The sequence below is a fragment of the Methylobacterium isbiliense genome (assembly GCF_022179325.1).
GTDB classification, from domain to species: domain Bacteria; phylum Pseudomonadota; class Alphaproteobacteria; order Rhizobiales; family Beijerinckiaceae; genus Methylobacterium; species Methylobacterium isbiliense.
This window is the reverse complement of record NZ_BPQQ01000031.1, coordinates 279,256-370,219: the sequence shown is the minus strand read 5'-3', so window position 1 is coordinate 370,219 and position 90,964 is coordinate 279,256. Positions and strand designations below refer to the sequence as shown.

General features: G+C 72.6%; 87 protein-coding genes. 33 read left to right on the top strand and 54 right to left on the bottom strand.

All coding sequences use genetic code 11. The features are described from left to right. Positions 1 to 173: 173 nt before the first annotated feature. The 4 genes from MFF61_RS14705 to egtB are packed head-to-tail and all read right to left on the bottom strand — an operon-like array spanning position 174 to position 3,905. Complete coding sequence (locus MFF61_RS14705; protein ID WP_238235802.1) at positions 174 to 896, bottom strand: DnaJ domain-containing protein; 723 nt, start codon at positions 894 to 896, stop codon at positions 174 to 176. Between the two features lie 13 nt (positions 897 to 909). Then, positions 910 to 1,608: a vWA domain-containing protein gene (locus MFF61_RS14700; RefSeq protein WP_238235801.1), complete on the bottom strand. Its 699-nt coding sequence runs from the start codon at positions 1,606 to 1,608 to the stop codon at positions 910 to 912. A 12-nt stretch (positions 1,609 to 1,620) separates the two neighbouring features. After that, positions 1,621 to 2,610 (bottom strand): L-histidine N(alpha)-methyltransferase, encoded by a 990-nt coding sequence (gene egtD, locus MFF61_RS14695; protein WP_238235800.1) that lies wholly within the window; start codon positions 2,608 to 2,610, stop codon positions 1,621 to 1,623. 41 nt (positions 2,611 to 2,651) lie between these two features. Further along, entirely contained in the window at positions 2,652 to 3,905 is a 1,254-nt protein-coding gene (gene egtB / locus MFF61_RS14690) for an ergothioneine biosynthesis protein EgtB (protein WP_238235799.1), read from the bottom strand. A 282-nt stretch (positions 3,906 to 4,187) separates the two neighbouring features. On the opposite strand from egtB, the gene murI reads away from it, so the two are divergent. Both murI and MFF61_RS14680 read left to right on the top strand, forming a co-directional pair. Then, on the top strand, positions 4,188 to 5,054 hold the full coding sequence (gene murI, locus MFF61_RS14685) for a glutamate racemase (RefSeq protein WP_238235798.1): 867 nt from the start codon (positions 4,188 to 4,190) through the stop codon (positions 5,052 to 5,054). Between the two features lie 5 nt (positions 5,055 to 5,059). Beyond that, positions 5,060 to 5,884 (top strand): alpha/beta hydrolase, encoded by an 825-nt coding sequence (locus MFF61_RS14680; protein WP_238235797.1) that lies wholly within the window; start codon positions 5,060 to 5,062, stop codon positions 5,882 to 5,884. An 8-nt stretch (positions 5,885 to 5,892) separates the two neighbouring features. Here MFF61_RS14680 and MFF61_RS14675 read toward each other — a convergent pair whose 3' ends face one another. The 3 genes from MFF61_RS14675 to MFF61_RS14665 form a co-directional block, all read right to left on the bottom strand. Further along, positions 5,893 to 7,374 (bottom strand): AMP nucleosidase, encoded by a 1,482-nt coding sequence (locus MFF61_RS14675; RefSeq protein WP_373324695.1) that lies wholly within the window; start codon positions 7,372 to 7,374, stop codon positions 5,893 to 5,895. A gap of 151 nt (positions 7,375 to 7,525) precedes the next feature. After that, the gene (infC, locus tag MFF61_RS14670) at positions 7,526 to 8,047 is read right to left on the bottom strand and encodes a translation initiation factor IF-3 (RefSeq protein WP_238235796.1); all 522 of its coding nucleotides are present in this window, start codon (positions 8,045 to 8,047) and stop codon (positions 7,526 to 7,528) included. Between the two features lie 230 nt (positions 8,048 to 8,277). Further along, on the bottom strand, positions 8,278 to 9,501 hold the full coding sequence (locus tag MFF61_RS14665) for a glycosyltransferase family 4 protein (protein ID WP_238235795.1): 1,224 nt from the start codon (positions 9,499 to 9,501) through the stop codon (positions 8,278 to 8,280). Positions 9,502 to 9,700: 199 nt separating this feature from the next. On the opposite strand from MFF61_RS14665, the gene MFF61_RS14660 reads away from it, so the two are divergent. Then, positions 9,701 to 10,459, top strand: a complete 759-nt coding sequence (locus tag MFF61_RS14660; protein ID WP_373324702.1) for an alpha/beta hydrolase — start codon at positions 9,701 to 9,703, stop codon at positions 10,457 to 10,459. Positions 10,460 to 10,498: 39 nt separating this feature from the next. Here MFF61_RS14660 and MFF61_RS14655 read toward each other — a convergent pair whose 3' ends face one another. From MFF61_RS14655 to rplU, 18 genes are all read right to left on the bottom strand, one after another. Continuing rightward, positions 10,499 to 10,750, bottom strand: coding sequence for a BQ00720 family protein (locus MFF61_RS14655; protein WP_238235793.1), 252 nt, complete (start codon positions 10,748 to 10,750; stop codon positions 10,499 to 10,501). Between the two features lie 94 nt (positions 10,751 to 10,844). Continuing rightward, entirely contained in the window at positions 10,845 to 11,279 is a 435-nt protein-coding gene (locus MFF61_RS14650; protein WP_238235792.1) for an Hsp20 family protein, read from the bottom strand. Between the two features lie 170 nt (positions 11,280 to 11,449). Continuing rightward, on the bottom strand, positions 11,450 to 12,082 hold the full coding sequence (locus tag MFF61_RS14645; RefSeq protein WP_238235819.1) for a DUF2939 domain-containing protein: 633 nt from the start codon (positions 12,080 to 12,082) through the stop codon (positions 11,450 to 11,452). Positions 12,083 to 12,125: 43 nt separating this feature from the next. Next, a complete protein-coding gene (locus MFF61_RS14640) occupies positions 12,126 to 12,677 on the bottom strand; it encodes an RNA pyrophosphohydrolase (RefSeq protein ID WP_373324694.1) in 552 nt (183 codons plus the stop codon). Positions 12,678 to 12,793: 116 nt separating this feature from the next. After that, positions 12,794 to 13,978, bottom strand: coding sequence for a divergent polysaccharide deacetylase family protein (locus tag MFF61_RS14635; RefSeq protein WP_238235790.1), 1,185 nt, complete (start codon positions 13,976 to 13,978; stop codon positions 12,794 to 12,796). A 232-nt stretch (positions 13,979 to 14,210) separates the two neighbouring features. Next, complete coding sequence (locus tag MFF61_RS14630) at positions 14,211 to 15,533, bottom strand: S41 family peptidase (protein ID WP_238235789.1); 1,323 nt, start codon at positions 15,531 to 15,533, stop codon at positions 14,211 to 14,213. Then, complete coding sequence (locus tag MFF61_RS14625; RefSeq protein WP_373324701.1) at positions 15,533 to 16,813, bottom strand: murein hydrolase activator EnvC family protein; 1,281 nt, start codon at positions 16,811 to 16,813, stop codon at positions 15,533 to 15,535. Before MFF61_RS14625 ends, MFF61_RS14630 begins: the two co-directional genes overlap by 1 nt. A 23-nt stretch (positions 16,814 to 16,836) precedes the next feature. Beyond that, on the bottom strand, positions 16,837 to 17,325 hold the full coding sequence (gene rlmH / locus MFF61_RS14620) for a 23S rRNA (pseudouridine(1915)-N(3))-methyltransferase RlmH (protein WP_238235787.1): 489 nt from the start codon (positions 17,323 to 17,325) through the stop codon (positions 16,837 to 16,839). Positions 17,326 to 17,358: 33 nt separating this feature from the next. Beyond that, entirely contained in the window at positions 17,359 to 17,808 is a 450-nt protein-coding gene (rsfS, locus tag MFF61_RS14615) for a ribosome silencing factor (protein ID WP_238235786.1), read from the bottom strand. 4 nt (positions 17,809 to 17,812) lie between these two features. Further along, complete coding sequence (locus MFF61_RS14610; RefSeq protein ID WP_238235785.1) at positions 17,813 to 18,478, bottom strand: nicotinate-nucleotide adenylyltransferase; 666 nt, start codon at positions 18,476 to 18,478, stop codon at positions 17,813 to 17,815. 12 nt (positions 18,479 to 18,490) lie between these two features. Beyond that, positions 18,491 to 19,786, bottom strand: a complete 1,296-nt coding sequence (locus tag MFF61_RS14605; RefSeq protein ID WP_238235784.1) for a glutamate-5-semialdehyde dehydrogenase — start codon at positions 19,784 to 19,786, stop codon at positions 18,491 to 18,493. A gap of 94 nt (positions 19,787 to 19,880) precedes the next feature. Then, a complete protein-coding gene (gene proB, locus MFF61_RS14600; RefSeq protein WP_238235783.1) occupies positions 19,881 to 21,014 on the bottom strand; it encodes a glutamate 5-kinase in 1,134 nt (377 codons plus the stop codon). Further along, complete coding sequence (locus tag MFF61_RS14595; RefSeq protein WP_238235782.1) at positions 21,011 to 21,409, bottom strand: type II toxin-antitoxin system VapC family toxin; 399 nt, start codon at positions 21,407 to 21,409, stop codon at positions 21,011 to 21,013. Before MFF61_RS14595 ends, proB begins: the two co-directional genes overlap by 4 nt. Next, entirely contained in the window at positions 21,406 to 21,675 is a 270-nt protein-coding gene (locus tag MFF61_RS14590; RefSeq protein WP_238235781.1) for a type II toxin-antitoxin system VapB family antitoxin, read from the bottom strand. The genes MFF61_RS14595 and MFF61_RS14590 overlap by 4 nt, the downstream gene beginning before the upstream one ends. Positions 21,676 to 21,726: 51 nt before the next feature. After that, positions 21,727 to 22,755, bottom strand: a complete 1,029-nt coding sequence (gene obgE, locus MFF61_RS14585) for a GTPase ObgE (protein ID WP_238235780.1) — start codon at positions 22,753 to 22,755, stop codon at positions 21,727 to 21,729. Between the two features lie 112 nt (positions 22,756 to 22,867). Then, positions 22,868 to 23,506: a GNAT family N-acetyltransferase gene (locus tag MFF61_RS14580; protein ID WP_238235779.1), complete on the bottom strand. Its 639-nt coding sequence runs from the start codon at positions 23,504 to 23,506 to the stop codon at positions 22,868 to 22,870. A gap of 195 nt (positions 23,507 to 23,701) precedes the next feature. Continuing rightward, positions 23,702 to 23,968, bottom strand: a complete 267-nt coding sequence (gene rpmA, locus MFF61_RS14575) for a 50S ribosomal protein L27 (protein ID WP_238235778.1) — start codon at positions 23,966 to 23,968, stop codon at positions 23,702 to 23,704. A gap of 52 nt (positions 23,969 to 24,020) precedes the next feature. Further along, positions 24,021 to 24,338, bottom strand: a complete 318-nt coding sequence (rplU, locus tag MFF61_RS14570) for a 50S ribosomal protein L21 (protein ID WP_238235818.1) — start codon at positions 24,336 to 24,338, stop codon at positions 24,021 to 24,023. Between the two features lie 231 nt (positions 24,339 to 24,569). Here rplU and MFF61_RS14565 point away from each other — a divergent pair, with 231 nt between their 5' ends. Both MFF61_RS14565 and olsB read left to right on the top strand, forming a co-directional pair. Further along, complete coding sequence (locus MFF61_RS14565) at positions 24,570 to 24,965, top strand: DUF2267 domain-containing protein (RefSeq protein ID WP_238235777.1); 396 nt, start codon at positions 24,570 to 24,572, stop codon at positions 24,963 to 24,965. Positions 24,966 to 25,169: 204 nt separating this feature from the next. Next, on the top strand, positions 25,170 to 26,180 hold the full coding sequence (gene olsB / locus MFF61_RS14560; protein ID WP_238235776.1) for a l-ornithine N(alpha)-acyltransferase: 1,011 nt from the start codon (positions 25,170 to 25,172) through the stop codon (positions 26,178 to 26,180). A 99-nt stretch (positions 26,181 to 26,279) separates the two neighbouring features. On the opposite strand, the gene MFF61_RS14555 is transcribed toward olsB, so the two are convergent. Further along, positions 26,280 to 28,700 (bottom strand): putative bifunctional diguanylate cyclase/phosphodiesterase, encoded by a 2,421-nt coding sequence (locus MFF61_RS14555; RefSeq protein WP_238235775.1) that lies wholly within the window; start codon positions 28,698 to 28,700, stop codon positions 26,280 to 26,282. A 564-nt stretch (positions 28,701 to 29,264) separates the two neighbouring features. After that, positions 29,265 to 29,675 carry a phospholipase A2 family protein gene (locus MFF61_RS14550; RefSeq protein ID WP_238235774.1) on the bottom strand — a complete coding sequence of 137 codons (411 nt, stop codon included), beginning with the start codon at positions 29,673 to 29,675 and terminating at the stop codon, positions 29,265 to 29,267. Between the two features lie 191 nt (positions 29,676 to 29,866). Here MFF61_RS14550 and MFF61_RS14545 point away from each other — a divergent pair, with 191 nt between their 5' ends. Continuing rightward, complete coding sequence (locus MFF61_RS14545) at positions 29,867 to 32,242, top strand: DNA topoisomerase (protein ID WP_238235773.1); 2,376 nt, start codon at positions 29,867 to 29,869, stop codon at positions 32,240 to 32,242. 51 nt (positions 32,243 to 32,293) lie between these two features. On the opposite strand, the gene MFF61_RS14540 is transcribed toward MFF61_RS14545, so the two are convergent. From MFF61_RS14540 to groES, 3 genes are all read right to left on the bottom strand, one after another. Beyond that, a complete protein-coding gene (locus MFF61_RS14540) occupies positions 32,294 to 33,424 on the bottom strand; it encodes an aminotransferase class V-fold PLP-dependent enzyme (RefSeq protein WP_238235772.1) in 1,131 nt (376 codons plus the stop codon). Between the two features lie 85 nt (positions 33,425 to 33,509). Next, positions 33,510 to 35,147, bottom strand: coding sequence for a chaperonin GroEL (gene groL / locus MFF61_RS14535; protein WP_238235771.1), 1,638 nt, complete (start codon positions 35,145 to 35,147; stop codon positions 33,510 to 33,512). A gap of 94 nt (positions 35,148 to 35,241) precedes the next feature. Continuing rightward, positions 35,242 to 35,529 carry a co-chaperone GroES gene (gene groES / locus MFF61_RS14530; protein ID WP_238235770.1) on the bottom strand — a complete coding sequence of 96 codons (288 nt, stop codon included), beginning with the start codon at positions 35,527 to 35,529 and terminating at the stop codon, positions 35,242 to 35,244. A 184-nt stretch (positions 35,530 to 35,713) separates the two neighbouring features. Here groES and MFF61_RS14525 point away from each other — a divergent pair, with 184 nt between their 5' ends. The 10 genes from MFF61_RS14525 (at position 35,714) to MFF61_RS14480 (ending at position 46,283) form a co-directional block, all read left to right on the top strand. Further along, positions 35,714 to 36,658, top strand: coding sequence for a CorA family divalent cation transporter (locus tag MFF61_RS14525; protein WP_238235769.1), 945 nt, complete (start codon positions 35,714 to 35,716; stop codon positions 36,656 to 36,658). Between the two features lie 119 nt (positions 36,659 to 36,777). Then, a complete protein-coding gene (locus MFF61_RS14520) occupies positions 36,778 to 37,578 on the top strand; it encodes a class I SAM-dependent methyltransferase (RefSeq protein ID WP_238235768.1) in 801 nt (266 codons plus the stop codon). 7 nt (positions 37,579 to 37,585) lie between these two features. Continuing rightward, complete coding sequence (locus tag MFF61_RS14515; RefSeq protein ID WP_238235767.1) at positions 37,586 to 38,875, top strand: glycosyltransferase family 4 protein; 1,290 nt, start codon at positions 37,586 to 37,588, stop codon at positions 38,873 to 38,875. A 138-nt stretch (positions 38,876 to 39,013) separates the two neighbouring features. Next, entirely contained in the window at positions 39,014 to 40,615 is a 1,602-nt protein-coding gene (locus MFF61_RS14510; RefSeq protein ID WP_238235766.1) for an ABC transporter substrate-binding protein, read from the top strand. 19 nt (positions 40,616 to 40,634) lie between these two features. Continuing rightward, positions 40,635 to 41,588: an ABC transporter permease gene (locus MFF61_RS14505; RefSeq protein WP_238235765.1), complete on the top strand. Its 954-nt coding sequence runs from the start codon at positions 40,635 to 40,637 to the stop codon at positions 41,586 to 41,588. Between the two features lie 4 nt (positions 41,589 to 41,592). Continuing rightward, positions 41,593 to 42,519, top strand: coding sequence for an ABC transporter permease (locus MFF61_RS14500; RefSeq protein WP_238235764.1), 927 nt, complete (start codon positions 41,593 to 41,595; stop codon positions 42,517 to 42,519). Beyond that, positions 42,516 to 43,559, top strand: coding sequence for an ABC transporter ATP-binding protein (locus MFF61_RS14495; RefSeq protein ID WP_238235763.1), 1,044 nt, complete (start codon positions 42,516 to 42,518; stop codon positions 43,557 to 43,559). Before MFF61_RS14500 ends, MFF61_RS14495 begins: the two co-directional genes overlap by 4 nt. A 2-nt stretch (positions 43,560 to 43,561) precedes the next feature. Beyond that, positions 43,562 to 44,593 carry an ABC transporter ATP-binding protein gene (locus MFF61_RS14490; RefSeq protein ID WP_238235762.1) on the top strand — a complete coding sequence of 344 codons (1,032 nt, stop codon included), beginning with the start codon at positions 43,562 to 43,564 and terminating at the stop codon, positions 44,591 to 44,593. A gap of 302 nt (positions 44,594 to 44,895) precedes the next feature. Then, the gene (locus MFF61_RS14485; protein ID WP_306423396.1) at positions 44,896 to 45,231 is read left to right on the top strand and encodes a (2Fe-2S) ferredoxin domain-containing protein; all 336 of its coding nucleotides are present in this window, start codon (positions 44,896 to 44,898) and stop codon (positions 45,229 to 45,231) included. Further along, positions 45,228 to 46,283, top strand: coding sequence for a flippase-like domain-containing protein (locus MFF61_RS14480; protein WP_238235760.1), 1,056 nt, complete (start codon positions 45,228 to 45,230; stop codon positions 46,281 to 46,283). Before MFF61_RS14485 ends, MFF61_RS14480 begins: the two co-directional genes overlap by 4 nt. A gap of 34 nt (positions 46,284 to 46,317) precedes the next feature. Here the strand turns inward: MFF61_RS14480 and MFF61_RS14475 are convergent, their stop codons facing one another. The 15 genes from MFF61_RS14475 to MFF61_RS14405 all read right to left on the bottom strand — a co-directional run bounded on the left by MFF61_RS14475 (position 46,318) and on the right by MFF61_RS14405 (position 65,266). Next, on the bottom strand, positions 46,318 to 48,906 hold the full coding sequence (locus tag MFF61_RS14475; RefSeq protein ID WP_238235817.1) for a histidine kinase dimerization/phosphoacceptor domain -containing protein: 2,589 nt from the start codon (positions 48,904 to 48,906) through the stop codon (positions 46,318 to 46,320). Between the two features lie 18 nt (positions 48,907 to 48,924). Further along, positions 48,925 to 50,361, bottom strand: coding sequence for a dihydrolipoyl dehydrogenase (locus MFF61_RS14470; protein ID WP_238235759.1), 1,437 nt, complete (start codon positions 50,359 to 50,361; stop codon positions 48,925 to 48,927). A 141-nt stretch (positions 50,362 to 50,502) separates the two neighbouring features. After that, on the bottom strand, positions 50,503 to 51,165 hold the full coding sequence (gene gmk, locus MFF61_RS14465) for a guanylate kinase (protein ID WP_238235758.1): 663 nt from the start codon (positions 51,163 to 51,165) through the stop codon (positions 50,503 to 50,505). A gap of 113 nt (positions 51,166 to 51,278) precedes the next feature. After that, positions 51,279 to 52,154 (bottom strand): YicC/YloC family endoribonuclease, encoded by an 876-nt coding sequence (locus MFF61_RS14460; protein ID WP_238235757.1) that lies wholly within the window; start codon positions 52,152 to 52,154, stop codon positions 51,279 to 51,281. A 13-nt stretch (positions 52,155 to 52,167) separates the two neighbouring features. Further along, a complete protein-coding gene (mltG, locus tag MFF61_RS14455) occupies positions 52,168 to 53,529 on the bottom strand; it encodes an endolytic transglycosylase MltG (protein WP_238235756.1) in 1,362 nt (453 codons plus the stop codon). Between the two features lie 375 nt (positions 53,530 to 53,904). Beyond that, complete coding sequence (gene fabF / locus MFF61_RS14450; RefSeq protein WP_238235755.1) at positions 53,905 to 55,164, bottom strand: beta-ketoacyl-ACP synthase II; 1,260 nt, start codon at positions 55,162 to 55,164, stop codon at positions 53,905 to 53,907. 67 nt (positions 55,165 to 55,231) lie between these two features. Continuing rightward, positions 55,232 to 55,468, bottom strand: coding sequence for an acyl carrier protein (locus tag MFF61_RS14445; protein ID WP_238235754.1), 237 nt, complete (start codon positions 55,466 to 55,468; stop codon positions 55,232 to 55,234). Positions 55,469 to 55,702: 234 nt separating this feature from the next. Next, positions 55,703 to 56,443: a 3-oxoacyl-[acyl-carrier-protein] reductase gene (gene fabG, locus MFF61_RS14440; RefSeq protein WP_238235753.1), complete on the bottom strand. Its 741-nt coding sequence runs from the start codon at positions 56,441 to 56,443 to the stop codon at positions 55,703 to 55,705. 16 nt (positions 56,444 to 56,459) lie between these two features. Beyond that, positions 56,460 to 57,395: an ACP S-malonyltransferase gene (gene fabD, locus MFF61_RS14435; RefSeq protein WP_238235752.1), complete on the bottom strand. Its 936-nt coding sequence runs from the start codon at positions 57,393 to 57,395 to the stop codon at positions 56,460 to 56,462. Positions 57,396 to 57,478: 83 nt separating this feature from the next. After that, positions 57,479 to 58,762 (bottom strand): ArgE/DapE family deacylase, encoded by a 1,284-nt coding sequence (locus MFF61_RS14430; RefSeq protein ID WP_238235751.1) that lies wholly within the window; start codon positions 58,760 to 58,762, stop codon positions 57,479 to 57,481. 66 nt (positions 58,763 to 58,828) lie between these two features. After that, positions 58,829 to 60,373 carry an exopolyphosphatase gene (gene ppx / locus MFF61_RS14425; RefSeq protein WP_238235750.1) on the bottom strand — a complete coding sequence of 515 codons (1,545 nt, stop codon included), beginning with the start codon at positions 60,371 to 60,373 and terminating at the stop codon, positions 58,829 to 58,831. 94 nt (positions 60,374 to 60,467) lie between these two features. Then, positions 60,468 to 62,729, bottom strand: a complete 2,262-nt coding sequence (locus MFF61_RS14420) for an RNA degradosome polyphosphate kinase (RefSeq protein ID WP_238235749.1) — start codon at positions 62,727 to 62,729, stop codon at positions 60,468 to 60,470. A gap of 96 nt (positions 62,730 to 62,825) precedes the next feature. Then, entirely contained in the window at positions 62,826 to 63,530 is a 705-nt protein-coding gene (locus tag MFF61_RS14415; protein ID WP_238235748.1) for a P-loop NTPase family protein, read from the bottom strand. A 2-nt stretch (positions 63,531 to 63,532) separates the two neighbouring features. Then, entirely contained in the window at positions 63,533 to 64,645 is a 1,113-nt protein-coding gene (locus tag MFF61_RS14410) for an AI-2E family transporter (RefSeq protein ID WP_373324692.1), read from the bottom strand. A gap of 90 nt (positions 64,646 to 64,735) precedes the next feature. Further along, entirely contained in the window at positions 64,736 to 65,266 is a 531-nt protein-coding gene (locus MFF61_RS14405) for a CDP-alcohol phosphatidyltransferase family protein (RefSeq protein WP_238235747.1), read from the bottom strand. A 177-nt stretch (positions 65,267 to 65,443) separates the two neighbouring features. Here MFF61_RS14405 and purM point away from each other — a divergent pair, with 177 nt between their 5' ends. From purM to MFF61_RS14390, 3 genes are all read left to right on the top strand, one after another. Then, the gene (purM, locus tag MFF61_RS14400) at positions 65,444 to 66,511 is read left to right on the top strand and encodes a phosphoribosylformylglycinamidine cyclo-ligase (RefSeq protein WP_238235746.1); all 1,068 of its coding nucleotides are present in this window, start codon (positions 65,444 to 65,446) and stop codon (positions 66,509 to 66,511) included. Continuing rightward, the gene (purN, locus tag MFF61_RS14395; protein ID WP_283206001.1) at positions 66,508 to 67,191 is read left to right on the top strand and encodes a phosphoribosylglycinamide formyltransferase; all 684 of its coding nucleotides are present in this window, start codon (positions 66,508 to 66,510) and stop codon (positions 67,189 to 67,191) included. The genes purM and purN overlap by 4 nt, the downstream gene beginning before the upstream one ends. Positions 67,192 to 67,398: 207 nt before the next feature. Continuing rightward, positions 67,399 to 67,806, top strand: a complete 408-nt coding sequence (locus MFF61_RS14390) for a hypothetical protein (RefSeq protein WP_238235745.1) — start codon at positions 67,399 to 67,401, stop codon at positions 67,804 to 67,806. 26 nt (positions 67,807 to 67,832) lie between these two features. Here the strand turns inward: MFF61_RS14390 and MFF61_RS14385 are convergent, their stop codons facing one another. From MFF61_RS14385 to MFF61_RS14375, 3 genes are all read right to left on the bottom strand, one after another. Continuing rightward, positions 67,833 to 68,717: an HpcH/HpaI aldolase/citrate lyase family protein gene (locus MFF61_RS14385; RefSeq protein WP_238235744.1), complete on the bottom strand. Its 885-nt coding sequence runs from the start codon at positions 68,715 to 68,717 to the stop codon at positions 67,833 to 67,835. 135 nt (positions 68,718 to 68,852) lie between these two features. Then, positions 68,853 to 69,746 carry an N-formylglutamate amidohydrolase gene (locus MFF61_RS14380; protein WP_238235743.1) on the bottom strand — a complete coding sequence of 298 codons (894 nt, stop codon included), beginning with the start codon at positions 69,744 to 69,746 and terminating at the stop codon, positions 68,853 to 68,855. A gap of 114 nt (positions 69,747 to 69,860) precedes the next feature. Next, a complete protein-coding gene (locus MFF61_RS14375) occupies positions 69,861 to 70,790 on the bottom strand; it encodes a glycosyltransferase (RefSeq protein WP_238235742.1) in 930 nt (309 codons plus the stop codon). 140 nt (positions 70,791 to 70,930) lie between these two features. On the opposite strand from MFF61_RS14375, the gene cpdR reads away from it, so the two are divergent. The 7 genes from cpdR (at position 70,931) to MFF61_RS14340 (ending at position 75,758) form a co-directional block, all read left to right on the top strand. Next, positions 70,931 to 71,287: a cell cycle two-component system response regulator CpdR gene (gene cpdR, locus MFF61_RS14370; RefSeq protein ID WP_012334928.1), complete on the top strand. Its 357-nt coding sequence runs from the start codon at positions 70,931 to 70,933 to the stop codon at positions 71,285 to 71,287. A gap of 72 nt (positions 71,288 to 71,359) precedes the next feature. After that, positions 71,360 to 71,617, top strand: coding sequence for a glutaredoxin 3 (grxC, locus tag MFF61_RS14365; RefSeq protein ID WP_238235741.1), 258 nt, complete (start codon positions 71,360 to 71,362; stop codon positions 71,615 to 71,617). A gap of 54 nt (positions 71,618 to 71,671) precedes the next feature. Beyond that, entirely contained in the window at positions 71,672 to 72,511 is an 840-nt protein-coding gene (locus MFF61_RS14360) for a carbon-nitrogen hydrolase family protein (RefSeq protein WP_238235740.1), read from the top strand. A gap of 92 nt (positions 72,512 to 72,603) precedes the next feature. Beyond that, entirely contained in the window at positions 72,604 to 73,062 is a 459-nt protein-coding gene (locus MFF61_RS14355; RefSeq protein WP_238235739.1) for a DUF1178 family protein, read from the top strand. A gap of 88 nt (positions 73,063 to 73,150) precedes the next feature. Continuing rightward, positions 73,151 to 74,050 (top strand): NAD(P)/FAD-dependent oxidoreductase, encoded by a 900-nt coding sequence (locus MFF61_RS14350; protein WP_238235738.1) that lies wholly within the window; start codon positions 73,151 to 73,153, stop codon positions 74,048 to 74,050. A gap of 417 nt (positions 74,051 to 74,467) precedes the next feature. Then, positions 74,468 to 75,343, top strand: a complete 876-nt coding sequence (locus tag MFF61_RS14345; RefSeq protein WP_238235737.1) for an SMP-30/gluconolactonase/LRE family protein — start codon at positions 74,468 to 74,470, stop codon at positions 75,341 to 75,343. 241 nt (positions 75,344 to 75,584) lie between these two features. After that, entirely contained in the window at positions 75,585 to 75,758 is a 174-nt protein-coding gene (locus MFF61_RS14340; protein ID WP_238235736.1) for a hypothetical protein, read from the top strand. 19 nt (positions 75,759 to 75,777) lie between these two features. On the opposite strand, the gene MFF61_RS14335 is transcribed toward MFF61_RS14340, so the two are convergent. Together MFF61_RS14335 and MFF61_RS14330 are read right to left on the bottom strand one after the other, a co-directional pair. After that, positions 75,778 to 76,614 (bottom strand): hypothetical protein, encoded by an 837-nt coding sequence (locus MFF61_RS14335; RefSeq protein WP_238235735.1) that lies wholly within the window; start codon positions 76,612 to 76,614, stop codon positions 75,778 to 75,780. 66 nt (positions 76,615 to 76,680) lie between these two features. Then, a complete protein-coding gene (locus MFF61_RS14330; protein ID WP_238235734.1) occupies positions 76,681 to 78,756 on the bottom strand; it encodes a M3 family metallopeptidase in 2,076 nt (691 codons plus the stop codon). A 488-nt stretch (positions 78,757 to 79,244) separates the two neighbouring features. Here MFF61_RS14330 and MFF61_RS14325 point away from each other — a divergent pair, with 488 nt between their 5' ends. After that, entirely contained in the window at positions 79,245 to 79,814 is a 570-nt protein-coding gene (locus tag MFF61_RS14325; protein WP_373324691.1) for an extensin-like domain-containing protein, read from the top strand. Positions 79,815 to 79,875: 61 nt separating this feature from the next. After that, positions 79,876 to 80,904 carry a L,D-transpeptidase family protein gene (locus MFF61_RS14320; protein ID WP_373324700.1) on the top strand — a complete coding sequence of 343 codons (1,029 nt, stop codon included), beginning with the start codon at positions 79,876 to 79,878 and terminating at the stop codon, positions 80,902 to 80,904. 11 nt (positions 80,905 to 80,915) lie between these two features. Here the strand turns inward: MFF61_RS14320 and MFF61_RS14315 are convergent, their stop codons facing one another. Next, positions 80,916 to 81,632, bottom strand: a complete 717-nt coding sequence (locus MFF61_RS14315; RefSeq protein ID WP_238235733.1) for an ABC transporter permease — start codon at positions 81,630 to 81,632, stop codon at positions 80,916 to 80,918. Further along, on the bottom strand, positions 81,629 to 82,777 hold the full coding sequence (locus MFF61_RS14310; protein WP_238235732.1) for an ABC transporter permease subunit: 1,149 nt from the start codon (positions 82,775 to 82,777) through the stop codon (positions 81,629 to 81,631). The genes MFF61_RS14315 and MFF61_RS14310 overlap by 4 nt, the downstream gene beginning before the upstream one ends. Positions 82,778 to 83,011: 234 nt before the next feature. On the opposite strand from MFF61_RS14310, the gene MFF61_RS14305 reads away from it, so the two are divergent. The 5 genes from MFF61_RS14305 to MFF61_RS14285 all read left to right on the top strand — a co-directional run bounded on the left by MFF61_RS14305 (position 83,012) and on the right by MFF61_RS14285 (position 88,391). Continuing rightward, entirely contained in the window at positions 83,012 to 83,611 is a 600-nt protein-coding gene (locus tag MFF61_RS14305) for a translation initiation factor IF-2 (protein ID WP_238235731.1), read from the top strand. Positions 83,612 to 84,091: 480 nt separating this feature from the next. Then, positions 84,092 to 85,000 carry a LysR family transcriptional regulator gene (locus MFF61_RS14300; RefSeq protein ID WP_238235730.1) on the top strand — a complete coding sequence of 303 codons (909 nt, stop codon included), beginning with the start codon at positions 84,092 to 84,094 and terminating at the stop codon, positions 84,998 to 85,000. Between the two features lie 3 nt (positions 85,001 to 85,003). Continuing rightward, entirely contained in the window at positions 85,004 to 85,987 is a 984-nt protein-coding gene (locus MFF61_RS14295) for an NAD(P)-dependent oxidoreductase (RefSeq protein WP_238235729.1), read from the top strand. After that, positions 85,987 to 87,330: an aldehyde dehydrogenase family protein gene (locus tag MFF61_RS14290; RefSeq protein WP_238235728.1), complete on the top strand. Its 1,344-nt coding sequence runs from the start codon at positions 85,987 to 85,989 to the stop codon at positions 87,328 to 87,330. The genes MFF61_RS14295 and MFF61_RS14290 overlap by 1 nt, the downstream gene beginning before the upstream one ends. Then, positions 87,312 to 88,391 (top strand): DUF3100 domain-containing protein, encoded by a 1,080-nt coding sequence (locus MFF61_RS14285; RefSeq protein WP_238235812.1) that lies wholly within the window; start codon positions 87,312 to 87,314, stop codon positions 88,389 to 88,391. Before MFF61_RS14290 ends, MFF61_RS14285 begins: the two co-directional genes overlap by 19 nt. Before the next feature lie 73 nt (positions 88,392 to 88,464). On the opposite strand, the gene MFF61_RS14280 is transcribed toward MFF61_RS14285, so the two are convergent. Both MFF61_RS14280 and MFF61_RS14275 read right to left on the bottom strand, forming a co-directional pair. Further along, positions 88,465 to 90,087, bottom strand: a complete 1,623-nt coding sequence (locus MFF61_RS14280; RefSeq protein WP_238235727.1) for a peptide chain release factor 3 — start codon at positions 90,085 to 90,087, stop codon at positions 88,465 to 88,467. A 113-nt stretch (positions 90,088 to 90,200) separates the two neighbouring features. After that, complete coding sequence (locus tag MFF61_RS14275) at positions 90,201 to 90,962, bottom strand: SDR family oxidoreductase (protein ID WP_238235726.1); 762 nt, start codon at positions 90,960 to 90,962, stop codon at positions 90,201 to 90,203. Between the last annotated feature and the right edge of the window lie 2 nt (positions 90,963 to 90,964).

Genomic DNA, 90,964 nt, shown 5'->3' with positions numbered 1-90,964 from the left:
TGGCATCGACACGTCGAGATGGGTCAGCGGCCCCGTCGATTCCGGGCTTGCCCGGGATCGACATCGATGCGTCAGCATCCTGGGCCGATGGTAAAAGATGAACCCGGCGGACGCCCGTCCGCCTCCCCCCGCGGCGCGTCTCGCCGCGGCCCCGTCGACACGCGCGTGGAGTATCAGCGATGTCGGTTGAGAAGCCGGTCCTTGGCCGCGTTGACGCGCGCCGCGAGGTAGTCCGACCCCCCCTGGTCCGGGTGCAGCCGTTTCATGAGGGTTCGGTGCGCGCGTCGCACGTCCTCCACGGCCGCCCCGCGCTCAAGCCCCAGGATCTGATAGGCCTCCTCCTCCGTCATCGCCCCTGGCTGAAGCGGACCGCCCGGCCGCGGGTCGGCATCGCGCTCAGCGTGTACACGCCAGCCGGCAAACCGGCGGTCCAGATACGCCTCTAGGAGCTGCGCGCCCTCCGGGTCGCCGCCGCGGCAGGCCCGCAGCAGCGCGGTGAGGGCATCGAGCGACAGGGCGTCGAGGGGCTGGCCCGCCCGCGCGCCCGCCAGCACCGTGCCGCGCATCGCGCCGGTGTCGTGGTCGAGTTCCATTTCGATCGTCGCCGAGCGCACCCGCGAGACACCGCCGGGCGAGCGCGCAGCGCCCGGCCCGCCGAGCCCGAACGGCAGCGGCGGCATCTGGCGCCAGCCGAGCAGCCACGCCCCGACGAGGCCGAGCGCCGTCGCCATGTCGAAGCGCCCGCGCAGGAACAGCACCGCGGCCACCGCGAGGGCGGCCCCGCCGCCGATCCGGCGCAGGGTCTTGGCGAGAAAGGCTGGGCTGGCCGAGGCGGCATTGCGCCCGAGCCACCACAGCCCGAGGAGGCACAGCACGCCGAGGCCGAGAGCAATCATGGGAAGGGTGTCGTTACCGGCCTGAGGTCAGGGCGCCGAGGAGCCGGCGCGCCTCCCCGTCTTCTCGCGCGGCGAGGCGCAGGCCGTCGAGTCCCCGCGACGCATAGACCGCGGCGGCCCGCAGCAGCCCGGCGAGCGTCCCGGGCGCGCCCGCATCGAAGCGCGCGTAGGCGCCGCCCGACAGCCGGGCGATCTCGGCAAAGCCCGTACCGGCCTGCGCGTCGGGCCCCTCATGGAAGCAGAAGGCCGGCAGGCCGAGGAGGCCGAGTTCTCCCGCCACCGCGCAGAGGCCGTCGAGATCCTCCTCGATGGCGTCGCCGACGAGGATCAGCGCCTTCACCGGCCCCTTGCCGGCCTCGTTGCGGGCATGGCGCAGCACCCGGCCGATCTGGGTCTGTCCGCCCCGGCAGGTGATGCCCGCCATCAGGCCAGTGAGCGCCCGCGGGTCGCCGACGAAGCGCGAGGCGCGGCACTCGCCGAAGCCGCGGAAATAGACGAGCTGCACCGCGAGGCCGCCGAGCCGGGCGGTCGCCTCGAACATGCCGGCCTGGACCGTGCAGGCGAGGTCCCAGGTCGGCTGCCGGCTCATCGTCGCGTCGAGGGCGAAGATGAGCCGCGGCGCCGCGCCGGCCGCCGGGGCGACACGGCGCGCCTCGTCGAGGAAGGCCGCGACCGCGTTCGGCGAGGAGGGAGGGCCGGCGCGGTCGCTCATCGCCCGTCCCCGTCAGTGCCGCCGGATGCTGGTGAGACCGAGGGCGTGCACGGAGAAGAACCGGTCCGGATCGGTCCAGACCGCCCGGCCCTCCCAGCCGGCCGAGCGGGCCAGCGCCCGGAAGCTCTCGACCGTGTACTTGTAGCTGTTCTCGGTGTGGATCGTCTCCCCCGACGCGAAGGCGATGGGGATGCCCGCCACCGTGACGGTCTGCGCCCGGCGGCTCACGAGATGCATCTCGATCCGCGAGTGGTCGGGATCGAAGAAGGCTTGGTGCGCGAAGGCGTCGAGGTCGAAATCGGCGCCGATCTCGCGGTTGATGCGCGTGAGCAGGTTGAGGTTGAAGGCCGCCGTCACGCCGGCCGCATCGTCGTAGGCGGCGTCGAGCACCGCCTTGTCCTTGACGAGATCGACCCCGACGATCAGCCGCGCGCCGGCCCCGAAGGTCGCCGCGACATGGCGCAGCAGCGCCGCCGCCGCCTGCGGCTCGAAGTTGCCGATGGTCGAGCCCGGGAAGAACCCGGCCCGCGGCAGGCCCGCCAGATCCTCCGGCAGCGCGAAGGGCTGCGTGAAGTCGGCGGCCACCGGCTCGACGCGCAGGTGCGGGAAATCGGCCCGCAGATCCTCCGCCTCGCTGCGCAGGAATTCCTCCGACACGTCCACCGGCACGTAGGCCGCCAGATCGCGCAGGTGCGGCAGCAGGCGCCGCACCTTCTGGGTGGAGCCGCTGCCCAACTCGACGAGGGCGGAGCCGGGCGCCACCTCGGCGGCGATCGCAGGCCCATCGCGCTCGAGGATGCCGAACTCCGTGCGGGTCGGGTAGTATTCCGGCAGCCGGGTGATGGCCTCGAACAGGGCCGAGCCCTGCCGGTCGTAGAAGTACTTCGCGGCGAGGTGCTTGCGCGGGGCGCGCAGGCCCGCGAGGACGTCCTCGGCGAAGACGCGGCTATGCGGATCGGCGAGCGGCGTTGCCGGCGACAGGTGGGGAAGCGGTGCGGTCACGAGGCACTCCGGGATCGGCGCGGGGCGGGCGAACCTCCGCCTCAGGCCCGGCCTTGAGATAGTCTGAGGCCGGTGAACTGCCAGCGCTGATGCGGGTAGAAGAAGTTGCGGTAGGTCGCCCGGCTGTGTCCCCGCGGCGTCGCCACCGAGGCGCCGCGCAGCACGAACTGGCTGACCATGAACTTGCCGTTGTACTCGCCCAGCGCCCCCGCCACCGGCCGATAGCCCGGATAGGCGCTGTAGGCGCTCCGGGTCCATTGCCAGAGATGGCCGTAGGCGCCGTCGAGGCCGCTCTGCGCGGCGATCTCCCATTCGGCCTCCGTGGGCAGGTCGCGCCCGGCCCAGCGCGCGAAGGCATCGGCCTCGTAGTAGCTCACATGCGTGACCGGCAGCGCCGGATCGACGGTCCTGAGTCCGGCGAGCGTCATGCTCGACCAGACGCCCTCCTCCGTCCGGCGCCAGTAGCCCGGCGCCTCCCAGCCCTCGCTCTGCGCCGCGACGAACCCGTCCGAGAGCCACAGCTCCGGCCGCGCGTAGCCCCCGTCCTGCATGAAGTCGAGCCACTCGCCGTTGGTGACGAGGGCGCGGTCGACGGCGACCGGCCGCAGCAGCACCGCGTGACGGGGCGACTCGTTGTCGAAGCTGAAGCCCGCACCCGCATGCCCGATCTCGGCGATGCCGCCGTCGAGGGCCAGCGCGCCCTTGGCCGGGGCCGGGGCCGGGAAGTGCCAGGCCGGATCGTAGGCCGGCGCCAGCGGGTTCTGCGCGAAGGCGTGCAGGATGTCGGTCAGGAGCAGTTCCTGGTGCTGCTGCTCGTGGTGGAGGCCGATCTCCACGGTGCCGATCACCTCGGCGAGCGCCGGCTCCGGTGCGTCCTCCAGCAGCGCGACCACGGCCCGGTCGACATGGGCGCGATACGCCTGGACCTCCGCGCAGGTCGGCCGCGTGACAAGGCCGCGGCTGATGCGCGGCGCCCGCGGCCCCGCCGCCACGTAGTAGGAATTGAACAGATAGAAGAAGCGCTCGTCGAAGATCCGGTAGCCGGGCACGTGGGGGCGTAGCAGGAACTGCTCGAAGAACCACGTCGTGTGCGCCCGGTGCCACTTGGTGGGGCTCGCATCGGGCATCGACTGGATCTGCTGGTCCTCCGGCGAGAGCGGTGCGGCCCGGCGCTCGGTCTCGTCGCGGACCTCCCGGAAGGCGGCGATCCAGGCGGCCCGGTCGATCGGCCGGGCGGTGACGTCCGGCGGCGGAAAGGCCGGGCGTGCCTCGCCGGCCTGCGCGGTCGCTGCCATGTCGAGTGTCCCTTGCGCATAGGTTATTGGCGCTGCAACAACGCCGCGCTGGGGGATTCGTTTCTCCCCTGCGGCCAAGCTGCGCAGTCCGTCGTCTCCGCGGTGGCCGGAACGATGCGGAACGCCGGACCGGCCACGCTCGTTACGGTGACGCTCCGAGGCCCGCGAGGGTTGCGGGGATGGGCGGCCTTTTTCCCGCCCCAGTGACCAAGCCTTAAGGATCGCACCGGAGAGTCCGGCCCAGGTCCCTCCAGACGCGCTCCGTTCCGACGGGTTCCACGCATGCGGTTCGATCTCCTGGCCGGCACCGGCTCGCGTCCCCTGGCGTCGGTGCCGCACGCCCCGGTCGTGCTGGTGTTCGATTCGGGCCTCGGCGGTCTGACCGTGCTGGCGGAGGTGCGGCGGGCCCGGCCGGAGGCGCGGGTGGTCTACGCGGCCGACGACGCCGCCTTTCCGTACGGCGACCTGACGGAGACGGCCCTGGTGGAGCGGGTGCTCGCCGTCATGGACCGGCTCATCGCGCGCCACGCCCCCGACCTCGTGGTGATCGCCTGCAACACCGCCTCGACGCTGGTGCTGCCCGCCCTGCGCCGCCGCTTCGCGATCCCCTTCGTCGGCACGGTGCCGCCGATCAAGCCGGCGGCGGCGGCGACGCGCTCGGGCCTCGTCAGCGTGCTCGCGACGCCCGGCACGGTGCGGCGCGACTACACGCGCGACCTGATCGAGACCTATGCGGGAAATTGCACGGTGACCCTGGTCGGCGCCACGCGGCTCGCGGGCTTCGCCGAGGCGGAACTCGCCGGCGCCCCGGTGCCCGATGCCGACCTCGCCGCGGAGATCGCCCCCTGCTTCGTGCGCGAGGGCGAGGCCCGCACCGACGTGGTGGTGCTCGCCTGCACGCATTACCCCCTGCTGCTGCGGCGCTTCGAGCGCCTCGCCCCCTGGCCCGTCACCTGGATCGACCCCGCCCTCGCCATCGCGCGGCGGATGGCGCAGCTGCTCGGACCGGCCGTCCGCGAGGAGGACGGGGTGCCGGCCGTCGCCGCCTTCACGGGCGGGGACCGGATCACCCCGGCGCTCCGGGGCGCGCTCGCCGCCCGCGGGCTCCACGCCGTGACGATCGAGTCCATGCCGCTGCGCCGCCAGTGAGCGGGATGCGGCGTCCGCTCGTGCTCGCGCTGCTTCTCGTCCCGCTCGCCGTCTACGCCGTGGTGGTCGGGGCGTTCTGGGTGTTCCAGCGCGACCTGCTCTATCCGGGCGCCACGGCCGCGCGGGCCGCACTGCGCTTCGCGCCGCTGGCCGGCACCGAGCCGATCCGCATCCGCACCGCGGACGGCGAGACCCTGCACGCCCTGTGGCGCGCCCCCGCGCCCGGCTGCGGCCTCGTGGTGACGTTCCATGGCAACGGATCGGTGCCGGAGAGCCACGCGGCGCGCTTCGTCCGCGCGCCCTGGCGGGACTGGGGCGTGCTGGCCGTGGCCTATCGCGGCTATGCGGGCTCGACGGGTCGGCCGAGCGAGGCGGGCCTGCTCGCGGATGGGCGCGCGACGCTGGCGGAGGCGCGGGCGCGCGCACCCGGGGCGCCGCTCCTGCTGCACGGTCACTCGCTCGGAGCGGCCGTGGCGGTGGCGATGGCGGCCGAGCATCCGCATCTCGGCCTCTACCTCGAAGCGCCCTTCGACTCGATGACCGCGATGGCGCGGCTGCACTTCCCCTATTTGCCGGCCGCGCTGCTGCGCGATACCTACCGCTCGGACCGGCTGATCGGTGCCGTCACCGGGCCGATCCTGATCGTGCACGGGGATGCCGACCCGGTGATCCCGGCGAAGTACGGCCGGCGGCTCGCCGACGCCGCGCCGGAGGGCACGCGCTTCGCGGTGGTCCCGGGCGACCACATCTCGCTGCTTGGCACGCGCGACGCCGAGGCGGAGGCACTGTTTCGCGCCCGCATCCCGGCGCCGGGCTGCGTCGCCGGCTGAACCGGAATCTACCGGAAGGGCGGCTCGTCGAAGCTGCGCAGCTTGCGGGAATGGAGCTGGCCGCGGTCGCGGCGCAGGGCGTCGAGGGTGGCGAGCCCGATCAGAAGGTGCTCGCCCACCGCCCGCTCGTAGAAGGCGTTGGCGGCGCCCGGGAGCTTGATCTCGCCGTGGAGCGGCTTGTCGGAGATGCAGAGCAGCGTGCCATAGGGCACCCGCAGGCGGTAGCCCTGCGCCGCAATGGTGCCGCTCTCCATGTCGACGCCGATCGCCCGCGACAGGTTGATCCGCCGCCGCTCCTGCGACCAGCGCAGCTCCCAGTTCCGGTCGTCGTAGGTGACGACCGTGCCGGTGCGCAGGCGGCGCTTGAGCGCCTCGGCGCGCTCGCCCGTGACGGCGGCGGCGGCCTCCTGCAGGGCGACCTGCACCTCGGCGAGCGCCGGGATCGGCACGTCTGGCGGCACGAGTTCGTCGAGGATGCGGTCGCGGCGCAGATACGCATGCGCGAGCACGTAATCGCCGATGGTCTGCGACTGGCGCAGCCCCCCGCAATGCCCGACCATCAGCCAGCAATGCGGGCGCATCACCGCGAGGTGGTCGGTGATGGTCTTGGCGTTGGAGGGGCCGACGCCGATGTTGACGAGACTCGTGCCCTGCCCGTCCCGGGCCACGAGGTGGTAGGCGGGCATCTGGAAGCGGTGCCAGGGCGAGGCCGCGATGACCGCATCCGCGTCCGCCTCCGCGGCCTCACCCGCCGCGACCGCGAGGCCGCCGGGCAGGACAAGCCGGTCGTAGCGCTCGGGCGCCTCCGCCAGGGTGCGCAGGCCCACCCGCACGAACTGGTCGACGTAGCGGTGATAGTTGGTGAGCAGGATCCAGGGCTGGAGGTGGCGCCAGTCCGAGCCGGTGTAGTGCACGAGGCGGCGCAGCGAGTAGTCGACCCGCGGCCCGTCGAACAGCGAGAGCGGCCGGGGCTCGTCGCCCTGGTCGAGCCAGAGCCCGTCCGCCACCTCGTCGCCGACGCTGGAGAGCATCGGCGTGGGGAAGAAGCGGGCGAGGTCGCTGGAGGTCTGGCCGCCGCGCGCGAGTTCGGCCCCCGGCTCGACGACGTACGGGTACGGGATCTCCTGCGCGCTCAGGCCGACCTCGATGGTGCAGCCGTAATCGGCCACCAGCGGGCGGAGCTGTTCGAGCAGGTAGGCGCGGAAATGCGCGGGCTGCGTCACCGTGGTGGCGTAGAGGCCCGGCCCCTGGAACTTGGCTGTGGCGCGCTTGATGCGCGGCATCGGTCCGGTGGGCCGGTAGGTGAGGCGCAACTCCGGGTAGCGGAAGCTCAGGCGCTCCGCGTGATCCGGCGGCACGCCGTCCGACAGGAAGCGGGCGAGCGCCGCCTTGAGGGAGTCGGTGGCCGCGGCATGCAGTGCCGCGAGACGGTCGACGGCCGTCTCCGGATCCGCCACCGTCTCCATCGGTCTCAGTTCGTCGGCGATCACGATCGAGGGCTCCTCGAGAAGGCCCCTCACCCGTGCCGCGCGGCGGCCCCCAAGGCAAGCCCGGAGGGCGCGTCGGCGCGCGGCCAGCACGAAAGCCCCGGCGAGGCGAGCCTCCCGGGAGCCGGTCGTCCGATCGGAACCGTCGGTGTCGTCAGCGCGGCGCCAGGATCATGATCATCTGGCGGCCTTCGAGCTGCGGCTCGCTCTCGACCTTGGCGACCTCCTGGGTCTCGGCCTTGACGCGTTCGAGCAGGCGAAGTCCGAGATCCTGGTGCGCCATCTCGCGGCCGCGGAACCGCAGCGTCACCTTGACCTTGTCGCCTTCCTCGAAGAACCGTTGCACGGCCTTCATCTTCACGTCGTAGTCGTGCTTGTCGATGCCGGGCCGGAGCTTGATCTCCTTGACCTCGACCGTCTTCTGGCGCTTGCGCGCCTCGGCCTGCTTCTTCTGCTCGTTGAAGCGGTAGCGGCCGTAGTCGAGGAGCTTGCACACCGGCGGCGAGGAATTCGGCGCGATCTCGACGAGATCGAGGCCGACCTCTTCGGCGAGCTGCAGCGCCTCGAAGAAGCCCATCACGCCGCGGTTCTGCCCGGCGTCGTCGATGAGCTGCACTTCGCGAACGCCGCGAATGTCCCGGTTGGCGCGCGGCCCGTCCTTCTGCGGGGCCGGCATGGCTCTCATGGGTCTGCGAATGGCTCTGTTCTCCTCAATGGGTGTCGCCCGGTTGCCGGCCACGAACCCCTTGACCTCGAGAGAGGTCCGGGCCGCCGCGCGGTCAAACTGGGTTGGACTGCGACACCTTGGCTAAACCGCACGCGATGTCAACTCGCCGATGCGGAACTTGGTTGCGCCAGGGTGAGTGGCACACGAGGTCTTGTCCCGGTCACGCCCGGCCGGCCGGTTCAGGAGGCCGGGCCGGCGAGCAACGCGGCATAGACTTCGAGCGTGTCGGCGGTCATGCGTTCGAGTGAGAAATTCCGCTCGACGTGCTGGCGTGCCCGCCGGGCCAGGCCATCGCGGGCGCTCGCGCCGAGCTGGAGCGCCTCGGCGATCGCCTCGGCCAGCGGCACCGCCTCGCCGGCCGGAACGCGCCAGCCCGTGCGCTCGGTGCGGGCCACCTCGGGCGGGGCCAGCACGGTCTCGCGCACGGCGCCGAGATCCGAGACGACGACCGGGGTGCCGATGGCCTGGGCCTCCACGGCGGAGCGGCCGAAGGCCTCCGGCTCGGTCGAGGGCACGGCCACCACCGAGGCCGCCCGGAAGGCGGCCGGCATGTCGGTGCAATGTCCCACCCGGCGCACGATGCCCGAGAGGTTGTGCGCGGCCACGAGCGCATCGAGTTCGCGGACATAGGCGGTGCGTCCCTGCGCGTCGCCCGCCAGCACCACCGCGAAGTCGCGCAGGCCCTGGGCGCGCAGGGCGGCCGCCGCCTCGATCAGCACGCGCTGGCCCTTCCAGCCGGTGAGCCGGGCGGCGAGCAGCACCACGCGCTCGTGCGGCGCCACGCCCCAGGCGCGCCGCAGGGCCTCGACCCGCCCCGGCTCCACCTGCGCGGCCGAGAAGGCCGCGAGGTCGGTGCCGCGGTAGATCACCCGCATCCGCGCCTCGGTGGCCTGCGGGTGCTCGGCGCGGATCAACTCCGCCGTGTAGTGCGAGTTGGCGATGACGGCGTCGCCCCGCGCCATCACCGAGTTGTAGAGCTGCTTGACCGGCGTGCGGGACGAGTAGCTGCCGTGGTAGGTGGTGACGAAGGGCAGGCCCAGCCGCCGGCACGCCCCGAGCGCCACCCAGGCGGGCGCCCGCGACCGGGCATGCACGAGGGTCACGCCCTCGGCCCGGCAGATCCGGGCGAGGCGCCCGACATTGAGCGCCATCGCCACGGGGTTCTTGGTGCGGGCCGGGAACGGCACCCAGATGCCGCCCTTGGCCTGCAATTCGCCCACCAGCCGCCCGCCCTCCGTCGCCACCAGGGCACGGGCGCCCACCGCCGCCAGCGCCGCCGCCACGTCGACGGTGGTGCGCTCCGCCCCGCCGGCATCCAGTTCGGGGATGACCTGCAGGATCGTTGTCCCCGCCAGGGGATGGCCGGGAGAGACCGGGAAGGAAGAGGCCTGGCTCGACGGCATGGGGCTCCGGGGTCTCGGGCGGACGATGGCCTCGGGATCCGGACTGCGCCGGGCGGATGGGGTCCCGAACTGCAATCCTTGGTTTAGACGATCGCTGAGGTCGAGCATTGCGAGACATTCGCCCGATCGCATTTCCGGTGTGTAAACGATGGGTGCCCCCATCCGGAGACGCCGCAGCCCGATGACCGCTATGCCCGATATGCCCGCTATGCAGTCCCCCGCCACCCTGATGCCGGTCGGCCCCGGCCCTGATGCCCGCCGCGTCGCGACCCTGGTGCGGCCCGGCGAGGGTCCCCCCGTTGTCTGGCTCGGAGGGTTCCGCTCCGACATGCGCGCCACCAAAGCCGAGGCGCTCGATGCCTGGGCGGCGGCGCGGGGCCGCGCCTTCGTGCGCCTCGATTACGGCGGCCACGGTGAATCGGACGGGGACTTCGCCGCCTTCACGATCTCCGACTGGCTCGCGGATGCGCAGGCGGTGATCGCCCGCCACGCGCCGCAGCGCCCGATCCTGGTCGGCTCCTCGATGGGCGGCTGGATCGCGCTCCTGGCGGCGCGGCAGGTCCGCCCGGCCGGCCTCGTGCTGATCGCCCCGGCCACCGACTTCACCGAGGCCCTGATGTGGGAGCGCTTCCCGGAGGAGATCCGCCGGCAGGTGATGGAGGCCGGCGTCTGGCACCGGGACTCCCCCTATTCCCCCGAGCCGACCCCGGTGACCCGGGCGCTGATCGAGGACGGGCGGCGCCACCTCCTGCTCGGCGGGCCGATCGATCCGGGCTGCCCGGTGCACATCCTGCAGGGCATGGCCGATCCGGACGTGCCCTGGTCTCACGCCATGAGGCTGGTGGAGCGGCTGCCGGCGCGCGACGTGGTCGTCACCCTGATCAAGGATGGCGATCACCGTCTGTCGGACCCGGCGAGCCTCGCGCGGCTGATCGCGGCGGTGGAGGGGATCGCCTGAGGCCTCTCCCCGTCTCCGCGCGCGGGGCCGCGACCGGACTCAGTGCAGGCTCAGCGCCTGGAGATCGTGCGCCCAGGCGTTGGCGATGGCCGCGTCCATGCTGTCGGTGAGCAGGATCGGCGCGCCGCTCGCCGAGAGGAGCGCGAACAGGTTGAGGCCGGGGCTGAGGTCGGGCGCCTGCGGGAAGAGGCGCTTCACGTCCTCCGAGCGCATCGGCTTGACGTAGGCGACGTGGCCCTCGCCGAGGGCCGCGAGCGCAGTGGGGTCGAGCTGGAACGTGGTGTCGGTCATCGGTTCGCCCTCCTTCACGAGGCGGCAGAGCGGTCGATCGCGTGGCGCCCCGTGGCGGCGCCGGACGATCGGGGTGAGGATGATATGGGGAGCCTCAATCGGCGTCGCGCGTCGCGATGTCGATCCGTCGCACGATGCGCTCGGGCTCCGGCCGGGCGAGGTCGATCGAGAGCAGCCCGTTCGACAGGTCGGCGCCCAGCACCTCCATGCCGTCCGCGAGCAGGAAGGCGCGCTGGAACTGCCGCGCGGCGATGCCGCGATGCAGGTAGGTGCGGCTCTTGTCGTCGGTCTGGCGGCCGCGGACGATGAGCTGGCTCTCCTCCAGTGTCACATCGAGCTGGTCGCGGGTGAAGCCCGCCACCGCCAGCGTGATGCGCAGGCGCTCCGGATCCCGCTCGGTGCGGGCGAGGCGCTCGATGTTGTAGGGCGGATAGCCGTCGTTCGCCGCCTTGGCGACGCGGTCGAGCGCCTGCTCGATCTCGTCGAAGCCCAGGAGGAATGGATGCCCGAAGGGCGAGGGACGCGACATGGGACGAACGAAGCCCTTCTGCGACGAGGCACTTCGGAGAACGGGCCCGCCAGGGCAGCGCCCGATGCGCCGACGTGATCCGCCGGCAAACGAGGATATGGTCGTGCCTGCGCGGGCCATCAAGGGGTGCCGCGCCAGGGCCCCGCGCCCTTGCACGGGGCGCCGCGCCCTCAGCGCACCCGTCTCGTCTCGGTGCGCCGCTGGGCGCGCAGGAGCTGACGGCTGATCCGCTCGCGCAGCTCCGCGGGCAGTTCGAGTTCGGTCACCCGCCAGGTCCAGCCGCGCAGGCGTAGGCGCAGGCGGAAGCGGTTCTCCTCCGGGGCGTCCGGCGGATAGCCGAAGATCACGGTGCGGAAACCGCGCATCTCGGCCGTGCCCGCGAGCTTCAGGAGCTGGGGCAGCGTGCGGCCGGACAGGCCGCCCGTCCGGACCGGGTCGGCGGCCTCGCCCTCGGGCTGCTCGCCGTCGAGCTGCCGCGGCCAGCTGCCGCGCAGCAGCGCGACCAGGGTCTCGGGCATCAGCAGCGCCGTCACCACGGGTTCGGTCAGCCCCGTCACCGCGTCGGTGAGCATCTGGCGCTCGCGGGGCGAGAGGTCCCGGCGCGCCGCCACGGCATCGAGCCCCGCCGCGACGGCCTGCCGGGAGATCGACAGGCGCAAGGTGCGGAAGTTCACCCGGTCGGCGACCGCCCGTGCATCGCCCGTCCGCACCGCCTCGCTCAGGCGATAGAGCGCCACGTAGGGCGAGAGCGCGTAGCCGATCCACACCAGCACGAGCGCGAAGAGGCCGCACCACCACCGCATGGTCAGCAACAGGTCCCGGGACGCCGCCCCGCGCCGGACCCCATCAGGCCGGCCTGGCGAATGGCGAGAAGGCGGCGATCACCTGCTCGTAGACCGGGCGCTTGAACGGGATGATGAGGTCGGCGAGGTCCGGCAGCGGCGCCCAGCGCCAAGCGTCGAATTCCGGCTTATGGGCCCCTCCCGCCGGCCGGTGGATGTCGATCTCGGCCTCGTCGCCCTCGAACGCGAAGGCGAACCACTTCTGGGTCTGACCGCGGTAGCGGCCCTTCCAGAGTTGGCCGGCGGCGAAGGTCGGCAGGTCGTAGCTGTACCAGCCGGGGGCTTCTGCCAGCAGGCGCACGGAGCCGGCCGCGACATTGGTCTCCTCGTACAATTCGCGCAGGGCCGCCGCGCGCGGCGTCTCGCCGGCGTCGATCCCGCCCTGCGGCATCTGCCACGCGTGGCCGCCCTCCCCGCCTTCGATCGGGCCGTCCAGCCGGCGGCGCCCGGCGAAGACGAGGCCGTCGCGGTTGAACAGCGCGATTCCCACGCAGGGACGGTAGGGCAGATCGGCCAGGGCGGATCCGCCGGTGGCTCGGGTCACGGGAGGCGTCATGCTGCGGGTCGGCCGGATTCGTCGTGGGGCTGACCGTGGTTGTGCGAGAGAAGTCGCGGCACGGCAAGGCGCAAGCCGGACACCCGGTGCCACTCGGGCAATGCCGGCGCGGCCCCTCACCGGGCCGCCCGGAGCGTGCGGCTCGCCGGGACGAGCAGGATGCCGCGGGCTTCGAGATCGCGCGACCAGCGGGCGAGGCGGTCGATGGTCAGCGGCAGCGCCGCGGCCGAGCCGAGGGCGAAGCCCTTGCGGCGGGCGGTCTCCTCCAGCCGGGCGAGTTCGCGGTCGATGGCGTCCGGTCGCGGGATCGCGTCGATCGCCTCGGCGCGGGCGACCGGCGCCTTGGCGCGGCGGCCGACCTCCAGGCTGAGCGAGCGCGGGGAGGCCCCGTCGTCGAGGAAGCCGAGGCCGCGGGCGCCGATCTCGCGCAGCACCGGCTCCAGGGCGGCCGGCTCCGCGGTGAGGCGCGCCCCCATGTAGTTCACGGCGCCGACCGCACCGGGAATGCGCGAGAGCACGAAGGCGAGCCGGTCGGCATTCTCGGAGGGCTTGGCGCCCGCGAGCAGGGTCTGGGGACCGGGATCGTTGTCGGGATAGTCGAACGGCTCCATCGGCACCTGCACCATCACCTCGTGGCCGGCCTCGCGGGCGCGGGCGGCGCTCCGGGCGACATCCGGCCCGTAGGGCGCGAAGGCCAGGGTGATGGCGGGGGGCAGCCGCGCGATGGCGTCCTGGGTCGCGGCCTGCCCGATCCCTAAGCCGGTGAGCACGAGGGCGATGCGGCCGGCGGGCGCCGACCCGCTGCCGAGCGCCGTCGCTTCCGGCCTTGCATAGACGTCGAGGGCGCGCAGGCCGCCGGGCCCGAGCTTCGGCAGGCTGCCGTAGCGGCTGCGCTCGACGAGCCGCGGGTCGGGCGCGGGCGCGAGCGCGATCTCGGCCGGGCCGGGAACCCGGATCACCACGGAATCCGGCGCCGTCCCGCCGTCGAGCCGGGTCACGGTAACGCCCGAGGCGCGCTCGACCTCGCCGGCCGTCCTGGCGGGGCCCTCGGCGGCGGGCGTCGGGGCCGGTGCGGGCGGGCTAAGCGGGGCGCGGCGCTCGATCGCCACCAGGGCGTGCGGCTCGCCCCCGAGTGGATCCTCGGTCAGCGCGACGACGGCGGCGAGCGCGACGGCCGTGACGCTCAGGGCCGCGGCCAGGATCGGGCCGGCCGGTACCCGCGCCCGCCAGCGGGCCACGCGGGAAGGCGTCTCGTCCGCGAGACCGAGGGGACGGGTGAGCACGTCATCGGCGAGGGTCACGGCGTCGGTCCCGGCAAGGCATCCTCGGCCGCCAGGGTCACCGGTTGGGCGGCGAAGGGAATGCGGAAACAGGAACCCGGGCGGCCTCGCTCGGAGCGGTGCCGTCCAGGCCGAGCGCACCGGACACGAAGAGGCCCGCAGCGCCGGTCGCTCGACCGTCATTGCGGGCCTTCATGGTTAACGTCGTGCTAACGGCGGCGCGGCCGCCGCTGCTTCGGCCGGGGAGAGCCGATCAGTTGGGCACGTTGGACTTGGCCGTGTTGGCCGCGCCCTTGAACACGCCGTGCAGGAAGTCGACGGCGGCGGTGAGCTGCTTGTCCTTGGCCGGGTCCGGCGGAACGTAGGCCGAGGACCCGCCGCGCTCCTCCTGATCCTTCTGCTTCAGGTGCCCCTTGAGGCCGGCCTCGCCCTTGGTCTCGTCCTTGCCCTTCAGCTCGTCCGGGATCTCCTGGAGGATCTCCTGATCCGGCTCGATGCCCTTGGCCTGGATCGAGCGGCCGGACGGGGTGTAGTAGCGCGCCGTGGTGAGGCGCAGCGCGCCGTTGCCGCCGAGCGGGATGATGGACTGGACCGAGCCCTTGCCGAAGGAGCGCGTGCCCATAACGTTGGCGCGCTTGTGGTCCTGGAGCGCGCCCGCGACGATCTCGGAGGCCGAGGCCGAGCCGCCGTTGACCAGCACCACCACGGGCTTGCCCTTGGTCAGGTCGCCGGACTTGGCGGAGAACCGCTGCGTCTCGTCGGGGTTGCGCCCGCGGGTCGAGACAATCTCGCCGCGGTCGAGGAACGCGTCCGAGACCATCACGGCCTGGTCGAGCAGGCCGCCGGGGTTGTTGCGCAGGTCGATGACGTAGCCCTTGAGCTTGTCGCCCGGCAGGTCGGTGGAGAGCTTCTCGATCGCCGCCTTGAGGCCGTCGAAGGTCTGCTCGTTGAACTGGGTCAGGCGGATGTAGCCGACGTCGCCGCCCTCGATCCGCGAGCGCACCGGCTTGATGCGGATCAGGTCGCGGTTGAGGGTGACCTCGATCGGCTCCTTGGCCTCCTTGCGGGTGATCTTGAGCTTCACCGGCGAGTTGACCGGGCCGCGCATCTTGTCAACGGCTTGGTTCAGGGTCAGGCCCTGGACCTGCTCGTTGTCGATCTGCGTGATGATGTCGTTGGCGAGCAGGCCGGCGCGGGCGGCCGGCGTGTCGTCGATCGGGGTGACGACCTTGATCAGGCCGTCCTCCATCGTCACCTCGATGCCGAGGCCGCCGAACTCGCCGCGCGTCTGCACCTGCATGTCGCGGAAGCTCTTGGAATCCATGTAGCTCGAATGCGGATCGAGCGAGGTCAGCATGCCGTTGACCGCGGCCTCGATCAGCTTGGCCTCTTCGGGCTTCTCGACGTAATCCGTGCGGATCTTCTCGAAGACGTCGCCGAACAGGCTGAGCTGACGGTAGGTCTCGGCCGAGGCCGCCACGGCGCTGCTGCCGGACAGCAGCTGCGTCTGGGTCGCTACCGTGGCCGTCCCGGCCCCGAGCATCGCTCCGAACAGGACGAGGGAAACTTTGCGCATTATCCGCGAACCTTCTCGCTTGACCCTCTGGCCCACCACGGCTCCGGGTCGATGGAGCCACCGTCTTTCCTGAACTCGACGTAGAGGACGGGATCGTTCCGCCCGCCGGCTCCGGCGGAAGGCGCGGAACCGGTCTCTCCCATGGCGGCGACCGGCTCCCCGGCAAGCACGAACTGACCGACCTCCACGTTGATCTGTTCCATGCCCGCCAGGAGCAGATAGTAGCCGTCGCCCGCGTTGATGATCAAGAGTCGTCCATAGGAGCGGAACGACCCCGCATAGGCCACCCAGCCGTCCGCCGGTGAGGCGACGACCGCCCGCGGGCGCACCGCGAGCGAAATGCCGCGGGTCGTGCCGCCGCTGCCGTCGGGTGCCCCGAACGCCTTCACCATCTCGCCGCTCGCTGGCCGGGGCACCGCGCCCCGCACCTGGGCGAAAGGCACCTTCGGTGCCAGACGGGCCGGATCGCGCAGCGCAGCGGCGGCGAAGCGCTCGCGGGTCTCGTTGCGCTCGGCCTCCGCGGCGCGGCGCGCCCCGGAGATCGTGTCTTCCAGCCGCTCGACGAGGTCGCGCACCGAGCGGGCCTGACCGGCCAGCGCCGCGGCGCGCTCGCGCTCGCCCGCAAGGCCGCTCTCGGCCTCGCCGAGGCGGGACTGGCGGGCGGCGATCAGGGCGGTGAGCCGCTGCTGCTCGCCGGCCCAGGCCTTCAGCCCCTGGGCGAGACTCTCCTTGTCGGTGCCGATCAGGCCGCGCAGGCGCACGAGTTCCGTCAGGTCGCCCGCCAGGGTCTCGGCCTCGCCCTGCAGTTCCGGCACCACCGCGCCGAGCAGCATCGAGGTGCGGATCGCCGCGAGCACGTCCTCGGGCTGCACCAGCACGGCCGGGGGCGGGCGGCGTCCCATGCGCTGGAGCGCCGCCAGCACCTCCGCGATGACGCCCCGGCGGGCCTGGAGGGAGCGGCGAATCGCGACCTCGCTCGCCGTGAGGGTCTGCAGGCGGGTCTCCAGGGCGGCGATGCGCTCCTCCGCCTCCTGCGCGCGCTTGGTGCCGTCGAGCAGCGCCTGGTTGAGCTTGGCGCGGTCGCCCCTGAGCTCCGCCACCTCCTTCTCCAGGCGCTCGCGCGCCTGCGAGCTCGCGGCGAGCGCGGCCTCCAGCGCCTTCAGACTCTCGGCGCGCTGGGCCTTCTCGGCCTCGGCCTGCTCGACCGCATCGGGCTTGGCGGGCGCACGCTCCTGGCCGCTGGCCGCCACGGCCAGCAAGTGCGGTCCGGCCAGGATCATGAGGGCGACGGAGAGACGTCGGGTCACGGGGCGCCGCGGTGATAGGGATGGCCGGCGAGAATCGTCATCGCCCGATAGACCTGCTCCAGGGCGAGGACCCGCACAAGGCCGTGCGGCAGGGTTGCGGCGCCGAACGCGAACAGCAGGTCGGCGCGTTGCCGGACCGCCTCGCTCAGGCCGTCCGCTCCGCCGATCACGATCGCGAGACCGGGCCGCCCGCCGTCGCGCCACGCGCCGAGCCGCTCGGCGAAGCCGGTGCTGGTGACCGGGCGCCCGCCCTCGTCCATGACCATCAGGACGCTGCCCGGCACCACCGCGCCGAGAATGAGCGAGCCCTCCTCGTCGCAGCGGTCGGGCGCCCGGCGCGCCCGGCTCTCGGGAAGCTCGGTGACCTGAACGGGCGCGAAGCCGAGGCTGCGGGCCAGCGCATCCGCGCGGGCGCGGTAGGTCTCGGCGAGTTCGCGCTCCGGTCCGCGCTTGAGCCGGCCCACGGCCACGAGTGCGAGGCGCACCGGCGGCCCCTTCCCTTCCGCGGAACGATGCGCTCAGCCGGCGAGGCGATCGCCCGGCCGGTCCGCGCCCCACATCTTCTCGAGATTGTAGAAGTGGCGCACCTCGGGACGGAAGATGTGGACCAGGAGGTCCCCGGCGTCGATCAGCACCCAGTCGCAGGCCGGCAGCCCCTCCACCCGGGCATTGCCGAAGCCCTTGGCCTTCAGCTCCTGCAGCAGCTTGTCGGCGATGGAGCCGACGTGCCGCTGCGAGCGGCCCGAGGTGATGATCATCGCGTCGGCGATCGAGGTCTTGCCGACGAGGTCGATCTCGACCGTGTCCTCGGCCTTCATGTCCGCGAGGCAGCCGAGAGCGACCGACCGGAGATCCTCGGCCGCGGGCGCATCCGCCTCGGGCCGAGCGGGAAGCTCGTGGACGAGAGCTTCGCGAGAGGAGAGTTGGTTCAGTGCCGACCCCTGTTGATCGGCGCCGAGCGGCGCCATGCCATCAAGATAAGGGCGCAGGGGCCTCGCTTTCAATACGGTCCGAGGCGGCATCCTCACCTTGCCGTTGCATCGGTGCCCGGGCGTTGCGCAGGGCCGTGGAGGAGAGGTCGGAGCGCGGGCCGTGCAGGAAGACCCAGGCGGGCGGCTCGGCATCGGCCAGGAGCGCGGCGTCGCTCTCGTCGAGGCGGTAACGGCCCAGCGCCTGCGCGGCGCGGCCGGCCACTCCCGTGAGGGTGAAGCCCGGCCGGTCGATCACCGCGATCGGCATCGTGCGGGCGATGGTGCGCCAGCCCTGCCAGCGGTGGAAGCCCGCGAGGCTGTCGGCGCCCATGATCCAGACGAAGCGGATTCCAGGCCGGTGGCGCACGAGCCAGTGCAGCGAGTCCCGGGTGTAGCGCGCTCCGATCCGGCTCTCGAAATCCGTGACGCTGACGCGCGGGTCGCGGGCGATGGCCGCCGCCCCCGCCATGCGCTCGGGCAGCGGGGCCAGGATCGTGCGGTCCTTGAGCGGATTGCCGGGGCTCACCAGCCACCAGACCCGGTCGAGGGCGAGGCGGCGCAGCGCCAGCCGGCTCACGTGCAGGTGGCCGGCATGGGCGGGGTTGAACGAGCCGCCGTAGAGGCCGACGCGCAGCCCCGGCGCGCTCGGCGGCAGGCGGACGATCACGGGCGTCGAGGATCAGGGCCGGGTCTGGCCCGACCCGTGCACCCGGTACTTGAAGGTGGTGAGCTGCTCGACGCCCACCGGGCCGCGGGCGTGCATCCGGCCCGTCGCGATCCCGATCTCGGCACCGAAGCCGAACTCGCCGCCGTCGGCGAACTGGGTCGACGCGTTGTGGACCACGATGGCGGAATCGACCTCGGCGAGGAAGCGGTCGGCTACGGCCTCGTCCTCGGTGATGATGGATTCGGTGTGGTGCGAGCCGTAGGTCTCGATGTGGTCGATGGCGGCCTCAAGGCCGTCCACCACGCGCACCGCAATGATCGCGTCGAGGTACTCCGTCCGCCAGTCCGTCTCGCTCGCGGGCGTGACCCGGGGGTCGACGGCCTGCGTCGCCGCATCGCCGCGCACCGCGCAGCCCGCATCGAGCAGATCGACCACCAGGGGGCGCAGATGCGTGTCCGCGCAGGCCCTGTCGACCAGCAGGGTCTCGGCGGCGCCGCAGATGCCGGTGCGCCGCAGCTTGCTGTTGCGCACCAGCGCGAGCGCCATGCCGAGATCGGCGTCCGCGTGCACATAGACGTGGCAGATGCCTTCGAGATGCGCGAAGACCGGCACGCGCGCCTCGGTCTGCACCCGGGCGACGAGGCTCTTGCCGCCGCGCGGCACGATCACGTCGATGCAGCCGTCGAGTCCGGTGAGCATGGCGCCGACCGCGGCCCGGTCGCGCACCGGCACGAGCTGGATCGCGTCCTGCGGCAGGCCCTGCCCGACCAGCCCCTCGGTCATGGCGGTCGCGATGGCACCCGCGCTGCGCAGGCTCTCGGAGCCGGCGCGCAGCACTGCGGCGTTGCCGGCCTTGAGGCAGAGGGCGCCCGCATCGGCCGTGACGTTGGGCCGGCTCTCGAAGATGACGCCGACGACGCCGAGCGGCGTCGAGATGCGCTCGATGGCCAGCCCGTTGGGGCGCTCGAAGGCGGCGAGCTGGCGCCCGACCGGATCGGGCAGGCCGGCGATGCTCTCGACGGCGGCGGCGATGCCCGCGATGCGATCAGGGTTCAGCTCCAGGCGGTCGATGGTGGCGGCGGGCAGGCCCTTGGCGCGGGCCTCCGCCACGTCGGCGCGGTTCGCCTCCAGGATCGCCGGTGCGGCGGCGCGGATCGCGTCCGCGGCCGCCCGCAGGGCCATGTCCTTCTGCTGCGCCGGCACGCGGGCCATCTGCCGCGCGGCCGCGCGGGCGCGGGCTCCGATCTCCCGCATGAGCGCATCGACGTCGTCGCTCCCGGCGCGGGGCTTCAGGGTGAGCACTGACACGGCCGTCATCCTGGCAAAGGCGCTCCGGCACGGGAGCATCCGCCCTCCATGCCACCGGGGATTCCCGCCGACAAGCGAGGCGCGCGCGCGGAAGCTATTCGCCGATGAGGGCCATGTCGTCCCGGTGGACCATCTCGGCCCGGCCGGGGTAGCCCAGCACCCCCTCGATCTCCCGGCTGGACCGGCCGGCGATCCGCGCCGCGTCGTCGCTGTCGTAGGCGACGAGGCCGCGTCCGAGGATGTGCCCGCCCGCGGAGCGGATGATCACCGCGTCGCCGCGCGCGAAGGCCCCGTCGATGCGCGCGACGCCGACCGGCAGCAGGCTGGCGCCGCCGGCCAGCGCCCGCTCGGCGCCCGCGTCGACGGTGAGCACGCCGCGCGGCTCCAGCGAGCCGGCGATCCAGGTCTTGCGCGCCGCGGTGGGGGTCGAGCCCGACAGGAACCACGAGGCCCGCGCGCCCGCCGCCACGGCCCGCAGCGGGTTCTTGGCCCGTCCGTCCGCGATCAGCATGTGGGTGCCGCCGCCGGTGGCGATCTTGCCCGCCTCGATCTTGGTGCGCATGCCGCCGCGCGACAGTTCCGAGGCCGGCCCGCCCGCCATCGCCTCGATCTCCGGAGTGATGCGCTCGATGACCGGAAGGTGCCGGGCGGCCGGGTCGCTCGCGGGGGGCGCGGTGTAGAGCCCGTCGATGTCGGAGAACAGCACCAGGAGGTCGGCGCCGATCATGGTGGCGACGCGGGCGGCCAGGCGGTCGTTGTCGCCGTAGCGGATCTCGGAGGTCGCCACCGTGTCGTTCTCGTTCACGACCGGCACGGCGCGCACCTCGAGGAGCTTCAGGGTGGTGGCGCGGGCGTTGAGATAGCGGCGGCGCTCCTCGGTGTCCTGCGGGGTGACGAGGATCTGCCCCGCCGCGATGCCGTGATGCGCCAGCGCCTCCGACCAGTGCCGCGCGAGCGCGATCTGCCCCACCGCCGCGGCGGCCTGGCTCTCCTCCAGCCGCAGCGCCCCGGCCGGGAAGCCCAGCACCGTGCGGCCGAGCGCGATGGAGCCCGAGGAGACCACCAGAACATCGACCCCGCGGGCGTGGAGATCCGCGATGTCCTCGGCCAGAGCCGCGAGCCACGCGTGCCGCAACCGTCCCCGCGACCGGTCGACGAGGAGCGCGGACCCGACCTTGAGCACGACGCGGCGAAACTGGTCGAGGGCGGGCGTGGCGGGCGGTTTCATGAGGCGGCCGGGATCAGGTCGGTGTGCACGAAGTCGTCGCCCTTGAAGAGCAGGGGGAGCGCGTGGTGCTTGGCCACCGCATACGACATGCAATCGGCCAAGTTGAGCTTCGCGGGATGCCCCCGCCCCCTCCCGTAGCGGATGAAGGCGTCCGACGCAGCCCGGACCATCGGCAGCGTGAAGGCCACCGGGCGGATCGACGGCCGCGCCAGGAAGCCGTCGATGAACGAGGCGGCCCCGCGCGCAAGGCGGGCTGCGAGGACCATGCGGGTTTCGAGAAGCGTCGGCGTGCCGACGAGAGCAGCGTCATGCGAAGCGATCACGCGGCTGAACGTCTCTTCCTCGGGCTCGCACAGCGCGATCGCGACGATCGCGGACGTGTCGAGCACGATCATGTCGGCAGGCCGTTCTCGTCGTACAGGTCGGAATGGTCGGAGGTGGCGCCCGGCAGCTTATGCCGCGCCGTCTCGCGCGCCAGCGCCCGCAGGGCGTCGTACTCTGCACGCTGGGTTGGGTTCAGGCCGTCGCCGGCCGGCACCGTTGCGCTGTAGGCCCGCAAGGCCCGCGTCACCACCTCGTCCGGGGTGACACCGAGACGCCCGGCGATGTCCTGGGCGAGGCCCACGGCCTCGTCGCTCTCGATGACCAGCTTCTCGCTCATGACGACCCGTGCCGCACGCCCCGCCAGACTACGCCCGCGGGGGCCGCGCGCTCAAGGCTGCCACGCGCCGATCGGGGCCGGCGTCTCGGCGGCCGCCTCGTCCATGCGGGCCATGAGCGCGCGCAGGGCCTCGGGCACGCCCTGGCGGGTCGCGGCGGAGAGCACCAGCGGCGGCCGTCCGGCCGCCTCGGCCAGGCGCGCGACCTGGGCCTCCAGCGTCTCGGGGTCGAGGGCGTCGGCCTTGGAGAGCGCCACCACCTCCGGCTTCTCGGCGAGCCCGTGCCCGTAGGCGTCGAGTTCGGTGCGCACCAGCCGGTAGGCCGCGCCCGCATCCTCGCTCGTGCCCTCGACGAGGTGGAGCAGCACCCGGCAGCGCTCCACGTGGGCGAGGAAGCGGTCGCCGAGGCCGACGCCCTGGTGGGCGCCCTCGATCAGGCCCGGGATGTCGGCGAGCACGAACTCGCGGGTGTCGACCCGCACCACGCCGAGGCCCGGATGCAGGGTGGTGAAGGGATAATCGGCGATCTTGGGCTTGGCCGCCGTGACGGTGGCCAGGAAGGTCGACTTGCCGGCATTCGGGAGCCCGACGAGGCCCGCATCGGCGATCAGCTTGAGCCGCAGCCACAGCCAGCGCTCCTGCCCCTCCTGGCCCGGGTTGGCGTGGCGCGGGGCGCGGTTGGTCGAGGTGGTGAAGTAGGCGTTGCCGAAGCCGCCGTTGCCGCCGCGGGCGAGCTGCACCCTCTGGCCGACCTGGGTGAGGTCGGCCACCAGGGTCTCGCCGTCCTCCTCCAGGATCTGCGTGCCGGCCGGCACCTTCAGCACCACGTCCGGCCCCTTGGCGCCGGCGCGGTTGCGGCCGGAGCCGTGCTCGCCCTTCTTGGCCTTGAAGTGCTGCTGGTAGCGGTAGTCGATGAGGGTGTTGAGCCCCTCCACGCATTCGGCCCAGACGTCGCCGCCCCGGCCGCCGTCACCGCCGTCCGGCCCGCCGAACTCGATGAACTTCTCGCGCCGGAACGAGACGCTGCCGGCCCCGCCGTCGCCGGAGCGGACGTAGACCTTGGCTTCGTCGAGGAACTTCACGGCAGGGTCTCCACACACCTCAACGCAGGGAGGCCGGAGGGCGTGCCCCTCCGGCCATTCTCATTCACACGAGGGCGTCCAGACCTCCGGTCGCCCCCGGGGCCGGTCTCGCTCACGCCCCGGTGCACAGCCCCTCGGACGGGGTCCGGTGCCGGTCGAAGACGAGGCCCGCGGCGTGCCACGTCTTCAGGCTGTCCCAGGCCCGCCGGTCGAGCCGGAAATGGTCGACCGGGAAAACGCCGCCGCGGGCCGGGAAGGCCTGGAGGCCGGAGCCGACCGCCGCGAAGCCGCACTTCTCCAGAACCCGCCGCGACGCCGGGTTCACCACCCGGGCCGCCGAGGTGAGTTCCACCCCCTCCGTATAGGCGAAGAAGGCGTCGATCATCGCCCGCGCCGCCTCGGTGGCGAAGCCCTGGCCCCAGTGCGGCATCCCGAGCCAGTAGCCGAGATGCGGCGCATCCTCGGCATCGGGCTCGATCCCCACCACGCCGATCAGCGTCTGCGGCTGGCGCCGCGGCGTCACCGCCATGGTCAACCCGCGGCCCTCCGCATTGTCGCGCCGCGCCTGCAGGATGAAGTCGTCGGCCTGCAGCGGGTCGAGCGGATGCGGAATCCGGGCGGTCATCTCGGCGACGGCTTTCTCGCCCGCGAGGCGTACGATGGCCTGAGCATCCGCCTGGCGCGGCCAGCGCAGCCAGAGCCGGCGGGTCTCAAGGCGGAAGACGTCGTCGCGGGTGAGGTCGGGGAACATCGCCTGACTCCGATCCTGCCGGCGCAGGCGCAGGACGCCTTACCGGCCACGAGAACGACGAAGGGGAAGGTGGTTCCCCACCCTCCCCCCGGGTCTCGATCGGAGCTTGGCCGTCGCGGGCCAGGACTTCGGTTCGGATCCGCCGGGTCGGTGTGGGGACACCGGCGGAGCACCTTCGTCACTGGCTCCGTCGGGTTACTCTGCGGCCTCTTGGGCCGGCACGACCGTTACGAAAGCTCGGCCGTGTTTGGTGGCGAAGCGGACGCGGCCGTCCGTCAGCGCGAAGAGGGTGTGGTCGCGGCCCATGCCGACGTTCACGCCGGGATGCCAGCGCGTGCCGCGTTGCCGAATGATGATGTTGCCGGCGCGCACGGCCTCGTCGCCGAACTTCTTCACACCGAGGCGGCGGCCTTCGGAATCGCGGCCGTTGCGGGACGATCCGCCTGCTTTCTTGTGGGCCATCGGGCTAACTCCTGAATTCTCTGAACGATCGGGCTCTGCTGCCGGCGCTGGATCAGGCGGCGCTGATGCCCGTCACGCGGATCACGGTGAAGTCCTGGCGATGCCCGCGCTTGCGGCGCGAGTTCTGCCGGCGGCGCTTCTTGAAGGCGATGATCTTCGGGCCGCGCGTCTGCGCGACGATCTCGCCGGCCACGCTGACGCCGGACACGACCGGAGCGCCCACCTGGGTCGCGCCCGCGCCGTCGGCGTAGAGCAGAACCTCGCCGAAGGTGACGGCCGTGCCGGCCTCGCCCTCGAGCTTCCCGACCGTGATGACGTCGTTGGCGGCGACGCGGTACTGCTTGCCGCCTGTCTTGATCACTGCGAACATCGTTGTCGTCTCGTGTTCCATCCGGGCTCCGGCGGGGCCGGGCACCGTCTTCTTGGCAGTTGACGTTACGGCACCCCGAGCGGGCGCCGCGAACGCGACGGCGCGCGGACCGGACGGTCCGCGCGCCAAGGATGGCTCGATACCCGCGTGTCCCCGCCCCTGTCAATGCCGCGCCTTGATTTCGGGGGGCGCATCGCCGATGAGCGGAGCCGCGTGGAGCAGGAGACCGTGATGGAAGAACTTGTTGCCCGGGTGACGCAGGCCACGGGTCTGGACGCGACGACGGCCCAGAAGGCGATCGGCCTCATCCTGGCCTTCCTGCAGAAGGAGGGACCGCCCGAGGAGGTGGCTCGCCTCATCGCCGCGATGCCGGGCGCGGAAGCGGTGATCGCGCAGAGCGGGGACGGCGGTCCCGGCGAGGGCGGCGGCGGCCTGATGGGCATGCTGGGCGGCCTGATGGGCGGGGGCGTGATGGCGCTCGGCCAGAAGCTGATGGCGGCCGGCGTGCCGATGGGCCAGATGCAGCCGCTCGGCCGCGAACTGTTCGCCTACGGCCGCGAGAAGGCGGGCGAGGACGTCATGGGGCCGATCGTCGGCTCGATCCCGGGCCTCAACCAGTTCGTCTGAGGCTGTGGCGACAGCCTCGGCGGGCGCCCCGGGGCTGTCGCAGGTGACTGGGCAAGCGATCGGGCAAACGATCGCGCAAGTCATTGGGAACGAACGAGCCGGGGTGTCACACAACCGTCCGCGCTTCGTGGTGTTGTCGCGCTCGCAGGCGGCCAAGCGACGGCATCCGAGAGCCGGACACGCGCCGCACGGGATGCCACGATCATGGTTCCGTTCCTCACCCGCGGTGCTCCTCCGGCCGGGCGCGAGGCGCGCGCGCTGCCGTTCGCGCGGCTGCTGCAGCGCCCGGGCCTGATCGAGCCGCGGCCGGCCATCGAACTGCGCGGGGGTGGCGCGCCTGCCCGGCTGTTTCCCCGCCTCGCCCGCCTGCCGACCCACGGGCTCGACCCCGTGCTCGGCCGCATCGGCTCCCTCGAAGTGCGCCTCGCCACCCGGCCCAAGGACGTGAAGCGCGCGCAGCGCCTGCGCTACCGGGTGTTCTACGAGGAGATGAACGCGGCGCCGATCGGGCTCGCGGCGCTCAAGCGGCGCGACATCGACGAGTACGACGCCGTCTGCGACCACCTCCTCGTCGTCGACCATGCGGCGATCGATGCCAGACCCTTCCGCAAGCCGCGTCCGAAGGTCGTGGGCACCTACCGCCTGCTGCGCCAGGACGAGGCGGACCGGCATTTCGGCTTCTACTCGTCGGGGGAGTACGACCTCGCGCCGCTCCTCGACGCGAATCGCGGGATGCGCCTGCTCGAACTCGGGCGCTCCTGCGTGCTCAAGCCCTATCGCACCAAGCGGACCGTCGAACTCCTCTGGCACGGCATCTGGACCTACGTCCTGCACCACCGCATCGACGCGATGATCGGCTGCGCCAGCCTGGAGGGCACCGACCCGGACCGGCTCGCCCTGCCGCTCAGCTTCCTGCACCACTTCGCCCCGGCGCCCGAGCGCTGGCGCGCCCGCGCGCTGCCGGACCGGTACGTGCCGATGGACCGGATCGGCCGCGAGGCCATCGACCCGAAGGCCGCGCTCCAGGCGCTGCCGCCGCTGGTCAAGGGCTATCTGCGCGTGGGCGCCACCTTCGGGGACGGCGCGGTGGTCGACCGGCAGTTCGGCACCACCGACGTGTTCGTGGTCCTGCCCGTGTCGGCCATCGCTCCGCGCTATGTCGGGCATTTCGGCGCGGGCGCGGACCGGCACGCCGCCGGCGCCCAAGCCGCCTGAGCCAAGGCGCCTGAGCCAAGGCGCCTGAATCAAGCCGCCTGAGCCGGAGCGGCGCCGGCCCGCATCCGGGCGGATCGCGGTCCGCCGCGGCCCCGCTGGTCAGGCCGCGCTCGCCGTGCGCAAGGTCCTGACCGGCTCGGACGTGGCGTGGATCGCCGCGTCCGCCACCCGGCCGAGCCGGATCGCCTCGGCGAAGTCCTCGATCGGCGCGGGCCGGCCCAGCAGGTAGCCCTGCGCCTCCTGGCACGCCTCCGCCCCCAGGAAGCTCAGCTCCGCGGGCGTCTCGACTCCCTCGGCCAGGACCGGCAGGCCGAGGCCGCGCCCAAGCCCCAGCACCGCCCGCAGGATCGCCGCCGTCTCGGTGTTGACGTCGACCGCGCGGATGAAGGAGCGGTCGATCTTGATCTTGTCGAACGGGAAGGCGCGCAGGTTCGACAGCGACGAGTAGCCGGTGCCGAAATCGTCCATGGCGACGCGGACGCCGAGGGCCTTGAGGCGGCGCAGGGTGGCGAGCGCCCGGGCCGGATCGCGCACCAGCGCGGTCTCGGTGATCTCCAGTTCGAGGCGCCCGGGCCGGAGGCCGGTCTGGAGCAGGATCTCGTGCAGGGTCTGGGCGAAGTCCGGACCGTGGAGCTGGACCGCCGAGACGTTCACAGCCACGCGCAGCGGACGCTCCCAGCCGGCCGCCTCCCGGCAGGTCTCGCGCAGCACCCAGTCGCCGATGGCCAGGATCGCTCCGGTCTCCTCCGCGACCGGGATGAAATGGTCCGGCGGCACACTCCCACGCTCGGGATGGTTCCAGCGCAGCAGGGCCTCGAACCCCACCAGCTCCCCCGACATCACGTCCATCTGCGGCTGATACAGGACCGTGAACTCCCCGCGCGACACCGCCAGCCGCAGGTCGTGCTCCAGCGAGCGCCGGTCGCGGATCTGCGTGCCCAGCACCGCATCGTAGAACTGGTAATTGCCCCGGCCTTCCGCCTTCGCGTGGTAGAGCGCGGCATCGGCGTGGCTCATCAGCGCCTCGCGCTCGTCGGCGTCGCGCGGGGAGAACGCGATGCCGATGCTGGTCGAGATCGGCGGCAGGCCGCTCGCCCTCTGGTTCTCGGCCCGGATCGCCTCCAGGATCCGCTCGGCGAGATGCACCGCCTCCGCCTCCCCGAAGCCGGGCGCCAGGATGGCGAACTCGTCGCCGCCCAGCCGCGCCATCATCTGGCGCTCGTCGAGGAGCGCGGGGATGCAGGAGGCCACCGCCTGCAGCATCGCGTCGCCCGCGGCGTGGCCGAAGAGGTCGTTCACGTCCTTGAATCGGTCGAGGTCGAGGCAGAGCACCGCCAGAGGTCGGCCGCTCGCCTTGGCGAGCTCGATTTCCTGTTCCACGCGCTCGTTGAAGCTCGTGCGGTTCGGCAGCCGGGTCAGGGCGTCGTGGCGGGCGAGGAACTGGATGTGCTGCTCGGCCTGCTGGCGTGCCCGCAGGTCGCGCACCGCGATCGCGAGATGCGGGCGGCCCGCGAAGGCGATCGTGCGCAGGATCATCTCGACCGGAATCGGCCTGCCGTCCGGCCCGGGGAGATCGGCCTCGACGATGCCGTCGGACCCGGCCGCGCCGGCGGCCACTCTCCCCCGCTCCATCACGTCCGCCGGGACGATCTCGGACAGGGAGCGCCCGGCCAGGCTCTCGGCGCTGCGCCCCAGCAGCCGCACGAGGCTGGTGTTGGCGGTCACGATCCGGTCGCCGTCGCACACGGCGATGCCCTCGACCGCAGCGTTGGCGAGGCTCTCCATCAGCTCCTGCTGCTCGCGCCGCCGCCTTGCCCTGCTGTCGAGCATGACGGAGGTGAAGGCGAGGACCAACAGAGTCAGGCTGGCGAATCCGATCTGGGAGGCCAGCCCGTGGTCCGCGATCCTGGCCTCGGCGCTGCCCGCGCCGACCCGGACGCCGCTCGCCGCCAGGAAATGGTGGACCGGGAGCGCAAGGGTGAGAATGAAGCAGCCCGTCTTCTGGTGCGCGGGGCCGTCGCGCAGCACCTGCGACAGGGCCAGGGCGCCGAGCAGCGCGGCGATCAAGGCGGCCGCGATGAGCCGCAGCGGATCGACCGTCACCGCGCCGGCCGCGGCGTAGCTGCCGAGGCCGATCGCGTGGGCGACGGCCAGACCTCCACCGATCAGCGCTCCGCCGAGCGACGGTCCCCAGGTCCTGCCGACCGACACGCTCGTGCGCAGACCGGCCCCGGTGAGCATGATCATCGCCACCGCCGAGAGGATCGTCGGTCCGGCATGCTCCGCGAGCGGGCCGCCTGGGCGGGAGGCGAGCACGGCCACGACGTGCGACGCCCACAGGCCGAAACCGCTCGCGACCGCCGCGAGTGCGAGCCAGATCCCGCGCGTGCGCTCGGCGGCCGCTCGCGCGTGGTGGGCGAGGTCGACGGCGGTGAGCGAGGCGAGCACCCCGAGCAGCAAGGAGAGACCGAGAAGCCTGAGGTCGTGCCGCTCGGCCACCACCTGGAAGAGATCGCCCATCGCCCGTCTACCCGCATGCCGTAAGGCCATGCTGCCTCAGGTGCCCTTGCGGATCGGTAAAGTTGTGGGGCGGATGTCCGCCGGCGTACCGCCGCGGGCGCCCGCCCGGGGCCGGAAGATCCGCCCGGGCTTGTGCGCCAGAGCACTGCGACGGGACGACAATTCGTCTCTAATGCAATACGACTCCTGGCGAGCAGCCGGGGGGCTCATCGCAGGGGCGGCCACCATGAGCACGCGTGGGAGGGGGAAATGGACGGCGACGCGTCCGCGCAGGACGCGTCGGGGCAAGGAGGCGGCGAGCACCCGCTGTCTCCACGTGGTGGACATCCTCGATGCCTACACGCCCTGGGATTCCGCGCCCGCGAACGACGACGTGGCCGTGCCGCGCCGTGCCGCGGCCCGGCTCGGGCCGACGGGCCCCAGGCTGCGGATCGTCTCCGAAGCGGGCTCCTGAGCCGTCCTGAACCGTGCTCCGTCAGGACGGCCCGGGGCGGGTCTGTCTTTGCGCCTGGTCCTGCCTCGTCCGCCGCCGGATGATCGTCGCGGCGGACGTGGCCGGAGCGATCACGGATCGCAGGGCATGACGGTGGCGGACTGGGACACCAGCGCGGCGAGGTCGCGCAGGTCCGCCGGCTGACGGGGGCTGCGCGCGACCGCGGCGGCCTCCTTCTGAAGACGGGCGTTGCAGGCGCAGGACGGGATCCCGCCGGAGGGGGTGCAGGCGTCGTGGTGCATGCAGGCCACGTCGAGCGCGTCCACCGGCCGGCTCCCGCGCTGGCCCGGGCCGCAGAAATTGCCGTGGAACACCATCGATCCGTCCGTCAGCGGCGAGCCCGGGATGGCCGGAATGATCACGCGCCCGCCCGGAGCCGGCGCGATCAGCGTGCCCTGTGCCTGCGCACCCGTCACCGCGCCAAGACAAGACGCCACAAGCAGCAGAAAGGCCGCCAGCCCGGAGAAGTTGCGCGCCCTCATATCGTCTGACCTCCACCTGAAGCACCCCTTGGCCGCACTATGCCATTATTTGAGATTATTGGAAGTACTTAAGTGCATCCGGCCCACAAGGCGGGGCGGTGCGCGGCCGGTGGAAGCGGTTGACCGCGAGCGCACCCGGCGGCTATGTTCCTGATTTGTTCGGAACGAGCCCTGAGGATCCCGCCCCCGTCATGGCGAGCGCGCAGACAGGCAGGACGCTGTTCTTCTTCGAGAAGCCGTCGGCGATGCGCCAGCTGCAGCGCTTCTTCCGCGCGCCGACCACGGTCTGCGTCGCCGCCGAGGGCCATCTGCTGGCGGCGGAGGAGCCGGGCGCGATCCGGGCCGAATGGAAGCCCTGGCGCTTCGAGGCGCTGCCGATCGCGGTCGAGCGGATCCCGGTGGCCTATGCGCGCAGCCGCTCGGGCGCCTCGCATGCCGGCAAGGTCGAGGCGATCCGGGCCGCGCTCGCGGGTGTGGACCGGGTGATCATCGCCACCGATCCCGGGCGCGAGGGCTCGATGATCGCCTGGGAGGTGCTGGAGCATCTCGGCTATCGCGGCCGCGTTGACCGGCTGAAGCTCGGGGCGCTGGACGAGGTCTCGATCCGCCGCGCCTTCGCGGCGCTGGCGCGCGAACCGGATTCCGGGGAGCGCGACTACGCGGCCTATCTGGAGGCTCTGTGCCGCCGCTACGAGGACTGGCATCTCGGCCTCAACGGCACCCGGGCGATGTCGCTGCGCCTGCGTCCGCCGGCCTTCCGCGAGCCGTGGCGGTTCGGCGGGGTGCAGACGCCGACGCTGGCGATCCTGGCCGATCTCGAACGACGAATCCGGGATTTCGTGCCGCGCGACTTCTTCAAAATCGCCCTGCCGGTGGAGGCCGAGGGCGGCGCGGCGCTGACCCTCTGGCACGCGCCCAAGGAGCGGATCTTCGCGCGCGAGGAGGCCGAGGCGATCCGCGAGGCCGCTTCCGCCTGGGCCGGCCCGCTCGCGGTGGCGCAGCGGGACGTGCGGCGCCCGCCCCCGCGGCTGTTCTCGAAGGACACGCTGGCCCGCCGCTGCGCCAAGCGCTTCGGCTGGGACCCGCAGGTCACCGCCGGCTACGCGCAGGATCTCTACGACCGCGGCTTCCTGAGCTACCCGCGCACCGAATCCGAGCACCTGCCGGAGGCGCAGGCCGGCGATGCGGCGCTCGTCGTCGCGGCGGCGGCCGGCATCCTCGGCCTCCCGCCCGACCTCGCGCCGGGACCGGACGCGATCGTGGTGCGGCGCGGACCGCGGGGCCACTACGTCCGGGATCCGGGGGAGCACCACGCCATCGTGCCGCTGCGCAAGGTGCCGCGCCCGGGCGAGGTCGGGCCGGAGGCATGGCGCCTGTGGGACCTCGTCGCGCGCAGCTTCATCGCCGCCCACCTGCCGGACGGGATCGACGCGCGCACCACCGTCTCGGCGCAGGTCGCGACCCCGCTTGGCCCGAAGCGCTTCGCCGTCACCGGCAGCGTCGTGCGCGCGCCGGGCTGGCGTGCGCTCTACGGGGCGGAGGCCGAGGACGACGATCCGGTTCCCGGCAAGGCGCGCCAGGACGACGAGCCGGCCGCGGGCCGGCTGCCGCCCCTGCGCGACGGCGCGCCGGCGCGGGCCCTGGACGCGCGCGTCGAGACCGCCCGCACCGAGCCGCCCCGGCGCATCACCCGGGGCGAACTGCCGGTGGTGATGGGCCGCCTCGTCGATCAGGTGGAGGATCCGGCGCTCAAGCGGGCGCTGGAAAACCCGGTCAATCCCAACGAGCCCAAGGGTCTGGGCACCGCCGCGACGCGCGACGCGGTGCTGCCGAAGCTGGTCAAGAGCCGCTACGTGGCGCTCGCCCGGGGCAAGGACCCGGCGATCGAGGTCACGGAGGCGGGCCTCGCCTTCATCGACGCGGTGCGCCGGGTGTTTCCGGCCTATGGCGACCCGGTCGGGCGCGCGGTGTTCGAGGCCGACCTCGCCGAGATCGGCCGGGCGACGACCCGGGCCGAGGCGGCCCGGCGCGCCGAGGAGTTCTGCCGCCGCACCCGCGGGCGGCTCGACGCGCTCATCGCCGCCGTGGCGGGCGCCGATCGGCTCGCCGTGGAGGGCGCTCCCTCCCCCGCCCCGGGCCGCGCCCCCACTCCGGCGATGATCGCTTTCGCCACCGCGCTCGCGGCCCGCAAGGGGGTGCGGCTGCCGCGGGGCCTCAAGACCAGTGCAGCCGTGTGCCGGGGCTTCCTCGACGCGCATGCCGAGCGCCGCGAAGCTCCGCCCCCGGGTGAGACCCGTCCGCCGACGCCGGCGATGCTTCGCTTCGCGCAGGCCCTGGCCCGCGAGAAGGCCCTCGACGGCCTGCCGCCCGAGGTCGAGATCGACCACGCCGCCTGCCGCCGCTTCCTCGATGCGCATGCGGCGCGATCGACCGGGTCGGAGCCGAGGGCCAAGCCGGTGGACCGGTCCCGCGGCAAGCGCGGGTCCGACGGCACGGCCGCGCCGCGGCGGACCCGCCGGCCCCGCGCCGTGCGGCGAACCGCGGATGCGGGATCGGTGCCGCCCTGAGCCGCGCCAGCCTCCTCCCGGGCGAAGGCCGAGGGGGCTCGGCGCGCGATCTCAGGCGCCGCCCCGCACCACCGCCCGGATCCCGCCCAGGCACCGGTCCAGATCCCGCTCATCGCTCCAGACGTGTGGGCTGACGCGCAGCGCGCCGAGGCGCTTGCTGACGAAGACGTTTCGCTCCCGCAGGCGCTCGACCGCACCGGGCGGCAGGCCGCCGGGGAGGCGCAGGCCGAGGATGTGCGCAACCCGCCGGCCGCGCGGCGGCACCGGCAGGTCCAGCGCGGCGAGACCCTCCGCGAGACGGTCCGTCAGGGCGGCGAGCCGGGCCTGGATCGCCGGCACGCCCCAGCCGGCGATCAGCTCCATCCCGGCGGCGGCCATCGGCAGCCCGACCGGATCGTTGCACTCGCCCCGGTCGTAGCGGCGCGCGCCGGCGGCCGGCGGCCGGTTGCCCGAATTCTCCTCCAGGGGCGGGCCGTCCTGCCGGTGCGGCGCCGCGTACAGGAAGGCGAGGCTGTAGGGGCCGAGCACCCACTTGTAGGTCGGGAACGCCAGGAAGTCGGGCCGGAGACGGCCCACATCCACCGGCACGGCACCGACCGCCTGCGTGGCGTCCACCACGAGCGCGGCGCCCGCCGCGCGGATCGCGGGGGCGAGGGCGTCGAGGTCGATCGGTGTGCCGTCCGACCAGTGCAGGGGGGTGAGGGCCGCGACCGCGAGCGGCGGCGCGCCCGGGCGGGTGACGGCCGCGTGCAGGGCGGCGGTCCAGTCGCCGTCCGCCGGCCGGGGCACGACCTCGACGCTCATCCCGTGGCGCGCGGCCATCTGGTCCCAGGCGAAGCACAGGGAGGGAAACTCGTCGGCGACGCGCAGGATGCGGCCGCCCGGCAGGGGTGCGATCGCGCCGGCCGCGGTGGCGATGGCGTGGCTCACCGAGCCGACGATGGCGATGTCGTCCGCGGCCGCGCCGATGAGCGCCGCGGCCGCGCGGCGCGCCCGCTCGGCCTCGGCCGGGACCGCCTCGCGCGGATGCGCCCAGGGCTGGCGCTTCACCAGCAGGCCCGCCTCGCCCGCCTCGCGCACGGGACGGGGCACGGGCGACCACGCGGCGGCGTCGAGATAGCTGACGGGATCCGGGATCTCGAACAGGGCGCGCTGGCAGGGAAGCGGGACGATCGGGCTCATGCCGGCAGGGTACAGGGGCTGTCCCGCAACGGAAAAGGGCCGCCTCGCGGCGGCCCTTCCCGTGTGTGACGTGAGCCTCTGGACCTCAGAAGTCCATGCCGCCCATGCCGCCGCCGCCCGGCATGGCCGGCGGGGCTTCCTTCTTCGGCGCGTCGGCGACCATCGCCTCGGTGGTCACCAGCAGGCCGGCCACGGAGGCGGCGTCCTGCAGGGCGGTGCGCACCACCTTGGCGGGATCGACGATGCCGGCCTGGATCAGGTCGACATAGGTCTCGTTCTGGGCGTCGAAGCCGAAGCTCTGCGAGGAGTTCTCGCTGACCTTGCCGACCACGATCGAGCCCTCGACGCCGGCATTCGCGGCGATCTGCCGGATCGGAGCCTCGAGCGCCTTCAGGACGATCTTGATGCCGGCCTGGACGTCGGCGTTGTCGCTCTTGAGGTCCCGGATGGCATCGCGCGCCCGCAGCAGGGCCGCGCCGCCGCCCGGAACGATGCCCTCTTCCACCGCCGCGCGGGTGGCGTGCAGGGCGTCGTCCACGCGGTCCTTCTTCTCCTTCACCTCGACCTCGGTCGCGCCGCCGACGCGGATCACCGCGACGCCGCCCGCGAGCTTGGCCAGGCGCTCCTGCAGCTTCTCGCGGTCGTAGTCCGAGGTGGTCTCCTCGATCTGCGCCTTGATCTGCTGGACGCGCGCCTCGATGTCGGCCTTGTCGCCGGCGCCGTCGATGATCGTGGTGTTCTCCTTCTCGATGCGCACCCGCTTGGCGCGGCCGAGCATCGGGAGGGTCACGTTCTCCAGCTTGATGCCGAGATCCTCGGCGATCATCTGACCGGCGGTCAGGATCGCGATGTCCTCCAGCATGGCCTTGCGGCGGTCACCGAAGCCCGGCGCCTTCACGGCCGCGACCTTGAGGCCGCCGCGCAGCTTGTTGACCACCAGGGTGGCCAGCGCCTCGCCCTCGATGTCCTCGGCGACGATCAGCAGCGGCTTGCCGGTCTGAACGACGGCCTCGAGCACCGGCAGCATGGCCTGCAGCGAGGAGAGCTTCTTCTCGTGGATCAGGATGTAGGGATCCTCGAGCTCGGCGATCATCTTCTCCGCGTTCGTGATGAAGTACGGGGAGAGATAGCCGCGGTCGAACTGCATGCCCTCGACGACGTCGAGCTCGGTCTCGGCGGTCTTCGCCTCCTCGACCGTGATCACGCCCTCGTTGCCGACCTTCTGCATCGCCTGCGCGATCATCGCGCCGATGTCCTTGTCGCCGTTCGACGAGATGGTGCCGACCTGGGCGATCTCCTCCGAGGCCGAGACCTTCTTGGAGCGGCCCTGGATGTCCTTCACCACGGCGGTGACCGCGAGGTCGATGCCGCGCTTCAGGTCCATCGGGTTCATGCCGGCGGCGACGTACTTGGCGCCTTCCTTGACGATGGCCTGGGCCAGCACGGTCGCGGTGGTGGTGCCGTCGCCCGCGAGGTCGTTGGTCTTCGAGGCCACTTCGCGCACCATCTGGGCGCCCATGTTCTCGAACTTGTCGGCGAGCTCGATCTCCTTGGCGACGGTGACGCCGTCCTTGGTGATGCGGGGGGCACCGAAGCTCTTCTCGATCACGACGTTGCGGCCCTTGGGGCCGAGCGTGACCTTCACGGCATCCGCCAGGATGTCGACGCCGCGCAGCATCTTCTCGCGAGCGTCGGAGGCGAAACGAACGTCTTTCGCTGCCATGTCCAATCCTCTCTCAACGATTAAGGGGTTCGTCCGTGCGGCGCTTTTGGCGGAGCGCGGCGGCCCGGACGCGAAACGGACCTGCCGGGTGCCCTCAGGCGAGGACGCCCATGATGTCGGATTCCTTCATGATCAGGAGGTCCTGACCATCGATCTTGACCTCGGTGCCGGACCACTTGCCGAACAGGACGCGGTCGCCGGCCTTGACGTCGAGCGGGCTGACCTTGCCGGTCTCGTCCCGGGCGCCCGGGCCGACGGCGACGATCTCGCCCTCCTGCGGCTTCTCCTTGGCGGTATCCGGGATGATGATGCCGCCCTTGGTCTTCTCCTCGCTCTCGATGCGACGGACGACCACGCGGTCGTGCAGCGGACGGAATTGCATGAGCTGCCCTCTTGCTTCCCACAAGGACTTGCGCTTGGTGCGGCGGCGAGGCGCCTGCCGGGGCTGTTAGCACTCACCAGGGTCGAGTGCCAACCGCTGGCGGCGAGATAGGCGGAGCCTTCCGGCGAGTCAAGGCGTTCGTGGCCCTTGAGGCCGCGTTTGCGCACGGGCGGGCAGGACGCGCATGGAGCATCGCCACCGCCTGGAGGATCGCACGCCTGAGCCGAACCGCGTCTGGATCGACCTCGCCGGGCCGGACGAGGCGGCGATCGCCCGCACCGAGGCGCTCACCGGCCTCGCTCTGCCCAGTTGCGCGGACCTGCGCGAGGTCGAGCGGTCGAGCCGGCTGCGCCGCCAGCGGGATGCCCTGGTGCTCAGCACGCCGATGGTGTCGTTCGACGGCGCGCCCGGGCTTCACCCGCTCGGCTTCGTGCTCGCGCGCGACCGGCTCGTCACTCTGCGCTTCCAGGCGCTGCCGCCCTTCGAGGCAGTGGCCCGCCGGCAGGCCGAGCCGGACGGGCCGCGCACCAGCACGGCGCTGTTCGGCGCCCTGCTCGCCGAACTCGTCGACGCGCTGGCCGACCGGCTGGAGGCGATGAGCGATGCCCTCGACGCGCTCTCCGGCCGCGTGTTCGACTTCGACCTCGGCCGGGGCGGTGCCCCGAAACGGCGCGACCGCGCGCTGCGGCAGATCCTCGGCGAGGTCGGCCGCAGCGGCAAGGCCCTGTCGATGCTGCGCGCCGCCCTGCTCGGCCTCGGGCGGATCGTGCCCTTCGTGGCCGCGGAGGCGGAGCCCTGGCTCGGCCCCGAGGAGCACACGCATCTGGAGATCCTGCGCCTCGACATCGTCTCGCTCGAAGAGTTCGAGACCCGGCTCTCCGAGACGGTGCAGTTCCTGCTCGATGCCACCCTCGGCCTCGTCAACATGGAGCAGAACAACACCTTCCGGGTGCTCACCGTCGTCTCGGTGATCGGCATCCCGCCGACGCTGGTGGCGTCGATCTACGGCATGAACTTCAAGACGATGCCGGAACTCGACTGGGCCTGGGGCTATCCCTACGGTCTCGCCCTGATCGCGCTCAGCGCGCTCGCGCCGGCCCTGTACTTCCGCATCAAGGGCTGGTTCTGAACCGGCCCGGACGATTCCCGGTCTTTCTCAATCCTTTCGCAATGGGTCCTCAGCATCGTCCCGTCGAGTTCGGCGTGTTCGGGCGCGGTCCGCCGCGCTTTATGCTGAAGGAATGCTTTATGAACATTCGACATGATTTTTCCACGGCGCGGCCCGCCGGGATCCTGCCGCCTCAGCCGGGGATCCGCGAGATCGCCGAGGCGCTGGGCTACTCGCCCGACTGGAACTGGAGCTGGGAGAACTACAAGCCGATGCTGCTGGCGCTGGCCGAGTCTTATGGCCTGCGCGACCATCTGGAGATCGGCGGCGGGCGCGATCCGGTGTTCAGCGAGGCGGACCTCGCGCGCCACGACATCCGGGTGACGATCAACGACATCTCCGAGACGGAGCTCGCGCTGGCGCCGGCCGCCTTCTCGAAGCTGTGCTGCGACATCGCCGCGCCGACGACGGTCGCGCAGGTCGGCCGGGAGCGGTTCGACTTCGCCTATTGCCGGATGGTGATGGAGCACGTCGAGGACGTCGCCCAGATGTGGCGCAACGTGCACGCGGTGCTGCGGCCCGGCGGCGCGGCCCTGAGCTTCTTTCCCACGCTCTACGCGCCGCCCTTCGTGCTCAACGAGCTGATGCCGGAGCGCCTGTCGCGGGCGGTGCTGCACACCTTCTTTCCCGACCGGCGCGACGGCGGCGAGAACCCGAAATTCCCGGCCCACTACACGCTCTGCCGCGGCAGCGAGCGGGTCCTCGTGCCGCTCCTGCGCGAGATCGGCTTCCGCGAGGTCGAGGTGCTGCCCTTCTACGGCTACAGCTACTTCTGGAAGGTGCCGGGTCTGCGCCAGGTCGACGCCGCCTTCACGGCGCTGGCGCGGGCGCGGGACTGGCGCACCTTCACGAGCTTCGCCTACGTGATCGTGCGCAAGTGAGGCCGCGATGAAGATCGTCGTCGTTGCCGACCACGCCGCCATCAACGGCGGGCAGACCAAGGTCGCGATCGAGAGCGCGCTCGGGCTCGCGGGCCGCGGCCATCGCGTGGTGTACTTCGCGGCCGTCGGTCCCGCCGACCCGCGCCTCGCCGCGGCCGGGATCGAGGTGATCGTCCTCGGCCAGACCGACGTGGCGCAGACCCGCTCGCTCGCGGCCTTCGGCGTGCAATGGCTCTGGAACCGGCCGGCGGCGGCGGCGCTGCGGGACCTGCTCGCCGCCTGCGACCCGCACGACACGGTGGTGCACGTCCATGCCTGGGCCAAGGCGCTCTCGCCCTCGCTCGGGCCGGTGCTGCGGGCAAGCCCCGTCCCGGCGGTGCTGACGCTGCACGAATACTACCTCGCCTGCCCGAACGGCGGCTTCTACGACTATCCGGTCTCGGCGGCCTGCCAGCGCGCCCCCCTGTCGGCCGCCTGCCTCGCGCACAATTGCGATTCGCGCAGCTACGCCCGCAAGCTGATGCGCGTCGGACGCCACGTCCTGATGCAGCAGACCGGCCTAATCGAGGGCCTCTCCGCCCTCCTCACCATCAGCCGGCTCCAGCGCGACGTCACCGCCCCCTACCTGCCGGCGAACCTGCCCCATTACGAGGTGCCAAACCCGATCGATGCCTTGCCCCTCGGCCCGAAGCCGGACGGCGCCTCGGGCGATCTCGTCTTCGTCGGTCGCCTCTCGCCCGAGAAGGGGGCGCGCCTCTTCGCCGAGGCGGCGCGCCGGGCGGGCCTGCCGGCGGTGTTCGTCGGCGACGGGCCGCAGCGGGCCGAACTGGAGGCGGCCTATCCCGAGGCACGGTTCGCCGGCTGGCAGGACCCGGCCGCGGTGAAGCGGAGCCTGCGCGCGGCGCGGGCCCTGGTCTTCCCCTCGGTCTGGTACGAGGGCCAGCCGCTCACGGTGCTCGAATCCCTGGCGATGGGCACCCCGGTGATCGTCAGCGATCTCTGCGCCGGCCGCGAGGCGGTGCGCGACGGGGTGAGCGGCCTGTGGTTTCGCTCCGGCGACGTCGCCTCGCTCGCCGAGGCGATGGTGCGGCTCTCCGACGACGCCACCGCGCGCCGGATGGCGCAGGCGGCCTACGACCTGTTCTGGGCCGACCCCCTGACGATGGAGCGCCACCTCGACGGTCTGGAACGCGTCTACCGCGAGGTGGCGCCGAGCCCGGCCGCCAGCCGCGCGGCGAGCGCGCGCGCCGGAGCCGCCGCACCCGCCGGCCCGCGCCCGGTGCCGTCGGCGCGCTAGGCACCGGACGATCGCGCCGCGGATCCTGCCTATTTTGTGGGCAGCGCTGGCAGCGCTGCCGCGCCGAACTCTCCCGCGGCGATCCTGGCAGGGCTCTTGCAACCCCGTCGCGAACGAGTTCGCACGGGGTCCCGCAGCATGTCGATCACTCACCGCAGCCTGTCGGTCGCCGCGGCCCTGGGCCTCTGTCTGGCCGGGCCGGCCGCCGCGCAGGGCGTGCTGCGCATCGGCATGACGGCGTCCGACATTCCCCTCACCACCGGACAGGCGGATAACGGCGGCGAGGGCATGCGCTTCACGGGCTACACGGCCTACGATGCGCTCATCAACTGGGATCTCAGCCGCTCCGACAGGGCCTCCGAGCTGACGCCAGGCCTCGCGACCACGTGGAAGGCCGATCCCAACGACACCAAGAAGTGGATTTTCACCCTGCGGGAGGGCGTGACCTTCCACGACGGGTCGCCCTTCAACGCGGATGCGGTGGTCTGGAACTTCGACAAGCTCCTCAAGAACGACGCGCCGCAATTCGATCCGCGCCAGTCGGCGCAGGGGCGCATCCGCATCCCGAGCGTCGCGAGCTACCGCGCCGTCGATCCGATGACGATCGAGATCACCACCAAGACCCCGGATGCGACCCTGCCGTTCCAGATCGCCTGGATCCTGATGTCCTCGCCCGCCAACTGGGAGAAGCAGGGCAGGAGCTGGGACGCGGTCGCCAAGGCGCCCTCCGGCACCGGACCGTGGAAGATCGCCGCCTTCGTGCCGCGCGAGCGGGCCGAACTCGTGCCGAACACGGCCTACTGGGACAAGGGCCGGGTCCCGAAGCTCGACAAGCTGGTGCTGGTGCCGCTGCCGGAGGCCAATGCCCGCGTGGCGGCCCTGCGCTCGGGGCAGGTGGACTGGATCGAGGCCCCCGCCCCCGACGCCCTGCCCTCGCTCAAGTCGGCCGGGTTCAAGCTCGTCACCAACCTCTACCCGCACAACTGGACCTGGCACCTGTCGCGGACCGAGACCTCGCCCTGGAACGACATCCGCATCCGCAAGGCCGCGAATCTCGCGGTGGACCGCGAGGGATTGAAGGAGTTCCTCGGCGGCCTCGCGGTGCCGGCGGAGGGCTTCATGACCCCGGGCCATCCCTGGTTTGGCACGCCGACCTTCAAGGTGAAGTACGACCCCGAGGCCGCCAAGGCGCTGCTGAAGGAGGCCGGTTACGGGCCGCAGAAGCCGGTCTCGACCAAGATCCTGATCTCGGCCTCGGGCTCGGGACAGATGCAGCCCCTGCCGATGAACGAATTCGTGCAGCAGAGCCTCGCCGAGGTCGGCATCAAGGTCGACTTCGAGGTCGTCGAGTGGAACACGCTCATCAACATCTGGCGCGCCGGCGCCAAGAGCGACATGGCGCGCGGCGCCACCGGCATGAATTATTCCTACCTGATCCAGGATCCGTTCACGGCCTTCATCCGGCACGCCCAGTGCAATCTCGCCGCACCGAACGGGACCAACTGGGGCTATTATTGCGATCCGGCGATGGACAAGCTGTTCGACGAGATCCGCAGCACCTTCGATCCGGAGGCCCAGAAGACGGTGCTGCGGAAGGTGCACGAGAAATTCGTGGACGACGCCCTGTTCCTGATGGTGACGCACGACGTCAATCCGCGCGCGATGAGTCCGAAGGTGAAGGGCTTCGTGCAGGCACAGAGCTGGTTCCAGAACTTCTCTTCGATCACAATGGACAAGTGATCCGACGCGGCGAGGCCCCATGCTCACCTTCGTCCTCAAGCGCATCGCCTATGCGGCGCCAGTCGCCCTCGGGGTCAGCCTCGTGTGCTTCCTCCTCGTCCACCTCGCGCCGGGCGACCCCCTGAGCGCGATCCTGCCGGTGGACGCCACGGCCGAGATGCAGGCGCAGATGCGCGCGGCCTACGGCTTGGACAAGCCGCTGCCGGTCCAGTACGGGCTCTGGCTCTGGAAGGTGCTGCAGGGCGACCTCGGCACCTCGATCGCCACCGGCCGCCCGGTCCTGTCTGAGGTCGGCCGGGCGGTGAGCAACAGCCTGATCCTCGCCTCGGTGGCGACGCTGATCGGCTTCACGTTCGGCACCTTCTTCGGCTTCGTCGCGGGCTACGCCCAGGATTCCTGGCTCGACCGGGCCGCCTCGGCCATCGCGGTGTTCGGGGTGAGCGTGCCGCATTACTGGCTCGGCATCGTGCTCGTCATCATCTTCTCGGCGACGCTGGGCTGGCTGCCGCCCACCGGCGCGGGGCCGCAGGGGTCGGGCAACTGGTGGCCGGACGCCGAGCACCTGCGCTACCTCGTGCTGCCCGCCATCACCATGTCGGTGATCCCGATGGGCGTGATCTCCCGCACCGTGCGGGCGCTCGTCGGCGACATCCTGCACCAGGACTTCGTGCAGGCCCTGCGCGCCAAGGGCCTGTCCGAGTTCGGCGTGTTCAAGCACGTGGTCAAGAACGCGGCGCCCACCGCCATCGCCATCATGGGCCTGCAGCTCGGCTACCTGCTCGGCGGCTCGATCCTGATCGAGACCGTCTTCGCCTGGCCGGGCACCGGCTTCCTCCTCAACGCCGCGATCTTCCAGCGCGACCTGCCCCTCCTTCAGGGGACGATCCTCGTGCTGGCGATGTTCTTCGTGACCCTGAATCTCTTGGTCGACGTGGTGCAGACCGCCCTCGACCCCCGCATCCAGAGGGCGTGAGACGATGACGACGCCGACCTCCCTCGCCTCCGCCGATCCGGGCGCCGCCGCGGCGGCACCGGTCGAGATCGCCGAGGCGCCGATCCAGGCCGGGCGCGGCTACTGGGGCAGCGTGCTCGCACGCCTCGTGCGCGATCCGGTCGCCATGGCGGCAGCCTTCGTGATCCTGTGCATCGTCCTGGCGGCGATCTTCGCGCCGCTCATCGCCCCGATGGACCCGTTCAAGGGCTCGATGATCCGCCGCCTCAAGCCGGTCGGCGACGCCACCTACTGGCTCGGCTCGGACGAGCTCGGCCGCGACATGCTGAGCCGTCTCCTCTACGCCGGCCGCCTGTCGCTGTTCATGGGCGTGCTGCCGGTCGTCATCGCGTTCTTCATCGGCTCGGGCCTCGGCATCCTCGCCGGCTACGCCGGGGGCTGGATCAACACGCTGATCATGCGCGTGGTCGACGTCTTCTTCGCCTTCCCGTCAGTGCTGCTCGCCATCGCGCTCTCGGGGGCGCTCGGCGCCGGCATCCTCAACTCCATCGTGTCGCTCACCGTCGTGTTCGTGCCCCAGATCACGCGCGTGGCCGAGAGCGTCACGGTGCAGATCCGCAACCGCGACTACGTGGAGGCGGCGCGCGTCTCGGGCGCCAACCCCTTCCGGGTGGTGCGGGTGCAGGTGCTCGGCAACGTGCTGGGACCGGTCTTCGTCTACGCGACGAGCCTGATCTCGGTCTCGATGATCCTGGCCTCGGGCCTCTCGTTCCTCGGCCTCGGCGTGAAGCCGCCGGAGCCGGAATGGGGCCTGATGCTCAACACCCTGCGCACCGCGATCTACGTCAATCCGCTGGTCGCGGCTTTGCCCGGCGTGATGATCTTCCTCACCTCGATCTCCTTCAACCTGCTCTCGGACGGGCTGCGCTCGGCCATGGAGGTGCGCCAATGAGCGAGACCCTCGACACCCGCGACCGCGGCGGCCCGGCCCAGCCCCTCCTCGCGGTCCGGGGCTTGGTGAAGCATTTCGTCTCCAAGGGCGGCCTGTTCTCCAAGGGGCCGATCGTGCGGGCCGTCGACGGGGTCGATTTCGAGGTGATGAAGGGCGAGACCCTCGGCGTGGTCGGCGAATCCGGCTGCGGCAAGTCCACCACCGCCCGCCTCCTGATGCAGATCAACCAGCCCGACCGGGGCGAGATCGTCTTCGACGGCGAGTTGCTCGGCTCGCGCGCCCTCGACCTGAAGACCTACCGCCGCCAGGTGCAGATGGTCTTCCAGGATTCCTACGCCTCGCTCAATCCGCGCCTCACCGTCGAGGAGACGGTGGCGTTCGGGCCGCAATCGCACGGGCAGTCGCGCAAGGAGGCGCTCGGCCGCGCGCACGACCTCCTGCGCCGCGTCGGCCTCGAACCGCGCCGCTTCGGCGGGCGCTACCCGCACGAGGTCTCGGGCGGGCAGCGCCAGCGCGTGAACATCGCCCGGGCGCTCGCCCTGGAGCCGCGCCTGCTCATCCTCGACGAGGCGGTCTCGGCCCTCGACAAGTCGGTGGAGGCGCAGGTGCTCAACCTGCTGGCCGATCTCAAGCGGGATTTCGGCCTCACCTACATCTTCATCTCGCACGACCTCAACGTCGTGCGCTTCATGTCCGACCGGGTGATGGTGATGTATCTCGGACAGGTGGCCGAGCTCGGCCCGGCCGACGACATCCTCGCCTCGCCGCGCCATCCCTACACGGCGGCGCTGCTCGCCTCGCAGCCCTCCACCGACCCGCAGGCCCGCATCAGCGAGGCGCCGCTCACCGGCGATCCGCCGAATCCGATCAACCCGCCCCCGGGCTGCCGCTTCCACACCCGCTGCCGCTTCGCCGCGCCCGTCTGCAGCACGCGCGAGCCCGGCCTCGACCCCGTCGCGCCCTCGCATCTCGCGGCCTGCCACATGGCGGTGCCGGGCTCCGGGCACCCCGAGGCGCCCTCCCTCCCCATGGCGGCCTGAGCATGAACGCTCCCCTGCGCACGCCCGACGCGGCCACCGACGCGCTCGTGCATGTCCGCAACCTCACGGTGGACTTCCTCGGCGGCCGCAAGCCCGTGCGGGCGGTGGGCGGCGTCGATTTCGACCTCAAGGCCGGCGACGCGCTGGCGCTGCTCGGCGAATCCGGCTCGGGCAAGAGCGTGACGCTGCGCGCGCTGATGCGGCTCCTGCCGGAGAAGCGCACCCGCATCGGCGGAACCGTGCGGGTGGACGGCCAGGACGTGCTGGCACTCGGGCGCCGCAGCCTCGCGGCCTATCGCGGCGGCACCGTCGCGATGATCTTCCAGGATCCCGGCCTCGCCCTCGATCCGGTCTACAAGATCGGCGACCAGATTGCCGAGGCGGTGGTGCGCCACGAGGGCGCGAGCTTCGCCAAGGGCCGGGCGCGGGCGCTCGAACTCTTCGAGCGGGTGCACATCCCCTCCCCGGCCCGCCGTCTCGACGCCTACCCGCACGAGATGTCGGGCGGCATGCGCCAGCGCGCCATGATCGCGCTGGCGCTCGCCTGCAAGCCGAAGCTGCTGCTGGCCGACGAGCCGACCACGGCGCTGGACGCCACGGTGCAGATCCAGATCCTGCTGCTCTTGCGCGAGCTGCAGCGCGACCTCGGCCTCGCCGTGATCTTCGTGACCCACGATGTCGGCGTCGCCGTGCAGGTCGCCGACCGCGTCGCGGTGATGTATGGTGGCCATCTCGTGGAGGTCGGAGCGAGCGGCGAAGTGATCGGCACGCCGGCGCATCCCTACACGCATGGGCTCCTGGCCTCCCGCATCACGCCGGATTCGCCGAAGGGCCTGCGCCTCGCCACCATTCCCGGCTCGCCGCCCGATCTCGCCGACCCGCCGCCGGGCTGCCCGTTCGAGCCCCGCTGCAGCCTCGCCGCCCCGCCCTGCCGCGCCGGACTGCCGGAGCGCGTGGCGGTGGCGCCTGGCCACGCCGCGCGCTGCGTGCGGATCGGCGAAGCTCTGGGAGCCGCCCCGCACGCCGCGGCGTGAGGCGTAGCGGGCGCCCGCCCGCCGCCGAACGCCGTGACCGGATCAGCGGGTCGTCGGGGGAGACGGCAAAGTTCGATCCCGCCGCCATGTCGTCGCGATAGCTCACCGGCGGACAAGAATCGCCGCGATCGAGCGCGCATCGGCGGTCCGGGTGTGCGCGGCCGGCGCGAGAGGCGAGCCCAAGATGCCCGCCCAGGATGCCGCGTTGCACCCGGCAACCCGGCCCGCTAACGGATCGTCCGGCCCGGGTCGCGGGTCTGGTTGCGGGTCTGGTCGCGGGTCTCATGGGAGCGCGGGACGGTTTGAGCAAGCAAAGGCCTGAGGCCGGCGGGCGCGCGAAGGCGGCGTCGGCGCCCTGGAGCGAGATCGTGGTGGTCTGCGCCAAATGCGCCAAGCGCCAGGGCGTGCGGGCCAAGGCGGTCCGCGGCGACATCAAGCGCGAACTCAAGCGCGGTCAGCCGGGCCGCAAGGTCCGGGTGGTCGAGACCGGCTGCCTCGGCCTCTGCCCCAAGCGCAGCCTCACCTTCGCCACCACGGCCTCGCTTCGGGCGGGCCGCCTCATCGTGATCGATCCGGCGACCGCGCCCGACGCGCTGGTGCAGGCCCTCGTTCCCCCTGCCTCGGTCGATCCCGCATGAGGCAGACGCTCTCCGACCGGCCGCCTCCGTCGCTCGGCCGCGCCCTGCTGCGCCGGGTGCCGCTGTTCGGGGCGCTCGCCGGCATCGCGCTCGCCGCATGGCTGGTGGCCGTCAACGACGTGGGGGCGGTGGCCGCGGCGTTCGGGCGGGTGGGCGTTCTGGGCCTTGCGGCCGTGGTGCTGGTGCGGGTCGGGATCATCCTGCTGTGCGGCATCGCCTGGGCGCAGGTCACGGCGGGGGCCGCGGTCGGCACGGGGCCGTTCCTGCTGCTGCGCTTCGTGCGCGAGGGCGTCAACGTGCTGCTGCCGGTGGCCTCGGTCGGCGGGGACGTGCTGGGCGGGCGTCTCCTCACCTTCTGGGGCGTCTCCGGCGCCGTGGCGGCGGCCGGCATCATCGTCGACATGTTCTTCCAGGTCGCCGCGCTGGCGCTGTTCTCGCTCGCGGGCGTGCTGCTGCTGGGCCAGCTCGAAGGGGAGCCGGCCGCGCAGCTCGCCGCGTGGTGCGCGAAGGGGCTGGGGGTGAGCGCGCTCGTGCTCGCCGGTTTCTTCGCGGTCCAGCGCTTTGGCGGCGCCGGGGCGCTGGAGCGCCGCATCGCGGCGCTCGGCCGCCGCTTCGTGCGCGAGGCCTCGCCCACCGAGAGCGCGCGGCCGGGCGTGCAGGCGGCCCTCGACGCGATGTGGGAGCGCCGCCGCTGGTGGCCGCTGTCGCAGGGCGCCCTGCTCCACGTCGCGGCGTGGTTCCTGGGGGCTCTGGAGATCTGGATCGCCCTGCGCTGCATGGGCTTCGAGGTCACCGTCACCGAGGCGATCGTGCTGGAATCGCTCAGTCAGGCGATCAAGTCCGCGGCCTTCCCGGTCCCGAGCGGGCTCGGCGTGCAGGAGGGCGGCTTCGTGCTCCTCGGCGGCGTGTTCGGGATCGATGCCGATGCGGCGCTGGCGCTCTCCCTGGTCAAGCGCGTGCCGGACGTGGTGCTCGGCCTGCCCTCGCTGATCGCCTGGCAGATGATCGAGGGCCGCCGCCACCTGCTGGCGCCGGGCCGCAGCGGGCCGTAGAGCAGCGATCCTGCTCCTGGCCGTTGATTCGCCCTCAGGCCGTGACCGTGAAGCAGGCGCCGGCCTCGCTTTTCACCTCCAGGTGCGCGTTGATCTGGTCGAGCATCGAGCGGATCAGCTTCATGCCGAGGCCGGTCCCCTGCGCCTGCCCCTCCGCCCATGCGGCCGGCAGGCCACGCCCGTCGTCGCAGACCGAGAGGCTCACCCGGCCTTCGCTCACCGCCGCGACGCTCACCGCCACCCGCCCGCCCTCAGCGTCGTAGGCGTACTTGAAGGCGTTGGTGACGAGTTCGGTGGCGATGAGCGAAAGGGCGACCGCCTTGCGGTACGGCACCATCAGACCCGATTGGGCGTCGAGCGCGAGGGTGTGCCGCTCCCCTGCCATCACGGCGAGGTCGGCGCAGAGGTGCTCGATCGTCTGGCCGAGATCGACCTCCTCGACGCTCTCCGCCTGGTAGAGGCTGTCGTGCACGCGCGCCACGCTCATCACGCGGCCGATCGTCTCCGCGAAGGCCTCCTTGGCCGCCGGATCCGTCACCTGCCGGCGCTGCATGTGCAGGAAGGCGGAGACGATCTGCAGCGAGTTCTTCACCCGGTGGTCGATCTCGCGCGCGAGCAGGTCCTTCTGAGCGAGAAGCTTTTCCTTCTCGACGAGGAGGCCGGTCAGGTCCGCGATCTTGCGGCGCTGGCGCAGCACCACGCCCTCCACCGCCTGGGCGAGCGCCTCGGCGATGCCGACCTGCCACGCGGCGAACGGCGCGGAGGCCCCGCGGCGCTCCTCGACCCAGCGCTCGAAGGAGCGCCGCGGCAGCACGGTGGCCGAGCCGGCTGCCCCCAGGACGGGCTTGCGGGGGTCGCCGCCCCAGGTGACGGTGCTCGGGACTTCGGGCCGGAACCACAGCAGCAGGTGCGCCCGGTCCGGATCGACGAACGCCGCCAGGACGCCGCTCGCCTGATCGGTCCAGGGTCGGCTCGCCGGATGGTCGGCGGCGAACTCGGAGGAGGCGTAGCTGGTGCGGCCGGGCGGCAGCGTCACCCGCAGGTGATCGGCGATTGCCAGAACAGCCGCGGCGGGCGGCGTGCGCCCGAGCAGGCGCACGCTCCCGTCCGAGACCGTGGCGGCGCCGCCCGCCTCGAACAGGTCGAGCAGCGTTGTCGCGCCCTGCGTGAGGGCGCCCACGAAATCGTCCGACCGGGCGAGTTCGCGCACGAGCCGGCTCTCGGCGGCGAGGTGCTCCTGCTGCGCGTGCCAGAGGCGGATGCTCTCCATCTCCTGCACCCGCATCGCGAAAGCGTCCGCCAGCACGGCGGCGGCGGCCCGGGTCTCGGGGGCGACGTAATGCGGCTTGCGGTGGTGGCCGATCAGCAGGCCCCACAGCCGCCCCTCGACCATGATCGACACCGACATCGACCCGTTGACGCCGAGGTTGCGCTGGTACTCGAGGTGGATCGGCGAGAGGCTGCGCCCCTGCGCGAAGGTGAGGTCGATGGGGGTGTCGGCGGCGCCCGGCAGCGCCGTGAGCGGCACTGGCACATAGTCGCGGTCGATGACGAAGCGGCTCTTCGAGCGGGTGTAGAGCGCCCGGGCCTGGGCCGGGATGTCGCTTGCCGGGAAATGCAGGCCCATCAGCGACCGGTCCCAGCTCTCGACCTTGTCCTCGGCGATCGCCTCGCCGTTCCAGTCCGGATCGAAGCGGTAGACGAGGATGCTCTCGAAGCCGGTGAGCGCCCGCGTCTCGCGGGCGGCGCAGGCCGCGGCCTCCATCAGCCCGCTCGCCCCGCGCAGTCGCCCGACCGCCGCCTCGACCTCGATCGGGCCCGCGGTGGCGAAATCCTCCGGATGCAGCGGCACCCGCTCGAACTCGGCGAGGATGCGCGCGCCCGACCGGTGCGCCACCACCTCGTAGGGAACGGAACCGGGGCCGAGCACCGTGCGGGCGCGCAGGACGCGCCCGTCCTCCACCTCCGGGCCGCAGAGCCGGGCGCGCAGGGAGGCGAGCAGGCCGTCCGGCAGCAGCGCGGCGAGCGGCTGCCCGATAGGACGCGCGAGGGCATCCGGGATGTTCGCCGAGCAGGCCACCACCTCCAGCGTCCCGGCATCGGCCACGATCAGGTGGGCATGCGGCTGGATCGATCCCGGGATGTGGATGGGCTCGCGTTCGCACAGGGCCGGATCGACCGGCGCGGCGCTCACGCGCTGCCCGACCGCGGCCCGCACGGCCTCGCGGGCATCCGGCACCGCCACCGCGCCGACGGGCTGGGTGACGATCCAGTACCGGTCCGGCGCGGTCGCGCGGCGCAGCGTGATGCGCACCCGCAGCGGCTGCGGGTCGAAGCCGTACACGAAGGAGAAGGTCTCATCGAGGAGGCCGCGGCGCACACCTTCCCGGAACCTGCCGTAGAAGTCGGGCACGCGGGTGCAGGGCGCGATCTCGCTGAAGAAGTTTCGTCCGAGCACCCGCTCCGGTGCGCGGCCGGAGAATCGGCTCTCGGCCACGTTGTACAGCAGAATCGTCCCGCTCGAATCGACCTGAACGACACCCTCGGCAAGGCCGTCGATCTGTCGAGACGTCAGGGTATCGAGGATTCCGGTGCCCGCGCGCGGCGGAGGTGAGGGAACGATGGTCAAGGTGTTACGACCTTACCGGATCCCCCGGGGCGAGGAAACCCGCGGCGGCCCGGGGGCGGCCTCGCGCGCGGCGATGGCGCCGAGCGCGGTGGTCAGCCCCTCCTCCAGAGTGGGATGGTAGTAGGGGCGCTCCAGCAGGTGCCGTGCCGTCCAGCCCTCCTGGATCGCCGCCGCCAGCAGATGCGCGAGATGCTCGACGCCGGGTCCGACCATCTCCGCCCCGATCAGGCGGCCTTCCGGCTCCGCGTAGATCCGCGCGAGGCCGGCGTTGCGCCCCATCACGCGCGCCCGGCCCTGATCGGCGAACGAGACCTCGCCGATCAGCCAGTCACGGGCCGCCTCCGGGTCGAAGGCGCGTCCGACGGCGGCCATCTCCGGGTCGGTGAAGACGAGCGCGAAGGCCGGCCAGGGCGCGGGCGCCTCGACACGGGGGAACCGCGCGGCGTTGCGGCCGGCGATCCGCCCCTGGCGGGAGGCCTCGTGCAGCACCGGGCGCAGGCGGTTCGCGTCGCCCGCGATGAACAAGGGTGCCGGCCCGCATTGCAGGCTGTGCGGATGGATCTCCGGCCGGCCGGCTTCGTCGAGGTCGAGCCCGGCCCGGCCGAGGTCGAGATCGGCGAGGTTCGGCGGTCGTCCGGCCGCCGCCAGCACCTGCGCGAAGGCGGCGCTGCCGGTCTCCCCGCCGCTGCGCCAGTGCAGGCGAATCCCCTCGCCGTCCGGCGCGGCCTGCGTGACCTCGGTGCGCAGGCGCAGGTCGACCTCGCGGCCGATGATGGCCTCGGCAGAGGCCGCCACGGCCGGGTCGGTCGCGCCGCCGATCGACTGCGCGGGATCGAACACCGTGACTCGGACGCCGAGCCGCGTCATCGCCTGCGCGATCTCGATGCCGACCGGTCCGGCCCCGAGGACCGCCAGCGAGTCCGGCAGATCCTCGCTCTCGAACAGCGTGTCGGTGGTGAGCACGCGCCCGGCGATGGCAGCGAGGCTCGGCGGCAGGCTCGGGCTCGATCCGGTGGCGATCACCACGGCGTTCGCCCGGACCTCGACGCGGCCGTCGACGAGCAGCGTCGCCGGCCCGGTGAATCGCGCCTCTCCGGCGACGCGCAGATCCTCGGGCACGCGGCCGAGCCCATCGCGGATGCTGGCGACGAAGCGGTCGCGCTCCGCCCGCAGGCGCCGCATCACCGCCCGCCCGTCGACGCCGACCTGCGGGACATCGATCCCGAACAGGCCCGCGCCACGGGCGTCGTGCGCGGCGCGCGCCGCCGCGATCAGGAGCTTGGAGGGCATGCAACCGACCCTGGCGCAGGTCGTGCCGCCTGGCCCCCGCTCGATCAGCGCGGCACGGGCGCCTTCCCGGGTCGCCGCATCCCAGGCGGCGAGGCCGGCGGTCCCGGCGCCGATCACGGCGACGTCGCAGGTGATCCCGTCGCGCGTGCCGCCGGTCATCGGCCGGCCGCGCGCAACAGAGCGGTCGCGCCGGTCGGATCCCGCCCCGGCTCCGCGCGGTCCCGCTGCCGTAATGTCATGTCGATTGCCCCTGCGACCGCTCTCAACGGCAATCGGGGCCGTATCGTTCCGTCGGCCCGGTCAGCCGCCCGTCTCGGCCAGCAGGCCCTCCACGAAGCGGTCGAGCCCGACCTGGCGCTGCCGGCGCAGGCGCTCGGCGGTGAGGATCGCCTCCAGGGTCTTGAAGGACCGGTCGAGGTCGTCGTTGATCAGCACGTAATCGTATTCCGACCAGCGCTCGATCTCGGTGCGGGCGTTGCGCAGGCGCCGCTCGATGGTCTCGGCGGTGTCCTCGGCGCGGCGCTCCAGGCGGCGGCGCAGCTCCGCCATGCTGGGCGGCAGGATGAAGATCGTGACGACGTCCTCGCGCAGCTTCGCCCGAACCTGCCGCGTCCCCTGGTAGTCGATGTCGAAGATCATGTCCCGGCCGGCGGCCAATGCCGCCTCGACCGGGCGTCGCGGCGTCCCGTAGAAGTTGCCGTGCACTTCCGCCCATTCGAGCATGTCGTCGCGCTCGCGCATGCTCTCGAACGTCTCGCGGTCGATGAAGCGGTAGTGCTGCCCGTCGATCTCGGAGGGCCTGCGCGTCCGCGTGGTGACCGAGACCGAGAGATCCAGCTTCCATTCCGGCTGCCGCGCGAGCGCGCGGGTGAGCGTGGTCTTGCCCGCCCCGGAGGGCGAGGAGAGGATCAGCACCAGACCGCGCCGCGTCACCGGAGACGTCGCTTCGAACCCAACACTCATCTGCACTCGTTCCCCGCCGCGCCGCCCGCATCCACCGACGAGCGGGCGACCGCTCCCTCGTCGCGATACGGCGGCCCGCGGCTCGTGGCGACCGGCGGGAGGTGATCCCGCCGCTACTCGACGTTCTGCACCTGCTCGCGGAATTGCTCAACGACCGCCTTGAGGTCGAGGCCGATCCGCGAGAGCGCGATGTCGTTGGCCTTGGCGCACAGCGTGTTCGCCTCGCGGCCGAACTCCTGGGCCAGGAAATCGAGCCGGCGGCCGATGGCACCGCCCGCGGCGACGAGGTCCCGGGCGGCCGTCACGTGGGCGCGCAGCCGGTCGATCTCCTCGCGCACATCGGCCTTGGCGGCGAGCAGCACCGCCTCCTGGTGCAGGCGGTCGGGATCGAGGCCGCCCGCCTCCGAGAGCGCGGCAACCTGGGCGGCGAGGCGCGCGCGGATCGCCTCGGGCCGGCGCGCCGGGCAGGCCTCCGCCGCCTCGGTCAGCGCCGCGATGCGGGCGAGCTGGTCGTCGATCAGAGCGGCGAGCGCCCGCCCCTCCTCCCGGCGCACGGTCAGGAGGGATTCGGCGAGGCGCCCGGCGGCGGCCGCGAGCTCGGCCTGGAGCACGGCCGGATCCTCGCGGCCCTCCTCGACCTCGATGATGCCGCGCACCTGCAGCAGCCCGTCGAGAGAGGCCGGCCGCACGCCCTCGGGCAGCCGCAGGCGCGCGAGGGATTCGAGCAGGGAGGCGAGCAGCGTCTCGTCGACCCTCAGGCGCGGCTTGGCCTCGCTGCGGGTCAGCGTGAGGGTGAGCTGACACTGTCCGCGCGCGAGGCGCTTCTGCACCTGGGCCCGGGCCTCCTCGCCGACCGCATCGAAGCCCGGCGGAACCCGCAGCCGCACGTCGAGGCCGCGGCCGTTGACGCTGCGGACCTCCCAGGCCCATTGCACCGGGCCGGTCGTGCCGGCCTCGCGGGCGAAACCCGTCATGCTCGCGACGCTCATGCGGTCCTCGCGGTCAGGGATTGCGCAGGACCGGGACCGATTTCGGGTAGCTCAGGTCGTAGGTCTTGTTGCGGAGGGGATCGCGCGCCGTCCCCTCGGAGGCGTCGAAGGCGCGAGAGCGCGTGCCCGGCTCGCCGCCGTCGTAGGCCATCGGCGAGGCCGGCAGGCCGCGGCTCGGTCCCGCCGACGGGTCGGCGCCCGGCGCGGGCTCGACCTTGTCCACGGATTGCGCGGCGCCCGGGTCGGTGGCGGCCTTGGCCTTCTCGATCTGGCGCCAGCGGGCGACGTTGCGGTTGTGGGCCTCCAGGGTCTCGGCGAAGACGTGCCCGCCGGTGCCGTCGGCGACGAAGAACAGGTCCTTGGTGCGCGAGGGGTTCGCCACCGCTTCGAGGGCGGCGCGGCCCGGATTGGCGATCGGCCCCGGCGGCAGGCCCTCGATCACGTAGGTGTTGTAGGGGGTCGGCCGGTCGATCTCCGAGCGCAGGATGCCGCGCCCCAGCGTGCCGCGCCCGCCGACGAGCCCGTAGACGATCGTGGGATCGGATTGCAGCTTCATGCGCTTCTGCAGGCGGTTGATGAACACGCCCGCCACCCGCGGGCGCTCGTCGGCCCGCCCCGTCTCCTTCTCGACGATGGAGGCGAGCGTGACGAGTTCCTGGGGCGTGCGCACCGGGACTTCCTGGGCCTTGCCGGCCCAGACCCGCTTGAGCACCTCGCTCTGCTTGGCGCGCATGAGCGTGACGATCTTCTGGCGGCTGTCGCCGCGCTCGAACTTGTAGGTGTCGGGCAGGAGCGAGCCCTCGGGCGGGATCTCGTTGATCTCGCCGGTGAGGATGTCGTTGTCCCGCAGGCGGGCCACGATCTGCTCGCTGGTGAGCCCCTCCGGGAAGGTGATCGCGTGCTGGACGGGCCGGCCCTGGATCAGGGTGTCGAGCACGTCGTCGATGCTGGCATGGGCCTTGAAGTTGAACTCGCCGGCCTTGAGGGGCTGCTTGCGGGCGAAGCGCGCGGCGAGCTCGAACAGGGTCGGGTGCGTGATGACGCCCTCGCGCTGGAGCAGGTTCGCCATCTCGCCGACGCTGGAGCGGGCCGGCACCACCACCACCTTGTCGGTGGCCAGCGGACCCGGCTCGTTGATCTGCCGGTCGACCACGACGAGGCCGAGCATGGCACCGAGGCCCAGCACGACGAACAGGGTCAGGAATCCGCTCACCGCCGACAGGAACCCGCCGCGCTCGCGCACGGGCGCGGCCGGCGGGGGCGGGGCCGCGGTCGGCTTGATCGCCTCGCTCGGGCTGCGCGGCGCGAGGCGGCTCGGCTGAGCCGGCTGGTCCGGCGCGCTCGGCGGCGCGTCGGTCTTTCGCTTGCGGAACATGGCGGTCCTGTCGTGACGCTACCCTGGCGGACGCGCGCTCGCCCGGCATCCGCGCTGGGCCGCCAGACCCTACCAGCCTTTATGGCGAAATGGAGCCGGGAGAAGCGGCCGCGACCGTCCAGCGCGTGGCGCGATCCCGGGTCCGGCCGGGTACGAGGCTTCGGCTCCCATCACGGCACCGTGCGGTGAGCCACCATGAGGATCATCGCATCCGGCCATCCTGAACCGGAAGCGTCACCTCACGCTGGATCAGGTGCGCCTCGTCTGCCAGGTGTGTCACCGCCCGGCCGATGAGATGATCCGCGCCGGCGACTTGACCCAGGCCGCAGCCTGAGGCCGTGGCGCGAGGTGCCTCGCGCGTGAGGGCACGAGCCCTCAGGCCACCCGGCGCAGGATCAGCGAGGCGTTGGTGCCGCCGAAGCCGAAGGAGTTCGACAGGACCACGTCGACCTTGCGGCGCTTGGCCTCGTGCGGGACGAGGTCGATCGCCGTCTCGACGGAGGGATTGTCGAGGTTGAGGGTCGGCGGCACGATCTGATCGCGGATGGCCAGCACCGAGAAGATCGCCTCGATGGCGCCCGCTGCCCCGAGCAGGTGCCCGGTCGCGGACTTGGTGGAGGACATCGAGACGCCCTCGGCCTCGCCGAGCAGGCGCTCGACCGCCTTCAGCTCCAGCTCGTCGCCGAGCGGGGTCGAGGTGCCGTGCGCATTGATGTAGTCGATCTCGGCCGGCGCGATGCCGGCGCGCTTCACCGCCGCGCTCATGCAGCGGAAGGCCCCGTCGCCGTCGGGCGAGGGCGAGGTGATGTGATAGGCGTCCCCCGAGAGGCCGTAACCGACGACCTCGGCGTAGATCCTGGCGCCGCGCGCCTTGGCGTGCTCGTACTCTTCGAGGACCAGGATGCCCGCGCCCTCGCCCATCACGAACCCGTCGCGGTCGCGGTCGTAGGGCCGGGACGCCTGCTGCGGCCGGTCGTTGAAGCCGGTCGAGAGGGCGCGGCAGGCGGCGAAGCCCGCGAGCGACAGGCGGTTGATCGGCGATTCGGCCCCGCCCGCCAGCATCACGTCGGCGTCGCCCAGGGCGATCAGCCGGGCGGCATCGCCCACGGCGTGCGCGCCGGTGGAACAGGCCGTGACCACCGCATGGTTCGGCCCCTTCAGCCCGTGGGCGATCGACACCTGCCCGGAGGCGAGGTTGATGATGCGGCCCGGGATGAAGAACGGCGAGATGCGCCGCGGCCCCTTCTCGAACAGCGTCACGGAGGCGTCGTAGATGCCCCCGATGCCGCCGATGCCGGAGCCGATCAGCACGCCCGTGGCAGCCTGATCCTCGTACGATGTCGGGTGCCAGTCCGCGTCGTCGAGGGCCTGCGCGGAGGCCGCCATCGCGTAGACGATGAACGGATCGACCTTCCGCTGCTCCTTCGGCTCCACGTAGGCATCGGCGTCGAAAGCGCCCTCCCCCGCGTTGCCGAGGGGGATCGAGCAGGCGATGCGGCAGGGCAGGTCCGAGACGTCGAAGGCCTCGACGCGGGCGGCCCCGCTCTGCCCTTCGATGAGGCGGCGCCACGTGATGTCGACGCCGCTGCCCAGCGGCGTGACCATCCCGAGGCCCGTGACGACGACCCGACGCATCGCGTTATCCCGACCCGATCCCATTGGCGCTTCGCCCGACGCTCCGACGTGTGAGAACTCCGAACCCTCAGGCGGAGTTCTTCTCCAGGAACTTGATCGCGTCGCCGACCGTCTGGATCGTCTCGGCCGCGTCGTCCGGGATCTCGACGTTGAACTCTTCCTCGAACGCCATCACCAGCTCGACCGTATCGAGGCTGTCGGCCCCCAGATCGTCGATGAAGTTCGCGTTCTCGGTCACCTTCTCGGCCTCCACGCCGAGGTGCTCGACAACGATCTTCTTCACCCGGTCCGCGATATCGCTCATCTGATGGTCCTCGGTTGGTCTCGTGGAGAGAGCGGGGTGCCGCGCCTGGGCCGGCTTGCCCCGGAAGCTGGTGATGCGGCCGGTGTCCCGGCCGGCGGTGTCGTGGAAAGCCGCAGACGGCCGGACCGTCAATCCCCTTGTACGGCCGGCCGGGTGCTTAACACAGGGATTCCGCCCTGGCGAGAGGCGGTTCAGCACCGGTTCAGGCGGTCGGGAGGCCGATATTCAGGCCCCTCAGAGCATCGCCATGCCGCCGTTGACGTGGAGGGTGTGGCCGGTGACGTAGCCGGCCTCGTCCGAGGCGAGGTAGACGGCCGCCGCCGCGACCTCGGCCCCCTCGCCGAGCCGGCCCATCGGCACCGTGGCGAGGATGCCGTCGCGCTGCTTCTCGTTGAGCGCATCGGTCATCGGCGAGGCGATGAAGCCGGGAGCGATGCAGTTCACGGTGATCTTCCGGCTCGCGACCTCCGCGGCCAGGGCCTTGGTGAGGCCGACGAGGCCGGCCTTGGCGGCCGCGTAGTTGCCCTGGCCGGCATTGCCGGTGGAGCCCACCACCGAGCCGATATTGACGACGCGGCCGTAGCGGCGGCGCATCATGCCCTTCACCGCCGCCCGCGACAGCCGGAAGGCGGCCGTCAGGTTCACGGCGATCACGCTGTCCCACTCCTCGTCCTTCATGCGCAGGAAGAGGTTGTCGCGGGTGATGCCGGCGTTGTTGACCAGGATGTCGAGGCCGCCGAGCGCCGCCTCGGCGGCCGGCACGAGTCCCTCCACCGCCGCCGTGTCGGCGAGGTTGGCCTCGACCACGTGCACCCGCTCGCCCCCGAGTTCGGCCCTCAGGGCATCGAGCGCCTCGCGGCGCGTGCCCGAGATCGCCACGTCGGCGCCCTGCGCGTGGAAGGCGCGGGCGATGGCGCCGCCGAGGCCGCCGGTGGCGCCGGTGACGAGGGCCTTGCGGCCGGTGAGAGCGAACATGCGGATCAGGTCCCGTTCAGAGGCGGAAGGCGGCGATGTCGGCCGGCGTGCCGACGGACGTGGCGGTCGCGCCCGAGGCGATCCGCTTGACGAGGCCGGAGAGCACCTTGCCGGTGCCGACCTCGTAGAAGGCATCGACGCCCGCCGCCGCCATCGCGGCGACGCATTCGCGCCAGCGCACGGTTCCGGTCACCTGACGCACCAGCGCGTCGCGGATCGCGGCGGGCTCGCGGATCGGGGCGGCGAGCACGTTGGCCACCACCGGCACCGCGGCGGCGGTGATCTCGACCTGATCGAGGGCGGCCCGCATCGTCTCGGCCGCCGGCCCCATCAGGGCGCAGTGGAAGGGGGCCGAGACGTTAAGCATGACGGCGCGCTTGGCGCCGCGGCCCTGCGCCAGCGCCACCGCGCGCTCGACCGCGGCGCGATGACCCGAGACCACCACCTGACCGGCCCCGTTGTCGTTGGCGACGTCGCAGACCTCGCCCTGCTCGGCCTCGCCCGCGATCTCCTCGGCCGCCTCGATGTCGAGGCCGAGCAGGGCGGCCATCGCGCCGGTGCCCACCGGCACGGCGCGCTGCATCGCCTCGCCGCGCAGGCGCAGGAGGCGCGCCGTGTCGGCGAGCGTGAGGGCGCCGGCCGCCGCGAGCGCGCTGTACTCGCCGAGCGAATGGCCCGCGACGAGCGCGACGTCGCGGGCGAGGTCGAGGCCGCGCTCGGCCTCCAGCACCCGCAGGGCCGCGAGGCTTGCGGCCATCAGGGCGGGCTGGGCGTTCGCCGTGAGGGTGAGGTCGTCCGCCGGGCCCTCGAACATCAGGCGCGAGAGGTTCTGGCCCAGCGCCTCGTCCACCTCGGCGAAGACCGCGCGGGCGGCGGCGTGATCCTGGGCGAGGCCGGCACCCATGCCGACGGCTTGGCTGCCCTGGCCCGGAAAGATGAAGGCGCGCGACACGGACGATTTCCTGCCCTGCTGACGTCGGTTGGGGCGCGCCACTCGCACCGCTCCGGCCCGCAGTCAAGCGGAGCCGGAACGGATCAGGCGTCCTCCACCCCGCACCACTCGGCGACGAACAGCGCCATCGCGGTGGTGATGCGCTGGAGCGAGGACAGGCTGACGCGCTCGTCGAAGCCGTGGATGTTCTCGCTCACCGGCCCGTAGCAGAGGGCCGGCACGCGGTCGTAGAGGGCATGCACCCGCGTATCGAGGTAGCCGGCCGTCATGAAGCTCCGCAGCGGCGCGCCGGTCGCCGCCTGATGCGCGCGGCCGAGCACGGCTTCCGCCTCCGACCCTTCCGCCAGCTCGTAGCCTTCGGCGAAGAAGCCGTTGAAGGTGACGCGCGGCGGGGTGTTCGACAGGAAGGGATCGGCGCGGGCGAAGTCGCGGATGGCGGCCTCGATCTCGCGGGCGGCCTCGGCGGCTTGCGTGCCGGGATAGATCGCGATGCGGCAGTCGATCCGGCACCAGGCGGGCACCGAGGAGGCCCAGTCGCCGCCCTCGATGCGGCCGATGTTGAGGTTGATCGGGTGCGCCTCGCCCTCGAAGTGCGGGCGGCCCGCCTTGGCGGCGTTCCAGCGCTCCTCCAGGGCGCGCAGGGCGCCGATCACCCGGTAGGCGGCGTCGATGGCGTTGGCGCCCGTGCCCATCTCGCGCACGTGGACCGGACGCCCGCGCACCTCGACCTGGAACCAGAGCACGCCGGTATTGGCCCGCACCAGCTTCTCGTCCTCGGGCTCGGGGATCAGCACCGCATCCGCCCGGTAGCCGCGCAGATGGGTCATCAGGGCGCCGTTGCCGGTGGATTCCTCCTCGACCACCGATTGCAGCGTCACGGTCGCGGCCGGCTGGAGGCCGATGCGGCGCAGCGCGTCCATGACGAACAGGTTGGCCGCATGCCCGGCCTTCATGTCGGCGCCGCCGCGCCCGTAGAGCCAGTCGCCCTCCACCACCGGATCGAAGGGCGGATGCGTCCAGAGATCGGCGGGACCCGCCGGCACCACGTCGACATGGGCCTGGAGGATCAGCGAGCGGCCGGTCTCCCGCTTCGGCCGATGGATGCCGACGACGATCGGGGCGTCGGAATGGGCCGGCGAGAACGCGGCGCCACCCGGATGCGCCTCGATCTGCGCGCGGTCCATGCCGAAGCGGTCCATCGCCCAGCCCCGGTCGCGGAAGGACCGGAAGACGAAATCCTGGATCGCCTGCTCGTCGCCGCGTGTCGAGGGGAAGCGGACCAGGGCCTGGGTATGGGCGACCTGATCCTTGAAACCGTCTTCGACCGAAGCGGCGATCCGGTCGCGCAGGGCAGGATCGAGGGGCATGACATCTCCGGGTTCAGGGGTTCGGCGGATCGTGCGTGCCGCCGTCGGGCCGGGTGCGGGCCGGCGTCACGCCACCGCGATCCGCGCCTCCACGCCGAGCAGGCGCGCGAGCCCCCGCAGGCGGCTGGAGAGGCGGTCGCTCGCGAGCGCGCGCAGGTCTTCGGGCAGGTGGAGCACCAGCGCGCCGTTCTCCACCACCAGCGGGGTGCGCGGCAGCACCCCTTCCATCGCCACCGAGATCGGGAAGGCCACGCGCAGGGCCGCGCCGAGCAGGCGCGCCTGCTCGAACAGCCGGGCGCCGGCGAGCTGGCGCAGGGTCGGGCTCGCCTTCTCGGGGGCCACGCCCTCGTGGCGGAAGAACACCGACACCGCCAGGTAGGCCCGGCCCGGATGGTCGATGCCCACGAAGGCGCCGTGGGCGATCAGGTTGAGGCTCTGCTCGCCGCGATAATCCGGATGGGTGCGCCAGCCGACATCGGCGAGCAGACAGGCGGCGTGGCGCAGGCGGCGCTCGTCGGCGGTCTCGGGCGTGTCGAGGCTCGCCATGAAGGCGTCGGTCCAGTCCTGCAGTTCCGGCCCGTGCCCGGGGCAGCGCGCGCGCAGGCGGTTGAGGTCGCCGGCCGCGACGAGGAGCGGATCGAGGCCGCGGCTCGCCGGATCGAGGAGTTCGTACAGGAGCCCCTCGCGCACCCCCGTGGCCGAGATGGCGATCTCGCGCGGGCGGCCGGTGCGGATGATCTCCTCCAGCACCACGGCCCCGAAGGCGAGGAGCGGCCGGCGCGCTTCCGACACGCTCTCGACGGCCGCCAGCGTCGCGGCATCGACGCTCTCGACCATGTCGAGGAACTTCAGCTCCTCCGCCGGATCGATGCTGTAGCCGTGCATGACGCGCAGCGGGTAGTTGCGCGCCGCCTGCTGCAGCCGCGCGAGCGCCCGCCACGTGCCGCCGACCGCGTAGAAGGTGCGGCCGCGCAGCGTTTCGAGCTGCGGCGCGGCCTTCCTGAGCGTGTCGGCGGCGATCTTGCGCGCCTTCTTGACCGAATTGCCGCTGAGGTCCTGCAGCGCCAGCCCGCCGAGCGGCGTCGTCACGCCCCGGCCGACCGCGGCCCCCCGCACGTCCACGAGTTCGAGCGAGCCGCCGCCGAGGTCTCCCACTACCCCGTCCGGGGAATGGAAGCCCGCGATCACCCCGAAGGCCGACAGCTCCGCCTCGCGCCGGCCGGAGAGGAGCTGGATCGGCTCGCCGCAGGCCGCTTCCGCGGCTTCGAGGAAGGCCGGCCCGTTCTCCGCGTCGCGCGCGGCGGCGGTGGCGAGCACGAAGGTGCGCCCGACCCGGATGGTGCGGCAGAGCTCGCGGAACCGCGCCAGGGCCTGCAGCGCCCGGCGCATCCCCTCCTCGTGCAGCCGCCCCGTCGAGAGAACGTTGCGGCCGAGCCCGCACAGGACCTTCTCGTTGTAGAGCGGCGTCGGCGCCCGGCTGAGGCCCGCATAGGCCACGAGGCGCACCGAGTTCGAGCCGATATCGATGATGGCGATGGGTTCGCCGGGCGCGACGCGGGCCAGGGCGGCCTGCGTCGGGACGTGTGCGGGTGCGGCGGAATGCAGGCCCATCCGGATCCTCGTGCGGGCGGCGAGGGTGGCGAAAGCGCGTGCCCGCGCCCTCCCCGGTCGAGGGGGTCCTTATGGCGGAAAAGGCGCCGCCCTGTCAGCCGCGCTGGGCGCGCCGGCTCAGAGCCCGCGGGCTCGATTTCTTGGACGCCTTCCCGCGCCCGGACAGGCTCGGGTTCGTCATGAAATACTTGTGCGCGTTGAAGGGTTCCTCGCCCTCGGCCGGCTGCACGCGCTCGCTCGCGCCCGAGGCCAGCACCCGCCAGCTCTGCTCGTTATCCAGAAGATTCGCGATCATGATCTGGTCGAGTACCTGTTGGTGCACGGTTGGGTTGAGGATCGGCAGAAGCGATTCAACCCGCCGGTCGAGGTTGCGGCTCATCAGGTCGGCCGAGGAGATGTAGAGCCGCGCCTTGGGGTGCGGTAGGCCGGCCCCGTTGCCGAAGGCGTAGACCCGGGTGTGCTCCAGAAAGCGCCCGACGATCGACTTCACCCGGATGGTCTCGGACAGGCCCGGCACGCCCGGCCGGAGGCAGCAGATGCCGCGCACGATGCAGTCGATCTGCACGCCCGCCTGGCTCGCGTCGTAGAGCGCATCGATGATCTGGGCGTCGACCAGCGAGTTGCACTTGATCCAGATGGCGGCGGGGCGGCCGGCCTTGGCGTGGGCCACCTCCTCCTCGATGTGGTGGAGCAGGCGCGGCTTGAGCGTGAGCGGCGAGACCGCCATGCGCTCCAGCTCGGCCGGTTCGGCGTAGCCGGTGATGAAGTTGAACACGCGCGAGACGTCCCGGGCGATCACCGGGTCGGCGGTGAAGAACGACAGGTCGGTGTAGATGCGCGCGGTGATCGGGTGGTAGTTGCCCGTGCCGACGTGGCAGTAGGTCACGAGCTTGTCGCCCTCGCGGCGCACCACCATCGAGAGCTTGGCGTGGGTCTTCAGCTCGATGAATCCGAACACCACCTGCGCGCCGGCCTTCTCCAGGTTGCGCGCCCAGCGGATGTTGGCCTCCTCGTCGAAGCGCGCCTTCAGCTCGACCAGGGCCGTGACCGACTTGCCGGCCTCCGCCGCCTCCGCCAGCGCCGCCACGACGGGGGAGTTCGAGGAGGTGCGGTAGAGCGTCTGCTTGATCGCGACCACGTTCGGGTCGCGGGCCGCCTGGGTGAGGAACTGCACCACCACGTCGAAGGATTCGTAGGGGTGGTGGACGATGATGTCCTTCTGCCGGATGGCCGCGAAGCAATCGCCGCCGCTCTCCCGGATCCGCTCGGGGAAGCGCGGGTTGTAGGGCTTGAACTTCAGGTCCGGCCGGTCGATCGCAACGATCTGCGACAGTTCGTTGAGGGCGAGCATGCCCTCGACGAGGAAGATGGCGTCGACCGGGATCTCCAGTTCGTCGGCCACGAAGGCGCGCAGATCCTCCGGCATCCCGGCATCGACCTCGAGCCGGATGACCACGCCGCGACGGCGCTGCTTGAGCGCCGTCTCGAAGTGGCGCACCAGATCCTCGGCCTCCTCCTCGATTTCGAGATCGGAGTCGCGCACCACCCGGAAGCCGCCCTGGCCCCGGACGAGGTAGCCCGGGAAGAGCCGGCTGGTGAACAGCACGATCACCTGCTCGATGGCGATGAAGCGGGCGGTGCCGGTCCCGGCGAGGTCGGGCAGGCGCACGAAGCGCTCGATCACGGACGGCAGGCGGATCAGCGCCCGCAGCACCCGTCCGTCGCGGGGCCGCACCAGCATCAGGGCGAGCGTCGAGCCGAGATTCGGGATGAACGGGAACGGGTGGGCCGGGTCGATGGCGAGCGGCGTGAGCACCGGGAAGATGTGCTGCAGGAAGTACTCCTCCAGCCACGTCGCCTCCTCGGCCGACAGGCCCGGCGCCTCCACGAGGTCGATGCCGTGCTGGTGCAGGTCCTCCCGCAGCTCCCGCCAGCGGCGCTGCTGGTCGCGGGCGAGTTCGGACACCTCGGCGCCGATGCGCGCCAGCTGCTCGCTGGGGCTGAGCCCGTCCTGCGACGGCGTGGCGATGCCCGCGCGCACCTGATCGTGCAGGCCCGCCACCCGCACCATGAAGAACTCGTCGAGGTTGTTGGCCGAGATGGACAGGAAGCGCAGCTGCTCCAGCAGCGGATGACCGGTGTTGGAGGCCTCCTCCAGAACGCGCCGGTTGAACTGCAGCCAGGAGAGCTCGCGGTTGACGAAGCGGGCCGGCTCCTGGCGCAGGGCGCGGCCGGCCGCGACCGCCTCCTCGCCCGCCGCCGGCTCCGCGGCCCCGCCGGGCGCAGGAGCCTCCGTCCCGTCCAGGATCTCTTCCGCGGCCTCGGCGGCCTTGGCGACGGCTGCTGGTCCTGTCACGGCGGAGCCTCCTTGAGTTCGAACTGTCGCGTGCGGGGTGTGGCGCGGGCGTGACAGGTCAGTTTGACATTTGCATGAAGGGGTGGCGAGGACGTCTCATTCCGGGCCCGCCTCCTCTCCCTCCCGCTCCAGCGCCGCCAGGGTCGCGAGGGCGAGCGGGCGGGTGATGCGGCGGCCGCGGCTCAGGCCCTCGCGGTCGAGGATCGCCACCACGTCGCGGGCGCGCCCGAGCGAGCGGTCGAGGCGCAGGGCCAGCGCGTCGATGACGCTGGTGTCGACCACGATCTGGCGATCGACGAACAGCTTGACGAGGACCGCCCGCAGCAGGGACTCGTCCGGCGGGGCGATGGCCGCGCCGGGGGCGAGCCGCAGGCGCGAGCGCAGATCCGCCGTGCCGATGCCCCAGCCCTCGACCGGCCCCGAACCGGTGACGACGAGGCTGAGTCCGCGCTCGCGCGCGAGGTTGAGGAGGTGGAACAGCGCCGCCTCGTCGCGCCCCGCCGGCCTGTCCGCATCCTCGATCACCAGGGCGGCCTGTCCGGCGAGCGCCGGGATCACCGCGGGCGTGACCGCACAGGCCGGCAGGGTCGCGGCCCCCGCGCGGGCCGCCCAGATCGCCGCGAGATGGCTCTTGCCGCTGCCCGGCGGGCCGGTGAGCACGAGCACCGGGTCGGGCCAGTCGGGCCATGCCTCGATCGCCGCATAGGCCTCCTCGTTGCCCGGTCCGACGAGGAAGTCCTCGGCGCCGAAGCGGGGATCGACCGGCAGGTCGAGGGCGAGCTGGCGGGGCGTCTCCGGCATCGCTAGGCCCGGCGCTGCTCGATCTCCGCCACGGGCGGCGGAGCCAGGGGCGGCGCGTCGGCGCGGTAGAGGGCGCTCTCCAGGTAGCGGCGCACGGCGAAGCGGGCGATGACGCCGAGCGCCGCCGCGATCGGCACCGCCAGGAGCAGGCCGAGGAAGCCGAACAGCGAGCCGAAGGCGAGCAGCGCGAACATCAGCCAGACCGGATGCAGGCGCACCGCGTCCCCCACGAGCTTGGGCTGGATGACGTTGCCCTCCAGGAACTGCCCGGCCAGGAACACGCCGAGCGTGGCGAGGATCCACGTCCAGTCCGGCCAGAACTGGACGATCGCCACCCCGATCGAGAGCAGGAAGCCGGTGAGCGAGCCCACATACGGGATGAACGTCAGGAAGCCGGCGATCATCCCGATCAGCACCCCGAAATTCAGGCCGATCAGCCACAGGCCGACCGCGTAGAAGGTGCCGAGGATGAGGCAGACGAGGCTCTGGCCGCGGATGAAGGCGGTGATGGCCTGATCGATCTCGTGCGCGAGGGTGCGCACGGTCTGGCGGTTCCGGGGCGGTACCCAGCTGTCCACCACGGCGATCATCCGGTCCCAGTCGACCAGGAGGTAGAAGGCCACCACCGGCGTGACGACGAGCAGCGACAGGATGCCGACGATCGCCTGGCTGCCGGTCCAGAGCGAGCCCAGCACGTTGACGATCCACGTGCCGGCGGCGCCCACGAGGCGCCCGACCGAGGATTGCAGGTCTTGCAGCGTCCCGCTGCCGCCGACCTGTTCGAGCAGGTGGCCGGCATGGTCGGCGATGATCGCCTGGATGCGCGAGACGGTGGCGGGCATCGAGGCGGCGAGCGCGCCGATCTGGCGGGCGGCGAGCGGCACCGCGATGATCAGCATCAGCAGCAGGCCCAGGACGAATACCGCCAGGATGATGAGCGTGGCGGCGAGCCGGCCGATGCCGAGCCGCTCCAGCCGGTCGGCCACCGGATCGAGCAGGTAGGCGAGCGCCGCGCCGGCCACGAACGGCACCAGCACGTCGCGCAGCAGGTAGAGCAGGAAGACCACGACCGCGAGGGCGGCCAGCGCGACGGCGGCCCGGCGCTGGATCGGCATCACTCATTCCTCCGCCCGGTCGCACTCCGCGCCGTCCGGGTCGAGATAGGGAGGCGGGCTCGCCCGGGTCAAGCGAGCGCCGCCCCGCGGTCAGCCTGCCATGTGGCGCAGCCAGATCACCCCGTAGACCGCGGCCGAGCCGGCGGCGAGCGCGGCGACCAGCACCTCCGCCACCGCCTCGGCCGCGCCGGCCTCGATGCCGAAGGCGCGCAGGCCCAGGATGCCGCCCGCGAACACGATCTGCGCCGCCGTGTTGAGCTTGCCGATCATCAGCGGGCGGATGGCGAGGCGCCGGTCGAGGAGCCAGGAGACGATGATCGCCGCGACCACCATCGCGTCGCGCGACACCACCACGATGGCGAGCCAGCCCGGCACCGCGCCGGTCACCGCCAGGGTGACGAAGATCGAGACCAGGAGCGCCTTGTCGGCGAGCGCGTCGAGATAGGCCCCGAGTTCGCTCTTCATGTCGAAGCGGCGCGCCACCCAGCCGTCCACCGCGTCCGACAGGCCCGCCACCGCGAACCCCGCGAAGGCGAGCCCCCACGCCCCCTGGCCGATCATCGCGATGACGAAGGGCACGAGGATCAGGCGGCCGATGGTGATGAGGTTCGGGAGCGTCATGCCCTGGGGTTAAGCGAAGCCGCGCCCGCGATGAAGCCCCCGAAGGTCCGACGTTCCGTCGGACGTACCCGACCTTCGGTCGGACCTGCCGACCGGCGGCCGGGCGCACCCGACTCGCGGCCGGACGCGGAAGCCGCTACAGGGGACCCGGATCGGGTCCAGGCGGGATCGAGGGCGATGACGGGCGAGCGCGGACTGACCTATGCGGAGGCCGGGGTCGACATCGACGCGGGCAACGCGCTCGTCGAGGCGATCAAGCCCCTGGTGCGGGCGACGCGCCGGCCTGGCGCCGATGCGGAGATCGGCGGCTTCGGCGGCCTGTTCGACCTGAAGGCGGCGGGGTTCCGCGATCCGATCCTGGTGGCGGCCAACGACGGGGTCGGCACCAAGGTCAAGATCGCCATCGAGACCGGGCGGCACGACACGATCGGCATCGACCTCGTGGCGATGTGCGTCAACGACATCATCGTGCAGGGCGCGGAGCCGCTGTTCTTCCTCGACTACTACGCGACCGGCAAGCTGGTGCCGGGGGTCGGCGCGGCCATCGTGCGGGGCATCGCCGAGGGCTGCCGGCAGGCGCACTGCGCCCTCATCGGCGGCGAGACCGCGGAGATGCCGGGGCTCTACGAGGGCCAGGACTACGATCTCGCGGGCTTCGCGGTCGGCGCGGCGGAGCGCGGCACGCTGCTTCCGGTGTCGGGGATCGCGCCGGGCGACCTCGTGCTCGGCCTCCCCTCCTCGGGCGTGCATTCGAACGGCTACTCGCTGGTGCGCCGGATCGTCCAGGCCTCCGGCCTCGGCTACGACGCGCCCGCGCCCTTCTCGGCCGGGCAGAGCCTGGGCGAGGCGCTGCTCACGCCCACGCGGATCTACGTGCGCCCGCTGCTGGCGGCCCTGCGGGCGACCGGCCCCGGCGCCGTCAAGGCCCTCGCCCACATCACGGGCGGCGGCTTCCCGGACAACCTGCCGCGCGTGCTGCCCGACGCCGTCGGCATCGACCTCGACCTCGACGCGGTGGCGGTGCCGCCGGTCTTCGGCTGGCTCGCCCGCACCGGCAACGTGGCTCCGCCCGAGATGCTGCGCACCTTCAACTGCGGCATCGGCATGGTGGCGGTGGTCGCGGCCGCCGAGGCCGACGCCGTCGAGGCGGCCCTGCGGGAGGCCGGCGAGGCGCCGGTGCGGATCGGCCGCATCACCCCGCGGGGCGAGGCGCCCGTGACCTTCTCGGGCACGCTGCGCCTGTGACGGGCCGGCCCGACACCCCGCGCGTCGCAGACCAGCCGCGCATCGCGGTGCTGATCTCGGGGCGCGGCTCCAACATGGTCTCGCTGCTGCGGGCGTCTGCCGCGCCCGGCTTCCCGGGCCGCTTCGTGCTCGCGCTCTCGAACCGCCCGGAGGCGGCGGGGCTGGCGCATGCCGCGGCGGCGGGCCTCGCCACCGAGGCCCTGGACCACCGCGCCTTTCCGGACCGGCCCGCCTTCGACGCCGCCCTCGACGCCCGGTTGCGCGCCCACGCCATCGACCTCGTGGTGCTGGCGGGCTTCATGCGCGTGCTGACGCCGGGCTTCGTGGAGGCCTGGGCGGGGCGGATGCTCAACATCCATCCCTCGCTGCTGCCGCTGTTTCGCGGCACGCACACGCACGAGCAGGCCCTGGCGGCGGGCGTCCGGCTGCACGGCTGCACCGTCCATTTCGTCGTGCCGGAACTCGATGCCGGGCCGATCGTCGCGCAGGCGGCGGTGCCGGTTCTGCCGGGAGATGATGCGGAGGCGCTCGCCGCCCGAGTGCTCGCCGAGGAGCACCGCCTCTATCCGGCCGCCGTCGCCCTGGTGTCGTCCGGCCGCGCGCGGCTGGAGGACGGGCGGGTGGTTTTTGCCCCCGGCGTGGCCGGCGGGGCCGGCGCGCTTCACTCGCTGCCCGCCTGAGACAGGGCGGGCGCCGTCCTGCGGGTTCCCCAGTCTGCCGAGGATGCCGACCGGTCGCGCGGATGCGTCCCGGGACAGGCCGGACTGATTCGCGGCAAGCGGGCGTTAACGAAACTTCGTCATCGTGGTGAACGTCTCCGACCGATCGCGCGGGACGTCCCGGGAGCCCGCCCCCATCGTCGGCTCCTAGCTCCTGACGAGGCTTCGATGATGGTCCTGCGTACTCCCCGTCCCACTCCCGCCGGCCTGCTCGCCGTGGCGCTCGGCGGCCTCGCCCTGTTCGGCTGGGGCTCCTTCGCCCTCACCGCCTCGAACCAGCGCAGCCTCAAGACTGAACTGGCCGAGGTGCGCGGCGAGCGCGACGCGCTCCAGAGCTGGCAGAAGCAGTTCAAGGACGCCGAGGCGGAACTGCGCGACGTTCAAGGCAGGATCGCCGCCGCCCGCGACGAGGTGGTTCAGACCAATGCCGCCCGCGAGAAGGCGAAGGCGCAGCTCGCCGCCACTCAGCGCGACCTCGCCGCGGTGACCAAGCGCCTCGATCAGGCCCGCGACAAGGTGGCCCAGACCGGCAGCATCCCGGCCCAGGACGCAGCCAAGAAGCCGGCCGCACGCTGAGCCGAGGCGGCGGGAGGCGGCGCGCCTCAGCGCCCGCGCGCGGCGATCGCCTCCGACCACGCCACCGCGCGGCGCGCCATGCCGATGTGCTGGCGCTCGAACATCCGGCCGTTGATCTGAATCGCCCCGCGCTTGGCGTTCTCGGGACGGTCGAACGCCGCGATCACGCTGCGGGCCGTCTCGACCTCCGCCTCGGTGGGGGCGAAGGCGGCATTGGCGGGCTCCACTTGGTTCGGATGGATCAGGGTCTTGCCGTCGAAGCCGAGGATGCGCGCCTGGCTGCACTCCTCGCGCAGGCCCTCCACATCCGCGAAATCGTTGAACACGCCGTCGAGGATCGCCAGCCCCTCGGCGCGGGCGGCGGCGAGCGCAGTCATCAGCCAGGGCATCATCGGGGCGCGGCCGGGGACGATCTGGGTCCAGGTGTCCTTGGCGAGATCGTTGGTGCCGAGCACGAAGCAGCTGAGACGGGTGGCGGCGTTGCGCCGCGCCGCCGCGATCGACTGGATGTTGAGGATGGCGGCCGGCGTCTCGATCATCGCCCAGACCCGGATGTGCGCCGGCGCGTCGAGGGCCTCCAGGCGGTCGGCGATGTTCTCCAGCACCGCGGGCGACGACACCTTCGGCATCAGGATCGCGTCGGGGCCCGCCTCGATGGCCGCCTTGAGGTCGGCCTCGCCCCAGGGGGTCTGCGGGGCGTTGACCCGGATGATCAGCTCCCGGTCGCCGTAGCCGCGCCCGCGCACCGCGGCGCAGACCTGGTCGCGGGCGATCTCCTTGGCGTCGGGCGCGACCGCGTCCTCAAGGTCGAGGATCAGCGCGTCCGCCGGCAGCGTCTTCGCCTTCTCGAGCGCGCGCGGATTGGAGCCGGGCATGTAGAGCACGCTGCGGCGCAGGCGGAGGTCGGTCATGGCGGTCGGTGTCCTCGGGTATCCGGCAAGGCCTCGCCTGCGCCCCGCCGAAGGGGGACGCCGGTCCGGCCGGGGGCGCAGGGCGACAGGTGTCGATCTAGACCATATTGTGCCGGGCGCGCCACCGGGCCGCCCCTACTCCGCGGCGATGCGGCGAGGGGCGAGATCGAGGGGAAGGCCGGCGACCTCCGCGAACACCGCCCTGAGGCTCTCCCTGAGCGCCTCGAAGCCGGGCTTGGGGATGAGCGAGCGCTCGTCCATGTAGAGCGCGCGGTTGATCTCGATCTGGAGCGCGTGGCGCCCGAGCGCCGGCTCCCCGTAATGCTCGGTGATGAAGCCGCCCGCATACGGCTTGTTGCGGATCACGCGGAAGCCCCGGTCCCGCAGGGCCGCCTCCACGGCCTCCATCAGGGCGTGCCCGCAGGCGGTGCCGAAGCGGTCGCCCAGCACCACGTCGACCCGCGCCGCCTCGTCGCGCCCGAGGCTCGTCGAGGGCATCGAGTGGCAGTCGATCAGCACCGCGTGCCCGAAGGCGACGGCGGTGCGCGTGACGAGGCCCCGCAGCGCCCGGTGATAGGGCTTGTACAGGCCCTCGATCCGGGCGGTGGCCTCGGCGACCGGCAGGCGCCCGCGGTAGATCTCCTGGCCGTCCGCCACCACGCGCGGCACGGTGCCGAGCCCGCCTGCGACCCGCATGGAGCGGATGTTGGCGAAGGCCGGCAGCCGCCCGTCGAACATCCGCGGGTCGAGTTCGTAGGGCTCGCGGTTGACGTCGAGATAGGCGCGCGGGAAGCAGGCGCGCATCAGCGGCGCGCCGAGGTCCACTACGGGGGCGAAGAGGCGGTCGACGAACGCGTCCTCAGAGCGGCGCAGCGACACCGCGTCGAGGCGCGAGGCGGCCAGGAACGAGGCGGGATAGACCGCGCCGGAATGCCCGGTGTTGAAGACGTAGGGCAGGCTGTGCCGCGCGGGCTCGTCGATGACGAAGGGCGGTGAGAACAGGCTCTCGGGGGCCGTCGTCTCTAGCATGCGGCCTTCCGGGCTCGCTCGGTGGAGAAGGGGCGATTGCGCGACAGCATCCCACCAATGTGACGCTGCCACCCCGGCCTGTCCACTGGCGCGCGGGCGGCGCAGCACCCGATCTCACCGGCCGCCGGGCGGCCCGGCGGGCGAGGGTGGCGGCAAGCGGTCGGGCGGGCCGAGGCGGTGGCGCAGCCCGTCGGCGAGGCCCAGGCCGATCGCCCGGCGGACCTCGCGGGAGAAGCGGTTGTGGACGAGGTAGACGGCGAGCCGCGCCGGCATCAGCGCCAGGGTCCTGGCCTTGTGGGCGGGCGGCACGTGGGCGAGGCGCAGCATCGCCAGCTGGTTGCGGATGAAGGTGTAGAGCCGCCGCGGCGGCTGGTCGGTCAGGGTGAGGCCCAAGGGCAGCCGGATGACGCCGCGCCCGAGGTCGTGACGCATCGGCACGCCCGGCGCGATCCAGACCGAGTGGCCGCGATCCGCCGCCCGCAGGCCCCACTCGACGTCGATCGCATCGATGAAGAAGTCGGCGCGGAACGGACCGACCGCCCGCGCGGCGGCGCAGCCGACGAGGGAGCCCGACGAGTAGGCGAAGCGCGCCCGCCGGGCCGGCGCGCCCGCCCCGGCCGGGGCGGCGGCGACGGGAAGCGGCGCGCCCTCGGCGTCGACCGGCTGCGCCCCGACGAGGGCGGGCCGCTCGCCGGCCGCCGCGAGCTGCCGGAAGATCCCGGCAAGCGCCGGCACCGCGCCCGGCGCCGGCAGGCTGTCCTGATCGAGCAGGAACAGGAACGCGTCGCCCTGCGCCTCCGCCCGGGCCGCGAGCGCGTTGTAGGCCTCGCCCAGCCCGCGATTGCCCTGCGGGTCCAGGACCGCGACCGGCGTGTCGCCCGCCGCCTGGGCAAGCCGCTCGGCGAGGGCGGCGCCGACCGGCGAGTTGGCGTAGACCGCGACCTCGCGCACGTCGGGCGCCACCGCCGTGACCAGCCGCGCCAGATGCGCCTCGTTGGGATGGTACACGACGATTCCCGCCAGCACGTCCGACCCTTCGCTCATGCCCGCCTCCCGCGGCGCCTCCGGACGGGCGCGACGGGCGGGGGGCATCGCCCGGGCGGCGGCCCCGCGTCAACGCCTTGTTTACCAAGTCGCCGCTTTATGAAAAGAAACCGTCGAATCGACAGCCGGGACACCGCTCGATGAAGATCCTCCTCGCGGAAGACGACAACGACATGCGTCGCTTCCTCGCCAAGGCGCTCCAGAACGCCGGCTACGACGTCGCCTCGTTCGACAACGGGCTGTCGGCCTACAACCGGCTGCGCGAGGAGCCGTTCGAACTCCTCCTCACCGACATCGTGATGCCGGAGATGGACGGGATCGAACTCGCCCGCCGCGCCACCGAACTCGACCCCGACATCAAGGTCATGTTCATCACCGGCTTCGCGGCGGTGGCCCTCAACCCCGATTCCAAGGCCCCGAAGGACGCCAAGGTCCTCTCGAAGCCGTTCCACCTGCGCGAACTCGTCAACGAGGTCGAGAAGCTGATGGCGGCCTGACGGCCCGCGGTTCCGTTTCGCGGCCGATCACCTATATGCGGCGGCGAGCCTCATGGAGCGCCGAGCCGCCGGATGCAGCCCGTCACGATCTACACCACGAGCTGGTGCCCCTATTGCGCGGCGGCCAAGTCGCTCCTGCGGGAGAAGGGGGCCGCCTTCACGGAGATCGACGTCGAGGCCAAGGCCGGGGCGCGCCGCGAGATGACCGAGCGCGCGGGCGGACGCACCAGCGTGCCGCAGATCTTCGTCGGCGAGACCCATGTGGGCGGCTGCGACGACCTCTACGCCCTCGACCGCCGGGGCGGGCTCGATCCGCTGCTGCAGGGCTGACCGGGCCCCGCCTCCTGCGCTAAGGTCCGGCAGCCGCCGCTCCGGAACAGCCTCATGACCTCACCTCGCTTCGTCGCCGCCTGCGTCCAGATGCGCTCGGGCCGCGACCCGGTGCGCAATCGGGATGCGGCGGTTGCCGCCGTGCGGGAGGCCGCGTCGCGGGGTGCGCAGTACGTGCAGACTCCCGAGATGACCTCGCTCCTGGAGCGCAGCCGCGAGGCCCTGTTCGACAAGATCACTGTGCCGGAGCAGGACGTGACCCTCGCCGGCCTGCGCGAGGCGGCGCGCGCGCACGAGGTCGTGGTCCATGTGGGCTCGCTCGCCGTGCGCCACGGCGACAAGGTGGCCAACCGCGCCTTCCTGATCGACCGCGAGGGCAATGTCGCGGGCACCTACGACAAGCTCCACCTCTACGACGTCGATCTGCCGAACGGCGAGAGCTGGCGGGAATCGGCCACCTACACGGGCGGAGCCTGCGCGGTGGTGGCCGACCTGCCCTGGGCGCGGCTCGGCATCGCCATCTGCTACGACGTGCGCTTTCCCGCCCTCTACCGGGCGCTGGCCGAAGCCGGAGCCGAGATCCTGACCGCGCCCGCCGCCTTCACCCGCCAGACCGGCGAGGCGCATTGGCACGTGCTCCAGCGCGCCCGGGCGATCGAAACCGGCTCCTTCATGATCTCCGCCGCACAGGGCGGCCGGCACGAGGACGGGCGGGAGACCTACGGCCACTCGCTGATCGTCGATCCCTGGGGCCGGGTGCTCGCGGATGCGGGCGGGGCCGAGCCGGGCGTGATCCTGGCCGAGATCGACCTCGGTCTCGTGGCCGAGGCCCGCGCCCGGATCCCCGCCCTGCGCCACGCGCGTCCCTTCACGGTGGAGACGGCGAAGGGCTGAGGCCGCGGACGTTCGCCGCACCCGGCGCGCCCCGCACGATTTCGGCGCCCGCCCTCTCGCGCCGCCGCCACCCCGTCCCGATATTGTTGCGCATGATCCGCTATGCACTGGCCTGCGAGGCCGGCCACGAATTCGAGAGCTGGTTCCCGTCCGGCGATTCCTACGACGCGCAGGCCGCGCGCGGCCTCGTAACGTGCCCGCACTGCGACAGCCCGAAGGTGACCAAGCGCATCATGGCCCCCGCGCTCGGCCGCCGCGAGGCTGCGCCCGTGCCGGCGCCGGCCGCGCCGCAGGCGGCGCCCGAGCCCGTCCGGCTGATGTCGGAACCGGAGCGGCAGTTGCGCGCCATGCTCAAGAGCCTGCACGAGCACGTCGCCCGCACCTCCGACCATGTCGGCCCGCGCTTCGCCGAGGAGGCGCGGCGGATGCATTATGGTGAGATCGAGAGCCGCTCGATCTACGGCGAGGCCAGCCTCGACGATGCCCGCGCCCTCCTGGAGGAGGGCATCGCCGTGCAGCCCTTGCCGCCCCTGCCCGATGAGCGGAACTGACGGCGGACGGGTTTTTTCTCGCGCCTCCTCCGGACCCTTGGGGCCGCCCCGGCGTCTACCCGCCTGAGGGGCCGCAACGGGGGCGACCATGCATGACGTCATCATCGTGGGCGGCGGGCCGGCGGGGCTCAGCGCCGCCCTCATTCTGGGGCGCTGCCGGCGCCGCGTCCTCCTCATCGATGCGGAACGGCCACGCAACGCGGTGACCCCGCGCATGAACGGTTATCTCGGCCACGACGGCACGCCGCCGGGGGCCCTGCGCGACGCCGCCCGTGCCGAGATCGCCCGCTATCCCACCGTGACGGTGGATGTGGGGGAGGCGGTGGATGCCGAACGCGGCGAGACCGGCTTTTCGGTGACGCTGGCGGACGGCCGCCGGGAGCACGCCCGCCGTCTGGTGCTTGCCACCGGCCTCTCGACCGCCTTGCCGCCCATCGCGGGTTTCGAGACCTTCTGGGGCCACGGCGTCCATCACTGTCCCTATTGCGACGGCTACGAGAACCGGGACGCGCCCATCGCCGTCTACGGTCCCGGCAGCCGGGCCAAGGGCCTCGCGCTCGAACTCACCGCCTGGAGCCGCGACCTCACGCTCTGCACCGATGGTCCGGCGCATGACTTGGCCGAAGAGGACCGCGCCCGCCTCGCCCGCCAGGGCATCCGGCTCGACGAGCGCCCGCTCGAAGGGCTCGAAGGCGAAGGCGGGCGCTTGGCGCGCGTGCGCTTTCGCGACGGGGGCGACCTCCCCTGCCAGGCGCTGTTCTTCGCGCCCGCTGAATGTGCCCCCTCGGATCTCGTGCGTCGCCTCGGCTGCGATCTGAGCGCGAAAGGAACCGTGCCGACGCGCGACTACGAGCAGACGAACGTGCCGGGGCTCTACGTGGCGGGCGACGCCTCGCGCCGCGTGCAGTTCGCGATCGTCGCCGCTGCCGAGGGCGCGATGGCGGCCTTCGCGATCAACACCGAACTGCTGCAGGAGGATACGCGCTGACACGGCCCGCCTCGGACTCCCGCGCCGGCACACGCCGCCGGCGGCGATCCGCAGGCAGGAGCCTCGCAAAAATCGCCCTCGGCAGGGCCGGGTAGGGCAGCGTGCCTAGGCTTCAAGAATGTCGCCTAGGGCGAAGCTTTGGTAGTTTCCGGTCACTTTCCGAAGCCCGGGGGCAACAATGAGAGCTTTGGCAAAGGCTTGGCACATCGGCGTATTTCGGGACCAGGGGCGTCGCCTCGCGCCCGAATCGGCGCCTCGGCCGATCACCAGCCCGCCGCCCGAACGGGCGCAGGAACATCGCGGCCTGACCGCCCGCGAACTCATCCGCATGGCGCAGGCGGCCCGCATCGCGCGCGACTGAACCGGCCGCCCGTCCGGACGTTTCACCGGCCCGCCCGTGCGTGCCGGAGGAGCCCGATGTCACCCCGTATCCACCCGCAGACGCCGCGCGTGGCGGCCGCCTGCGGCTGCACGCTCGGCGAGCAGGCCGTGTGGGATCACCGCACCGGCACGCTCCTGTGGGTCGATGTCGAGAATCCGGCGCTGTGGCGTCACCGGCCGGGATCCGGCGAACCGCAGCGCCTCGCGCTCGGCGAGCCGCCCGGCTTCGTGGCGCTGACGCAGGATCCCGGCACGGTTGTGGCGGGCTTCCGCTCCGGCCTCGCCCGCCTGCGCGTGGCCGACGGCCATTGCGAGACGGTGCTGGTGCCGGAGCCGGCCCGGCCCGGCAACCGCCTCAACGGCGGCCATGCCGGGCCGGACGGGGCGCTGTATTTCGGCAGCATGGACGAGGCCGGATCGGAGCCGACGGGCACGTTCCACCGCTGGGACGGCCGGGATCACACCTGCTTCGGCGGGTCCATGCCGGTGACCAACGGCCCCGCCGCGGCGCCGGACGGGCGCACGCTCTACACTGTTGATACGGCGGCCGGCACGGTCCGCGCCCATGCGCTGGCGCAAGGCCGCGTCGGCGACGCGCGCACGGTCGTGCGGTTCGAACCCGGCTGGGGCAAGCCGGACGGCCTGACCGTGGATGCGGAGGGCTGTCTCTGGGTCTGCCATTACGGCGGTTCGCGCATCACGCGGTTCACGCCGGACGGCGAGGCGGTGCTCGTCGTCCCGGTGCCGACGGCGCTGGTGACGCATTGCACCTTCATGGGACCGGACCTGGGCACGCTCGCCATCACCACCGCGCGGCGCGACCGCGATCCCGGGCTCGATCCGATGGCCGGCCACCTCTTCGCGGTCGACCTCGGAATCCGCGGGCAGCCCTCTCACGTTCTGGCGTTCTGAGCTTGCCACCGTCTTCGCTGCGCCGCAGCACGGTGAGCGCGTGCGCTGCCGCACATCCGACTTGCGGACATCGGCTTAGGACTGCGGAAAGCAGCGTTCGATTTCTTGCGCGGCGGGAGTAGAACTTTTTCTCTTGCTACCCGCCCGGAAGCGGAACTGTTCAGTCCGACGCTCGTTGTCGAGTATCCAGTATGCGTGTGCGTATCCCGACCAGCCACGGGCGAGCCGCCCGGGGGAACCCATGCCCGACTTCGACGCCAGCCACCTCGACGACCTTCAGTCCCTGGCCCGCCTCGCCGAGCTGCTTCATCCGAGCGCGGCCGAGCGCGGCAAGGCCGTGGCGCGCGGCCGTCGGCGGCTGCGCGAGGGGCTGACCGTGCCGCCGAAGGCGACCAAGCCGATCGCGGCGGCCTGAGCCCCGCACCGCCTGGGCCTCACCATGCGTGCGGCGTGATCACGCCCTTGCTGGTCACCACCACCCAGCTCTTGCCGCGCCGTTCGACCGCTTCCACGCGGCCGACGCCCGGAATCGTGTCGCCCGGCCCGATCTCGAGCAGGCGCTGGTTGCGGCTCTCGATCATCGCAACCCCGTCATAGACGTCGCGCAGGATCCAGTTCTCCACGGTCGCCGGCGCGGGCTTCGCCACGGGGCGCTCCGGCAGGCTGCCGGTGAGGGCGGGCTCCGGCGCGGCCGCCTTGGCGACGGGGGCCGGAGCCGGCGTCGGCGCTGCGGCCACCGGGGCAGGGGCCGCGCTGCGCGTCTTCTCGACACGCTCGCCGAGCGCGGTGACCCGCGCGGCCTGTTCGCGGTCCACGAGGTCGAGCTTCTCGCCGAGCCCGGCCATCTTGGCGGTGGTCTCGGTGCCGAGCTTCTGGAGCTTGTCGAGGCGCTCGCCGATCTGGCCGAGCCGGGTCGTGGTCTCGGCCCGGCCCTTCTCGGCGGCCTCGGCGGCCTCGCCGGCGCGGTCCCGCAGGAGCTTCAGGTCGGTGGCGAGGCGGGCCGATTCGGCGGCCTGCGCATCGAGCCGGGTGGCGAGCTTCTTCCAGTCGGCCTGGGTGATCGCGGGCCGCTCAGTCCGCGCGCCCTTGGTGAGCAGGGCGGCACCGGCACCACCCCCGAACGCACCCAGGCACATCCCACCGAAGAGCGCCGCGGCCACGGGCGGGCGCAGCTTCAGGCGGGGAAAGCGGCGCTTGGGCGCCGACACCTCGGGATTCGCCGCCGCTTCCTTGGCCGGGGCAGCACCGGCCTGATCCTTGCCGTCGCTCATGACGAAGCTTCCCAACTCCACTGGAAGCTTTTGGTAAGGACGTTTGTTTACCGAACCGTTACCGGCTCACGCGGCCATCAACCCCCGCTTGCGCAGCAGCGGCTCGATGCTCGGCAGCCGCCCGCGGAAGGCCGTGTAGGCCTCGCGCGCATCGCGCAGGTTGCCCGCTCCGTAGACGAACTCCCGCAGCCGCCCGGCCGTCGCCGGGTCGAAGATGTCGCCGGCCTCCCGGAAGGCGTCGAAGGCGTCCGCATCCAGCACCTCCGACCACAGATAGGAGTAGTACCCCGCCGCGTAGCCCTCGCCCGAGAAGATGTGGGCGAAGTGCGGCGAGCGGTGGCGCATGCTGATCTCGGCCGGCATCGCGATCCGCCGCAGGGCCTCGGCCTCGAAGGCCGGCACGTCGAGCCCGGCTTCCGCCTCCTGCTGCGCGAGATGCAGGTCGAGGTCGACGATGGCCGAGGCCGTGTATTCCACCGTGGCGAAGCCCTGGTTGAAGGTGCGGGCGGCCAGCATCCGCTGGAGCAGCGCCTCTGGCATGGGCTCGGCCGTGCGGTAGTGCCGGGCATGCGCCCGCAGCACCTGCGGCTGCTCCAGCCAGTGCTCGTAGAGCTGCGAGGGCAGTTCCACGAAGTCCCCCGCCACCGCGGTGCCGGCCAGAAGCGGGTAGGTGACGTCCGACAGGAGGCCGTGCAGCGCATGGCCGAACTCGTGGAAGAGCGTGCGCGCATCGTCGAAGGACAGCAGCGCCGGCTCGTCCTCCCCGCCCTTGGCGAAGTTCATCACGTTGACGATGATCGGCTTCACCTCGCCCGTCAGGCGTTCCTGCGAGCGGAAGGCGCTCATCCAGGCGCCCGATCGCTTGCTGGCGCGGGCGAAATAATCGCCGAGGAAGAGGCCGATCTCCGAGCCGTCGCTGTCGCGCACCACCCAGGCCCGCACGTCGGGATGGTAGCGGGGCACGTCCGACACCTCCTCGAACGAGAGGCCGAACAGGCGCTGCGCCGTGTCGAAGCTCGCCGCGATGACGCCGTCGAGCGGCAGGTACGGCTTGATCTCGCCCTCGTCGAGGTCGTGCTCGGCCTTGCGCAGCTTCTCGGCGTAGTGGCGCCAATCCCAGGCGGCGAGGTCGAAGTTGCCGCCCTCGCGCCGGACCATCTCCTGCAGCCGGTCGCGCTCGGCCGCCGCGCGGGCGCGGGCCGGCCCCCAGACGTCGCGCAGCAGCGCCATGGCGGCCTCGGGCGTCTGCGCCATCGTGTCGGCGAGCTTGAACGCGGCGTAGGACTCGTAGCCGAGGAGCCGCGCCCGCTCGGCACGCAGCCGCATCGTCTCGGCGATGATGGCGCGGTTGTCGGTCTCGCCGCCGTTCTCGCCGCGGCGGATCCAGGCCGTGTAGGCGCGCTCGCGCAGGTCGCGGCGAGTGGAGAAGACAAGGAACGGCTCGATCAGCGAGCGCGACAGGGTGATGACGTGGCCGGAGAGCCCCCGCTCCGCGGCGGCGCGCGCCGCCGCCGTGCGCAGGAAGGGCGGCAGGCCGGCGAGATCCGCCTCGCCCTCCAGCGGCAGCACGAAGGCGCTCTCGTCGGCGAGCAGGTTCTGGGAGAAGCGGGTGCCGAGTTCGGCCAGCCGCGCGTTGATCGCCGCGACGCGTTCCTTGTCGGCGGGCGCGAGGTCGGCGCCGGCGCGCCGAAACAGCGTGCGGTAGCGGTCGAGCACGCGGCGTTCCTCCGCGGAGAGACCCTCCTCGCTCACGGCCGAGACGCGCGCCCACAGGTCCGGGTTGAGGAAGAGCGCGCTGCGGTGGCGCGCGAGCCGCGGGGCCATGACCCGCTCCACCGCCTGAAGATCCGGGTTGGTGTGGCTGCCCGCGACGTTGAAGAAGGTCGCGCCGACGCGCTTGAGCGCCTGGCCCGACCGCTCCAGCGCCGCGACCGTGTTGGCGAAGGTCGGTGCCGCCGGATCGCGCGCGATGGCGGCGATTTCGGCCTCGTGCGCGGTCAGCGCCTCCGCGAAGGCCGGCTCGTAATGCTCCGGCGCGATCCGCTCAAAGGGCGGCAGCCCGAACGGCGTGGTCCAGCTCGCCTCCGCGAAGGGGTTCGCCCCGGGGCGGGTGTCCTGACGCTCGGTCGTGCTGCCGGCCATGTCGGTCGATCCTGAAGAGGGGAAGGGCATCGGGCGACGATAGGGCCGGACGCGCCCGGCGCAAGCCGGCGCGGCTGCGGGCGGGAACGGTCGCGCTTGCCCGCCGTTGGGCCTGCGCGACCGATCTCGTGTCCGATCGGGCCGGACACGGAGGGCGCCGCATGACCCTGCAACGCGCAGCGAACCGCCTCTCCCACGCGGCAGAGGAGGCGCTGCCCGCGGGTCGGTCGAACGGGGGGCGCGGTATGCACGGTCGATCGGTTGCTCGGATGCTCGGGCTCGCGGCGCTCCTCCTGGCGCCCGCCGGTCTGCGCGCCCAGGTGCCGCTGCCCCCGCCGCGTCCGGAGGCCGGACCGGGTGCCGCCGCACCCTCGGTCCCCGCACCGCCGGCCGGCCAAGGACCGGCCACACCGGGGCCGTCGCCGTCCGCCGCGCAACCCCCTGCCGCGCAAGCCCCCGCCCCGCTCCCCCCCGAGCGGCCGGCCGACGTGCCCGCCGGCCCGCCGCCCGTGCTCGTCCCGGACGACACCGCCTGCCTGCGCCGGCTGGAGCGGCTGGGTGCCAAGGCGACACCCCTGCCGGCCATCGCCGACGGGCTCTGCGGGGCGCCCAAGCCGCTGCGGCTGAGCGAGTTGCCGGACGGGCTCGCCGTGTCGCCCGCCGCCACCCTTACCTGCCCGGCCGCAGAAGCCTTCGCGCGCTGGAGCACCGAGGTGCGGGTGCAGGCCGAACGCCTGCTGGGGCGCGCGCCGAACGCGGTGCGGATCGCCACCTCGTACGAGTGCCGGGGGCAGAACCACGACCCGGACGCCAAGCTGTCCGAGCACGCCTTCGCCAATGCGGTCGACGTGATGGGCTTCGCCTTCGAGGGGCGCGAGACCGTCACGATCGGAGCGGTGAAGGCCGGCAGCCCCGAAGCTGCCTTCCAGGCCGCCGTCCAGGCCCGGGCCTGCGCGTTCTTCCGCACCGTCCTCGGCCCCGGCTCGGACGCCGCGCACGGCAACCACCTGCATCTCGACGAGCGCGAGCGGAACGCCGGCCATCGCCTGTGCCAGTGATCCGGAACGGTTCCGGCCCCTTGGCGCTTGTGAGCAGCAATGTCTGGAGGTGGCGATGCGGATGGCGGCCGGCTGGATCGGGGTGGTGAGTCTGGTGCTCGCGGGAGCGGGCATGGTCCAGGCGGCCGAGCGGCGCGAGCCGGTGCTCGACCGTGACGCGGTGAACGCCGCCGCCTTCGAGGCGGGCGACAAGCCGTCCCGGGCGTCGAAGCGCCCGGACCCGCTGCTCGTGAAGGCGCAGGTGCTCCTCGACCGCGCCCGCTTCTCCCCCGGGGCCATCGACGGGCGTGACGGGGAGAACCTGCGCGGTGCCATCAAGGCCTTCGCGCAGGCCAGGGGCCTCAAGGCGGGCGGGCAGCTCGATGGCCGGATCTGGGAGGCGCTCGCGGCCACGAGCGCCGACCAAGCCCTCACCGCGTACACCGTGACCGAGGCGGACCTGCGCGGGCCCTTCGTGGAGGAGATCCCCGACAAGATGGAGGAGCAGGCCGACCTCAAGGCGCTGGCCTACACGAGCCCGGCCGAGATGCTGGCCGAACGCTTCCACATGAGCCGCGCCCTGTTCGACGCGCTCAATCCGGACAAGGACCTGAAGGCCGGCAGCGTCGTGACCGTGGCGGGCGTCGAGCCGATGGGCACCGACCGCCCCAGCGCCAAGGACCTGCCGGACGAGCCCAAGGTCGCCCGCATCGTCGTCGACAAGGAGGCGCTGCAGGTGCGCGGCTACGCGGAGGACGGGGCGCTGCTGCGCGTCTATCCCGCCTCCATCGGCAGCGAGGAGAAGCCCGCGCCGACCGGCCGCTTCAAGGTCAAGGCCGTCGCGTTCAACCCGGACTATACGTACAACCCGAAATACGGGTTCGCGGGCGTGAAGACCGACCGCGCCTTCACGATCCACGCCGGACCCAACAATCCGGTCGGGCTCGTCTGGATCGACCTCTCGGCGGAATCCTACGGCATCCACGGCACGCCCGAGCCCGAGAAGATCGGCAAGACCGAGTCGCATGGCTGCGTGCGCCTGACCAACTGGGACGCCCGCGATCTCGCCCGCCACGTCGCCAAGGGCGCGACCGTGGAGTTCGGCGAGTAGCCGCCGGTCTTCTAGCGCCGCAGGAGCGCGCCCGCCGCCTGCACCAGGGCATCCGCCAGGAAGGCCAGGGCCGCCACCGCGGCGGTGCCCTGGAGGAGCGAGAGGCCGTTCTGGTTCTGCAAGCCGACGACGATCGGCGTGCCGAGGGTCGGCGCCCCGGCGAGCGCGCCGATCGCGGCGGTCGAGACCGCCGTCACCATCACCACCCGCAGGGCGGCCAGGATGGGGGGCAGGGCGAGCGGCAGGTCGACCCGCCAGAAGACCTGCGCCGGCGTCAGGCCCATCGCCTCGGCCGCCCCCCGCACTTCCGGCGGTACGGTCGCGAGCGCATCCGCGGTGGCGCGCGTTACCGGCATCAATCCATAGAGGGCGAGCGCCAGCAGCGTCGGCGCGGCGCCGAAGCCGAGGATCGGCAGCGCGAGCCCGATCACCACCACCGGGGGCGCCGCCTGGGCGGCGGTCGCGAGCGCGTCGACCGTGCCGCGCAGACGTGCGCCCGCCCGCGCGGCCAGGAGCCCGAGCCCGAGGCCGAGCCCGCCCGCGAGCGCGAAGCCCGACAGCGCCAGGACCATGTGCGCGCGCCCCAGCCCGACCAGCCGCTCAAGGCCGAGGGGCGCCCCGGCCGGGAGGCCGAGCGCCGTCGCGAGGGTGGCGGCGACGCCCGGGAGGCTCGCAAGGCCGAGCGCGAGCCCGAGCGCGGCCGAGGCGAAGGCGGGGCCGAACCTCATGCGGAAACCCTCGCCGCACGCGCCTCGCGCGGGCCCAGCAGGGCGAGGCCGCGATCGGCCGCGAGCGAGAGGGCGATCACCGGGATCGCGCCGAGCAGGATCAGGTCGGGCGCGAACTGCGCCATGCCGTCGAACACCACCGCGCCGAGCCCGCCCGCCCCGACGAGCCCGCCGAGGGTCGACAGCCCGATGCTCTGCACGGTCGCGACCCGCAGGCCCCCGAGCAGCAGCGGCGCGCCGAGCCGCAGCCGCACGCGCAGCAGCACCTGGAGGCGGGTGAGGCCCAGCGCCCGCGCGCTCTCCAGCACCGCCGGATCCGGCGAGGCGAGGCCGGCCGCGAGGCTCTGCACCAGCGGCAGCGCCACGTAGGCGGCGGTGCCGAGCACCGCCGGCGTCGGGCCGATCGCCGCGAGCCCCAGGGCCCGCAGCGACGGCAGCCAGGCGAGGACACCCGACAGCACCGAGACGAGCGCCGCGAACAACGCCAGCGCCGGCACCACCTGCACGCCGTTCAGCACCGCCTCGACGCCGCGCGCCGGCCAGCCGCCGCGCAGGAGCAGGAGGGCGAGCGGCGCGGAGACCAGAAGGGCGAGGCCGAGCGCGCCGGCCGAGAGGCCCAGATGCTGCGCCACGGCCGCCTGCACCGCCCCCGCGCGGGCGCGGTACTCCACCGCGAGCGATACGGCGTCGAACAGGCCGCTCCACCCCGCGAAACCCGCGAGCGCGAGGCCTCCGGCGAGCGCGAGCGGCCGGCCCGCCCGCCCAGGAATCGCGCGTGCCGCCTCCGCGGAGAGGAGGAGGAAGGCGAAGCCCGCGAGCCACGCTCCGGCGCCCAGAGAGGCGCGCGCCGCCGCCGGCCGGCCTGCCAGCAGCCTCGCCGCCCCCTCCCCGACCATGAGCCCCAGCACCCCGAGGCCGGCCAGCGCGGCGATGAGAGCGGCGAGCGGCAGCGCGCGGCCCGGTCGGGCGCCCGAGGTGAGCCATCCCGCCGCAAGGGCGAGAGCGGCCGGGCCGAGCCCCGGCCAGCCCGCCGCCACCGGATCGCCCGGCACCAGCCGGTTCGGCGCGAAGGTCAGGAGCGGCAGCCCCGCGAGCGCCGCCGCCACGAGCCCGGCCGCGCAGAGGGGCAGGAGGCGTCGCGTCATCTCACCGTTCGATGCGTCCCCGCGCCGGGCGGAACCACCGAGCCCGGCCGCCGGCCACTTCGCCGAGAAAAGCGCCGCGAAGGCAAGGGAGGCGAGGCAGGCGACCATGCGGCCCGTCCGGCCGACACGCGTCCGCAGCCTGCCGTTGACCTTGCGTGCGCCCGAGCACGCCGCCGGGCATGGCCGCGTGCGACAGAGATTTCATCACGGATCGGTTCTCTCCGGAGCTCAAAGATGATCAAGCCCTCCCTCGCCGCCGCCGCCGTTCTCACCGTCGGCGTGGTCACCGTCGCGAATGCGAGCCTCTCGCTGCGCTCGCCGGCTACGCCGGCCGCCCAGGCCATCGGCCGGACCGATCCCGCCCTCGCCCAGACGCAGGCCCGCCCCGAGAAGGTCTACGCCGAGGTGAAGAACCTCGCGCCCGTCACGCTGAGCGATGCCGACGAGACGCAAGGCACCCGGGCGGCTCCGCGCGTGATCGACCTGCCCCGCGCCGACACGCCGAACCAAGCCTACGTCCCGGCGCCGGTGCGGACGACCCCGGCCGAGCGCGTGTCGCAGGCCGGCCCGAGCGCGCCGGCGCCGGCCCCCTCCGCCTACGAGGAGCCGGCCCCCCGGCCCGAGCCGGCCTACGTGCCTCCGCCGCGCCGCGGCTCGCGCACGGCCCCGAGCGCCCGCCCGGCGGAGTACCGCACCGCCAGCTATCACGGCGGCCAGGGTGCCACCTGGAAGACCGGCCGGAACGAGTACGGCTTCGAGGGCACCTTCGGCGGCTGCCGCTTCACCGGCTTCAGCGGACCCCGCGGCTTCAAGCTCGATCGCAACTGCCGCTGACCCGGCGGGGCACCGCCGGTCAGCGGACGTCCGAACCGGCACCGCGCCGACGATCCGCCGGCCGCGTTCACGCCGTGAGGTCCCGTCGCCGGGTCCTCGGCGGACCCCCGCGAACGGCCCGTCCTTCCCAACCTGACCTTTGAGGGGGAACCGCCCCGCGGACCGTGCAAGGCTCCGCGCGTTCGGCGCCGGCCCCCCAATCTCTCGGCGCGGAACGGCGGGCCGGGCGGCGATCCCGAGCAGCGGCCACGTGCCCGGCCCGTGCCGCGAGGGTCCCGCCGGACGATTGCGGCGGGCGCGGCCCCGGCGAGCCGTCCGCCGAGCGCCTCCACCTCGACGCCGGGGAGCCCTCATGCCGTTCCGCGACCGCGAGGCGTGCCTGGCGGCGCGACTCCCGCCGCGCCGAGAAAAGTGCTGCGACGGCAAGGCCGACGCCGCAGGCTGTAGCGGCCACGCCAACCCCGCACCCCCATGCGCGCGATGAACGACCGAGCCCTGCGCTACTTTCTCGCGGTCGTCCGCACCGGTTCGATCCGGGGGGCGGCCGAGGTGCTGAACGTTGCGGCCTCGGCGGTCAGCCGCCACGTCCACGAGATGGAAGCCGAGTGCGGCCAGCCGCTCCTGGAACGTCTGCCGCGCGGGATCGCGCCCACGGAGGCCGGGCGCGTCGTCGCCGAGCACGCGCAGCGTCAGGCCGACGAGGCTGCGCTCCTGGCCGACCGCCTGGAGCGCCTGCGCGGGGTGCGGCAGGGCACGGTACGCCTGTGCTGCGGCGCGGGTTTTCTGGTCGACCTCCTCGAGAACGGCCTGGCGGGCTTCGCGGCGGCCTATCCGGGCATCACCTACACGGTCTCGCTGGGCACCACGGACGGCATCCTCGGCGCGATCGCGCAGAACGAGGCCGATCTCGGCCTCGTCTACAACCCGCCGGCCCATCCCGACCTGCACAGCGTCGTGGTGGCGCGCCAACCGCTGCTCGCGATCCTGCCGCTGGGCCATCCGGCCGGTGCGGCCTCGCAGCCCCTCGCCCTGCGGGCCTTCGCCACCGAGCCCGCCGCTCTGCTGCCGCGCGATCACGGGGTCCGCCAGCTCCTCGGCCGCGTGGAGGCGGATGGCGGTTTCCGGCTCACGCCCAGGCTTGAGACCGGCTCCTTCGAGCTGCAGCGCCGCTTCGTCACCACCGGGATGGGCGTCGCATTCTTGCCTCGCTTCACCGTCGCCGCGGAGCTGCAGGCCGGCCTGCTCACCACGCTCCCGCTCGCCGATCCGATCCTGTCCTCCGCCACCGCCCACTTGGTGGTGCGGACGAACCGCCGTCCGCCCGAGCCGGTCGCCCGCCTGACCGGCTGGCTGTCCGAACGGCTCATCGCCTATCGATCCGCCCCATGACGGGTGATCGTTGCCTTAATCAGAACGCTGCGTGCGAAAAGCTCTGATTGTCGCAACAGCGTCCCTGCGCGATCGTTCAGCCGGCAACAGGGACGGATCGGCATGGACATCCAGACGGTCGGTGTCGTCGGGCTCGGCAACATGGGCCTCGGCATGGCGGCGACGCTCGTGCGCAATGGCTTCCGGGTCATCGGCACCGACGTGAATGCGGCTCGCGGCGCGGCCGCCGAGGCGGCCGGGGTCCGGTTCATCCCGGCACCGGCCGAGGTGCTGTGCGGCGCCGACGCGCTCGTCGTCTCGCTGCCTCTCGCCCGCGATGTCGAGGCAGTGGTCACGGCCGAGGGCGGGCTGCTGGCGCGGCGGGACCGCAAGGTCGTGGTGATCGACACCTCCACCTCCGACCCGCAGACCACGCGCCGGCTCGCCGCGCGGCTCGCCAAGGCCGGCCACGCCCTGCTCGACGCACCCGTGAGCGGCGGCCCCTCCGGCGCTGCCGAGGGAACGCTGACCATGATGATCGGCGGCGACGAGGCCGATTACGCCCTGGCGCGGCCGGTGCTGCAGGCGATGTCGGCGCGCGCGCCGCATGTCGGCCCCTCGGGGGCCGGCAACATCGTCAAGCTCGTGAACAATCTGCTGGTCGCCGCCCATTTGGTGACGACCGGCGAGGCGATGCGCCTGTCGGAGGCCGCGGGCCTGTCGGCCGAGGATGCGGCCGCCATCGTCAACACCGCCACCGGCCGCAGCGCCGTCAGCGAGGTGATGCTGCCGCGCTGGGTCCTGCCCGGCACCTTCGACAGCGGCTTCTCGGCCGGGCTGATGCGCAAGGACGTGCGCCTCGCGCTCGACCTCGCGGCCAAGACCGGCACCGCCCTGCCGCTCAGCGCCCATGTCGGCCGGATCTGGGAGGAGGCGCGCGCGCGCATTCCCGACACGGCCGACTTCACCCGCATGGCCGATTACCGCATCACCGAGGGAGACGCCTGATGGCGGCGCATCCGCAGAGCGAGGCCGCGGCGCGGCTCGACACACTCATGGCCGGGTTTCTGCCCGAGGGCCGCATCGGCAGCCTCGTCGCCGGCGAGGTGCTGGACGGACGCGGCGGGCCGCTCGACCTCGTGAATCCGGCGGACGGACGGGTGATCGCGACCTACCGGGACGCGGGCGAGCCGGCCGTCGCGGCGGCGATGGAGGCCGCGCGGGACGCGCAGCGGGTCTGGTGGGGGATGACGGCCGCTGCCCGCGGACGCGCCCTCTGGGCGGTGGGCCAGCTCGTGCGCCGGCACGCCGCGGCGCTCGCCGAGATCGAGACGCTCTCGGCCGGCAAGCCTATCCGCGACACGCGCGGCGAGGTCGCCAAGGTGGCGGAGATGTTCGAGTACTACGCCGGCTGGTGCGACAAACTTCACGGCGAGGTCATCCCGGTGCCGACCTCGCACCTGAACTACACCCGCCACGAGCCCTTCGGCACGGTGGTGCAGATCACGCCCTGGAACGCCCCGATTTTCACGGCGGGCTGGCAGATCGCGCCGGCGCTCTGCGCGGGCAACGCCGTGGTGCTCAAGCCGTCCGAACTCACTCCCCTCACCTCGCTCGCGCTCGGGATGCTGTGCGACCGGGCGGACGGAATGCCCCGCGGCCTCGTCTCGGTGCTGGCCGGCGCCGGACCGAGCACGGGCGCGGCGGCGGTCGGCCATCCCGACACGCGGCTCGTCGTCTTCGTCGGCTCGGCCCAGGCCGGCGCGGAGATCGCCGCCGCGGCCGCCCGCAACGTGGTGCCGAGCGTGCTCGAACTCGGCGGCAAGTCCGCCAACATCGTCTTCGCCGACGCCGATCTCGGGCGGGCGATTCTGGGCGCGCAGGCGGCGATCTTCGGCGGCGCCGGACAGAGCTGCGTCGCCGGCTCGCGCCTGCTGGTGCAGCGGGCGGTCCACGCCGACGTCGTGGAGCGTCTGGCCCGGGCCGCCGCCAGGATCCCGATCGGCGCTCCCACCGAACCCGAGACGCAGATCGGCCCCGTCAACAACCGGCGCCAGCTCGACACGATCGCCAGCATGGTGGCGGCGGCGCAAGCCTCCGGCGCCCGGCTCGCCACCGGCGGCGGCTGCCCCGAGGCCCTGCGGGGCACCGGCGGCCTCTACTACGCGCCGACGGTCGTGGACGGCGTGGCGCCGGACGCAACGATCGCCCGCGAGGAAGTGTTCGGGCCGGTCCTCACCGTGCTGCCCTTCGACTCCGAGGAGGAGGCGGTGGCGCTCGCCAACGCCACGCCCTACGGGCTCGCCGGGGGCAGCACCTCGCCGCCGCCTACCTGCAACCCGCGCTCCTGATCTTCATCGCCAAGCTCGGGCTCCTGATCGGCGGCTCGCTGCCCAAGATCATGGCCTCGGGCTGGGCGCTGGTCTTCCAGGAGTTCGGCCACTTCTTCGGCACGATGGTGTTCGGCCTGCCCGTGGCGCTGCTGCTCGGGATCAAGCGCGAGGCGATCGGCGCCACGTTCTCGGTGGGGCGCGAGCCGAGCCTCGCCATCATCGGCGAGCGCTTCGGCATGGATTCGCCCGAAGGCCGCGGCGTGCTGGCGGAATACCTCACCGGCACGGTCTTCGGCGCGGTGTTCATCGCGCTGCTGGCCGGACTCATCACCAGCCTCAACCTGTTCAACCCGCTGGCGCTCGCCATGGGCGCGGGCGTCGGCTCGGGCAGCATGATGGCGGCGGCCTCCGCGGCCGTCGCGGCGCAGCAGACGCCGGAGGTGGCCAGGGACGTCGCGACCTTCGCGGCGGCGAGCAACCTCATCACCACGACGATCGGCACCTACTTCACGCTCCTCCTGTCCCTGCCCTTCACGATCTGGGCCTACACCACGCTGGAGCCTCTCATCGGCCGCACCCGCCGGCCCGACACGACGGCGCCGGTCGAGACCGCGCCGCCGTCCCACGAGGAGCCGGCCCTCGGCACGCCTGCCCTCGTGCTGGCCTGGGTGCTGATCGCCGCCTACGGCCTGATCGGCAACAAGCTGACCTACGGCACCGCGCCCGACGCGGCGGTGCTCGGCGGCATGGCGATCATCGTCGCGGTGGTGCTGGCGGGCTGGGCGCTCTACCGCCTTGCGGGCCGCCGGCTGCCGGCGGTGATCTGGGTCTCGCTGATCGGCATGGCGCTGACACACCCGGCGATGCCGTTCGCGGCCGACGTGGCGGCGCTGACAGGCAAGATCAACTTCCTGGCGCTCGCCACCCCGATCCTCGCCTTCGCGGGGCTCTCGATCGCCAAGGACGTCCCGGCCTTCCGGCGGCTCGGCTGGCGCATCGTGGTGGTGTCCTTCATGGCGAATGCCGGCACCTTCCTGGGCGCCACCCTGATCGCCCAGTTCTGGATGCACGCGGTCTGACGACCGCCGCCCGAACTCGACGAGATGGAGGTGACGAGGGCCCGGAGCGCGATCTCCGGGCTCGTCGTCGGGGTCAGGCCGCCTTCTTCTGATAGTCCTTGACGTCGGTGAAGCGGATCTCGGTCCAGCGGTCCTGCTCGTACTTCAGCGAGAAGGCGGTGGTGGCCATGAAGACCGGCGCGCCGTCGAGGTCGGCGGCCATCGACGAGCCATGGGCGGCCATGAACTTGTCGAGTTCGGCCTCCGACTCTGCCTCGATCCAGCGGCAGATGGTGAAGCGGGTCGGCTCGTAGTCGATCGGCAGGCCATACTCGGCGAGCAGGCGTTCCTTCAGCACGTCGAGCTGCAGCGCGCCGACCACGCCGACGATCGCGCCGGCGCCGTCATGCGGCAGGAAGAGCTGCACCACGCCCTCCTCGCCCATCTGCTGCAGCGCCTCGCGCAGCTTCTTGGCCTTCATGGCGTCGGTGAGCTTGATGCGCCGCAGGATCTCGGGGGCGAAGCTCGGCACGCCGCGGAAGATCAGCTCCTCGCCCTCGGTCAGCGTGTCGCCGATGCGCAGCGTGCCGTGGTTGGGGATGCCGACCACGTCGCCCGCATAGGCCTCGTCCGCGATGGCCCGGTCCTGGGCGAAGAAGAATTGCGGAGACGAGAGGGAGATCGGCTTGCCGGTGCGCACGAGGCGCGCCTTCATGCCCCGGGACAGCCGCCCCGAGCACACCCGCATGAAGGCGATGCGGTCGCGGTGGTTGGGATCCATGTTCGCCTGGATCTTGAACACGAAGCCGGTCATCTTCGGCTCGGTGGGCGCGACCTCGCGCCGGTCGGCCGCCTGTCCCCGCGGCGGCGGCGCCACGCCCGCCAAGCCGTCGATCAGGTCGCGCACCCCGAAATTGCGCAGGGCGCTGCCGAAGAAGACCGGGGTGAGGTGCCCCTCGCGGAAGGCCGCGAGGTCGAAGGGCTTGCAGCCGGCCTCGGCCAGCTCCGCCTCCTCGCGCCACGCCGCCGCGTCGCCGGCCTCGGGCAGCAACTCGTCGAAGAGCGGATCGTCGAAGCCCGAGACCGGCACGGTGCCGGCCTCGTCCGCCGCGTCGAGACGGCGCACGCGGCGCTGCGCAAGGTCGTAGGTGCCCGCGAAGCTGCGCCCGCGCCCGATCGGCCAGGTGACGGGCGCCACGTCGAGGGCGAGCGTCTTCTCGATCTCGTCGAGGAGGTCGAACGGGTCGCGCGCCTCGCGGTCGAGCTTGTTGACGAAGGTGACGATCGGGATGTCGCGCAGCCGGCAGACCTCGAACAGCTTGCGGGTGCGCGCCTCGATGCCCTTGGCCGCGTCGATCACCATGACGGCGGAATCGACCGCCGTGAGGGTGCGGTAGGTGTCCTCGGAGAAGTCCTCGTGGCCGGGCGTGTCGAGGAGGTTGAAGACGCAGTCGCCGTACTCGAAGGTCATGACCGAGGTCACGACCGAGATGCCGCGCTCCTTCTCGATCCCCATCCAGTCCGAGCGGGTGGCGATGCGATTGCGCTTGGCCTTGACCTCGCCCGCGAGCTGGATCGCGCCGCCGAACAGCAGCAGCTTCTCGGTGAGCGTGGTCTTGCCCGCGTCCGGGTGCGAGATGATCGCGAAGGTGCGCCGCCGCGCGACGGGGTCGGCGGGGCGCGCGGGCGCGGTCGTGGGGGCGGTCTGCATCAGCATGGGGAGCGAACGGCGGTGGGCCGCACGGTCTCGCGCGGCGATGACGGACAAGATGGGGTGGCGCGGGCGCGGCGTCAGCGCCCGCGCGCTTCTACCTCATCCGGACGCGCCCGTCAGCCGCGGCCGATGAAGGGCATCGTGGTGGCCATCACGGTCATGAACTGCACGTTGGCTTCGAGCGGCAGGCTCGCCATGTGCACCACCGCGTCGGCGACGTGGCGCACGTCCATGGTCGGCTCGGCCCGGGTCGAGCCGTCGGCCTGGAGCACACCGGTCTGCATCCGGGCGGTCATCTCGGTGGCGGCGTTGCCGATATCGATCTGACCGCAGGCGATGCCAAAGGCCCGCCCGTCCAGCGAGGCCGAGCGGGTGAGGCCCGTGATGGCGTGTTTGGTCGCCGTATAGGGCGCCGAGTTCGGCCGCGGCGCGTAGGCCGAGATCGAGCCGTTGTTGATGATCCGCCCGCCGCGCGGATCCTGCGTCTTCATCAGCCGGAAGGCGCCCTGCAGGCACAGGAAGGCCCCGGTGAGATTGGTGTCCACCACCCGCTTCCAGGTCGCCACCGGGAGTTCGTCCAGCGGCACGGGCGGCGCGCCGATGCCGGCATTGTTGAACAGCACGTCGAGCCGGCCGAACGTGTCCTCGACGCGCGCAAACAAAGCCGTCACCGAATCCTCGTCGCCGACATCGGTGGGCTGCGCCAGCACCCGCCGGCCCTTGGCCTCGATCTCGGCCCGCACCGCCTGCAGGGGTTCCGCCCGCCGCCCGGCCAGCGCGAGGTCGTAGCCCGCGCCCGCGAGCCCCAGCGCCACCGCGCGCCCGACGCCCGACCCGGCCCCCGTCACCAGCGCGATCTTCTGCGGCCCCGTGCCCATGG

Bases quoted from the DNA above. Each gene is read 5' to 3' on its own strand.
- MFF61_RS14580 (WP_238235779.1), bottom strand. From the start codon at position 23,506: ATGTTCCCCGACCTCACCCGCGACGACGTCTTCCGCCTTGAGACCCGC.
- grxC (WP_238235741.1), top strand. From the start codon at position 71,360: ATGCAGCCCGTCACGATCTACACCACGAGCTGGTGCCCCTATTGCGCG.
- MFF61_RS14320 (WP_373324700.1), top strand. From the start codon at position 79,876: ATGGCGGCCGGCTGGATCGGGGTGGTGAGTCTGGTGCTCGCGGGAGCG.
- MFF61_RS14525 (WP_238235769.1), top strand. From the start codon at position 35,714: ATGGAGCATCGCCACCGCCTGGAGGATCGCACGCCTGAGCCGAACCGC.
- ppx (WP_238235750.1), bottom strand. From the start codon at position 60,373: ATGGGCCTGCATTCCGCCGCACCCGCACACGTCCCGACGCAGGCCGCC.
- MFF61_RS14275 (WP_238235726.1), bottom strand. From the start codon at position 90,962: ATGGGCACGGGGCCGCAGAAGATCGCGCTGGTGACGGGGGCCGGGTCG.
- MFF61_RS14505 (WP_238235765.1), top strand. From the start codon at position 40,635: ATGCTCACCTTCGTCCTCAAGCGCATCGCCTATGCGGCGCCAGTCGCC.
- MFF61_RS14645 (WP_238235819.1), bottom strand. From the start codon at position 12,082: ATGCGGTGGTGGTGCGGCCTCTTCGCGCTCGTGCTGGTGTGGATCGGC.
- MFF61_RS14655 (WP_238235793.1), bottom strand. From the start codon at position 10,750: ATGACCGACACCACGTTCCAGCTCGACCCCACTGCGCTCGCGGCCCTC.
- MFF61_RS14315 (WP_238235733.1), bottom strand. From the start codon at position 81,632: ATGAGGTTCGGCCCCGCCTTCGCCTCGGCCGCGCTCGGGCTCGCGCTC.
- MFF61_RS14360 (WP_238235740.1), top strand. From the start codon at position 71,672: ATGACCTCACCTCGCTTCGTCGCCGCCTGCGTCCAGATGCGCTCGGGC.
- fabG (WP_238235753.1), bottom strand. From the start codon at position 56,443: ATGTTCGCTCTCACCGGCCGCAAGGCCCTCGTCACCGGCGCCACCGGC.
- MFF61_RS14460 (WP_238235757.1), bottom strand. From the start codon at position 52,154: ATGAGCGTCGCGAGCATGACGGGTTTCGCCCGCGAGGCCGGCACGACC.
- MFF61_RS14470 (WP_238235759.1), bottom strand. From the start codon at position 50,361: ATGACCGGCGGCACGCGCGACGGGATCACCTGCGACGTCGCCGTGATC.
- MFF61_RS14410 (WP_373324692.1), bottom strand. From the start codon at position 64,645: ATGCCGATCCAGCGCCGGGCCGCCGTCGCGCTGGCCGCCCTCGCGGTC.
- olsB (WP_238235776.1), top strand. From the start codon at position 25,170: ATGGTTCCGTTCCTCACCCGCGGTGCTCCTCCGGCCGGGCGCGAGGCG.
- MFF61_RS14380 (WP_238235743.1), bottom strand. From the start codon at position 69,746: ATGCTAGAGACGACGGCCCCCGAGAGCCTGTTCTCACCGCCCTTCGTC.
- egtB (WP_238235799.1), bottom strand. From the start codon at position 3,905: ATGGCAGCGACCGCGCAGGCCGGCGAGGCACGCCCGGCCTTTCCGCCG.
- MFF61_RS14480 (WP_238235760.1), top strand. From the start codon at position 45,228: ATGAGGCAGACGCTCTCCGACCGGCCGCCTCCGTCGCTCGGCCGCGCC.
- MFF61_RS14335 (WP_238235735.1), bottom strand. From the start codon at position 76,614: ATGAGCGACGGCAAGGATCAGGCCGGTGCTGCCCCGGCCAAGGAAGCG.
- MFF61_RS14300 (WP_238235730.1), top strand. From the start codon at position 84,092: ATGAACGACCGAGCCCTGCGCTACTTTCTCGCGGTCGTCCGCACCGGT.
- MFF61_RS14280 (WP_238235727.1), bottom strand. From the start codon at position 90,087: ATGCTGATGCAGACCGCCCCCACGACCGCGCCCGCGCGCCCCGCCGAC.
- MFF61_RS14340 (WP_238235736.1), top strand. From the start codon at position 75,585: ATGCCCGACTTCGACGCCAGCCACCTCGACGACCTTCAGTCCCTGGCC.
- MFF61_RS14700 (WP_238235801.1), bottom strand. From the start codon at position 1,608: ATGAGCGACCGCGCCGGCCCTCCCTCCTCGCCGAACGCGGTCGCGGCC.
- MFF61_RS14415 (WP_238235748.1), bottom strand. From the start codon at position 63,530: ATGCCGGAGACGCCCCGCCAGCTCGCCCTCGACCTGCCGGTCGATCCC.
- MFF61_RS14545 (WP_238235773.1), top strand. From the start codon at position 29,867: ATGGCGAGCGCGCAGACAGGCAGGACGCTGTTCTTCTTCGAGAAGCCG.
- groL (WP_238235771.1), bottom strand. From the start codon at position 35,147: ATGGCAGCGAAAGACGTTCGTTTCGCCTCCGACGCTCGCGAGAAGATG.
- purM (WP_238235746.1), top strand. From the start codon at position 65,444: ATGACGGGCGAGCGCGGACTGACCTATGCGGAGGCCGGGGTCGACATC.
- MFF61_RS14625 (WP_373324701.1), bottom strand. From the start codon at position 16,813: ATGATCCTGGCCGGACCGCACTTGCTGGCCGTGGCGGCCAGCGGCCAG.
- MFF61_RS14650 (WP_238235792.1), bottom strand. From the start codon at position 11,279: ATGTCGCGTCCCTCGCCCTTCGGGCATCCATTCCTCCTGGGCTTCGAC.
- MFF61_RS14310 (WP_238235732.1), bottom strand. From the start codon at position 82,777: ATGACGCGACGCCTCCTGCCCCTCTGCGCGGCCGGGCTCGTGGCGGCG.
- MFF61_RS14640 (WP_373324694.1), bottom strand. From the start codon at position 12,677: ATGACGCCTCCCGTGACCCGAGCCACCGGCGGATCCGCCCTGGCCGAT.
- mltG (WP_238235756.1), bottom strand. From the start codon at position 53,529: ATGTTCCGCAAGCGAAAGACCGACGCGCCGCCGAGCGCGCCGGACCAG.
- MFF61_RS14305 (WP_238235731.1), top strand. From the start codon at position 83,012: ATGATCAAGCCCTCCCTCGCCGCCGCCGCCGTTCTCACCGTCGGCGTG.
- MFF61_RS14520 (WP_238235768.1), top strand. From the start codon at position 36,778: ATGAACATTCGACATGATTTTTCCACGGCGCGGCCCGCCGGGATCCTG.
- MFF61_RS14385 (WP_238235744.1), bottom strand. From the start codon at position 68,717: ATGACCGACCTCCGCCTGCGCCGCAGCGTGCTCTACATGCCCGGCTCC.
- MFF61_RS14510 (WP_238235766.1), top strand. From the start codon at position 39,014: ATGTCGATCACTCACCGCAGCCTGTCGGTCGCCGCGGCCCTGGGCCTC.
- MFF61_RS14345 (WP_238235737.1), top strand. From the start codon at position 74,468: ATGTCACCCCGTATCCACCCGCAGACGCCGCGCGTGGCGGCCGCCTGC.
- cpdR (WP_012334928.1), top strand. From the start codon at position 70,931: ATGAAGATCCTCCTCGCGGAAGACGACAACGACATGCGTCGCTTCCTC.
- MFF61_RS14565 (WP_238235777.1), top strand. From the start codon at position 24,570: ATGGAAGAACTTGTTGCCCGGGTGACGCAGGCCACGGGTCTGGACGCG.
- MFF61_RS14705 (WP_238235802.1), bottom strand. From the start codon at position 896: ATGATTGCTCTCGGCCTCGGCGTGCTGTGCCTCCTCGGGCTGTGGTGG.
- MFF61_RS14550 (WP_238235774.1), bottom strand. From the start codon at position 29,675: ATGAGGGCGCGCAACTTCTCCGGGCTGGCGGCCTTTCTGCTGCTTGTG.
- MFF61_RS14495 (WP_238235763.1), top strand. From the start codon at position 42,516: ATGAGCGAGACCCTCGACACCCGCGACCGCGGCGGCCCGGCCCAGCCC.
- murI (WP_238235798.1), top strand. From the start codon at position 4,188: ATGCGGTTCGATCTCCTGGCCGGCACCGGCTCGCGTCCCCTGGCGTCG.
- MFF61_RS14430 (WP_238235751.1), bottom strand. From the start codon at position 58,762: ATGCCCCTCGATCCTGCCCTGCGCGACCGGATCGCCGCTTCGGTCGAA.
- MFF61_RS14590 (WP_238235781.1), bottom strand. From the start codon at position 21,675: ATGAGCGAGAAGCTGGTCATCGAGAGCGACGAGGCCGTGGGCCTCGCC.
- infC (WP_238235796.1), bottom strand. From the start codon at position 8,047: ATGCCGGCCCCGCAGAAGGACGGGCCGCGCGCCAACCGGGACATTCGC.
- MFF61_RS14630 (WP_238235789.1), bottom strand. From the start codon at position 15,533: ATGCGCAAAGTTTCCCTCGTCCTGTTCGGAGCGATGCTCGGGGCCGGG.
- MFF61_RS14660 (WP_373324702.1), top strand. From the start codon at position 9,701: ATGCCCGCTATGCAGTCCCCCGCCACCCTGATGCCGGTCGGCCCCGGC.
- rsfS (WP_238235786.1), bottom strand. From the start codon at position 17,808: ATGGCGCCGCTCGGCGCCGATCAACAGGGGTCGGCACTGAACCAACTC.
- proB (WP_238235783.1), bottom strand. From the start codon at position 21,014: ATGAAACCGCCCGCCACGCCCGCCCTCGACCAGTTTCGCCGCGTCGTG.
- gmk (WP_238235758.1), bottom strand. From the start codon at position 51,165: ATGAGTGTTGGGTTCGAAGCGACGTCTCCGGTGACGCGGCGCGGTCTG.
- MFF61_RS14405 (WP_238235747.1), bottom strand. From the start codon at position 65,266: ATGACGCTCCCGAACCTCATCACCATCGGCCGCCTGATCCTCGTGCCC.
- fabF (WP_238235755.1), bottom strand. From the start codon at position 55,164: ATGCGTCGGGTCGTCGTCACGGGCCTCGGGATGGTCACGCCGCTGGGC.
- MFF61_RS14375 (WP_238235742.1), bottom strand. From the start codon at position 70,790: ATGAGCGAAGGGTCGGACGTGCTGGCGGGAATCGTCGTGTACCATCCC.
- MFF61_RS14500 (WP_238235764.1), top strand. From the start codon at position 41,593: ATGACGACGCCGACCTCCCTCGCCTCCGCCGATCCGGGCGCCGCCGCG.
- MFF61_RS14665 (WP_238235795.1), bottom strand. From the start codon at position 9,501: ATGCCGTCGAGCCAGGCCTCTTCCTTCCCGGTCTCTCCCGGCCATCCC.
- MFF61_RS14390 (WP_238235745.1), top strand. From the start codon at position 67,399: ATGATGGTCCTGCGTACTCCCCGTCCCACTCCCGCCGGCCTGCTCGCC.
- MFF61_RS14515 (WP_238235767.1), top strand. From the start codon at position 37,586: ATGAAGATCGTCGTCGTTGCCGACCACGCCGCCATCAACGGCGGGCAG.
- MFF61_RS14595 (WP_238235782.1), bottom strand. From the start codon at position 21,409: ATGATCGTGCTCGACACGTCCGCGATCGTCGCGATCGCGCTGTGCGAG.
- rplU (WP_238235818.1), bottom strand. From the start codon at position 24,338: ATGTTCGCAGTGATCAAGACAGGCGGCAAGCAGTACCGCGTCGCCGCC.
- rpmA (WP_238235778.1), bottom strand. From the start codon at position 23,968: ATGGCCCACAAGAAAGCAGGCGGATCGTCCCGCAACGGCCGCGATTCC.
- MFF61_RS14555 (WP_238235775.1), bottom strand. From the start codon at position 28,700: ATGGGCGATCTCTTCCAGGTGGTGGCCGAGCGGCACGACCTCAGGCTT.
- groES (WP_238235770.1), bottom strand. From the start codon at position 35,529: ATGCAATTCCGTCCGCTGCACGACCGCGTGGTCGTCCGTCGCATCGAG.
- MFF61_RS14540 (WP_238235772.1), bottom strand. From the start codon at position 33,424: ATGAGCCCGATCGTCCCGCTTCCCTGCCAGCGCGCCCTGTTCGAGATC.
- MFF61_RS14290 (WP_238235728.1), top strand. From the start codon at position 85,987: ATGGCGGCGCATCCGCAGAGCGAGGCCGCGGCGCGGCTCGACACACTC.
- MFF61_RS14330 (WP_238235734.1), bottom strand. From the start codon at position 78,756: ATGGCCGGCAGCACGACCGAGCGTCAGGACACCCGCCCCGGGGCGAAC.
- MFF61_RS14490 (WP_238235762.1), top strand. From the start codon at position 43,562: ATGAACGCTCCCCTGCGCACGCCCGACGCGGCCACCGACGCGCTCGTG.
- MFF61_RS14350 (WP_238235738.1), top strand. From the start codon at position 73,151: ATGCATGACGTCATCATCGTGGGCGGCGGGCCGGCGGGGCTCAGCGCC.
- MFF61_RS14680 (WP_238235797.1), top strand. From the start codon at position 5,060: ATGCGGCGTCCGCTCGTGCTCGCGCTGCTTCTCGTCCCGCTCGCCGTC.
- MFF61_RS14445 (WP_238235754.1), bottom strand. From the start codon at position 55,468: ATGAGCGATATCGCGGACCGGGTGAAGAAGATCGTTGTCGAGCACCTC.
- MFF61_RS14355 (WP_238235739.1), top strand. From the start codon at position 72,604: ATGATCCGCTATGCACTGGCCTGCGAGGCCGGCCACGAATTCGAGAGC.